Genomic DNA, 115,343 nt, shown 5'->3' on the forward strand with positions numbered 1-115,343 from the left:
CGATGGATGCCACTGCGCTGCGCGACCTGTTGCAACGCACCAGCAAGGTCTCCGACGGCCAGCTGCAGGTCAATGCAGGCGCCGCCGTCGATGCGCTGTCGCCTTCCAAACATTCCAACTGACGACACCGGCATGGCCAAGTGGATTCCCTTGTGGCTGCATAAACTCAGCTCGCCGCCGACGTTCTACCGCTTCGCCGGACGCGTGCGCCCGTGGGCGCTAGGCCTGGCCTTGCTGCTCGGCGCGGTGGCCGCTTACGGCGGGCTGGTGCTGGCGCCGCCGGATTATCAGCAGCACGATGCCTACCGCATCATCTTCATCCACGTGCCCAGTGCCTGGATGAGTCTTTTCATCTACGCAGCGATGGGCGTGTCGGCGTTTATCGCGCTGGTATGGCGGATCAAGCTGGCCGAAGTGATGACCATGGCATCGGCACCGATCGGTGCGGCGTTCACCTTCATCACCTTGTGCACCGGTTCGCTGTGGGGCAAGCCGATGTGGGGCACCTGGTGGACCTGGGACGCGCGACTGACCTCGGAGTTGCTGCTGCTGTTTCTGTATCTGGGCGTGCTGGGCCTGTACCACGCGGTGGAAGACCGCCGTCAGGCAATGCGTGCCGCCGGCTTGCTTGCCCTGGTCGGCCTGGTGAATCTGCCCATCGTGCATTACTCGGTGGTGTGGTGGAACACGCTGCACCAAGGCTCCACCGTGCGTCTGCTCGGCCCCTCAAAGATGGGCGCGGACATGCTGTGGCCGTTGCTGACGATGATGCTGGCCACCAAGTGCTACTACGTCGCCAGCCTGTTCGGGCGCGTGCGCGTGGACCTGCTGGCGCTGGAAAGCGGCAAGGACTGGGCACGCCGCATCGTATTGACGGAGCGCACCGCATGACTACGTTTTTGGCGATGGGCGGCTACGGCCAATACGTGTGGACGTCCTACGCGTTGTTCGTGCTGGTGCTGTTGGCCGACCTGGCCGCGCCGTGGTTGCGACGCCGACGCCTGCCGCGCGAACTGCGTGGCCAGTTGCAGCGGCAAACCCCGCGTCGTGCGCGCGATCAACCGGCGCCAACGCTGGAGCGCGACGCGCCATGAATGCCACGCGCAAACAACGTCTGTGGCTGGTGCTTGGCGTCATCGCCGCCGCCGCGCTCGCGGTGACGCTGATCGTGTTCGCGCTGCAGCGGAACATGAGCTACCTGTTCACGCCCAGCCAGGTGCACGCCGGCGAAGCGGCCAGCTATCAACAGTTCCGTCTCGGCGGCATGGTCAAGGCCGGCTCGATCCAGCGCGCCAGCGACTCGCTGAAAGTCAGCTTCACCGTCATCGATAAACATGCGGCCACCCAGGTCGAATACACCGGCATCCTGCCGGACCTGTTTCGCGACAACCAATCGGTGATCGCCAACGGGCGCATGCAGGGCGAACGCTTTGTCGCCAACGAAGTGCTGGCCAAGCACGACGAAACCTACATGCCGAAAGAACTCAAGGACGCGATGGCCCAAGGCCATGTCGGCAAGCCCATCCCCGCCACCGCCGTGCCGCTGGCCGCGCCGCGTTGAGGCGGCATTGGCTGCGCGCCGCTCACTCGCCAATCTCTTTTTGCCGCAGGCTGCGACCCACTCATGACGCCTGAACTCGGCCAGATCGCACTGATCCTGGCGCTGCTGCTTTCGCTTGCCCAGGGCGTGTTGCCGCTGATCGGTGCCTGGCGCGGCAACACCGCTTTGATGGGCGTCGCGCGACCGGCAGCGGTGGGCCAGGCCGTGTTCGTGTGGATGGCGTTCGGCCTGCTCGCCTGGTCGCTGCTGTCGCTGGATTTTTCGGTCGGCTATGTCGCCGCCAACGCCAACATCGCCCTGCCCTGGTACTACCGCTTCGCCGCGGTGTGGGGCGCGCATGAAGGCTCGTTGCTGCTGTGGATCGCCATCCTTGCCACCTGGACGGTGTTGCTGGCCGCTTTTAGCCGGCATCTGCCGCAGTATTTCGCTGCACGCGTGTTGGCGGTGCTGGGCCTGGTGTCGGTGGGCTTTCTGGCTTTCATCCTGCTGACCTCCAATCCGTTCGGGCGGCTGTCGCCGATTCCGCTGGACGGCAACGAGCTCAATCCGGTGTTGCAGGATCCGGGCATGACCTTCCACCCGCCGGTGCTCTACACCGGCTATGTCGGTTTCTCGGTGGCCTTTGCGTTCGCGGTGGCGGCGCTGCTGGGCGGCGAACTGGAACAGGCCTGGGTGCGCTGGGCGCGGCCATGGACCAATGTGGCCTGGGCCTGCCTCACCGCCGGCATCGTGGCCGGCAGCTGGTGGGCGTATGCAGAACTGGGCTGGGGCGGCTGGTGGTTCTGGGACCCGGTGGAAAACGCCAGTTTCATGCCGTGGTTGGTGGGCACCGCGTTGATCCACACCCAGGCGGTCACCGAAAAACGCGGCAGCCTGCGTGCGTGGACCATCCTGCTATCGATCCTGGCGTTCTCGCTGTCGCTGCTGGGCACGTTCCTGGTGCGCTCGGGCGTGCTGACCTCGGTACATGCGTTCGCCGCCGACCCGCGCCGCGGGCTGTACATCCTGATCTTCCTGGTCGCAGTGGTCGGTGGCTCGTTACTGCTCTACGCCTTGCGCGCACCCAGAATCGCCAGCGGTAAACCGTTTGCCGCCGCCTCGCGCGAAACTGGGATTCTGATCGGCAATCTCTTGCTCACCGTCGCCGCAGCGATGGTGTTGCTGGGCACCTTGTTCCCGCTGATTGCCGATGCCTTCGGCCTGGGCAAGGTGTCGGTGGGGCCGCCGTATTTCGGCCTGCTGTTCCCGTTGCTGATGTTGCCGGTAGTGCTGTTGCTGCCGTTCGGCCCCTACCTGCGTTGGGGACAGGCCGACGCTGCCCCCTTGAAGGCGCTGGGTGCCCGCGCAGGCATCGCTGCAATCGCCTGCGCGCTGGTCGGCAGCCTGTTTGCCGAGGGCCAGGCCAAGGCCATCGCCGGCATTGGCGTGGCAGCCTGGGTGGCCACCGGCACCGCGCTATACGTCTATAAACGGTGGCGCGAGATGCCGCGTGGGCGGCGCTTTCCGGCAGAGATGGCCGGCATGTTGATTGCGCATGCCGGCGTGGCGGTGTTCGTCGCCGGCGTGCTGATCTCCGACAGCCTGTCGGTCGAACGCGATGTACGGCTGTCGCCCGGCCAAAGCGCCGATATTGCCGGTTATGCATTCCGCTTCGACGGCGTGCAGCTGGTCGACGGGCCGAACTGGAAGGCCGAACAAGGCAGCGTGCAGGTCAGCCGCGATGGCAAGGTCATTGCGCAATTGCATCCGCAAAAACGCCTGTACAGCAGCGAACGCATCCAGACCGAATCGGCGATCGATCCCGGCGTCACCCGCGATCTGTATGTCGCGCTCGGCGAGCCGCTGGACGACCAGCACATCGAACACGATTGGACCTTGCGGCTGTACTACAAACCCTTCATCCGCTGGATCTGGGCCGGCGGCCTATTGATGATGCTGGGCGGCTTCGTCAGCGCCTGCGCACGACGCTTCCGCGCGCCGGTCTCCGCAGGCAAGGCGGCTGCATCGCCCGCATACCAGGCGCCCATCATCGCGCAGGAGTCGCACCCGTGAAGCGCATGCTGCCCCTGCTGGGGTTCTTGTTGGTCGCCGCCCTGTTCGGCTTCGGCATCTACTGGACCATGCAGCACAACCCGCGCGATGTGCCCTCCCCATTGATCGGCAAACCGGCACCGGCCTTCTCGCTGCCGCGGCTGGATGCGCCCGACCAGCACGTCACCCGTGCGCAACTGCTGGGCAAGCCGTATGTGCTCAACGTGTTCGGCAGTTGGTGCGCCGAATGCGTGCACGAGCATCCAGTACTGATGGCGCAGGCCAGCCGGCTCGGCGTGCCGTTGATCGGCTACAACTACAAGGACGCGCCGGCCGATGCGACCGCCTGGCTGGCACGCTTGGGCAATCCGTACGCAGTGGTCATCGCCGATGAAGCCGGCCAGACCGCCATCGATTTCGGCGTCTACGGCGCACCGGAAAGCTTCCTGATCGATGCGCAGGGCATGATCCGCTACAAGCACATCGGCGTGCTCACCCCCGATGTCATCAACGATGAGCTGCTGCCCGCCATCGCCGCACTGCCCAAGGGCGCACCGTGATGCTGGGATATGGCGTCTTTCAGGCGCATCGGCGTGACCAGGCGCGCAAGCTGCGCCTGTTGCTGGTGCTGCTGTTGGGAATAGTGCTCGCGCCCTGCGTGCAGGCGCAGGCGGTGGACCCGTTGCCGTTCAAGAACCGCAGCGAAGAAGCGCGGTATCAACAACTGACCGCGCAGCTGCGTTGCCTGGTGTGCCAGAACGAGAACCTGGCCGATTCAAATGCCACCCTGGCGCGCGACCTGCGTCATCAGGTGTTCGCGCAATTGCAGGCCGGCAAGAGCGATGCGCAGATCAAGCAGTACATGGTCGACCGCTATTCGGATTTTGTGTTGTACGACCCGCCGGTCAAGCGCGGCACCTGGCTGTTGTGGTTCGGGCCGTTGCTGATGTTGGGCGCCGGCGCTGCGGTGGTGATTCACACCGTGCGTAAACGCGCACGTGTCGGCACTGCGGTGGCACCGCAGGCAGAGGAAGAATGGTGATGACGGGTTTTTATTTTTTGAGTGCTGCGCTGGTGGTGGTTGCGCTGCTGCTGTTACTGCTGCCGCTGCTGCGCACACCCACGCGCAATGGCAATGCACGTTACACGCTGCCGATTCTGCTGGTACTGGGCCTGCCCGTCGCCACCGCCGGTCTATATCGGCTGGTTGGCGCACCCGATGCCATCGCACATCCGGTCTACGTGACGGCACCCCAGACGGCGCCCATCGCAACGGCTGCTGCAGCCGATGCGGTACCACCACAACCCAGCGCTGCCGAACAGGCGCAACTGGCAGCGCTCACCTCGTGGATGGAACAGGCCAAAGCGCATGAGCAGAACAACCGCTCCGCCGAGGCGCGCGATGCCTACGCGCAGGCACTGAAGATCGCGCCCGACACCAGCGCGGCCATCGTCGGCTGGATCGCCGCCGACATGGCAACACACAGCGATTTCGCCATCGATGCGGCCTCGCGGACGCGGTTGCAGCAGCTGATCGCGCGCGAGCCGGACAATCAGCGTGGGCTGTGGCTGATGGGCATCAGTGATTTCCAGCAGCACGACTACGCCGCAGCCACCACCCATTGGCGTCACCTGCATGGCTTGCTGGAAACCGGCTCGCCGATGCAGAACGCGGTGGCGGACAAAATTGCCGTGGCCGAATCGATGGCGAGCGCGCGGCAATCCGGGCGTGCTGCACGCTGAAAAAAGCAGCACAAAACACGTGCAGGCGTGCCTGAGGCGGCGACGTCAGCCCGCTAGACGCATTGTGGTGCGCAGCGACGGTAGGTAGACGCAGAGACACAGGCTGAAGCGGACCGCGCGAGGTTGCGTGGACAGCCGCACTTGTTCCTGGATGAAGGCAGTCGACGCAGCTGCCAAGAGGCATTAAGCAAGCAATGCGGCAGATCCCACATCTGCCTTGCTCAGGACGACGGCCCCAGCACCTCGTGCAATTTCCCGCTGAACTCGCCCAGCGTAAAGGGCTTGGCGATCATGCTCATGCCCTCGGCAAGAAATTCGCCGCGGTCGCGTGCGGTCTCGGCGTAGCCGGTCATGAAGATCACCGGCAGATCGCGGCGCGACTGTCGCGCAATCTCTGCCAACTGGCGTCCGTTGAGCCCGGGCAACCCGACATCGGTCACCAGCAGATCGATCCGTCGCTGCGAGGCCAGGATCGGCAGCGCGGCGTCGGCATCGGCCACCACCTCGGCCTCGTAACCCAACTCGCCAAGCAGTTCGGTCACCAGCAGACGCACTTGTTCGTCGTCTTCCACCACCAGCACCTGCTGTCCCTGCCCGGCCACCACCGCTCCGCCTTGCGGCCCCATCGCCACGCTCTGCACGGCGACACCGGCGGGCAGATACAGGCTCACCGTGGTACCCACGCCCACTTCCGACTCCACCCAGACCTGCCCGTTGGACTGCTGCATGAAGCCATAGATCATCGACATGCCCAGGCCCGTGCCCTGCCCGATCGGCTTGGTGGTGTAAAACGGCTCGAACACGCGCTCCAGCACATCGGCCGGCATGCCGGTGCCGGTGTCGGCCACCGACACCACGGCGTAGTCGCCCGGCGCCAGGCTGATGCCACGGCCAAGTTCAAGACGGTGTTCATCGACATGCAGATACCGGGTCGAAATGCGCAACTGGCCGCCGTCCGGCATGGCGTCGCGAGCGTTGATGGCCAGGTTGATCAATGCGCTTTCCAGCTGATTTTCGTCGACATACGCATGCGGTAGCGCTTCGCAAAGATCGGCTTCCATGCGTACCGACTCGCCCAGGGTGCGCGCCAGCAATTCCTGCAGCGACACCACCAGATCGTTCAACTGCAGATGCCGCGCCTGCAGCGATTGCCTGCGCGAAAACGCCAGCAGGCGTTGGGTCAATGCGGCCGCGCGCAAGGCCGAGGCCGAGGCCACATCCAGAAACCGTCCCAGTCCCTCGGTCCGCCCCTGATCGATGCGCAGACGCGCCAGATCCAACGCCGACAAGATGCCGGTCAACATATTGTTGAAGTCGTGCGCAATGCCGCCAGTCAACTGGCCCACCGCTTCCATCTTTTGCGCTTGACGCAGCGCGGCCTCACTGGATTCGCGCGCCAGCATCTGTTGCTGCAACTCGGCCGTGCGTTCGGCTACCTTGGCCTCCAGCAGGTTGGCCTGCTCCTGGATCGACTCCAGCGCCAGCGCACGTGCGGTGATGTCGGTCGCAAACACGTGGAAGCCATCCACCTTGCCATCTGCATCGAAGCGCGGCATGTAGCGGATCTCGGCATCGCGGCGGCGCCCATCGGCATGCGGCCAGCTCGCTTCCACCGTCAGCGCCTGACCGGACAGCGCGGCTTCGATCCAGGCGCGCCGCTCGGCCACCACCGCAGGCCCCATCACATCCACCAGCGGACGTCCGATCACCTCTTGCGGCGGGATACCGATCCAGTCTTCGTACGAGCGATTGGCGAAGCGATACACCAGGTGTTTGTCGATGAAGGCGATCAACACCGGCAACGCATCAGTGACGCGGCGCAACTCGGCTTCGCTCAATGCCAGCGCAGCACGCCCTTCGGCCAGTTCGGCCATCTGGTCGCGGATCACGAACTGCTTCTGTCGCGACCGCAACGCGTTGGAAATCGCGCTCAACAGCGACGAGGAGCTCAACGGCCGCTCCAGCTCGATGACGTTGGTCATCTCGGCAGGCAGGCTCACCCGGCGACCATGCTGGCTGCCACGCGGGGCGCGCAGCAGCACGAATGGAATATCCGACCACGCCGCCTGACCCTGCAGGATCTGCTGCAACTGCTGCAGATCGCCGCGCAAGGCTTCTTCGGTGAGCACCACCACGCCGGAACTGTCGAGCAGGTCGCCAGCCAATACTTCCAATGCGCCGTAGACCCGGCGGGTTAACCCACGCCCACCGACGATGGTCGCAATACTCTCCGCATCGCGGCCGAACGGCGCAATGATGTGGACCACCGACCCATCTGCTTCACAGTTGGTCAATTGCACGATCCAGCAATGGCGTGCCGTCTCCAACAAACTGTGGGGTGCCGGTCAGCACACCATGGAACCTTTCCAGCGGTTCGCTCAAATGCAGACCGCCGCTGCTGATGCGCATCTCGCGAATCGAATCTTCATGCGCGCCACTGCGATTCTTGATGACCGACAAGGCCTTGCGGATCCGCCCCTGCGCTTCAAAGAAGCGAAACAAAATGACGGTGTCGGCCATGTAGGAGATATTGAGGTTGCCGGTCGACATCGTCCCCACCAGACCATGTTGCGGATTGATCAGGAACGTGGTCACGCCGCTCTGGTTGAGATAGGACAGCAGCTCGTGCATCTGCAGCATCAGCTGCTTTTCTTGCGGCATCGACGACAGATAGCCGTTGAGGCTATCGATCACCAGGATGCGGCAGTTCCGCGCCTCCACGCTTTCGCGCACCGCCCAGGAGAACTCGCCGGGCGTCAGTTCCGCAGGGTCCATCTGGTGCAGTTCCAACATGCCCGAGGCCAAGTGCTTGCGCAGATCCATGCCCAGGTTTTCGGCACGCGTCAGCAAGGTGCCGGTGCGCTCGTCGAACTGCAGCACGCAGCAATGCTCGCCACGTTCGCAGGCCGCACTGACATATTGCAGGGCGACATTGGTCTTGCCCGAGCCGGCCGGACCGGTCAGCAAGGTACTGGTGCCGCGCAGCGGGCCGCCATGCAACAGTGCATCGATGCGCTCGACTCCGCTGGACACCGCATCGCCGACAAACGGCACGTGATGATCGGAGGCGATAAGACGCGGATAGATCCGCATGCCGCCCGTCACGATGGTGATGTCGTGGTAGCCGGCGGTAAAGTTGACCCCGCGCAATTTCTGCACCTGCATGCGTCGCCGCGCTGCGCCGAAATCCAGCGTCATGCGTTCCAGCGAAATCACGCCATGACACAGGCTGTGCAGATGCGCATCGCGCTGGCCATTCTCGTCGGTGAGGTCATCGACCAGAAACACGGTGATGTTGCGCGGTGCGAAGAACTGCTTCAGCGCCAACACCTGCCGTCGGTAACGCAGCGAGTCCTGCGCCAACAGACGCAGCTCGGACAACGAATCGAAGACCACGCGCGTCGGCTTGACCCTATCGACTTCGGCCTGGATCAGTTTGATCGTGCCATCCAGTTCCATTTCCCAAGGATGCAGAATGGACTGCTGGCGCCCGTCGCCCAGAAACGCTTCGGCCGAGGCCAGCTCGAAGATGTGCAAAGGTTCCAGCGACCATTCATGCGACGCGGCAACTTCGTTGAGCTCGTCGATGGTTTCCGACAACGTGACGTACAGGCAGCTTTCGCCCCTGGCTGCGCCATCGAGCAAGAATTGCAGCGACAACGTGGTCTTGCCGGAACCGGGTTGGCCTTCGAGCAGATAGAGCCGATTGGCCGGCAGTCCTCCGCGGAGGATGGTGTCAAGCCCCGTCGTCCCGGTCGTGATGCGGTTTGCGATCATCGGCTTTACATTTTTCATGCCATTTAAGTTAACACGCGCGCGTGATCGTCCGTTGCCATAGGCTGAATTGATCAGCTTGCCTGGCTTGACGCGCTGTGTGTTCTGCCCATCTTTTGCCGTGACCGTAGTGGCGGATTTTCGCTGCTTTGGGGTGTCGCAGGATTGGCAATCTGCGGCATGCCCCGGGCTTTTGTGATGCGCTGCGTGACAACTCCGACACATTCGTCACGGGCGCGCGCATAGCCTTGGCAGTGAAGCAGGTCGCGTTGTTGCGATCGCTTGAGGATCGCGGTGAACGACGCATCATGTAATGCACGCATTCTGTTGGTGGAAGACGACGACGCCATTCGCGCAATGACCGCGGATATCTTGTGCGAAGAGGGCTATCAGGTCGTCGTGTCTGCCGATGCAGAACAGGCACTGGAGCAGCTCGTCACGGCCTGTCCGTTCGACCTGCTGCTGTCGGATATCTGCCTGCCGGGCATGAACGGACGCGACCTGGCCGACAATGCGCGGCGGTTGTACCCAGCACTCCCGATCATCTTCATGACCGGCTACGCAGGCGCCAGCGCCAAGCGGGCGGACTTTCTGGATACCGGCATGCGCTTGCTCACCAAGCCATTCTCGTTACGCGACTTGCTGGGTATCGTGCAGACAACGCTGTAACCGGGCGCAACCAAGGCACTCACGCCTCGCAGGCCAGGCGTACACAGCGCTTTGCACACGTGACTGCAGCCGCCGTGTTGCGTCATCGAGCACCAGCGTGAACGCGCCCAACGCCGACGACTCGAGCGCGACGATGACTCCGCTACTCGCACAACAGCCAAGGTCATTGCAAACTCCGCTCCAGCAACTGCATCACGCGCAGCTTCAGGTCGGCCGCCAGGAACGGCTTGGTCAACACTTCCATGCCGTCGTCCAGCTGCCCGGCGCCGACGGCCGCGGTTGCCGCATAGCCGGTCACGAACAGCACCGGTAGCGTGGGTCGGTATTGCCGGCCCGCATCGGCCACCTGGCGCCCGTTCAAGCCACCGGTCAGGCCGACATCGGTCACCAACACATCGATTGGCTCTAACGAGCGCAAGCGCTCCACCGCAGCGCTGCCTTCAGCTGCTTCGATAACGCGGTAACCGGCCTCGGTGAGCACTTCCGAGATCAAGATGCGGATTGCGGTTTCATCCTCTACCAGCAAGATGGTGCAGCTCTGCGCTGCAGCGCGCTGTGGCTGTTGCGGTGTGGCGACTGCCTCGTCCTGCGCATCTGTCCCGCTGAAACGCGGCAAATACAGGGCCATGGTGGTGCCCAGGCCCACTTCCGAATCGATGCGCACGTGCCCGCCGGACTGCCGGGTAAACCCGTAGATCATCGATAGGCCCAGACCGGTGCCCTGCCCGATCGGCTTGGTGGTGAAAAACGGCTCGAACACTTTGGACATGACCTCGTCCGTCATGCCGGTACCGGTGTCCTGCACGCTCAGGCACACATAATCGCCAGGCGGCAGATCCAACTGCTGGGCCGCCACCGGATCCAGCGAGCGGTTGTGCAGCCGGATAGTGAGTACACCGCCATCGGGCATGGCATCGCGCGCATTGAGGCACAGATTGAGCAGCGCATTCTCCAACTGCGGCGCGTCTACCAGCACCTTCCACGGCTGCGGCGCCGGCGTCACCTGCAACGTGATCGATGGTCCCAAGGTCCGCGAGATGATTTCGCGCATGCCGTGCACTAGTGCGTCCACTTCCAACGCACTGGGGGCCAGCGTCTGCCGGCGCGAGAATGCCAGCAGGCGTTGCGTCAACGCAGCGGCACGCGCGGCGCTGGTCTGCGCCATTTCCACATAGCGTTCCAACCGGTCGTACTTGCCTTGCTCCACGCGCGCCTGCAGCAGCTCCAGGCCCACCGTGATGGAGGTCAACAGATTGTTGAAGTCGTGCGCCAAGCCGCCGGTGAGCTGCCCGACCGCCTCCATCTTTTGACTCTGGCGCAGTTTTTCTTCGGCCAGCAGTAACGCCGCGCTCCGTTCACGCACGCGCTGTTCCAGGGTTTCGGTCAGCACGCGCAATTGCTCTTCGGCCTCGCGTCTATCGCTGACGTCCGAGGCCGTACCGAACCACTCCTCGATCTCGCCCTCTGCATCGAGCAAGGGCACTGCGCGCAGCAGCGTCCAGCGCACCTGCTGTCTGTCCAGCACGCGAAGCTCAAGCTCCAGCGCAGCCTTATCGTCGATCGCAGCATGGATGGCCGCTAGCAACGGCGCACGATCATCCGGATGAATCCATTCCTGCTGCCAGCGCGCATTGGCCGCACGACCATCGTCCAACAAGCCATCGCCGGCATGCAGGCGCAACGCACTCCAGTTGGCAGTGGCAGAAAAGATCGCTTGCGACGACGCGCGCACCAAGGCGTCCAGCCGGCGCTCGCTTTTGATCAACGCTTGGCCGGCCAAGCGCTCGGCGGTGCGATCGCGCAGCACTTTGACAAAGCCAATCGCTACGCCAGTTTCTTCGCGCAGCACCATCAACGACCCATTGGCCCAGAACCGCTCGCCGGATTTACGCATATGCCAGCGCTCGTCCATGCCGCTACCGCTTTCCAACGCTGCGGCGGCTTCAATGAGAAGCTGTCGATTCGCCACATCTTCCGGAGTAAACATGCGCTCCAGCGATTGCCCGAGCATCTCGGCCTCGCTCCAGCCCAGAATGCGGCGCGCGCCTTCGTTCCATGAAGTCACCTGGCCGCGCATGTCGGTCGCGATGATCGCGTAGTCCATGACGCTATCGAGGATCTGCCGGTTGCGCACTTCTGCCTCGCGCACCGCGCGTTCCAGGCTGATGCGATCGGTGATATCCAACCCTTGCACGAAGATGCCGGAGACCGTGCCGTCGGCACCGGCAATCGGTTGATACACCAGGTCCAGCAGATGTCGCTCGGTGGGCCCGCCCGGCACTGCCTGGACGTCGTACACCAGCGCATTGGCCGTATGGGCGCGCCCGGAGCGATACACCTCATCCAAATGGCGCAGATGCCCTTGCTCAAGTGCGTCCGGCAACGCTTCGGCGAGCGGCCGCCCGATCACGTCGCGGTGGCCGACCAAGCGCGAGTAGCACGGGTTGGCGAACTCGACGCGATGCTGCGGCCCGCTCAAAAACGCCATGAACATCGGCGCCTGCTCGAACAAGCGGATCAAGCGCTCGTGCTCGTCGGCCAACCGCGCCTGCGCCAGCTTGCGCGCGGTCACCTCGTTGGTCACGCAGAACGCACCACCGATGCTGCCATCGTCCAGATAGATCGGCGAAAACGAAAACGTCCACCAGGTCTCTTCCGGCGTGCCGTAGCGGTTCATACCAATCGGCACTTCTTCAAAGCGCGAGGCGCTCCCGGCAAACGCTGCCTCGATCGGCGCACGTACCGCCTCCCATGCATCGGCCCACAGCTCGCGCAGCGGCGCGCCCAGTGCCTGCGGCCGACGCGGCCCCAGAATCGGCGCGTACGCATCGTTATAGAAAAACGTCAGCGCCTCGCCCCACACCACGTACATGCTCTCCGGCGAGGTGAGCATCAAGCTGACCGCATTGCGCAATGGCGACGGCCACTGCGGACTCGGCCCCAACGGCGTAGCAGCCCAGTCGTATACGCGCACCGCCTGCGCCATGGCGCTGTCGCCATGCGGAAATGCAGTGGTCATACCGCGCGTATCCGCACGATCACCCCATGCCGCAGATCGCCTGCACGACACCACCGCATCGCTTCACCGCCTGCGCCCTGATGACTGTTCACCCATCCGTGCATCTGTGCCAAACCATTAGAAGAGAGCCCAAGACCGCGCGACGTATCGCCAACAGGCACGATCAACCGCTCACACCACCGTCATCACCCAACCTGCGGCAGGCGACGTATATCCAGCCGTTGGTGCTGCCGATGCGCCACGGTACTGCGCCGCGTGTGAGGACATGTGCTAACCAACAGGGATTTGGCGCGTCACTGCCGGTTGGGCCGTGCGATGGGCGTGTTCGCGGTGTAGATCGCGTACATGCGCTCTCGCGTTCTCAGTTCATCTTTATCGGCCCATGGCTCGCGACTTTTTTCGGCGTCTTCAAGAACAGAAGCTCACGGTTGCCTTGGACGTGCCCGGCTGCTCTGCATGCGTTAGTGGACAGCCGCTGATCTGCGCGCCGGCTGCATGACCCTTACCCGCCTAACGCCGCGGTGCACGGCGTGAATCCTTCCATGCAGGCTCTAGTTCGGTTGCTTTCGGTGTGCTTGGCTGCTTTGCATTTGCTAGTGGAGAGCCGCTGATCTGCGCCCCGGCTGCATGGTCCTTGCCCGCCTAACGCCGCGGGACACGCCGTGAATCCGTCCATGGAGGCTCTTATGCGGCATCCATGCCGCATAAGGTCCCGCGGCGGCAGGCGGGCAAGGACCAGTCATGATGGTCGGTGGGCGCGGTTTTCAATAAAGCTGCTTACAAACTCTGTAGCGCGACCTCCGCTCACCGCGCGGCATACCGATGTTCCCAGCTCAGCGCGCACAAGGAACATCGCTATCACGCGGTTGGCGCCATCGAACAAGGCAGCCGATCCATGGCGCCAAGATTGGCAGGCAGCGGACGCCACGCATGGCCGCAATGCAGCAGCGTGCGGGCGACGCCGATTGCAAGGCGTTGTCGATGTCAGTTGCGGCCAGCCATCACACCGCCATCGACGTCCCACACGGCACCAGTGACCCAAGCGGCCTTGTCAGACAGCAGGAACGCGATCACCTCGGCCACGTCCTGCGCAGTGCCGACACGGCCGATGGGATGGAATCCATTGAAGCCTTGCAGTGCTGCATGCACGTCCGCTTTCGGAATGAATCCCTCGTAGATCGGCGTGTCCACCACCGCCGGGGAGACCGCATTGACGCGGATGCCCTTCGGCGCCAGTTCCATCGCCAGATGCTGGGTCAACGCATGCAGACCGGCCTTGGCCATCGAGTAGGCCGATGACGGCGTGGCCGCAATCGCCTGCTTGCCCCACATCGAACCGATATTGACGATCGCACCGCTGCGGCCGTGCGCGACCAGATTGGCGGCGACCCTCTGCGTGATGAAGAAAAACGCCTTGTTGAGCGCCATATAGCGGTCGTAGTCGTCCTGTTGGTGCTCCAGAAACGGCTTGGGGAAAAACACGCCCGCTGCATTGACCAGCAGATCGATCTGCTGATGCGAGCGGTCGATCGCCGCCAGCAACTCGGCAATGCCTTGCTGGCTAGTCAGATCGGCATTCAATGCCTCTACCGATCCGAGTGCAGCCAGCGCCTGGCGGGCTGCTTCGGTCTTCTCGGCGCGTTGGCCAACGATCACCGCATGCCCGCCACCAAGCAGGATGTGCCGGGCCACTGCATACCCCATGCCGCTGGTGCCACCGACGACCAATAGCTTCTTACCGTTGAATTGCGTGTCCATGATCAAACCTCGACGTGCCTGCCGTCAGGCAGGTCAGAAAGACAGCCGGCGAACTGGTCGCCGGGATAAGCCAACACCACCCACCTGCATCGCCAACGAAGGCGCGGCGGGCAGGCCGTGGAGTGGCGGACATTGTTCGGCTGGGGCGGCATGACCACAAACCAGTTAATGTGTCCCGACCTGAAAGAAAATCTTTATCGTGAAAAAGTCGCCCGTCCACCTCAATGCACTGCGAGCCTTCGAAGCCAGCGCTCGCCATCAGAGTTTTTCGGCTGCTGCGGCCGAGCTGCATGTCACACCGGCGGCGGTCGGCCAGCTGGTACGAACACTGGAAGACTGGGTAGGCACCCCCTTGTTTCATCGCAGCCAGGCTGGCCGCGCCCGTTTGCTGCCCACGCCCGCCGCCGAGCAGGCGCTGCCCGATGTGCGTGCTGGGCTGGATCGCCTGACCCTTGGGCTGGAACGGCTGAAAGAACAGTCCGGCGGCACCATGCTGACCATGACCGTCAGCCCGGCCTTTGCAGCCAAGTGGCTGCTCCCGCGCATCGATCGCTTCCAGACCGCGCATCCCGATATCGACATCCGGCTTGAGACCAGCCTCAAACCTGTGGATTTCCTCACGCAACGGATCGACATCGGCGTGCGCTATGGCGCTGGCCAGTGGCCGGGCCTGGTGGCCCTCAAGCTGATGGACGAGGAGGTCTATCCGGTCTGCTCACCAGCGTTGATCGGCCGGCTACGCGCACCGGCGCAGCTGACAGGCGAGACGCTGATCCACGACCTCTCGATGGAGACGCATCCCAACTTCCCGTCCTGGACCGCGTGGCTCGATAAGGCAGGCGTCGTCGGCGTGGATGCGATCCGGGGCCTGAAGATCAACAATGCAGCTGCCGTGCTGCAGGCCGCCATCGAGGGACACGGCATCGCGCTGGCGCGCAGCGTGATGGCGCATGACGACATCGCCACAGGCCGGCTGATCCGTTTGTTCCCGGAGCTGCAGTTCCTCTCGCCCCTGGCCTATTACCTCGTCAACCGCCAAGAGAGCTCTCACCTGCCGCGGATTGCCGCTTTCCGGCAGTGGATCTGCGAAGAAGCCAGCGCAAACAGCGCACTCGCGGCTACGCGCTAGACCCGCGACGATCGCACCACCGTATCGGTGCGTGCCGACCGACGCACACAACGTCGCTGCATCGGAAAATCAAAGTACGCATATCAAATATGCGCGCGCCGCACGCAGCAGCTACTCGCGCAAGCACTGCCTGCGTCGCTGACCACACCGCATCGGCACTCTGCAGCAAGCCCATCACCATCTTGCGGCTGCACAGAATCCAACACCGCCGGTTCGATCGTCCGCCATCGCCGATGCAGCGCGATCCAACCGCGCCTGAATATCGAATGCGCGATGCGTACAGTTCCAATAGTTGAGGTCGCTAACGAACGAGGCGAGACACGATCGGGGTAGCAACGCCGCCCTCTCGAGGATCTGCTCCTGCCCCCGCATCCCTGCCCATGCCGGGATTCCCCAGCGCTCCGTTTCTCCGGATCACCGATCTCCCCTATGCACACCCTCTCCGATCTCCGCATTGGTCAACGCCTGTCCCTCGGCTTTCTCGCGATCATCGTCCTGATGGTGATCCTCACCGTGGTGGGCATCCAGCGCGTACGCAGCATCGATCGGCAATTGACTGCGATCAATGAAGTCAACAGCGTCAAGCAACGGTATGCGATCAACTTCCGCGGCAGTGTGCATGACCGCGCAATCGCCTTGCGCGATGTCGTGCTGATGGACGCGCCGGCCGACCGCCACGCGGCGGAGCAATTGATCGACAAACTCACCGCCGACTATGCGCGCTCCGCGCAGCCACTCGACACCATGATCGCCGCCTCGACCGACGCGCGGGAAAAAACGATTCTGCAGCAAATCAAATCCATCGAGCAGCGCACCCTGCCATTGATCGCACAGGTGCGCGCGTTCCGCGACGCATCGGACCGGTCGCATGCCGAGCAACGCCTGCTACAGGAAGCACGCCCGGCCTTCATCGATTGGCTGGCCAGCATCAATGCCTTCATCGATCTGCAAGAGCAGAAGAACCGCCAAGCCGCCAAGCAGGCCGTCGCCACCGCACGTGGCTTTGCCATGCTGATGGTGATCTCCACCGTGATCGCGCTAATGCTGGGGGCAACGATTGCTTTGCTGCTCACTCGCAGCGTGGTGCTGCCCCTGCGTCTGTCGCTGCAACTGGCCGAGCGCATCAGCGCGGGCGACCTCGGGACACCCGATACCGCGGCAAGCAAGGACGAATCCGGCCAGCTCCTGCGAGCCATGCAGCAGATGCAACGCCGCCTGCGCGATGTCATCTCGGCGCAGCGCACCATGGCAGCGCGTCACGACGCCGGCCAGATCAGCTATCGCACCGACGCGCAGCAGTTTCCTGGCGAGTACGCGCACATGGTGCAGGACACCAACGCGCTGGTGCACGCACAGGTACAGACCCAGTTGCGTATGACCGAGGTCATGGGCCGCTATGCAATCGGCGACCTCGCCCCGGAAATCGAGCACTACCCCGGCGAAAAAGCCGCCATCACCACCACCATGCAGCAGGTCAAACAAAACCTGCGCGCCATCAACGCACAGATCCACACACTGACCCAAGCCGCCTGCGCGGGCGACTTCGCGCTGCGCGGCCAACCGGAAAAGTTCGAGCACGACTTCCGCCTGATGGTGGAGAACCTCAACACCATGATGGCCACGGCAGACAGCAACCTGGCCAAGTTCTCGCAGCTGCTACGCGCCATCGCCGACGGCGACCTGACCATGCGCATGTCGGGTAACTTCCACGGCGTATTCGCTGCCATGCGCGACGATGCCAACAGCACCGTGCATCGCCTCACCGACATCGTCAGCCAGATACAAACAACCTCCAACAGTATTGGTTTTGCCGCCGAAGACATCGCCAGCGGCAATCAGGAACTGGCACGCCGCAGCGAACAACAGGCCGCCAATCTCGAAGAAACCGCAGCCTCGATGGAAGAGCTGACCTCCACCGTCAAGCAGAACGCCGAGCACGCCGGCCGCGCCAACCAGCTCGCACGCGGCGCCGCCACTATCGCCTCGGAAGGACGCGATGTGGTCAGCCAGGTGATCGATACCATGTCCGGCATCGAGGCCTCGTCCAGGCGCATCGCCGACATCATCTCGGTCATCGACGGCATCGCCTTCCAGACCAATATTCTTGCGCTCAATGCTGCCGTCGAAGCCGCACGCGCAGGCGAGCAAGGCCGCGGCTTTGCCGTCGTCGCCTCGGAGGTACGCACCCTCTCGCACCGTTCGTCCGATGCCGCCAAGGAAATCAAACGCCTGATCGACGACTCGGTACAGCGCGTGGCCGATGGCTCGGCCTTGGTGCACAAGGCCGGCACCACCATGGGCGAAGTCGTTACCAGCGTGCAGCACGTCACCGACATCATGGGCCACATCTCCGCCGCCTCGCAGGAACAGGCCGGCGGCATCGAACAGGTCAATCACACCATCGCCCAGATGGACGAAACCACCCAGCAAAACGTCCGCCTGGTCGAAGCCGCCAGCACCGCCGCGCGTGCGCTGGAGGACCATTCCGTGCAGCTGATCCGTGCTGTGGAAGTGTTTAAGGTCAAGGCTGCGGTGATCTGAGCCTTTGATGTGCTCTGATGGTCAACTATTTGTTGGCGGCGCTATCGCTCGCAGAAAGACTGCTTGCTGCCCTGACCTGCTCGACAACAAAAACGCCAGCGTTGTTTCGCCAGGTAGATCAGGCCGCGCCCATCGCAGACGCTTACAACGGCGTCTGAGGTAATTTTGCCGATGCACTGCCAAGAATGCGGCAACCGGCGACTGCGAGGCGGTGGCAGACCGCAATGAGCAATGGCTGGCTTCGCGATCTTCTTTGTATGAGGCTGGGTTTGCGGGGCGTAACTTTTCTGCAAGCACGTAACAAACTACCTACTGCACCCTTAGCGAAAAAAGCGTTTTAAACCTTGAACTTCAACCGCCTCCGTCGCCACCGGACGCGTCCGACATCACGTGCTGCTGAGAGCGCGCAGCAAGCGTCATCACTGGGCCCGTTGGGTTCTTGTCGATCTCTTCGCGCTCGCGCTGGAATTGCACCATCTCCTGCGCCCGTTGCTGATCCAACGCCTCCGTCTTCTGCAAGGTCTCATTGATGCCAGGCGATGGTGTGTTGAGTGCGACTTCCGAATGGAACCCCGGCGTTTTGCCAAAGACAAAGGCGACATCACCTTGGATGGTCACTTTCCGCAGTTCATCCGCGCGCTCAATCCCTGACTCTTTGACGGCATGCAGCACTTCGACCGTTTTCTCATCAGACGTGCCCTTCGGGAGCTGTGCCTGGATAGCGGAAAACAACGCGTAATCCCGATGATTAAAAGGAACTGCCTGTTGAGCGACATCTTGCGAGGGCCTCGCTTGCTCGACGCGACCCTCCTCTTGTTCACCTGCGCTTGAACGCGCAGTTGTCCCACCAAAGCTAGGCGATGACGCATAGGAGGACGACGTGCGCTCAGGCAAGACGATCTGTGCCGGCGCTTCGCTCTGCCTTGGGATTGCCGGCGACGAGGTCCGCATGGCCTCTTGCTGATCCGCCTGCAATCGAACAGCCGATGGCGCATCGTTCTGTGACGTGGCTACTCGGGCTTGCTGCTCACCGCCCTGCTCCACCGCCGCATTCACCGATGTTGGCTCTGTGGGCTTCAAAGCTTCTCGGCGCGTGTGTTGTGCCTGGGACAACGCTGCATCCATGTCTTGGCCGGCAATGCCCGTTGCCGGCAAACCTTGGTCTTGCTGGAACTGCCTTACCGCGTGTTCGGTCTCCGGACCGTAGTGCCCGTCTTGCGGCACGGCCTGCCCGTTTGGACCGCGCGCATCAACTTGCTGCAATCGATACTGCAAGAACTCGACCTCTTGCCCCCGATCGCCGAGGCGAAGCCCTTCCACGTCACTTGATGCCGGCTGCGTCGGTGCATTGGCCTGAGTAGACGCTTGAACGGGAGAGGTCGAAGCGAATGATGCTGATCCCACGCTCGGCGCAGACGCGCTCGCCATCGTTGGAACCAATGCCTCCGCCTTAGACTGGACCGGGAATGGCGTAGAGGGTGCAGCAACAACAGGTGTGTGGGTCTCTTGGGGTTCGCGTTGCGGGACAGGTTCGGGCTTCGGCTCAGCAGGCTTGGCGACCGGGCGCAGCTCTTCCTGCGCTTGCGCATTGACGGGGGCAGGCATCACGGCCGCGGCCGGCGTTGCCGTCTCCGCAACAGCAGGCTGCTCAGCAGCGCGTGCAACGTCTCGATCCCGCTGCGCATCAATGGCTGCCTGAGGCGCTTGGGTTTCATCCACACGGGGAGCGGTAACGGTCGTAGCCGCAAAGCTTGCGACCTGTTGCGCTTCTTGCGTGGACACACCTTGCCGATTGGCCTCGCGCAACGCTTGCTCGTAGGCATCGCGTTCTTGGGGCGATTGCGCATCAATGCGCAGCTCTGGTGCACTGGCCGAAGGCGGTTGTTCCTGCCGAAGCGACTGCACCTGGCCAAGCGCCTGATGGATATCGGCGGCGCTGGTGGTTGCTGCAACGCGCACCACACCGTCAGCGCCACGGCTCAGATGCTGGATGGGGCTGTCCACCGAGTATTGCCCGGTCGCATCATGCTCCAATGCCAGAGAACTGGTCGCTGCATCAATCCCGTTTGCCTCGCGCGTCTTCTGCACAGCGAGCTGGATCGCCCCTGCGGTCTGGGCATTGGGCGCAACGCCATAGGCGGCATAGGTCGCTTCGGTATTGGCCTGGTCTTGCTGCTGTGGCGTTGGCGTTTGCCTTGCCGGCATCTGTGCCATTGCCTGCGTGTGCTGCTCCAATGCCGGCTGCAGGCGTTCGCGCGTCGCGTTGAGTTCCAACGAAACATTGCCTTCGGCAGCAATGCCGTCATGCCGCCACTGGCCCTGCGTATCGCGCTGATACTGCTTGCCGTCCGATGCTTGCAGCGAATCCGGATTCAAGGCTGCTTGCACCGCAGCTGGCACGGGACCGAAATCGTCCCAGCCATTGCGCTGATGGGCAACTTGATAGGTTGCCGCAATTGCAGCTGGGCCACGGGCGATGTTGGCGTCTACCACCTGAGCTGCCTGCTGATCCAACGCAGCATTGCGCTCAGGACTTGCTGGATCCACTGTCCAGATGGGCCGATCGTTCCGATCAACTTCGTCGGCGATCATCCGTGACCACTGGCCACTTGACGGATCGTGCCGCCAATCCCGTGCGTAAAGATGCGCAGCATCTGCCTCACTGGATGGCTGCACATAAGGATTACTGGGTTGCACCTTGCCCAGCGCCTGCTCGGTCGCTTCGCCACTAGAGTGATAGTTCAGCTCGCGCGCCTTTTCAGGCAGTGCGAACATGGCCTCCTTCTGCGGCGCATCGACGCCATCGTTGGGCAGATCGGCTTTTTCTTGGCGAAGCCACTGGTTGCCGTTGAACTCCCAGCTCACACCCTCCTTGTCGGTCTGCGTATAGATCTGGCGGTTGTCCCAGAGCGTCACTGCCTTGTCGGCAGCAGCACCCAACAGATAACCATCGGCCACCACCAACGCGACGGGACCCGCACCGGTTGTGCCAACCACTGCAGCGGCAACAGCGCCTCCGGCCCAGCCGCCAGCGCCTCGGGCAGCAAAGTGCAACGCTTCTGAGCGCGCAGCGGTGAGGTTGTCTTGTGCCAACAGCGTACTCACGCGCTCGCCGGTCTGCACCGCATCGAAGGCACCTGCCGCAACTCCCACACCCGCCAGGCCGGCCGTCATGCCGGCACGACGCAGCCCCGGAATCTCAGGCTCCGGCACGGGTGCGCGCGCAGGCGGAGCACCTGGACGCACCAGTTCGTCGATGGTGGCGATGCCTTCCAGACGACTAGCGACTCCATCGCTTACCTTGAGCTCGGCGTGCTCTGCGAGCAATTGCTCCTGAATCGCAGCGTTGGAATTCGGGATTTCTCGCGCATGCTCCGGCAAATCACGGTGCCAATTAGCTTGTTGCTGCCAGCGCTCGCGTAGCTGCTGTGTAAAGGCAGGATCCTTGAACCACGCATTACGTGCCTGCTCCAGGACCTGTCCTGGTGGTCGTGCATCGGTGCGGCTGTCGTAGAGCTCTGCACCCTGGCGGTTAAAGATGCGGATTGGCGCGCTGGTCTGCGCGTGCACGGTGTCCAGACTGACCGGTAGCTTGGTGTAAATGTCCTCACGCGTACCTTCAGGCACATAGCGGCCGTAACCTTCTTGATCCAGTTGCCGAGAAAATCTGGCGTCAACACCATGCTCGCTCTCCAGCTTGTGCGCGGCCATGACGCGCACCTCGACGTCGTAGCCTCTGGACTGCAAATCTTTGATCAGGCTCGCGCTTGAGTCGCCCTTGCTGAGCGTGGTGTCGAAGATCAGGTTCTTCTTGCCTTCGATAGTGGTCTGCAGCAGTTCCTTGGCCCAGCGACTGGCATCGGGGTGGGTATAGTCGGACCAGGTATAAGGGTGGGCGTTGCGAAGGATTTCCACCTGGGGATGTGATTTACGCAATTCATCGGCATCAATCGAAACGGCATCCCTGCCTAGCTCATTATCTGCGATTCTTGCAAGGCCTCCCTTCCCAGAGCCAGGCTGACCCGCGAGGATGATTGCCTTTGGTTTTTCAAAAGATGACTTTGTCTCCAGCGCAGCATCATCGAGAATTTTCTGCTCAAATACTTTGCGATGCTCGGCGTCACTGAGGCGAGATTCCTCTTCATTCATATCAGAGACTCCTTATGGGCTTCCATGTAGTCCCAGATCTCATTTAAGTCTGACATGCCGCGATTTTTTGAACTCGCATGACGCGTAGCGCGCTCTTTTTCTTCCGCGTATCTTATCGCGCCAGGATCACCACTAGCTTGCGCTTTCTCGAGCTCCTCGCGGGCCTCGGATATAAAAGATTCCAACCTACCCTCAAGAGCCCAAATAGCGCCCTCAAACGGCATTAAATTATATGGCTTCTCGACATAAGCATCCAATACTTCCTGAACGCGCTCAATTAGATCCGGATAGTCCTTTAGTATTTCGCGCATCCTCTGCGGCACCGGAGGAGGAAGCAGCGAAATTTTCATGGATGGATTTTTGATTTTTACCATGTCAGCGGTTTCCCTATTAGAAGCGGATTACTGAGACGCAATAGGTACATCAGTATCCAGCATAAGCGCATCCTGCACAGGTTGCGCCCACGGCGTACGCCTGGGCTTATGCTTGACCTGCCGGGAAGCCCATTGCCTGACGGGATTCGGGAGCATCGCTCATCTACGGATCCTCCCACCATCCATGAGAATGATCGTGATTGAATATAGCGACACGCGTTGTTCAATCTTCGCTGCGCCTGGTGAATGATGCCAAGCTTAAGGCAGCAGTTGATGACTCTAACGTCTTCCCCCATCTCAACCATCGCGGCGATGACATCCGTTGACCAGATTCCCTTCGCTGCCGGGCCGCTATAAAGAACAGTCACACGACCTGAAGCATTTGCATCTACCTGTGCTGCGAGTGCGCGCAGATCTTCGCCTGAACGATATGCATCCGGTCGCTCCCTCAGTAAAGCAATGGCTTCTTCCGCACTCAATGCATTTTTCATATCACACAGCCTTCCGATATCTCGATCTTGGCATTGTAATCGGTATAATTTGAGTGAACCCCTCCAAATCCTTTATGTGCCGTCAGCGCCACGCCTAAGTCTTCAATGATTTGTGATGCTTCTGACTTGAGATGAGCCGGGAGGCCTTTCCCGCCATTGATCCAAATTAACATCCAACGAGACCAGCCAGCCCCTTTTCTTTCTCCTCCACTTTCAAGCATATCAAGTCGCAGCGTCAGCAATTCGCCACGCCAATAAAATTTCCAGTGCGCTTGATTACGAATTTCGGGCTCACTCCCCCCGCCATGCGCCACGTTTCGCAGATATATTTCACGCTCACGATCAATGACCCAATCTCTGGAGTTGGCTCCTCCAATCAGAAATTTACGATCAATCGATAAAATGTCGTATCTAGCAACATCATCTGGGGAAATAAACTCGCTTACGAATGCCATGGTGACACCCTACTTTATGACAGAATTAATCTTAGAAAATAAGTTATCATTGACTTCAAGAACGATGTGATAGTCCGTATTTCTGGAACGGACGCCAAAATCCTTGTATGTGAAAAGGCCTCTTTGAGTTCAGCCATGAATTGTTCCTTGTCAGCCTTGAGATGCTCAGGCAGTCCATCCCCACCATTGATCCACATCAGTCTCCAATGAGACCAACCGGGCTGACCTCGCGCACCTCCACCGTCGACCAAATCCAGTCTCAGCGTCAGGAGCTCGCCATGCCAATAAAATGAAAACTTCGTCTGGTTTCTGACTTCAATTTCGGTGCCGCCACCGTTTGCGACATTGCGCAAATACATGTCGCGATCACGATCAATTGTCCAGTCTCTTGCGTTGGTGCCACCGACTACGAAGTCTCTATCGATTGCCTCTAAGTCGTATTTCACAACATCCGGCTCAGGAATAAATTCATTTATAAATGGCATATCGATTTCCCAGCAATATTTCGAAATTTTTTCAGGTGCTAATTTTATGAGCCCGAGACGGCAGCAACTAGCCTCTTCACTTCGGCTTTGGGTAGTAGTCGTTTGGTGAAGTAGGCATCTTCGTAATACTTGATCTTCTCGCAAAGTACCGGGCTTGGGATGCCTTCATAGAGAAAAACCTCCTTGTCAAAGCCCATCGCCTTCAACTCTTGCGGCAGCATCAATGCGCGGCGTTGCTCGGTCTCAGAGTAGGACACACTGCTTTGCTTGCCGCTGGTGTGCGATTTGTTCTTCTTGCGCACCGTGGTGTAGCCGAGCATGTCCGAGTAGTCGTTGGCGTCTTGCTGCTCCCGTGGGGCGTAGACGATTTGCAAGGCATGGTTGGTGATGATGGTGCGCGAGACATCCTTGCCGTAAGTCGCGTCGAGCTGCGCCATGCTCTGGATGATCGGTAGCAGGCGGATGTTGTAGCCGGCCATGTAGCTCACTGCACTTGCAATGATGTCGACCCGGCCGATGGACGTGAACTCGTCCATCAATAGCAAGCACTGGTGTTTGAGCGCCGGGTTGTTCTGCGGCAGCTCTTTCGTGTTGAGGTTGATGAGCTGGCTAAACAGCAGATTGATCAACAGGCGGCTTTCGGCCAGCTTGTTCGGCTGAATTCCGATGTAGATGCTCATCTTCTTCTTGCGCACATCGGTCAGCAAAAAATCGTTGTCGCTGGTTGATGCATCCAGGATCGGGTTGATGAACTGGTTGAGCGGCTCTTTGAACGTGCCCATGATCGAGGCGAAGGTTTCTTCGGCTTGCGAGAGCAAGTTATCGAACGCCGTCTTGGCGTCGCGGCCCAGGAAGTCGCGCTGAGAGAGCTTTTTAAGATAGCCCTTCAAGTCGCTTCCATCGCCAGACGACACGCGATAAAGCATGCCAAGGGTTGGGAACATCCAGGTCTCTTTCGGATGCTTGCGCTTGATCTGATCGTCCAGGCTATCGAACAGATAGAGCGTCAATGCCATGAAGGCGTTGCGCGCTTGGCTCACCCAGAACTTCTGCGCGTCGGAGCCATCCGGGTAGAGCATCGCCGCCACACTCATCAGGTCAGAGACGCGAAACGCGGGATCCGGTGAAATGTAGCTGAGCGGGTTCCAACGGTGGGTCCGCCCGTCCTCGGCAAAGGGATTGAACAAGAAAACCTCTTGGCCCTGACTCTTGCGCCAGCCGGACGTGAGGTCGAAATTCTCCTGCTTGATATCCAGGACCACTACCGAGCCTTGGTAGTCGAGCAAATTGGGAATGACGATGCCCACCCCCTTGCCCGAGCGCGTCGGCGCGGCCAGGATCACAAACTGCTGACCAGGCAGACGCACCAACTTACCACCGTGCTTGCCGACCACAATGCCGGTTGGCGACGGTTTGAGCATGTCCTTCTTGGCCAGATCACTGCCGGAAGCTAAGCGTGCGTCGCCATGCAAGGCAGCGGCTTTCGGTTTGAATAGCGGGATCAGCAGTGCGATCCAGGCCAGGAGCGGCACCCCGAAGCCGAGGAAGCCAGCCAGCTTGATCTTGCTGGCATAGGGCGCGAACTGCGGGAGGTCGAGCGCTTTGAAATATGACCAGTAGGTGCCGACGTTAAGCGGCCCAGCCACCTTCAACAGCATCAAAATCAACTGACCGGAAAGGTAGACCCCTGCGATAAGGGCAAGGAGCAAGAGCGCGATGGCGGCGCTGAGCTTGATCTTGCCGGTCATGACGCGCTGCCTTCCATCTGTGATCCCTGGCTTGTTTGAGACGACCGTCCGCTCGCAAGATTACAGGATCAGGCCACCTGCTCAGATCGGATGGGCATTGGCATCTGCGTAGGAATTGTCTGATCTGCAGGCACGCTAAGAATGAGATCTCCGACGCTCCTTGCCTGTTACTTTATCAGCAACATGGTTCCGCTCGCCAATCAACCGGGATTGCTGACCCACCCCCACAAAGCTTGCGGACTAAACAGCGTTCGGGTGGACGGGACAGAGGTATGTCCGAAGCGATTGCTGGGCTCTGTGACCCGTAATGCTGCGTTTTCGGACAAGTGCTTGCCTAACGCTCGCGTCGCTGCGCGTGGAAAGCACACAGCCATCGGGATGGCTGGGCTGTGACAACACATTGCTCGACTTAGGTCTGGCCTTCGGCTTCTTTCAATCCGTGCCAAGCCAAAATCTCGTCGATGCGCCGTGCAACGAACTCAGCGTCCTTTGATGTGATTGCTCTCGCTTCAATGAGCTGCGCCATACCCGCGAACGCGCGCAAGAAATGGCTTCGATCAGGACTCGAAGCCCGCAGTGCTGGCACTGCATCGTCCAGATGATTGAGGTGGATGCGCAACTCGGCTCTGTCCATTGCATTGAGTATCGACAGCACTGTCGCATCGCATGAGACGTCCCTCACCGGACGGGTGAAGAAGCTCCATGTTGGCGGGCCAATAACACAAGGAGCTAGATGCCTGTCGAGTCGCGGCTGCGGCTGGACTCACCTGCAACATTCGGCACAGCGACCGCCAGCCGTCGAGACGCAGGCACCTGTTGTATCCAAGGTGTGTGCCGGTAAGACGCTGCTCACGCCTCCCGCAGAGTGAGCAACCTTCGGTCTTGCGTCCAGCAGAGTCAGATTAGGCCTCAGCAGACTCAAACGCCGTAAGCATCACGTCTCCCGTGCTGTCAGGAGGTGATGAAACAGCCGTTATCCGAGCCGAGGGAAACTGTCCTGCACCCGTGTTCGACAAGCGCATGGAACCTGATTTCCCTGTGCTGAGCTAGCCCTTCATGAGCGCTTAGGCCTAAGTCGGCGCGACCCATCGTGCAAACAACCGGCCGCAGGCTTAGTGCCACAGTCGGCATGCTCAACGAAGCCCAATGGTGCCACTGATGCGCTGGGTCACGGAATCCCAGTCGGCTTGGTCACGCATTGCCATTCCCGGGCGCACTGAGCAATTGACTCGCCTCAGGGCCAGGCATATGCGTCGACGCTATCGCCTACATCTTCAAAGGGTCTCAGGAAACCAAAAGAGCGCCCTTGATCTCCAGGTGTGCCTAGACGCAAGGACTGCGCGAACGGCTGCGGTTCTCGTCGCCACTGGGACGGATGGATGCGCTTCACACGCATGCAATCTCGCCACCCAGCCGAATGCTAGGAAACCCATGGAGAAGGTTTGTATGAGCGCGACCGAAACGCACGCCGTCTTAGGCAGCATCCCCAGAGCACCACGTCAGATCGTCAATCAGCCGATCGCCAATCTCGCCGCCGATAAGGCCGCGTTGCAGGCGTTAGTCCAAGCGGCCGTCAATGTAGAGCTGTTCACCGTCCCGCTCTATATGTGCACGATGAAGTCGATACAAGGCACGCATGCGATCAATGCCAATGGCATTTCCTACTACAAGGGCCGCCGCTGGCCGGGCATGGCCACCGGGACACTGCCATTGGGCGCTCCACCGGAGAAGACCGCACCGCAGCGCGCCTACAACCTGCTGTTCTCGGTCTTCATCGACGAGATGCTGCATCTTCAAATGGCTGCCAACCTGTGTGGCGCGGTCGGTGTCACCCCGAGCTTCAACAGCCCGCTGCTGCAGGACGCCAACTACAACTGGATCTGCTACGGCCCCACGCAAACCGTCATTCCGCACATCATCGATCTGCAAGACCTGGAAGAAGGCACGGTGGGCAGCGGGCTGACGGTCGACCTTGCAGGACTGACAGACGCGCAAGTGGCGCTGTTCACGGTGATCGAGGAAAACCACGACACCGCACGTGCCAAGATCAAGCCATCGGTGCTGGAAACAGCCTACTTCCCGACCGTGCCGTTCAACGGCTGGACTGCGACAGATACGGAAGTGGATCTGCCGAAATTCGGCACCATTGGCTGGATGTATTTTTGCATCTTCCAATACATCACGCTCAAATACGAAGACAACCAGACCTTGTGGGAAAAGGTGTTTGCCGGCCCAACAGGTCAACGCGATTTGTTCAATGGCGTCACCGACAAGATCCAAAAAGAATACCCGCAGCTCAACACCCAGATCACCGAAACCCATCCCCTGGCTGCGGCAGCGCAGGCCATCTACATGATGTATGCCATCTGCGATCAAGGCGAAGGCGGGATCGACTGGCAGACCACCAGCGCGTTCCTGGGCATGATCCACGAGCGCGCACTGGAAACGGGAGCCACGCTTGTGACCCTCAACAGCGTGATCGTGCAGTTCCAGCCCGACGAGGCGGCGTTGGCCAACAACTATCCGTCCTACACCGACGCGGGCGACCCCGCGCCCTCGGCAGATGCAGCCGCGCGATCGAGCAATGGCGGACAGGATCATTACGAGCGCTTCGAGGAGCTGCTTGGTCTGGTCGATCAGGTGGAGACGTGGAGTGAGTGGCACGCAGTCTCCGGCAACGTCTGGACAGAGGCGTTGCTCACCAGTGCCGATTTCGACCCTGCCACGGCACCGACCAGCATTCCCAAGCCGTCCGAAGTAGCGACTGCGCTCAACAACTTGAAGCTGGTCGATCCGGTCGGATTGGACAACGTCGCACAAGGCTCACTGGCCGGCATCACCACCGTGCTAACCAAATCCTGGGGCGATCTATCCGTGCAGTTCCCGTTCCCCTCCATGGTTGGGTCGGGTGACCGCATGGGGTTGTATTGGGCCGTCTACGGCAGCGCGCCGACCTTGCGGCAAGGAGTTGCGCCAGAACCCACGAGCGCTTTGCAACACGCCTGCCAGGGCCTGGCACTGGATGCATCCGGCGGCAACTGTGCGGCACCCGCCATCTATCACAGCTGCAAAGGCTCCAACACCTGCGCCACCCAAGGAGGCTGCGGCTTTGCTCATGGGGTGAGTGGAGGTGGCAATTGTTCGCAGTCGCTCGGAGGACGCGGCGGGTGTGGCCAATCTGCGCCGCGTGCTTCGGCGGTAGGTGGCACTTGCGGCCTGCCGGACTTCTTCAGCGCGCCCGCAGACAACAAATGCGGAGGATTGGGTGGATGCGCCGTGCCCATCTCCGCCTCGCAGTTGTATCCCACCGCCGGCACGATGGAGCTGTTCGATTTCACCGGTTCGGACAACACGCCCACGCCGATAGCGAAACTGCCCTTCGCTGTAGGCGACTCTGTCTATGACATCGCATGGCAAGCTTTCGAACAAGTGATGGCGAACCGCAAATTGCCGCTTGGCACCAAACCCAATCCAACCGATCTGCGTATCGCCCTGCCTCCGTCCACCTGACGGGCTGCCAAGGTGATGCACTCAGGCCTTACCCAAGTACGATCTCCCCACGACGCAGCGGAAGAAGGTGCTCCGCTGCCACGCCTGGGGCTGCCCAATCTTGGATTCGGTGTCGGGCTCCGTCCGCAGCATCTCCCGGCCATCCTGGCCGGGGGAGCGCGGGTGGATTGGTTCGAAATCATTTCCGAGAACTATCTCGATGACGCCGGCTACCAGCGCGCCATGTTGAGCAAGCTGGTGGCCGAGATCCCCATCGTCATGCATGGCGTCAGCTTGTTGATCGGCTCGGACACACCGCTCGACACCGCTTACCTGCACAAGCTCAAACGGTTGGCGGAAGACATCAATGCCGTCTGGGTGTCCGATCATCTGTGCTGGACCGGACTCGGTTCGCACAACTCGCACGACCTCCTCCCCCTGCCCTTCAATGCAGAGTCGCTCGCTCACGTACGCGATCGCGTCCTGCGTGTGCAGGACGTGCTGGGCAGAGCGCTGATGCTGGAAAATCCGTCGAGCTACCTGCAGTTTCAGACATCGACCATGCCGGAGTGGGAATTCCTGGCGCGCCTGGCCGAAAGCACCGGCTGCGGCATCTTGCTGGACGTCAACAACGTCTATGTGAGTGCTCACAACCACCGTTTCGACCCCGAAGTGTATTTGCGTGCCTTGCCGCACCGGCAAGTGGTGCAGCTCCATCTGGCAGGACCGACCCAATATGGCGACTGTCTGGTCGACACGCATGACCAACCCGTGCCTGGCCGCGTCTGGGAGTTGTATGCACTGGCGCAACAATTGACCGGTGGCGTGTCGACGTTGCTGGAATGGGATGCCAACCTCCCCGATTACGCCGACCTCCTGGACGAATTGAACAAGGCGCGCCAAGTGATGGCGGGCAACATGCCTGCCACGTTGCCTCTCGCCGTGGCCGAGCATGCGCTTTCCGCGCCCCTCCACCATCCGCAGGCGGAACCTCTGGATGTTTAGCTCCTCAACAGGCGCTCCCGTCGAGACACCACTTGGCGACGTGCAGCGCTGGATGCTGACGGCAACCACGCATCCAGCGGGGCTAAGAGAAGGCCTCAGGGCTGCGCATGCCGGTCAGGGCCTGGATATCCACACGCTGGTTGCCTCGCCCGCTGGTGTCGACCCACGCGCGCGCCTGGCGATTTATGCCAACGGGTATTGGCTCAGGCTGATCGAATGCCTGCAGGCCGAGTATCCAGCGCTGTCACGTCTGCTCGGCCCGGACCTCTTTGGATTCTTTGCCCGTGCGTATCTGAGTGAGCATCCGTCAAGGTCACCCACCTTGCATGCGCTGGGCGCACGCTTTCCCCGCTTTCTCCGCATCTCGCAACGGGCTCGCCTTGGACAACACCGCCAGCGCTTCCCTCTCGAGCTGGCGTGGGTCGAGCGCGCACTGTCCGAGGCCAGTCGCGCGCAGGGCCTGGAAGAGGCAGTCATCGATCCACGAATGGATGCAGCGGCACTGGCGCTTGGGTGGCCCTGCGTCGTGCACCTTCCCGCAACCACCAGGTTGTCCATCGTGTCGCACACCTCGGAGAGTTTTCGCGACTGGCTGTCGGGCGCAAGCCCGAGTGAGCCCCCGACTGCTGGCCGGACGTTCCTGGTCGTTCGGCGACACCGCTACCGGGTGGGGATTGAGCCGATGGCCGACTGGCAATTCTTCGCCTTGCGCCACGCCGCGCGTCGACCACGCACGCTTCTCTCATGCGCGCAGGCGGCAGCACGTCGCACCGGAATAGCAGCAGGCGAGCTGCAGGCGCTCCTCGCCTTGTGGCTACCCACCGCCCAGGCATCAAGCATGGCCTTGCTGGCGTCTCCATAGCCACCCGCACCTCCACAGAAACGCACGCACGCCCACCAACCGACCAGGATCACCACCGTGACTGACATCACCACACCAGTGTTGGACGCGCACTACCGACGCAGCTTTGGCGCGATGGCCGGATATCTTCCGCAGGATCGCAGTGGGCTGGCCACATGGCATGCCGCCATTCGGGAGAAGGCCGCAACGTTGAGCAACGCGCGGGGGCCTGCCTACGCCAACCAGGCGGTGCAGGATCTGGCCAACCTGATCGATACCAACGGCATCGTGCGCATGTATGTCACCGAGGCCATCGACCAAACCAGCGCTTTTACAAAAAACATTGCCTCCATCCAGGACATGCTGGCCCAGCTCGATGTCATCTGCACCACGGCGCCCGAATACAACGTCGACAAGAACGCTCGGGTGCTGTTCCCGATGTCCGCGCTGTTTGTCGACATGATGGCAACGCCGGCGGGCAAGGCCCTCTTCCGCCTCGATGCGTTCAATGAGGCGCTTAGGACCATTTTGAAAGCATGGTCCAACTATCTCAACAGCCCGGCCAGCTGCTGGGTGCTGAACCGGGACGCCAACAAAGGCTGGCTAGGCACCGCCGCCATCCACGAATTCAAACTCGCCGACTTTGTCATCAACTGGGACGCCGAACACGGTGGCTTCCAGTCCTACAACGCCTTCTTTCATCGCGAAATTCAGGCCAGCTGTCGCCCACTTGCAGGAGAAGGCGACGCCAACATCATCACTTCACCCAACGATGGCACGGTCTATCGCATCGCCACCAATGTGCAGCAAAGCGCGGTGTTCTGGATCAAGGAGCAGAACTACTCGCTGCAAGACATGCTCGCCAATCCAGGCCAAGACGTATTGCAGCGTTTTGTGGGAGGCACGGTGGTGCAAATCTTCCTGAGCGGCGCGGACTATCACCGCTGGCACGCGCCCGTGGACGGAGTAGTCACCTATGAGGATGTCGACGGACTGCTTTTCAGCGAGAACGAAGACAACAGCTTCGATCCCGATGCAGGTGTGACATCGCAGGTCTATGGAGCGGCGGTCAACAACCGCGGCATCGTCTCCATCGCTGCCGACGATGCGCGCCTTGGCACCGTATTCGTGATACCGATCGGCATCACGGAAATTTCTTCGCTGACACAGACCGCGGCTAATGGCCAGCACGTCAGCAAAGGCGATGAGCTTGGCTATTTCAACTACGGCGGCTCAACGCTGTGCTTAGTGTTCGAGAAAAATGTGCAGCTGGATTTCGGCACCCTGCAAAGTGGTCAAACCATTGAGGTCAACGCGCAGCTTGCAAAATTGAACACGCCTGGCGGACGGTGAGTTTAAGAGCCCAATGCATGCCGACACCCCCTCACGCAACCGTATTCAATTTTCCGTCGCGGTCGTAAAACCGCGCTCGATTAGGCACATTATTCTTATTCAATTGGCCGCACGGGCAACGTCTCACTGCCTCCGACAGTCGCCCGCCACGCCCTCCCCTCGCTTTCACGGACATCATGGGTCTATACCGCCTCAATGCGTCCCAGTTGCGGCTTAATCACGCCCCGCAGACCTTGCGGAAGGTTCCCCTCGCTTGGGTGGCCCATGCTAACGCGCTAGACTTGGACGCTTTCATTCGCAATATGGAGGCCACGAGACGCTATCGTGAAGGTATTCCCCCTGATTCTTTTCTGTGGTGCGGCAACGGCCACAGACACAATCCATGCTCAAGAAGCACCCAACACTCAGGTTGAACCGTTTGTCGATGTGGGTGGCGCCGTCCGGTTCAACTATGGCTGGCTGGACTACGGCCCCACAAGCCGCTTGCAACTTGAACTGCTCCGCGCAGATGTCAAAGCCGGAGCTGGACCCCTGTTCCTCTCGGCCCAGTATCGTTGGTATGACGGTTTCGACGCCGTCCACCATGCCTACGCTGGATGGAATTTCAACGACGCAACGCAGCTTAAAGCAGGCATCCAGCAGGTCCCTTTCGGACTCTTGCCTACCGTCTCTCAGAGCTTTTGGTTTGGCTCAGGCTACTACCTTGGCATTGAAGACGATTACGATCCGGGTGTGACGTTTAGCCATAAAAGTGGCGACCATCACTGGATAGCCGGCTGGTTCTCAGGGGATGAATACGGAAGCGGATCTCGCTACGACCGCTACTCCTTTGATGTGGCACAGACCGCTGATTTGCCCTACAAGGAACGGGAGCGTGTTCATTTCCGATACGAACATACGAGCTTCTTGAATGCCGGTGAGCTGCTGCTCGGGGCCTCTGCATTCAGCGGTCAGGTTCAGAACACCACCACCCGCCGTCACTATGGTCACCAGGGTGCGGCGCTGCATGCCCAGTGGAAACGGGATGGCTGGACGACTCAGCTGCAATGGGCTCGCTACCGTTACAGCGTGCCGGGCGAACGAATTGCGATGTCAGCGTTCCTTGCCCCGTTCGAGATTGCGTCAGAAGCCGATGTGCCCAGTGTCAACCTGGCTTACTCATTCGGCGAAAAGCATTGGCTTGATGACATCACCTGCTACAACAACCTCAGCATGACCCTCCCGGCCGGGCGCAGTCAGGGCGTGAGGGAGTCATGGCAAAACGTCACCGGATGCAGCCTACAAAAGGGGATCATGTTGACCTACGTGGACTGGATTGCCGGCAAGAACATGTGGTTTGCAGGCGGCGACGGCATCGGAATCAACGACGGCGGTCCATCCCACTGGCATAGCCGGCTGAACCTCAACATCGGGTTCTATTTCTAAGCGCAAGCCGCATTTTCGCTTCAACGATCATCAAACGGAGGAACTTATGCAGAGCTCAGCTCCGCCATCCACTCCTGTTCGCCAGCGCATCCTGCCGCAGGTGTTCATTCCTACTGCGGCCATCGTGCTTTTACTGTTGGCGCTATCCATCTTCGTTCCAGAAAAAGCAACGACTTGGTTCACAGCAGCCAAAAACTGGACCGCCAACGACGCAGGCTGGTTCACCATCCTATCGGTCGCAGGCTTCCTGGTCTTTGTGGTGGGTGTCGCGATCAGTGGTTACGGGCGGATCAAGCTCGGCCCAGACCACAGCCGCCCTGATTACAGCTATGCCTCATGGTTTGCCATGCTCTTTGCCGCAGGCATGGGCATCGGCCTGATGTTCTTCGGCGTAGCTGAGCCGATCATGCACTACGCCACTCCGCCGACAGGCACGCCCGAGTCTGCCGAGGCGGCTCGTCAGGCGATGCGTATCACCTTCTTCCATTGGGGCGTGCACGCCTGGGCCATCTACGCGGTTGTTGCGTTGGCGCTGGCCTACTTTGCCTATCGCCACAACCTGCCCCTGCGGGTGCGATCGGCTCTCTACCCGCTCATTGGAGAACGCATCCACGGACCTATCGGCCACGCGGTCGATACGTTTGCTGCCCTTGGCACCATCTTTGGCCTAGCCACCTCGCTTGGCCTCGGGGTCATGCAGATCAACTCCGGACTGAATTACCTGTTCGGCCTGGAAGTAAGCACCCTCGTGCAGGTGTCGTTGATCGGCATCATCATCCTGGTGGCGACAGGGTCTGTGGTCGCGGGGCTCGACAGCGGTGTCCGTCGCCTGTCTGAGATCAACATGATCATGGCCGTCGCACTGCTTGCATTCGTGCTTGTCTGTGGCCCCACCGTCCACTTGATGCAGGCATTTGTACAGAACACCGGCATGTATGCCTCTCAGCTTTTCTCAATGACATTCAACCTGTATGCCTATGAGCCAAGCGGCTGGCTTGGCGGCTGGACCTTGTTCTATTGGGGCTGGTGGATTGCGTGGTCGCCCTTCGTTGGCATGTTCATCGCCCGTATTTCGCGAGGCCGCACGGTGCGTGAATTTGTGGTTGGCGTCTTGCTCGTGCCGATCGGGTTTACGTTTCTTTGGATGACGATCTATGGCAACTCCGCCTTGTTCATGGTGCGCTCCGAAGGTGTTCAAGAGCTCGTGAAGGCGGTTTCGGATGACAGCTCGATGGCGTTGTTTGAGTTCCTGCGCCACCTCCCGCTGACGATGTTCACCTCCTCGCTTGCGGTTGTGCTCGTCGCGCTGTTCTTTGTCACATCCGCTGACTCCGGCGCGTTGGTGATCGACATGCTGACTTCCAAGGGTGAGGAGGAATCGCCGGTCTGGCAACGCATTTTCTGGGCGCTTCTGGTCGGCGGCATTGCCGTTGCCCTGCTAATTGCAGGCGGCCTTGAATCACTCCAAGCTGCGACCATCGCTAGCGCCCTTCCCTTCACTATCGTCATGATCTTGATGTGTTGGGGACTACTAAAAGCCATGCATCTGGACGCAACGAAGCGCTCAATCTCTCGTGATGCACGATTGCTTCCAGGCACCAGCGAGGACTGGCGCGCCAGGCTCAAGCTGCTCGCGCACAACCCCGTCAAGATGGAGGTGGTTGCCTTTATCAAAGATCAGGTGCTGCCCGCACTCCAAGAGGTTGCGGTGGAGCTGCGCAAGCAGGATCTTCCGGTTGAAGTCACCGAAGGAGAAGATGGGCGAGCTTGGCTTCGCGTAGGCCATGGCGAAGAAATGGACTTCTTCTACTCCGTGCGTCCTCAGCCTTACGAACCGCCCACCTTCGCGTTGCAGGATCCACGCCGCCCCGTGAGCGAGGGCACCCGTCACTACCGGGCTGAGGTCTACCTGCGCGAGGGCGGACAGGACTACGACGTCATGGGTTGGCCAAAAGTGCAATTGATCCATGATGTGCTCGACCAATACGAGCGCCACCGCCAGTTCCTGGATCACGTTCGCTGATCAATGTCCCGGCCAACCGTAACCGGTTGGTCGGGACTTCGGCCAAGATGCCTTGCACCCAGTCAAGCAACCTGCTCTAGGTTCTGGGCGCGAACCTCAATACGACCGCTCCCAGCAACGCAGGAAGTAGCGATCCCAGCAAGATGCCGACCTTGGCATTCTCAACGAGCACAGGATCCAAAGGGAACGCGAGCGAGCTGATGAAAAGGCGCATCTTGAAGCCAATGCCGCAGAGCAAACTCACGTCGTAGATTTGCAGCCACGATGCGCCGGACGTCGTCTCCGCGGTCGATCTGTCAGCGCTCCGTGATCGTGCCATCTGCCACCCGCCTCCTGCATCCGAGGAAGACGTGAGATCGCGCCGATCTGCATGCTGCTTAGGCGATCAACGAACGCTTCCAGATCCTTCTTGCTAAACCGACCTACCCATCGATCCCTCAACACGTCATACGCGTGAGCCTAGCCTGATGCCAAGACAACGCTCGCAACCTGGCTGAGGCGACGTTCGCAGTCAGACGTGTTTGTTTGATGATCTTGCAGCCGATGATGACCTGCAAATCGCTGGGCACACACTCGCTCGCAACCTGGCTGAGGCGACGTTCGCAGTCCGACGTGTTTGTTTGATGACCTTGCGGCCGATGATGACCTGCAAATCGCTGGGCACACGCTGATGAAAAGCGTAGTTGCTGGCAGGGGGTGCGAACAAGATGATGGGGATGCGCACTCGAAAGATGTTTCCCGACCTACATTTCGCTGGCAGACTCAGCTATCCACAATAAGTTCAACTAAATAAATGACTTATATGGATATTGGCGGAGAGAGTGGGATTCGAACCCACGGAAGGTTTGACCCTTCGCCGGTTTTCAAGACCGGTGCCTTAAACCGCTCGGCCATCTCTCCGATGCTGCTGCGCGTGATCGCCGAAAGTATCGGTTGTCACGTGGGCGATCCGCATTGCGCGGGTGGCGCCCGACAGGGCCGCACGGTCATCGAGTGCGGTTCTGCCAATCCCGGGATCGCTCCCGGGCGCGCATTCTCGCATGCCCGGGCGTGCTTTGCTAAGCGGCATCGCTAGCCTTACGTGCCCGGCTTGCCGGGCGGCGCGTCAACCAATGAGCTACACCTACGCAGCGAAAGGTACCGACTCGCCAGTGAGGGGCACCGACGCAATCAGCAGTGCGCCGCTCAGCCTGCTTCAGCCACCAAGCGCGGTGCGCTGGCAGTGCCTGCTGCACGCTTGAGCTTTTCGGCCAGTTCGGCGCAATTGCCGCCGCAATCCAGGCGCGAGCGTTCGATTTCCTGCGGCAGGTGTTCGGCCAGGAAGTCGATGAACACCCGCACCGCCGGCAGCAGGCCGCGGCGCGAGGCGAACACGGCATGGCAGATGCCCTGCGGCAGCGACCAGTGCGGCAGCACCACTTCCAGTTCGCCGCTGCGCACCGCTTCGGCGCAGACGGTTTCCGGCAGCATGGTGATGCCGAAGCCGTCGCGCGCCATCGATTGCAGCAGTGGGAAATCGAAACCGGCCAGACGCGGCTGCAGGTCCACGCGGCGCATTTCGCCGTTGGGGCCGTGCAGTTCCCAGCGCTGATGCGCTTCGTCTTCGCTGGTGCTCATGGTGGTGTGGTTGGCCAGCTCGCTCGGGTCTTTCGGGCGGCCGGCGCGGTCCAGATACTTGGGGCTGGCGACCAGCAATTCCTGCACCTGGCCGAAGCTGCGCATCACCAGGCTGCCGTCGTCATCCAGGCGCGAACGCACGCGTAGCGCGATGTCGTAGCCCTCGTTGATGACGTCGACGCGGCGGTTGCTGATGTTGAGCTGCAGCCGCACCTTGGGGTACTTGGCTAGAAATTCGGGTAGCAGCTTGGGCAATTGAATTTGCGCGAGCGAGACAGGAACGCTCACACGTACAAGACCGCGTGGCTCCGCACTGAGACGATCCACCACCTCGCGCGCGGCCTGGGCCTCGGCCAGCATGGTCTGGGCGTGTCGGTGCACGCTGGTACCGACGTCAGTGACGGCGAAGCGCCGCGTAGAGCGTTGCAGCAAGCGCACGCCCAGGTCGGTTTCGAGTTGGCTGATACGGCGGCTCAGGCGCGACTTGGGAATCCCCAGCGCACGCTCGGCAGCAGCGAAGCCGCCGTGGTCCACCACCATCGCAAAGTAGTACAGGTCATTCAGGTCGTGCATGGCGCAGGTATCCATGGATAGAACGATAAGTGATATTTAACCACCTTTATCCCAACAGAGCAACGACCTAATCTGCGCCCCTCCGCGGCATTGCCGCTTGCAATAGGTCTTCGCCATGAAGCTGCTCCATCTCGATTCCAGCGCCCTGGGCGCCAACTCCATCAGCCGCGAACTCAGTGCCGCCGCCGTCGCCCAGCAGCGCCTGCTGCACCCGCAGCTGCAGGTGACCTATCGCGACCTGGACCTGGAGCCGCTTCCGCACCTGACCGCGCAGTCGCTTGCACAGGCCGACCCAGCCGAGGCTGCGGCGGCCGAACTGGCGATGCAGCAGTTTCTGGACGCCGACGTCATCGTGATTGGCGCGCCGATGTACAACTTCGCGATCCCCTCCACGCTCAAGGCGTGGATCGACCGCATTGCGGTTGCCGGGCGCACCTTCCGCTACACCGCAACGGGGCCGGAAGGACTGGCCGGCGGCAAGCGCATCATTATCGCCAGCGCGCGCGGCGGCATCTATGCCGACCCGACCCCGGCGGCAAGCGCATCATTATCGCCAGCGCGCGCGGCGGCATCTATGCCGACCCGACCAACGATTTTCAGGAGCCGTATCTGCGCCAGTTGTTCGGCTTTCTGGGCATCGACGACATCACCTTCGTCCGCGCCGAAGGCGTGGCGTATTCGCCAGAGCATCGCAGTAATGCGCTTGCGCAGGCGCTGGCCGAGTTGCAGCAACCGGCAGAAGCCGTGGCCTGAGCACGCAGGCTTTGTGCGGTTGGGATTGGGGATTGGTAATAGCCGATTCCCGATAAACCATCGGGTCCGTTGTGACACATCTTCCAGCACCGCACGTCACGCTGAGTGTCATCCTGCTATTGCGCAGTGATGGCGTGGGTGTTCGTGCACCACGCTGGCATTGTGCCCTTGCACGCGATGCGCGTTGTGCGCCTTAGCCGGTGTGGGCTACTCGTGAGGATAGTGCCGCCTGCATAAAAAAACGGGCCCATCGCTGGTCCCGTTTTTTTATGCGTTTGTATTGCCTGCGGCGGCGACATGGGGCGCTACTCACGCGGCAAGGTCAAGAAACCAAACTCCGCCTGAGAGCGCAGCGCTGGCGCCCAAAACCATGCGACACATGACGCATGTTCTTCGGCTGACGCCGACCGCTGCAAGCCCAATGCAGGCGTTTCAGCCGATGCGTTCCAGCCCGCCCATGTACGGGCGTAGCACCTGCGGCACGTCGATCGAGCCATCGGCGTTCTGGTAGTTCTCCATCACCGCGATCATCGCGCGGCCCACCGCAGTGCCGGAGCCATTAAGCGTGTGCAGCAGTTCAGGCTTGCCGCTGGTCGGGTTGCGCCAGCGCGCCTGCATGCGACGGGCCTGGAAATCGCCGCAATTGGAGCAGGACGAAATCTCGCGATAGGTATCCTGCGACGGCAGCCAGACTTCCAGATCGTAGGTCTTGATCGCAGAAAAACCCATGTCGCCGGTGCACAACAGCACCTTGCGGTACGGCAGGCCGAGTTGTTCCAGCACCACTTCGGCGCAGCGCGTCATACGTTGATGCTCGGCATCGCTGTCTTCCGGCGCGCAGGCAGTGACCAGTTCCACTTTCTCGAACTGGTGCTGGCGGATCATGCCGCGTGTATCGCGCCCGCCGCTGCCGGCTTCGGCGCGAAAGCACATCGAATGGGCGGTCATGCGCAGCGGCAGGCGCTCGGCATCGACGATGTCGTCGCGCACGATATTGGTCAGCGGCACTTCGGAGGTGGGGATCAGATAGCGGCGCGATTCACCCACTTCGGTCTGGAACAAATCGTCTTCGAACTTCGGCAGCTGGCCGGTGCCGCGCATCGACTCGGCATTGACCAGCAGCGGCACATTGGTTTCTTCGTAGCCGTGCGCGCCAACATGCAGGTCGAGCATGAACTGCGCCAGCGCGCGATGCAGGCGCGCGATCGGCCCGCGTAGCACGGTGAAACGGGCGCCCGACAACTTGGCGGCGGCTTCGCCATCCAGCCAGCCGTGCGGCGCGCCGAGTTCCACATGGTCCTTGACCGCGAAATCGAAACTGCGCGGCGTGCCCCAGCGCGACTGCTCGACGTTTTCGCTCTCGTCCTTGCCCAGCGGCACATCATCGGCCGGCAGATTGGGCAGCCCGAGCGCAATGGTTTCGAGCTTTGCGCGGATCACGTCCAGCGCGTCTTCCGAGGCCTTGAGCTCGTCGCCGAAACCGGCCACTTCAGCCATCAGCACGGCGACATCTTCGCCCTTGGCCTTGGCCTGCCCGATCGCCTTGGACTTGGAATTGCGCATGCTCTGCAATTCCTGCGTGCGCACCTGAATCCGCTTGCGCTCGCTCTCCAGCGACTCCAGTTCCGCAGTGTCCAGGGAGAAACTGCGCGTGCTGCGCAGGCGCTCGGCAAGGTCGGCGGGATGTTGGCGAAGCAGGGCCGGATCTAGCATCGGAAGTCTGTGTGTCGGTAGGAAGCACCAGATTATCGCCTGTTCCGCCATCTGCTGCGATCGATTCACCGGGGCTATGCCAGAATTACCGTGATCCTTCAGGTGAGCCCTATGCCCGCGCCCCGCCCTGCGTCCGATCGCCAGATCGTCCTGCGTCTGCCCCGCCACACCCTGAAAATTGCCGGTATCGCCTTCGGCGCAGGCCTGCTGCTGTTCCTGCTGGTGTGGGCAACTGGCCGCAAGGACGACTTTTACAAAGCCTCCCCGGCACAGCCGACGGCAGGCACGCCGGCCGCAGACGACACCATTCAACCGCTGCCGGCACCGCTGCCCGCCCAGGACGGCGCCAGCGACATGCCGCAAGCCAAGCCGCCGGAAGAAACGCCGACTCTGGTGGAAACGGCACCACCGGCCCCACCCGCCCCGGCTCCGTTGCCGGAAAACGCCGCGCCCGGTGCGCCCGGTACTGCAGCGCCCTCCAACGCGCCTGTGGCAGGCGGCAACCGCCCGGTCCCCATGCAGGGCCAGATGCCGCCGCCGCGCTATCCGTCGGCAGCACTGCGCCGTGGCGATGCCGGCGATGTAGTGGTGCGTGTGGATGTGGACGCGGCCGGCAATCCGGGCGGTGTGACCCTGGTCCAGCGCAGCGGCTCGCGCGATCTGGACCGCGCAGCAATGGAGGCGGTACGCCATTGGCGCTTTCACCCGGCGCAGCAAAACGGCCAGCCGGTGGCCGGCAACCTGGATATCCCCTTCGAGTTCAAGCCGGCGCAGTAAGCTCGGCTAACGCGCTGGATGACGACCCAGGCGCACGCAACCGCAGGCACGTGCAATTGATTGCGATCTAAGGGAATGCATGGCACTGCCCGCCCAAACGGCGGCAGCGCAACAGCGCTGTCGTCGTCGCAAAGCTGAACATTTGCAGCGCGATGAGCGCCTGGCAGACTCCCGCCTTAGCTGCGCCTCAGGCAGCGCCGACCAGACTGATTGCGTCATCCCAAAGATGCGCCAGGAGGCCGGCCATGTCCTTCATCTCCAATCCCTCTTCACACCACACGCCGTCGCTGTCTCGCCGCACCGCTGCAGCGTCCGGCCGCGGGCAGGACGTGGAGCATGACGGCGCGTCTCCCTGGCTATGGGCGACGCTGATTGCCTTGTTGGTGGTCGTCCCTACGTGGTGGTGGGCCCGCCATGCCGACGAATCGTTCGCCACCGACACTCGCCCCGCGCCTGTCACCAGCCGGCAAATTCTGCCCAGCACCGATGGCCCACGCGCGATGACCATGATTCCGCATCAGCCGGTGCGCGCGGCGGTCAGCAGCGTGGATGCGAAGCCGCTGCCGGGCAACGCGATGCCCAGCTACCCGGCAGCGATTGCACGCGCCGGCATTCAGGGCACTCGCACCGCCCGCCTGCAGCTCGACATGCAGGGTGAGGTGCGCCAGGTAACCATCGTCGACCGCAGTGGCAGCAACGACCCGCGTCTGGACGCAGCGGTGACCGACAGCCTGAGCCAGTGGCGCTTCGAACCGGCCACGCGCGACGGCCACGCGGTGGTCAGCAGCGTGCAGGTGCCGGTCGAGTTCAGCCCAGAGCGCTAAGAGCAGCGAACAAAACGACGGTGCTCACCGCCAGACGGGCGCGGCCGGTGATCGGTTAGGCATGCGCCGTTCGTCCACCGCGGTTCCTCCGCGCCGTCCACACCCACCTGACAACTGCTCGCTACGTTTTATTAGCCGCGCTAAGCCCAAAACCGGCGCCCTGCGCCAGGGTGTCGAAATCCGGGAACGAGGTGGCGACGTTGGCGATGTCGTTCACCTGTACGGTGCCGGTCGAACGCTGGCCGGCAATGGCGAACGCCATCGCAATGCGGTGATCCCCATGGCTTTCGATCACGCCACTGCCAATCGCGCCGCCATGAATCGTGGCGCCATCCGGGGTTTCATCGACTTGCACGCCGAGCGTGCGCAGGCCGGTGGCCATGGCGGCCAGGCGATCCGATTCCTTGACCCGCAGTTCGGCCGCGCCGGTAACGACGGTCTTGCCGTTTGCAGCCGCGGCGGCGACGAACAAGGCCGGGAACTCGTCGATCATGTCCGGCACCAGCGCTTCGGGGATCTGCGCACCGTGTAATGGCGCGTAGCGCACGCGCAGATCGGCCACTGGTTCACCACCGTGTTCGGCATGGTTTTCCTCGGTGATGTCCGCGCCCATCAAGCGCAGCGCGGCCAGCAGCCCGGTACGACGCGGATTCAAGCCCACTGCGCGCAGCACGACTTCCGAATCGGGAATGATGCTGGCAGCCACGATGAAAAACGCTGCCGACGAAAAATCCGCAGGCACTGCGATGTCGGTCGCACGCAAGCGCTGGCCGCCGCGCAGGCGCGCCTTACCCGGTGAGAACGCGATCTCCACGCCAAACGCAGACAACATGCGCTCGGTGTAGTCGCGCGTGGGGTGCGGCTCGGTCACCGAGGTCTCGCCTTGCGCATACAGGCCTGCCAGCAGCACCGCCGACTTGACCTGCGCACTGGCGACTGGCGACACAAAGTCGATGCCGTGCAACGGCTGACCGCCGTGCACGTGCAAGGGCGGCGTGCCATCGTCCTGCGTCTCGATCTTCGCGCCCATCTGCGCCAACGGGCCGGTCACGCGCCGCATCGGCCGCTTGGACAAGGACGCATCGCCGACCAGCACACTGTCGAAACGCTGCGCGGCCAGCAGGCCAGCGAGCAAGCGCATACCGGTGCCGGCGTTGCCGCAATCCAGTGCCTCGGTGGGCGGCTGCAAGCCGTCCACGCCGACGCCATGCACGATGCGCTGCGATGCCGACGGCGTTTCGATCCGCACGCCCAGCGTGGCGAAAATGGCTGCGGTGGAGCGCGTGTCTTCGCCCTCGAGAAACCCGTCGATCTGCGAGATGCCATCGGCAAGTGCGGCAAACATCACCGCACGATGCGACACCGACTTGTCGCCGGGAATGGCCAACGTACCGCGCAATGCGCTGCCCTGCTGCGCGATCCAGTATTGCGTGCTGCTGCTCATGCGAATGATCCGATTGCTGCGCCGCCGCCATGCAGGCGATGCGCTTGGTATAGAGATGGCAGCGCCGTCATCGCCAGAGCGACGGCGTGCCAGTTGGGCGGGTGATCGAGCGCTTAGGGAATCGCGACCGGATACGAGCCCAGCACCTTGATCTGCGCCGAATGCGCTTCCAGCTCGGCCAGTGCCTGCTTCATCGCCTCGTCTTCCACATGGCCGACCAGATCGATGAAGAACCCGTATTCCCACTTGGCCTGGTGCGAGGGCCGCGACTCGATGCGATTCATGCTGATGCCGTGCCGCGCGAACGGGCTGAGCACATCGAACAGCGCGCCCGGCTTGTCGTGGATGAACACCAGCACCGACGTGCGATCGTGCCCGGACGACGGGAAGATCTGCCGGCCAATCACCAAAAAGCGCGTGGTGTTGTCGTCGTCGTCTTCGATCGACTTCATGATGACTTTCTTCAAGCCATACACATGCGCCGCACTCTCGCCACCGATCGCTGCAGCATCTTCGGCATTGCGTGCGCGCCGCGCGCCTTCGGCATTGCTGGACACCGCAAGCTTCTCGACCTTGGGCAGGTGCGAGCGCAGCCAACCGGCGGTCTGCGCGAAGGATTGCGAATGCGCGTAGATGCGCTCGATGTCTTCCAGCCGGCCGTTGCGCGAGAGCAGGTACTGATGCACGCGCAGTTCGACTTCGCCGCAGATTTTCAGGTTGGAAGTCAGAAACATATCCAGCGTGACCTGGATGGTGCCCTGCCCCGAATTCTCTACCGGCACCACGCCGAAATCGGCGTTGCCTGCTTCCACTTCCTGGAACACTTCTTCGATGGTCGCCATCGGCAAGCCTACCGCCGAGCGACCGAAATGCTTGAGCACGGCTTGCTGGCTGAAGGTCCCTTCCGGGCCGAGGTAACCGATCTTCAACGGCTCCTGCTGGGCCAGACACGCGGACATGATTTCGCGATACACGTGCACAAGCACTTCATCGCTGAGCGGGCCTTCGTTGCGGTCTACCACCATGCGCAGCACCTGCGCTTCGCGCTCGGGGCGGTAGTAATCCACCGCTGCGGCGAGCTTGCCCTTGGCCTTGCCGACCTGATGGGCAAAGTTGGCGCGCTCGGCGATCAATTCCTGGATGTTGCGGTCGATCGCGTCGATCTTGGCGCGCACATCGGCCAGCACCGGTGCGGCGGCGGCCGGCTTGCCGATGGCTTTGTCCGGTTTGGTCGCGGGCTTGGCCACCTGTTTGGTCGCCGATGTGTCCGCAGACGTGCGCGCTGCTTTGGTCTTGCTGCCCTTGGCAGCAGTGGGTTTATTGGACTTGGGAGCCATCGCTGGGCATTCCTTGAGAAACGGCGCAAGCGCCTGCGCGGCCTGCGCCGCGGTCGAAGTTGGAACTCAGCCGTGACGCTGCTGAAAATCGTGCATGAAAGCCGCCAGCGCTTGCGCGCCAGCCACCGGCATGGCGTTGTAAAGCGAGGCGCGGATGCCGCCGACGGCTTTGTGGCCCTTCAGTGCCAACAGACCGGCGGCCTTGGATTCGCTGACGAACAACGCATCCAGCTGCTCATTCGGCAGAAAGAACGGGATGTTCATGCGCGAGCGCACCGCCGGCTTGATCAGGTTGCGATAGAAGCCGCCCGAACCATCGATGACGCCGTACACCAACGCGGCTTTCTCGGCATTGCGACGCGCGAACTCTTCCACCCCGCCCTGCTCCAGCATCCACTTCACGGTGAGCCCAAGCAGGTACCAGTTCCAGGTCGGCGGGGTGTTGAGCATCGAATCGCGCGCGGCATGCGAGCCGTAGTTGAAGATGTCCGCACGCGATTGGCCGGCGCGCTCCAGCAGATCGCGGCGCACGATCAGCACCGAAATGCCGACCGGGCCCAGATTCTTTTGCGCACCGGCGTAGATCAGCCCGTAACGCGAAATGTCCAGCGGCTCGGACGCAATCGACGAGCTGAAATCGGCGAACAGCGGCAAAGTGCCGACATCCGGCGTGTCGCGAAACTCCACGCCATGGATGGTCTCGTTGGCGGTGATGTGCACGTAGGCCGAGTGCGGCGACAAGGTCCAGCTGGCCACCGGCGGGATGTCGACAAACCCATCTGCCTGCGCGTCTGCAGCAATGCGCGCATCCACGTACGGCGCCGCCTGTTTGATCGCGGTCTTGCCCCAGTGCCCGGTGATCACATAATCGGCGGCCTGCCCGGGCGCGGCGAAATTCAGCGGCAACAGTGCCTGGATGGTGGTGGCGCCACCGGCGGTAAACAGCACCGCGTAGTCGTCGGGAATCGACAACAAACTGCGCAGATCCGCTTCGGCCGCGGCCGCTACCGCCATGAAATCGGCGCTGCGGTGGCTGATTTCCACGATCGAGGCGCCAACGCCGTTCCACTCGACCATCTCCGCCTGCGCCTGCCGCAGGACCGATTCCGGCAATGTCGCAGGGCCGGCACTGAAATTGAACGCGCGTGTCATGGCACACCTTGTCGAGCTAGCCTTCTAGTATGCCGCAGCGCATCGGGCTTGGCAGCGGGCAAAGAAGTTGCAGCTGCATCCTTTTGGCTGAGCATCACGTAACGTGGTAACTGCCACGGGACGAACTTCCGCCCCGGTGGGCTACTCTCACGCTGCAGCCACTGCCGGAGCCTGCCATGTCGTTTCGCGATGCTTTCAAACTGCCGTCCAGCGAGATCACCGATGAGTCCGTCTACCGCGACCGGCGCCGGCTGCTGCAGCTGTTTGCGCTGACCCCGGCACTGGGCATTGCCGGGTGCGCAGAGGCCGACCCGCCGCCACCGCCCAAGACGGTGGTGACGCCGGCGCAGGCGCGTAGCGGCTTCCGCACCACCGAAGAATTGACCAAGCTGGAAGACGTCACCAGCTACAACAATTTCTATGAGTTCGGCACCGACAAGACCGATCCATCGAAGGCTGCCAAGACGCTCAAGCTGTCGCCGTGGTCGGTGAAGGTGAGCGGCGAATGCGAAAAACCCGGCAGCCTGTCGCTGGACGAAGTGCTCAAGGGCATCACGCCGGAAGAGCGCATCTACCGGCTGCGCTGCGTGGAAGGCTGGTCGATGGTGATCCCGTGGACTGGCGTACCGCTGGGCGAGGTGCTCAAGCGTTTTGCGCCGACCTCCAAAGCCAAGTACGTGTCCTTCACAACCCTGGCCGACCCGCAGCAGATGCCAGGCGTGCGCTATCGCTCGATCGACTGGCCTTATCGCGAAGGCTTGCGCATCGATGAAGCGATGCATCCGCTGACCTTGCTGGCCACCGGTCTGTACGGCAAACCGTTGCCACAGCAGAACGGCGCGCCGTTGCGCCTGGTGGTGCCGTGGAAGTACGGCTTCAAGAGCATCAAGTCGATTGTGGAAATTCGCTTCGTCGAAAAGATGCCCGAGACCGCCTGGCACGATCTGCAGCCGTCGGAATACGGCTTCTTTTCCAACGTCAACCCGGCGGTGGACCACCCGCGCTGGAGCCAGAAGACCGAGCGCCGCATCGCCGGTACCGCCAGCAAGCTGTTTGCCGAACGTATCGCGACCAAGCCGTTCAACGGCTATGCCGATCAGGTGGCATCACTGTATGCGGGCATGGACCTGAAGAAGTGGTTCTAAGGTAGCGATGTCCCCCGCGTAGGAGCGCACCCGGGCGCGACGGGCATGACCAGCAAAGCCCATCGCGCCCGGGTGCGCTCCTACGATGCACGTTAATGCCCGCGCGGCATCGCTTCCCTCTTCGAGATCGCATGGCCAAGACCTCTGCTTCCCTGATTGCCGCCAAGGTGGCGGTGCATGCCGCCGCACTGACGCCGATCGCCTTGCTGGCCTGGCAGTTCTGGCAGGTGTGGCAGACCGGCAGCGATGCGCTGGGCGCCGACCCGGTGGCCGAGATCGAGCACCGCACCGGGTTGTGGGCGCTGCGCTTTCTGTTGATTACGCTGGCGATCACGCCGCTACGCCAGCTCACCGGCCAGGCCGTGCTGATCCGCTTCCGGCGCATGCTGGGGCTGTACGCCTTTTTCTACGCCAGCGTGCACCTGACGGTGTACCTGAGCCTGGACCTGCGCGGCTTCTGGACGCAGATCTTCGAAGAGATTCTCAAGCGCCCCTACATCACCGTGGGCTTTGCGGCGTGGCTGCTGTTGCTGCCGCTAGCGATCACCTCGACCCAGGGCTGGATGCGTCGACTCAAGCGCAACTGGGGCCGCCTGCATCAGCTGATCTATCCGATCGGCGTGCTGGCCGTGCTGCACTTCTGGTGGCTGGTGAAGTCCGATATCCGCGAGCCGGCGCTGTATGCCGGCATCCTCGCAGTCCTGCTGGGCTGGCGGATCTGGAAGAAACTCAGCGCGCGCCGAACCACAGCAAGGCGCTCAGCGCCGCCGCCAGCAACACCGCGCTGAGCAGCAACCACGGCCAACGCGCCACCTTCATTGGCGCGCGTGCCGGCTCGCTGATGGCACGCTGCGGCGGCGGCGGTTCGGAATCGGGAATGTCCCAGGTAGTGCCATGATGGATGCGCGGCACTTCCACCACGAAGCGGTGGCGGGCATCGAACACGACCTGGTCGCCGGCCTGCAGCCAGCCATCGCGCACCTGCACGCCGTTGATCCAGCTGCCCTCTTCCGAACCCAGATCGCGGATGAGCACACGGTCACCGTGACGCTCCAGGCGCGCGTGCTGCGCGGCAAAGGCAGGGTCGTCGATGACGATGTCCGACGCCGGATCGCTGCCGACCAGGCGCGAGCGGTCCAGGGTGAAGCTGCGCCCGTGGTGACGGCCGCCCAGCCCACGTAACAGCAAGCAGACTTCGCTCAGGCCGGCATCGTCTTCCGGCACATCGTTGGCCGGTGCGCTGGAGGGCGCACTGCGCAACAGCATCTCTACGCCGTCGGCATAGATCGCATCGCCGGGGCGCAGCAACGCCATGCGCCGCACCGGGCGCCCGTTGACGTGGATGCCGCGGATCCCGTTGGCCACCTGCAACCACAGCCCGCGCTGGTCCAGGCAGAACTGCGCCAACAGCAGCGCCCCCTGGGCGTCAGCCACCACCCGCACGCTGCCGGAGGCATGACGGACGATCCGGTGGACGCCGGGCTTGAGGGAATGATCCGGCTGCTGCCGGTGAGTGAAATGAACTTGCAGGTCGCGCACCCGCCGCAGCCTAGCAGGTTTGCTCGCGCCAGCGACCAACAACCGCGGCCTCATGCGTTGGATGCCAGCACGCTGCGCAGTCGATGCCGTGGTTATAGAGCGCCCATGCCCAAGCGTTCGAGGTGCAGGCATCGCCGCTCACCGCACGTCGCCGTGCAGTCGCTCTGGTCGCCAGTGCGGCTTCGTTGCGCACCGCCGCACTTGGAGCCAGGCGCGCGCATGCGCACAATGCGCGACTCCTTATCGTCTTACCCAGGCAGCTCATGTCCAGCATCGATATCCGCCACGACCATTCCCTGCCGCCGGCACAGGCCCGCGCGGCGATCGACGAGGCGGCACGCAAGCTGACCGATCGCTACGGAGTTGCCTCGCATTGGGAAGGCGACACCTTGCGCATCTCCCGCGCCGGCGTGGATGGCGCAATCGCGCTGCTGCCGCAGCAGGTGCATGTGACGGCCGAGCTTGGCTTCCTGCTGTCGGCCGTGCAGCCGATGGTGGAATCGGAAATTCGTCGCCTGCTCTCCGAAAAGCTCGCCTGAGCGAGCGCGGTTGCGGTTGCTGCTTCAGCGCCAAGTCACCCGCCCCGCACGCGATGGGCGGATGCTTGGGCCAGGCCGGTCGGGCAACGCTTCACCTGCCCGATGCAGGGCCGGCACTAGGGTGAACGCAACGTCACTTTGGCAATCGACAGGAGCATCGCATGACGACCGGATACGATCAGAACGGTAACCGCGACACCACCGCGTCGGGCTTCCAGGCCCAGGCAGAGCAGATTTCGCGGCGGCTTGGCGAGTCGGCACAAACCGTGTGGCTGGCCGGACTCGGCGCACTGGGCCGCGTGCAGAGCGAAGGCGGCAAGTTATTCGACTCGCTGGTGCGCGAAGGCGCCGCCTATGAGCGCACCGGGCAGCGCAAGGCCGCCGACAGCGTGGACGAGCTGCGCGAGGAAGTGGAAACCCAGTTCGAGCAGGCCCGCGATACCGCCGTACGCGGCTGGGACAAGCTGGGCAAGGCGTTCGACGACCGCGTCAAAGGCGTGCTGCGCACCCTCAACATTCCCGAGCAGGACGAACTGGAAAACCTGCGTCGCGAAGTCGAATCGTTGAAGGCGCAGGTACGGGCCAACACTGCCGCCACCAAGCGGGCCAACCGCACCGCCAACCAGGCAGCGCAAGCCGCCAGCAGCGACGCGAGCGGTCCAGGCGCATCGACAGGTCACACGTCAGCGACCGGCAATCCCGCTGCGTTCGACGGGGAATAAGCTCCACCGCCGCAGGTGGTAGCGAAATCTGACGCGTTCCAGCGGCGGATGTATCCCGGTCGCAATCGGGTCTGCACGTGGGTTGCCCGTGCAGACCTTCAGATGTGGACCGTCTGTGGGCCGTTAGCACCACTGAGACCCCTTCACGCATTCTTGGGGCGACGTTGACGGGCTCCAAAGCGGGCTGCCCCATTGCACACGATGTTGTGCGAGCAGCGTCAGTTCGACGACGTTAGACACGCTTGCACGCGATTGGTTGGTCAATCGCCACATCCCGGCCCGATGTTGCAAAGCAACATTATTTTTCAGACAATCGGGATGGACCCGCCAGTCCTGTACCACGAAGTCCGTTTGCTCCCCTCCCCTCACGGCTTCGGACTGGCGGGTCTTTCGTTGTCTGGGTCACGCCTCGCGACATCCCCGCCTGCGATCCATTGACGAAACCTGCGCGAAGGATTCTTCTAGGCGTACCGATTCGTTATACGCGCCATACCTTCGCTTGATGCTTATGCCTTCCTGGATCTTGGCGCTCCTGGCTGCACTGCTGCTCTGGCTTGCGGTGTCCGCTTACTTCTGGCTGGTGCGACGCCGCGCCAACGAAACCGACGCTGGCATACGCGCCCTCGCGGCCATGCATTGGCGTGACTTTTCTGCCGTGGTGCTGCGGGTTCTGCAGGACCAGCGCGGCTGGCAACCGACCCAGCTGCCGCAGGACGGCCTGCCCACCGCCGACTTCATGATGCAGACCGATCAAGGCACCCGCCTGGTGGCCTGCAAGCATGGCCGCGGCTATCGTATCGGCGTGGCGGCGGTCAACGAATTGGGGGCGATGGCGCGGCTGGCCGGTGCGGGCGGCGGCATGATGGTGACCGAGGGCCGCATGGAGCGCGAAGGCTTGGCGGCCGCAGAAAAACAGTCCATCGAAGTCCTGGATGGCACGCGGCTATGGCCCTTGCTCAAGCCGTATCTGCCCGGCGATGTGGAAACCGGCGTGGTGAACACGGCACGGCGACGGGCGATACGCCACAGCATCATTGCCGGAGCGGCACTGGCCACACTGGCGCTGGTCGCGGTGCTCGCGTTGCGCCCGCCCGAGCCTGCACCCGTACCGGAGCGGACCGTTGCTGCTCCGCGTGCACGTGCTGCTGCGGAACCGAGCACGCCATCGGCGGCCACCTCGCCAGGGAGCGCGTCTCAGCAGGCGCCAGCTGCAGCGCCGACTGCAGCCACAACACCGTCTTCAAATACGGCAGAGCCGGACGACGCAACGCTGCAAGGCTATCGACGCGAGGTGTCCAAAACCTTGGCGCAAACACCGGGCTTGGTGCGTGGCATCTGGATCACCCAGGCAACGCTGGCGGTGGATCGCACTGTGGAAGACAGCGCGGCGTGGCCATTGATCTGCAAAGAGCTTGAGCGCTACCCCTACCTGCGCACGGTCCGCGTGCAGCTCAATCCCCGCCCGGGGGTGGACGAGCCGGTGCGCTGGCGGCAATGCACCACGATCTGATGCGTTGCGCCTGATGGTGGGTGACGACGAGCGAACTGCGTCGCGCGATTGAACACGGCGGTTTGCTGCCGGCTCGACTGGGTCAAGACGACAATCGTGTTCACGATCAACTGCAAGCTCGCGCAGTCATAAGCACGATCAGCTGCAAGCTCGCGATGGCGTGCCGCAGATGCGTCGGCTGACTACCTGCAGCCATTGAGGTCACGATCCGCTACAAGCCCATCAAGCCAAAACAGCAGTCGTACGCACGATGAGCCGCAAGTCTGCGGTGTCCTGAAGCAGATGTACCGGCCGACTGTGTACAGCCATCGCAGTCACGATCTTGCAGAAGCCCGATGGTGCGATACACGGATTCCCCGGCCGACGACGCGCAGTATTTCGCGTCCGATTTGCCGGCGTGATGGCAGCCGCTTAACAGCGCTGGTAACCATGCCTGCTATACGTCGCTATCGATCTCGCCACCATCAGCAACAGCACCGTTACCGACGTCCAACTCAAGCGTTCCAGCGCCAGCGCTCAGCGCATTCCGGGCGCGAACCGCGCCACCAGATCGTACGAGCCACCCAGAAACAACTGGCGAACGTAGGTCACCGGTTGATCTCCACGCCAGGTGTGGCGGTCGATCACCAGGCACGCTGCACCTTCGTTGACCTGCAGGCACTTGGCTTGCGCTGCGTCGACGCTGACCGCGCTGATGCGGTGCTCGGCGCGCGTCCACGGCACGTTGCGCAATAGCCAGCTCCCGGGCGCCACATCGGTGAACGTCTGCGCCAACGCATCGGGCACGGTGGTCACATCGATCACGCGCTGCTCCAACGCGAACGGGCTGCCGTCGGCCAGATGCACGCTATCGAGCGCCAGCAGCTTGCCGGTGCTGCCCAACGCGCGCTCCTGCGGCACGCGCTGGCGCACGTTGCGCAGCCGGCGCGATAGCAGCGAAAACGTGTAGAGATGACCGCGCGTGGTCATTTCCACTTCGATATCCGGGATCGAGAGCGCCACCTGCTCCAGATGCGGATGCGGCCGGGCGACGAACGAGCCGGTGCGGCGGCGGCGCTCGATCATGCCGGCATCGGCGAGCAGGCCGAGCACTTTGTTGACGGTCATGCGCGAGCAGCCGTACTGCGTCATCAACTCGTGTTCGGGCGGGATGCGATGGCCGGGCGGCCAGTCGCCGCTATGAATCCGTTGCTCGATATCCTGCCGGATGCGGTGATGCAAGGTACCGGGCGCGGCGATGGGGGTAGCGGTCAAAGCTGCGGTCTCCGGTCAGACCTGCATTGTGCGCGCATCGACTCAATTGCCGAGCACTGTTCGCAAGACTCCGGCAAAACGCGAGGCAATGCGCGCGCGACCGACATGCTGCCCATCGCGCACCACATGGCGCCCGCCACGCCAGACGTGCCGCACGGCAGTGGCGCGTGCGGCAAACAGCCAGCTGTCCAGCACTGCGTTGTCGCTGCGTGCGAGCAAGGCTGGATGGCTGGTGTCCAGTTCCACCAGATCGGCTGCGGCGCCAACCCGGATCCCGTGCTGCGCGACACCCAGCGCCTGCGCCGCACCGTCGCCCGCCCTTTCGTACAACCAGCGCCCGCTCGAAACGTCGGCAGGCGCCAGCACATTGCGCGCCTGCAGGCGCAGCCGCTGGCCGTATTCGAGCAGGCGCAGTTCTTCGGCCGCATCGATCAGCACGTTCGAATCCGAGCCCACGCCAAAGCGCCCGCCAGCCGCAGCGAATGCCTGCATCGGGAACAGCCCGTCGCCCAGATTGGCCTCGGTGATCGGGCACAACCCGACCACCGCGCCACTGTCGGCGATCGCCCGCAGCTCGCTGGCATCCACATGCGTGGCGTGCACCAGACACCAGCGCGCCGCCACCGGCGCGTTTGCCAGCAGCCATTGCACCGGACGCTGGCCCGACCAGGCCAGGCAGGCGTCGACTTCGCGCTGCTGCTCGGCGATATGGATGTGGATCGGGCCATCGGTGAGTGGCACCAGTGCCGCCAGTTGCTGCGGCGTGACCGCGCGCAAACTGTGCGGTGCCAGCCCAAGCACGGCATCCGGCAACGTCTTGAGACTGTGCCTGCAGTCCTCGAGCAGGCGCGCAAACGCATCGATGTCGTGGATCAGGCGCTTTTGCGCGGGGCTCGGTGCAGCCCCGCCGAAATCCGAGTGCGCGTAGAACACCGGCAACAAGGTCAACCCGATGCCGGTAGTGGCGGCCGCAGCGGCGATGCGCTCGGACATCTCACCGGCATGCGCGTAAGGCGCACCGCTGACGGTGTGGTGCAGATAATGGAATTCGCCGACGCGGGTGAAGCCGCTCTCCAGCATTTCCACATACGCCTGCTCGGCGATTGCCTGCAGGCTGTCCGGGTCCAGCCGGTCGACAAAGCGGTACATCAGCTCGCGCCAGCTCCAGAAACTGTCGCCGCTGCGTCCGCCCACTTCGGTCAGGCCGGCCATACCGCGCTGAAACGCATGGCTGTGCAGGTTGCCCAGTCCAGGCACCAGCACCTCGGCACGCGTATCGGTGGCGGCCGCGGCCGCATCGGTCTGCACCGTGGCGATACGCCCCTGCTCCAGCGTGATCCGCACACCGCCCGCCCAGCCACTCGGCAACAGGGCCCGCGCTGCCCACAACGCTTGTACCGGTTGATCTGCCACTGGACACCCTCGATTGACGAATCTATTGTATATACATATCAGACACCATGAGCCTGCGCCATGCATTGCGACGTTCTCTGGCACAACGCGCAGCTGATGACCCTGGACGCCGCCGACGGCGGGCTGGGCATCGTGACCGATGGCATGATCGCCTGTCGGGACGGCCGTATCGTGTATGCCGGCCCGGCAGCGCAGGCACCGACGTTCGAAGCCGACAGTACTTACGATTGCCAGCGGCGCTGGATCAGCCCGGGCCTGATCGATTGCCACACCCATCTGGTGTATGCCGGCAATCGCGCCAACGAATTCGAACAACGCCTGCGCGGCGCCAGCTATGCGCAGATCGCCGCGGCCGGTGGCGGCATCGTGGCGACCGTGCGCGCCACCCGCGCCGCAGACGATGCCGCGTTGCTCGCCGCCAGCCTGCCGCGCCTGGATGCCATGCTCGCCGAGGGCGTGACCACGCTGGAAATCAAATCCGGCTACGGGCTCACGCTGGAGGACGAAACCAAGCAACTGCGCGTGGCGCGCCAGCTCGCAACCCTGCGTCAGGTGGAAGTGGTGCCGACATTTCTAGGCGCGCATGCGGTTCCGCCGGGGAGCGATGCGCAGCAGTACATCGACGCCGTCTGCACGCAAATGATTCCGGCGATTGCCGCGCAAGGGCTTGCCGAAGCGGTCGACGTCTTCTGCGAACACCTGGCGTTTTCGCCGGCGCAGGCCGAACAGGTGTTCGTCGCCGCGCAGGCACAGGGCTTGCGCGTCAAGATCCATGCAGAGCAATTGAGCAACCAGCACGGCGCGGCACTGGCGGCGCGCCATGGTGCGTTGTCGGCCGACCATATCGAGTACCTGGACCAGGCCGGCGTCGATGCGATGGCCAGCGCCGGCACCGTGGCGGTCTTGCTGCCCGGCGCGTTCTATTTCACCCGCGATACCCAACTGCCGCCAATCGATGCGCTGCGCGCGGCCGGTGTGCCGCTGGCGTTGGCCACCGATTGCAATCCGGGCACTTCGCCGCTGACCAGCCCGTTGCTGGCGATGAACATGGCAGCCACGTTGTTCCGCATGACCGTGGACGAATGCATCGCCGGGTTCACCCGCGAAGCGGCGCGTGCGCTGGGCCGCAGTGCGCGACTTGGCCGGCTGCGCACCGGCATGGACTGCGACCTGGCGATCTGGGACATCGACGCGCCGGCCGACCTGGTCTATCGCATGGGCTTCAACCCTCTTCATGCCCGCATCTGGCGCGGGCATTCGACCTGATCGACTCTGGAGTTGTCATGAGTGCTTCTGTTGTCTTGCAACCCGGCCAGGTAACGCTGGCGCAATGGCGTGCGCTGTATCGCGGCGCCGATGTGGCGCTGGACGCCGCCTGTGCGGCCGCAGTGCTGCGCAGCGCGCAGACGGTGGAGGCGATCGTCGCGCGCGGCGAGCCGGTCTATGGGGTCAACACCGGCTTCGGCAAGCTGGCCAGCGTGCGCATCGAGCGCGAAGACCTGCAGACCCTGCAGCGCAATATCGTGTTGTCGCATGCGGCCGGCGTCGGCGAGCCCACGCCGGTGCCGGTGGTGCGGCTGATGATGGCGCTCAAGCTCACCAGCCTTGCCCAGGGCGCTTCCGGCGTGCAACCGGGCACGCTGGCGTTGCTGGAAGCGATGCTGCGTGCGGGCATCACGCCGGTGGTGCCGTGCCAGGGATCGGTTGGCGCTTCCGGCGATCTGGCACCGCTGTCGCATCTGGCGGCGGTGATGATCGGCGTTGGCGAAGCCTTCGTCGGCGACAAGCGCCTGCCAGCCACGGACGCGCTCGCGCAGGCGCAGTTGCAGCCGCGTGTGCTCGGCGCAAAAGAAGGGTTGGCGCTGCTCAATGGCACGCAATTTTCCACTGCCTGCGCGCTGGCCGGCTTGTTCGAGATCGAAACCGTATTGCAGGCCGCCCTGGTGACCGGCGCGCTGTCGGTGGAAGCGGCAAAAGGCTCGGATACGCCGTTCGATGCCCGCATCCATGCCTTACGCGGGCAACCGGGGCAGATCGCCACTGCAACTGCCTTACGCGCCTTGATGGCCAACTCGGCGATTCGCGAATCGCATCGCCTCGGCGATGTGCGCATACAGGATCCGTATTGCCTGCGTTGCCAACCGCAGGTGATGGGCGCGGCGCTGGACATCATGCGGCAGGCCGCGCGCACGCTGGACATCGAAGCCAATGGCGTCACCGATAATCCGTTGGTCTTCAGCGATACCGGCGAGGCCTTGTCTGGCGGCAATTTCCACGCCGAGCCGGTGGCATTTGCTGCCGACATGCTGGCGATGGCGGTATGCGAAATCGGCTCAATCAGCGAACGCCGCACCGCGATGCTGGTCGACCCGGCACTGTCTGGTCTGCCAGCGTTTCTCACCCCTCGCCCGGGCCTCAATTCCGGCTTCATGATTCCGCAGGTCACTGCGGCGGCGTTGGTATCGGAAAACAAGCAGCGCGCGTATCCGGCCAGCGTCGATTCGATTCCGACCTCGGCCAATCAGGAAGATCATGTGTCGATGGCGGCGCATGGTGCGCGACGTCTGCTGGCCATGGCAGAAAATGCCGCGCACGTGATCGGCATCGAGTTGTTGGCAGCGGTACAAGGCTGCGATTTCCATGCACCGCTACGCTCCAGCACTGCGCTGGAAGCGGCACGCGCCCTGTTGCGTGCGCAGGTCGCAACGCTACAGGACGACCGCTACTTCCATCCCGACATGCTGGCTGCGAGCGCGCTGGTACGGTCAGGCGCCTTGGCCAACGCAGTGGCGATCGCACTGCCGGGTGTGGAGCAGGACGCATGAAGCGGCGGGTTGCACATGACTTGCGCAGCGCCATGGCGCCGCGCGGTGCATGGGCTGGTAGCGCGGCATATGCACGCGAGACGGCTGCGTCGTGCACTCAGCACCATGACGATCTTTATGCGTATCGCTGGCATAGCTTGCTCGCTGCTACGCGCGCGAAAGGAGCGCAGCGATGAACACCCTGCCCGATTGGTTGGAAGTGCATCGCGGCGACGCGCCGTTGCTTGTCAGCTTCCCGCACACTGGCACCGAGCTGCCCGACACGGTGGCCGACCAGTTCGTGTCGCCGTGGCTGGCGCGCCGCGACGCCGACTGGTGGGTGCACCAGGTCTACGATTTCGCACAGTCGCTGGGTGCCACCACGGTGCGCACCGCCATCTCGCGCTCGGTCATTGACGTCAACCGCGACCCGAGCGGCGTTTCGCTGTATCCGGGCCAGAACACCACCGGCCTGTGTCCGTTGACCACCTTCGACAATCAGCCGCTGTATGCCGATGGGCAGGCGCCGGATCAGGCACAGATCGATCTGCGTCGTACGCACTGGTTCGACCCGTATCACGCCGCACTCGCCGACGAGATTGCGCGCCTGCGTCAGCAACACGCAAACATCGTGGTGTACGACGCGCATTCGATCCGCTCTTTCATCCCGCACCTGTTCGACGGTGAGTTGCCGCAATTCAACATCGGCAGCAACGACGATCGCAGCTGCGATCCGGCCCTGGCCGACGCCGTCGAACAACTGTGCCGTAGCAGTGGCTCCAGCACCGTGCGCAACGGGCGCTTCAAGGGCGGCTGGATCACCCGCCACTACGCGCAACCCGACCAGGGCGTGCACACCCTGCAGATGGAACTGGCCTGCCGCGGCTACATGCGCGAGCCGGACATCATCACCCCCGACAACTGGCCTACGCCATGGCAACCGGTGCACGCCGCCGCGTTACGCGCAGTGCTGCGGCATGTGCTGCTGGCCTGCCTGCAGTTCGCCACTGCGCCCTTATCCGACACCGCGCCGCACGCGGCCAACCGTTGATTGCAAGGAACCCGGCATGACCCGTCACGATGCAACCCGCGTCATCCGCGCCGCCACCGGCACCACGCTCACCGCCAAGAGCTGGCTCACCGAAGCGCCGCTGCGCATGTTGATGAACAACCTGGACCCGGATGTAGCCGAGCGCCCGCAGGAACTGGTGGTGTACGGCGGCATCGGCCGTGCCGCGCGCGACTGGGAATCCTTCGATGCGATCGTCGCTGCACTCACTCGGCTGGACGATGACCAAACCTTGCTGGTGCAATCGGGCAAGCCGGTCGGCGTGTTCCGCACCCATGTCGACGCACCGCGCGTACTGATCGCCAATTCCAATCTGGTGCCGCGCTGGGCCACCTGGGACCACTTCAACGAACTCGATAAAAAGGGTCTGGCGATGTATGGCCAGATGACCGCCGGCAGCTGGATCTACATCGGCGCGCAAGGCATCGTGCAAGGCACCTACGAAACCTTCGTGGAGATGGGCCGCCAGCACTATGGCGGCAGCCTGGCCGGCAAGTGGCTGTTCACCGGCGGCCTTGGCGGCATGGGTGGCGCGCAGCCGCTGGCCGCGGTGATGGCCGGCGCCTCCTGCCTGGCGGTGGAGTGCCGCCGTTCCAGCATCGACATGCGCCTGCGCACCGGCTATCTGGACACCTGGACCGACTCGCTGGACGAAGCGCTGCGCCTGATCGAGGAATCCTGCACGGCGAAGAAGCCGTTGTCGGTCGGCCTGCTCGGCAATGTCGCCGACGTGCTGGACGAACTGCTGCTACGCGGGATCAAGCCGGACCTGCTGACCGATCAAACCTCCGCGCACGACCCGGTCAACGGCTATTTGCCGCAAGGCTGGAGCGTGGAAGAGTGGGACGCAAAGCGCGTGAGCGCGCCCAAGGAAGTAGAAGCCGCCGCGCGCGAAGCAATGGCCAACCACATCCGCGCCATGCTCACCTTCCACGCGCTCGGCGTGCCCACCGTGGACTACGGCAATAATCTGCGCCAGATGGCGCTGGAACAAGGCGTGGCCGACGCGTTCGACTTCCCCGGCTTCGTACCCGCCTACATCCGCCCGCTATTCTGTCGCGGCATCGGCCCGTTCCGCTGGGTCGCGCTCAGCGGCGACCCGGAAGACATCGCCAAGACCGATGCCAAGGTCAAGGAATTGATTCCCGACGATGCGCATCTGCATCGCTGGCTGGACATGGCCGCCGAAAAAATCGCCTTCCAGGGCCTTCCCGCGCGCATCTGCTGGGTCGGTCTGGGCGACCGGCACCGGCTCGGCCTGGCCTTCAACGCGATGGTGCGCAGCGGTGAATTGAAAGCCCCGGTGGTGATCGGCCGCGACCATCTGGATTCGGGCAGCGTCGCCTCGCCGAACCGCGAAACCGAAGCCATGGCCGACGGCTCCGATGCGGTGTCCGACTGGCCACTGCTCAATGCCCTGCTCAATACCGCCAGCGGCGCAACCTGGGTCTCGCTGCACCACGGCGGCGGCGTCGGCATGGGCTTCTCGCAACACGCCGGCATGGTCATCGTCTGCGACGGCAGCGACGCAGCCGACAAGCGCATCGAACGCGTGCTCTGGAACGACCCCGCCACCGGCGTGATGCGCCACGCCGATGCCGGGTATGCGATCGCAACCGAGTGCGCGAAGGAAAAAGGGCTGGATTTACCGGGGATTCTTGGCTGAGTTCGCTAGCCGACAGCGCGCGGTAGACCACGGGACTTTATGCGGCATGGATGCCGCAGAAGAGGCTACAGAGACGTACTTGCGGCGTGTCCTGCGATGGTGGGCAGGCAAGGACACCACAGCCAAGCCACAGATTAATCGCTCTACCCTAGCTTTATTAGCCGCTCTAGGTGGACTCGACGTCCACAAACCACTCTCCAGATGAGCGAGCCAGATACTCTGCGGGAGATGCATCGCCTCAGTCGGCTTTGGTTTCCATCTCTGTCTGCTTGCAGACCGATGCAGCAGCAGCCAGCAATGCGCTGTCATCGAGCAGCGGCGCGGCCTCACTTGCGGGATATGCGGCTGCGATCGCCTTTGCCGCGCGATCTGCATCCGCCTGGATATACCACTGCAATGAGCGCGGCAACGCACGTCCACGCACCGCGTGTTCGAATCGATACTGTCCCCAGTAAATCGCCAATGGCTCTTCCAGCGCGTTGAGCGGGTTGCGCAAATTGGCTGCACTTGGGCACAGCCGCAAGAAGTTGGCAGCAAGCATGCGTTTACGCGCGGCTGGCTGCCCCGCAGACAAATAGTGATTCAACTCGTGCAACAGGATTGGCGTCCAGTCCATCGATGCCGTGCCGGTGGGCGCATCGTGTTGGGAATAGAGCAGCATGGTGCGCCCACGCACTTTGGCTTGAGTGGTATCCATCTCTGGCCACCACACGAATCGCGCCTCGAATACCGGAGGGTCCGGCACCGCAAAGAAATCACGCATCTGCGATGCCAAGCGGGAAACGGCAGGGTTGGATAGCTCCTCTCTCAGCACGCGCATCTGGTGCTCGAAACGTGGTGCAACTGCGATCAAACGGCTGGCACGCGGAACGAACCGCGTAAAATACGCGCGCAACAGTTTCTGGTCATCTGCCGACTGCTCTGCAATTGCTGCATTCGCCGATGCCTCAAAGCCTGCATCCCCCAGGAAATGCCAGGAGAACGGATCCGCCTCACGGGTGGCGTCTGGCGCGAAAACAAGGTCGACCACCTCCAGGGCGTCGTCTTTTGCCAGCCCCGAGGTGCGGCGGCGGAATTCCGCATAGGCGGCCAGCGCGGCAAGATCCGCCTGATCCAGCCCTCCATGGGCTTCCATGTAGCTACGGTAGACAGGCACCGTAAAACCCGGCAACCAGTCCGACAGGTTATCCAGCAGGTTGAAAAGATCCGTCGCTTCGCTATAGCCCACCTGGACTTGCGTCGATGGCGGTGTGGGTGGTGCGGCATGCGCAGTGGCGCACAGCAGCATCCAGATCAGTGCGACTGCGCGGATGTTGCGCAGCCTGGTCATCCAGCAATCACTCCATCTGCGCATGCGGGACTCCGGGTTAGCGAGTGAGTTGATTCGAGCATGCAGGGATGCAGCTCGCAACGTGTCTTTCGTCAGGGTCCGCAAGATCTGCCGGCTGCAGCCTGCTTGGACGGCAAAAAATCATCTTGGCCCGTCACATTCTCGAGGATTGCCCTAAAGACTGCGGGCAGCAGGCCGACAAGGTATGCATCGTTCCGAGGAGCCTCCATGGGCATCCTGATCTACCTGGTGCCTGCCTTCGCACTCTGGGCGCTCATCGCCACGGGTCTGGCGTTCGTGCGTGGGCGCCAGCTCAATGCCGAGTACGGGCAGCACGCCAGTACCCAGGACAGTCTTGCGCGCTATCAGGCGGCGCTGTCGCAGCTCAAGGCGCGCGCCGCAGCTACTACGCTGGAGCTGGAATCGCTGCAGCGCAGCTACACCGTGCTCAAGCAGTCGCTGGAGCAGCATGAACAAAACGCCGTAGAACAGCAGCGCCCAGAGGTCCCCGAGCAAGTGATTCCGATGGTCATGGTGCAGCGCCTGGATATCGCCAACGAGATCGGCACGCTGTTTGCCCATGTCGCCCGTGTGGCACGCAGCCTGCGTCGCTACAGCGCCTATAGCCGCGGGCACAATGCGCCCGAGCCCAGCACGGCACGCTACGACCTGCATTGGCTGGCCGACTGCCTGCACAGCTTCGACCAGGTGGGTCACGCGTTGGTGCGCGGCAATATCGCGGCATTGATCACGGCCTGCCAGGATCTGCTGTCGATGTACGAGCACTATCTGAAGGACGGCTCCGGCTACAACAGCCGCGACACCTTTCAGCGCCTGAGCAGCGATGTGCCACTGTCGGAGGCCACCGACGCCATCCGCTCGATCATCGTCAAGGCGACGCTGGCGCAGGATGTGCAGGACGCGGTGCAGGACGATGCGGTGGCGGTGGCGGTGGCAGCGGAGCAGTGATTCGGGAATCGGGAATCGGGAATCGGGAATCGCAAAAGCGTGTGATCGGGGAACTGTTGGGTCAACGCGTCTGCATGGATTAATGGCCTTGATGCTGCGCTTGGCTAGCACATAAAAAACGCGCCGTTATCGGCGCGTTTTTGTTTCCACTTCCAGCACTAATGCTGCGGTAATGCGTAGGCGATCAACGCATCGCCGGCCGGGGTTTCCATGAAGTGGTGGCCGCCAGCCATGATCACCAGATACTCGCGGCCGCCGTAGGAATACACCATGGGGTTGGCCTGCCCGCCGGCTGGCAACTTGGCGTGCCAGAGCTCCTTGCCGGTGGCCAGGTCGATGGCGCGGATCAGGTCGTCGGTGGCTGCCGCGATGAAGATCAAACCACCGGCTGTCACCACCGAACCACCGTTGTTCGGTGTGCCGATCTCGATCGGCAGGCCGGAGCGGATGCCGAACGGGCCATTGCCGCGCGCACTGCCGAACGGCCGGTCCCACAGCGTCTTGCCGCTGGCCAGATCGATGGCGCGGATGCCGCCATACGGCGGTTCCTTGCACAACAGCTTGGTAAACGGCAGCCGCCAGCCGGCATTGACGTTGATCGCATACGGCGTGCCGGCCTGCGGGTCGCCCGCGCCTTCTGCGCCGCCTGCATCGCCGCGCACCTGGTCGCGCGGCGCCCATCCCAGCTTGTCGGCCTTGGCACGCGGTACCAGCAGGTTGTAGTTCGGCATGTCGTTGTAATTGGCCACGATCACGCCGTGCTGCGGATCCACCGCCACGCTGCCCCAATCCGAGCCGCCGTTGTAACCGGGATACTCGATCGAATGCCGATCCGCTTCCGGTGGCGTGTAGATGCCCTTGTAGCTGGCCTTGCGGAACTGGAGACGACACACCAATTGGTCGATCGGGGTCATGCCCCACATATCGCGCTCGGTCAGATCCGGCTTGCGCAGGGTGTGATACAGCGAAAACGGCTGGGTCTTGGCGCGCATCTGCGGCTCCACGCCACCGCCGGGCACCGCACGCTCTTCTACGCCGACCAACGGCTTGCCGGTGCGCCGATCCAGCACATACAACTCGCCCTGCTTGCTCGGCAGCAACACCGCCGGCACGTTGACGCCATCCTTGGGGAAGTCGATCAGGCTCGGCTGCGAACCCAGGTCGTAATCCCACGCGTCGATATGCGTGGTCTGGAAATTCCACACCGGCTTGCCGCTGCTGACGTCCAGCGCCACCAGCGAGGTGGCGTAGCGATTCTCCGGAGGCGTGCGCGAGCTGCTCCAGTAATCGGCAGTGGAATTACCCATCGGCAGGTACACATACCCTAACTGCTCGTCCGCAGCCGCGGTGGTCCACATATTGGGCGTGCCAGGCGTCCAGTTTTGGCCCGGCGGCGGTGCGCCATCCCAGTCCGGATGCGTCATGTCCCAGGCCCAGCGCAATTTACCGGTCACCGCATCGAAACCTTCGATCACACCGGACGGCTCGTACCGCTTCTGACCATCGAGCACCTGATGCCCAGTGACGACCACCCCACGCACGATCGCCGGCGGTGAATTGATCGACACATAGCCGGGCGGCGTCTCGCCCATGCCGGCCGTGATATCGACCTGCCCATTGCTGCCGAAGTCCGGGCACAGCTGACCGCTGCGTGCGTCCAGCGCAATCAGGCGCCCATCCAGCGTGCCCTCGATCACCCGCGTGCGGCACAGCGCCGAGCCATTGGATGCCACTTCGGCAGCGCCGGCGTTGGCTGCCGCTGGCACCTCGTAATACGACACGCCACGGCACGCGGCGGTATACGGAATCGCCTCGTCCTTGACCTTGGGGTCGTAGCGCCAACGCTGCTTGCCGCTGGACGCATCCAGCGCAATCACCTGGTTGCGCGCAGTGCACAGGTACAGGCTGTCGCCCACCTTCAACGGTGTGGTTTCCGCGCCCCAGCGCTTGCTCGGCAGATCGCCGGTATGAAAAACCCAGGCCTGCTGCAGCTGTGCGACGTTGTCGCGGTTGATCTGTTGCAGCGGCGAATAGCGCTGACCCGCCTGGCTACGCCCGTACGCCGCCCAATCGCCATCTGCCGGCGCGTTGGCCGGTTGCACATCGGTCGTTGCAGATGCTGCCGGTGCACTGCGATTGACCAGACCACCGGCCATCCCGGCGGCATGCGCCAGCGCGCCATCGGCCTCGGTGACGCCGTGCGGAATGAACGCCAGCACGAACGCGACCACAAAGACTGCCGCCAATACACCCGCCACGCTGCGCGACAGCGCGCGCGATACCGGGCGTTGCAGTGTTGGCAACAGCAACGCAAGCACGAACGCCAGGCCCACGATCAGGCCCAGGCGCGGCACCCAACGCCAGTAATCGCTACCCGACTCCCACCACGTCCACAGCACCGAGCCGGCCACCACGGCTGCAAACCACCACGCACCCGCGTTGCGGCCACGGAACAGCAACACGCCGGCAATCAGCATCGCCGCACCGGCTGGTGCGTAATACCAGGAGCCATCCAGCGCGGCCAACCACACGCCACCGGCCAGCAACACCGCACCCAGCACGGCAATCACGCCTCCCAAGATCGCAAGCGCCCAATGGCCGCGACCGGAAGGACGATCCACATTCGTCATCAGTTGTTCCTCTTCGACACAGCGGCGACGCAACGCCGCCGCACCGCCAATCACCTTCGACCTGCGCCGGTGAAAGCACCGCGTTTTTCGCAGTGGAGGCACTTAAACACTGCGTTGCACATGTCATCGCCTGCAATAAACCAAGTGCGTAACAAAACACATGCAATAAAAAACGCCGGCATTGCCGGCGTTTTCGTTCAACTGCAGCGATGACGTTAGCCGATCATTCTTCGGTTGCCGGCGGCAGCGCGACGGACTCGGCGGTTGCGCTCGCTTCTTCCACCACGTCGTCCACTTCATCCAGCGATGCGTCCAGGCGTTCGACCGCCTGCAACTTCTCGCCCTTGGACAGACGGATCAACGTCACACCCTGCGTGTTGCGGCCCACGCGCGAAATTTCCGAACCGCGTGTGCGCACCAGGGTGCCGCCATCGGAGATCAGCAGCACTTCGTCGGTGGCACCCAACAGCACCGCACGCACCAGCTTGCCGTTGCGCTCGCTGGTCTGGATACCGATCACGCCCTGCGTGCCGCGTCCCTTGCGTGGGTATTCGGACAGCGGAGTGCGCTTGCCGTAGCCCTTCTCGGTGGCGGTGAGGATGTAGGCCATATCGTCGCTCTCGGCGACGTCGATCACCGCCGCCTCGGCGCCGTCTGCCGTATCGACGACGTCGTCCGCAGTGTCTTCATCGGACTCGATCTCGATCCCACCCGCCGGGTCGGACACGATCAGGCTGACCACTTCCTCGCCCTTGGGCATGCGGATACCACGCACGCCGGTGGCGGTACGGCCCATCGAACGCACGGTGGACTCGCCAAAGCGCACGGTCTTGCCGTTGGAGGCGAACAACAGTACGTCGCGATCGCCATCGGTCAGCGCAACGCCGACCAGCGCGTCGCCATCGTCCAGATTGATCGCTATCTTGCCGCGCGCCAGACGGAAGGCGAATTCGCTGAGCGGGGTCTTCTTGACGGTACCGTTGCGGGTGGCGAAGAACACATAGCGGTTGTCGGCGTATTCGCGCACCGGCAACACCGCTTGCACCCGCTCGCCGGATTCCAGCGGAATCCAGTTGATGATCGGGCGGCCACGCGCATTGGAGCCGGCTTCCGGCAACTGATGTACCGGCAGCCAGAACACCTTGCCGCTGCTGGTGAAGGTCAGCAACGTGTCGTGCGTGTTGACCAGCCACAGCTGATCGATGAAATCTTCTTCCTTGGTCGCTGCGGCAGAACGGCCACGCCCACCACGCCGCTGCGCGCGATACGCGCTCACTGGCTGACGCTTGGCATAACCGGCGTGCGACAAGGTCACCACCACGTCCTCCGGCGCGATCAGATCGAGAATATCCAGATCTTCTTCGCTGTGACGGATCTCGGTGCGGCGCTCGTCGCCGTACTCTTCGCGGATGTTGATCAGCTCATCGCGGATCACCTGCAGCAATACGTCGGGGTTTTCCAGGATGCGGATCAGGCCCTGGATGACCTCGAGCAACTGCTTGTACTCGTCGGTCAGCTTTTCCTGCTCCAACCCGGTCAGGCGATGCAGACGCATTTCCAGGATCTGCGAGGCCTGCACTTCGCTGAGCTGATAGAAGCCATTGGCCAGGCCAACGCCCGGCGCCAGGTCTTCCGGCTTGGACGCTTCGGCACCGGCGGCACCCAGCAGCGCACCGACCAGACCAGGCTCCCAGGTCTTGGCCAGCATGCGCTCGCGCGCTTCCTGCGGGTTGGCCGAGGTCTTGATCAACTCGATCATTTCATCGATGTTGGCCAACGCAACAGTGAGGCCTTCCAACACGTGCGCACGCGCACGCGCCTTGCGCAGTTCGTAGATGGTGCGGCGGGTGACCACTTCGCGGCGGTGGCGGATGAACGCCTGCAGCATCTGCTTGAGATTCATCAACTGCGGGCGGCCGTCGATCAGGGCCACCATGTTGATGCCGAACACCGACTCCATCTGGGTCTGCTGGTACAGGTTGTTGAGCACAACCTCAGCCGACTCGCCGCGCTTGATTTCGATGTAGATGCGCATGCCGTCCTTGTCGGACTCATCGCGCAGCTCGCTGATGCCTTCGAGCTTCTTTTCCTTGACCAGCTCGGCGATCTTTTCGATCAACCGCGCCTTGTTGACCTGGTACGGGATCTCGGTGACGACAATCGCCTCGCGGCCGTTGTCGGCCACTTCCACATCGGCCTTGGCGCGGATACGCACGCGGCCACGGCCGGTGCGGTAGCCCGCGGCAATGCCGGCGGTGCCGTTGATGATGCCGGCAGTGGGGAAATCCGGGCCCGGGATGTACTCCATCAAGCCTTCGACATCCAGCTCGGGCGTATCGATCAGCGCGATGCAGGCGTTGATCGCCTCGGTCAGATTGTGCGGCGGGATGTTGGTGGCCATGCCCACCGCGATACCGGCAGAACCGTTGACCAACAGGCTCGGGAACCGGGTCGGCATGACCGTCGGTTCCAGTTCCTTTTCATCGTAATTGGGCTGGAAATCGACGGTTTCCTTGTCGATATCGGCCATCAGCTCATGCGCCAGCCGCGACATGCGCGACTCGGTGTAACGCATCGCCGCGGCGGAGTCGCCGTCGACCGAACCGAAGTTACCCTGGCCGTCCACCATCATGTAGCGCAGCGAGAACGGCTGCGCCATGCGCACCAGCGTGTCGTACACCGACTGGTCGCCATGCGGATGGTATTTACCGATGACGTCGCCGACGATACGTGCCGACTTGAAATAGGCCTTGTTGCTGTGGGCGCCCAGCTCGTGCATCGCGAACAACACGCGGCGGTGCACAGGCTTGAGGCCGTCACGGGCATCGGGGAGTGCGCGGCCAACGATCACGCTCATGGCGTAATCGAGATAGCTCTTGCGCATCTCGTCTTCCAGGTTGACCTGGATGATTTCCTTGGCGGTTTCTGCCATTCGGGTTCCGTAAGTGAGGTGGCGGGCGAGCCGGAAAGCCGCGTCGGGGGCGCCTCAGTCACAGGCTGCCGACCCCACGCTCCCGCCGATCGATTCAAGCCCCAGATTGTACCACGAAGGGGCTTCCCGATACCGTCGCTTTACGGCCAGAAACAAGCACTTGCAGGGATTTTGGCGGGACGTTGGCGGCAATCTTGCCGCCGGTCCGGCTCAGGCGCCGAAGGCGGCCTGCATTCGCGCTCGATCGGGCTGCTCGATCACCCCACGTTCGGTGACGATGGCATCGATCAGCGCACCGGGGGTGACGTCGAACACCGGGTTCCACGCATGGATACCCTCGGCCACCGTCCGCACCCCGCCCACGCCGAACAACTCGCCTGGATCGCGCTGCTCGATCTCGATCTGATCGCCATCGCTGGTGGCCATGTCCACCGTCGACGACGGCGCCACCACCATGAACTTGACCCCGTGGTGGCGTGCGGCAATGGCCAGCTGGTAGGTGCCGATCTTGTTGGCGGTGTCGCCGTTGGCGCAGATGCGGTCCGCACCGACGATCACCCACTGCACCAGGCCGGATTTCATCAGATGCGCCGCAGCCGAGTCGGCGATCAGGGTGGCATCGATGCCGTCCTGCTGCAGCTCCCACACGGTCAGGCGCGCGCCCTGCAGCCACGGCCGGGTTTCGCCGGCGAACACCTTGGCGATGCGTTGCTGCGCCATGCCGGCACGGATCACGCCCAGCGCGGTGCCGAAGCCGGCGGTGGCCAGCGAGCCGGTATTGCAGTGGGTGAGCACGCCGCTGCCCGGGGCGATCAGCCCGGCACCCAGCGCGCCCATGTGACGATTGGCAGCCAGATCCTCATCGGCGATGGCCTGCGCCTCGCGCGCAATCACCTCGCGCCAGTCTGCACCGGCCGCGCCCAGCACCCGGCGCATGCGCATCAACGCCCAGGCCAGGTTGACCGCGGTCGGGCGCGCGGCATTGAGCCGCAACAGCGCCGGTTCGAGTTTCTGCAAGGCCGCACTGCCATCGTCGGCAGCGATATCGTGCGCAGCCAGCACCACGCCCCAGCCGGCCGCGATACCAATCGCCGGCGCACCACGCACGGCCAGCGAATGGATGGCCTCGGCCACCGCATCGCTGCTCTCGCAGCGCACATGCTCCACCACGAAAGGCAGCTTGCGTTGGTCGAGCAATTCCAGGGCATCGCCGGTCCACAGCAGTGGGCGGATGTGGTCGTAGCGGGCGTAATCGATATGGGCGCTGTCGTTCATCGCCCTATTGTAAGGCGCGCGCGTAGCCCAGTCAGTGAGCGGCGATGCTCAGCCTGCAGGGTGCGAGCAGCAGTGCATCAAGCGCAAAAGCCTGGCTGGTCGAGGGCGCGGTGCCCTCGCCGCTCGCGGGACACGCCGCAAGTACGTCCCTGTAGGCTCGGTAGCGGCATCCATGCCGCCACACGGTCCCATAATCGGCGAGGACACCGCACCAGACGGTTTGCTGATTGCTTTGGAAGGAAGTTTGCCGATTGCTTTGTTGAAGCCTGCCAGTCGATCGCGCTGCGCTGCGAAGCTGACCCGACCCGGCGTTATCCAGACAACACACCAAGCCTTGCTTGCAAGCGTGCACACCGACCATCGCGACTGGTCCTTGCCCGCTCACCCTCGCGGGACCTTACGCGGCATGGATGCCGCGTAAGAGCTTACAAGGACGTACTTGCAGCGTGTCCCGCGAGGGTGGGCGGGCAAGGGCCCTGCAGCCAAACCGCAGATCAGCCACCCTGTGCAGCGAAAGCACGTGCGCGGCAGCTGGCGATGTACGTGGCCAAGATTCTTCGCCCAGCAATAGACCACGCAAGCAGGTTCGTCAGCCGCTCAGTCGACGATGAATTCCGCGCGGCAACCATCGTTGACCCACACCCCGTCGCGACTCCAGCCCCAGGTCTGGCCTTCCACGCACGCCGTCCTGGACAGTTGCCGGCCCAGGCGCACCTTGCGCTCCACCGACACCCCACACGTGCGACGCGCGCTCTTTTTCGATTCGCACGTGACCATGCGCGGCACCGCCACGAAACCGGACCCATCTTCGGCGCCGACTTCGAACTCGCCATCGCAACCACGCGACACCCAGATTTCGTTACGCCGCGTTCCCCAGGTACGGTTTTCCTTGCACGGCCACATCGAGCGTTGCCGCAACAGGCGTACCGGCGCGCCGCGCAAGACCACCGGGCACACCACCTTTCCGCCGTTGGAATCGCAACGCACCACACGCCGCATCAGCGGTGTGGCCGGCACGGTGGTGGCGAATTCGGCACGACAGCCCTGCTCGACCCAGACACCGTCGCGGTCGACATCCCATTCGCTACCGCGGATACAGCTGGTTTCGGAGAGCTGGCGTACCAGTTGCACGCCGCTGGCGACATCCATCGCGCAATGCACGCGCGCCATGTCCTTGGATTCGCAACGCACCACGCCGGAGCCGCGCTCAGCGGCGCGCGCGTCGGCGAGCATCAGCAGCGGCAGGCACCACAAACCGCATAAGCTGATCAGCCACTTCATGCCAGCAATCCTCACCCCGAAACGATAAACGTCGCGCCCCCGTGGACGGGAAGATGAGAGCATCATCGATGTGAAGATAGCAATACGGCGGCGATGACAACGGCATGGCCGCGCAACCCACGCTTGCTTGCCGCACGACCAAATGCGTGCGACATCGCCTACAGGCATTGGGCTGCGCGGGTCCGGATCTGCGCTGTGATCCACTTGAGATCTCCACGGCCAATCGCGATGCGCGAACCGCATTCCCTGCATCGCGGCGAGCGCAGCTGAGAAAACCAAGCGCGCAGTCGTCATGTGAGTGCGGACGGCGCACTGAGAACCGACGTGCACACGTAGTCCATGGCGCACCGCGCACCAGCGACGCAGGACCGGCGATGAGCGCAGCAGGGTTGTTGGCCGCTGCCAGTGCCTGGCGCATCGCCCGATCCCGCTGGTCGCAACTCAGGCGCGGGCGAAGTCGAACGCCAGCACGTCGGCAATCTGCGCGGTGCCGCGCAAGGCCATCAATAACCGATCCACACCCACCGCCACGCCTGCGCAATCGGGCAGCTGCGACAGCACCGCCAGCAGGTGCTCATCCAGCGGCAGCTGCGGCAATCCGCGCGCCGCACGCACGGCGTTGTCGCGGGTGAAGCGTGCCCGTTGCTCCTGCGCATCGTTCAATTCGTGGTAGCCGTTGGCCACTTCATAGCCGCCCAGATACAGCTCGAAGCGCTCGGCGACCGGCGGGCTGTCGTGACGGATACGCGCCAGCGCGCATTGGCTGGCTGGCCAGTCGTGCACCACGGTCAGCGTCTCGCTGGCAAAGCCGGGCTGGATGCGATGGGTCATCAGCAGGTCCAGCCAATCGTCGCGTGTCAGTCCCTGCGGATCGATGGCAACGTCATGCAGTGCTGCACGCAGCGTGTCGACCGGGTCCAGCAACGGGTCGATGCCCAGGCGTTGCACGAACAGCTCGCGATACGTGAGCACCTGCACGCTCGCCTCGCGCTGCACCAGTGCAAGCGCGCGCTGCACCAGTGCGACAGTTTCCTGCGCCAACTTACGGTCGTCCCAACCCACCCGATACCACTCGAGCATGCTGAATTCCGGATTGTGCCGGCCGCCGGCTTCGCCGTTGCGGAACACGCGCCCCAGTTCGTAGCAATCGCCCAGGCCGGCGGCGAGCAGGCGTTTGAGCGGATATTCCGGCGAGGTGCGCAGCCAGCGCAGCGGCGCACCAGCATCCACATGTCCGCTGAAGCGGGTGCTGAAACTTTCGATATTCGGCTCGGTGTTGCCGGCCTGCGACAGCACCGGCGTTTCCACTTCCAGCACGCTGCGCTCGGCAAAAAAAGCGCGAATCGCGGCATTGAGCTGAGCGCGCAACCGCAGCCCGGCCAGATCGAGTTGCGCTGCGGTCATGGCTGTTGGCCGTGCTCGCCCAGAAAGGCCAGCAGCCGCGCTTCGTCCCAGATGTCCACACCCAGCGATTGAGCCTTGTCGAGCTTGGAGCCGGCCTCCTCGCCGGCCACCAGGAACGCGGTTTTCTTGGAGACACTGCCGGCCACCTTGGCGCCTAATGCTTCGAGCCGCTGTTTGGCAGCATCGCGCGTCAAAGCGGCCAAGGTGCCGGTGATCACGACCGTCTGGCCTTCCAAGGGGCCGGCCTGCACGGCCTCGGCGTCCGGCAGGCGCGCCAGCACCGTTTCCATCGCCTGTTGTGCTGCCGTGGCAAGTGCGGCATTTTCCGGGCGATCCAGCCATTGCAACAGCGCGGCGACCACCGGTGCGGGCACACCGGCCTGCAATAACGCGTCGCTGCCGGCAGTGCGCAGCGCATCGAACGACGGCACCGCCGCCGCCAGTTGCTGCGCGCGCACCGGCGTCACCTTGGGAATGTCCATGTCTTCCAGCACGCTGGCAAAACTCAAGGCATCGCGCAGCTTGGGCGATGGCGGGTGTGCATCGCCGATGCGCACGCCACGTTGCAGCAAATCGTCGATGGCCTGCTGGTTGCCCGGCTGATCGAGGAAATGCCCGAGCGAACGCGCCACTTCGCCACCGATATCGGGCACACGCTTGAACAGCGGCCACGGCAGATGGCGGATCAGCTCCAGATCGCCGAACCACGCCGCCAAGGCCTTGGCCGTACTCTCGCCCACATGCTCGATGCCAAGCGCGAACAGAAAGCGCTCCAGCGTGGTATCGCGCGATGTTTCGATCGCCTCGATCAGGTTCTCGGCCCATTTGGTGGCGATCTTGCGGCGGTTCCAATCGAAGCTCGGCAGCCCTGCACGCAGCAGATCAGCCTGCCAGGTCTGCGGCGCCTCATGTTCGCCGGCCAGATCCACGCCGATGCTCGCCACGGTGGTTTCGAGCTGCGCATACGCACCGGTTGCCAAATGCTCGCGCGCCTCGCGCAAGAACGCATGCGGGCTGTCGGCGGTGCTGATCAGGCGCAGTTGCAGCAGTTGATCGACGGTGAGCAGATAGAGATCGGCCACACCTTGCACCAGTCCGCTATCGACCAGCACTTCGATGAATTTCTCGCCCAAACCGTCGACATCCATCGCACGCCGCGACACGAAATGCCGAAACGCCTCCTTGCGCTGCGCCGGGCAGGTCAACTCGCCCGAGCACCGCCACACCGCCTGGCCTTCTTCGCGCACGATCTCCGACCCGCACACCGGGCACTGGGTAGGCATGCGCCATTCCTGCGTGTCCGGCGGGCGCTGGTCGGCGACCACGCCGGCCACTTCCGGAATCACATCGCCGGCACGGCGCACGATCACCGTATCGCCCACGCGCACATCCAGCCGCGCGATCTGGTCGGCGTTATGCAGCGTGGCATTGGTGACGATCACACCAGCCACATGTACCGGCTTCAGTCGCGCCACTGGCGTCGCCGCACCGGTACGGCCAATCTGGATCTCGATCGCCTCCACCGTGGTGGATTGCTCCTGCGCCGGGAATTTGTGCGCAATCGCCCAGCGCGGCGCGCGTGAAACAAACCCCATCTCCCGCTGGCCGGCCAGATCGTCGAGCTTGTACACCACGCCATCGATATCGAAGGCCAGCCCGTCGCGCGCCGCGCCAATGCGTTGGTAGTACGCCAGCAGGCCCTCGCTGCCCTGCACCACTTCGACCAGCTGGCTAACCGGAAATCCCCAGTCGCGCAATTGCGCCAGGATGGCCGAATGCGTCTGCGGCAAGGCGCCGTCGCGCACCTCGCCTACACCGTACGCAAAAAAACTGAGTGGGCGCTGCGCGGTGATGCGCGCGTCCAGCTGCCGCAACGAGCCGGCCGCACCATTGCGCGGATTGGCCAGCACCTTGCCACCCTGCGCACGCATCTGCGCGTTGTACGCCTCGAACGCGGCGCGCGGCATGTAGACCTCGCCGCGCACTTCCAGCACCTTCGGCCAACCCTGCCCACGCAAACGCAGCGGAATCGCCTTGACCGTGCGCAGATTGGCGCTGACATCCTCTCCCGCGGCGCCGTCGCCACGGGTCGCACCTTGCACGAATTCGCCATCTTCGTAGCGCAGGCTGATCGCCAGTCCATCGAGTTTGGGTTCGGCCGAAAACACCGGTTGTTTGAGCTCCAGCCGCTCGCTGATGCGGCGGACGAACTCGCTCACTTCCTCATCGCTGAAGGCGTTACCCAGCGACAACATCGGCAGCGCATGCCGCACTTCGGCAAAGCGCGACGCGGCCAGATACCCCACCCGTTGCGTCGGCGAATCGGCAGTGGCCAGTGCCGGGTGCTCGGCTTCCAGCGCCTCCAGCTCGCGCATCAGGCGGTCGTAATCGACGTCGGCCATCTGCGGCTCGTCGAGCACGTGATAGCGGTAGTTCGCGTCTTCGATTCGGCGACGCAGGGCATCGATGCGCTGAGCGGGATCCGGGCTGACAGTCATACGATCGCTGGGCTGGCACTGGGCCGCCCATTCTAACGGGCCATGCCGATGCGCAAGCGATGACCCGCCCTGACGTCGATCCCTAATCGGATGTCGCTGACCGCATCGACAGCGGCAGGCAGGCGCGCAAGACCAAACGTAATGATGCCGGCAGCGCCTCGCTCGCACCCCGGCAGCAAGCCCGGCAGGATTCGCCGTCACGCGGACAGGCGCGACTGGCTTCCTGGACCACTGGATCTGCCCGCTGACGGCCGACAGCGTGCCGCCCGGGGATTTCCCGATAGGCAGACCGGCACAAACCCGCTAGCGTGGCGACCTCTTTGTCCTGCTCGTCTGGAGCTCACCCGTGTCGTTGCCCGTCTCGCGCCGTTCGTTTCTCAGCCTCGCCACCACTGGCGTGGCGGTTTCCGCATTGGGGCTGGCACCCGCGGCTGAGGCGGCCCGCAAGCGCGCAGCCGCGGCCGCAGCGCCTGGCGTCGCACCGGCAGCAGGCACGGTGCTGCTCAACCTCAACGAACATCCGCTTGGCCCCGCTCCGGCAGCGCTGGATGCCGCAACGCGGTCGCTGGCGCGTTCGGGCCGCTACCTGCAGGAGATGGAGCAGGACCTGCGCAATCTGATGACCGGCGAGTTGCAGCTGCCCAATGACCATCTGGCGTTGTTTCCCGGGTCCAGGGACGCACTGAATCGCGCCAGCAACCTGTTCACCTCGGCGCGCGCAGGCCTGGTGGTGGCAGACCCGAGCTTCGACCCGGTCATCGACAGCGCCACTGCCCGCGGCGTGCAGGTGCGCAAGGTGCCGCTGCGTGCCGATGGCGCGCACGACGTCAAGGCGATGGCCAAGGCCGACCCGACCGCCGGCCTGATCTATCTGTGCAATCCCGGCAATGCCACCGGCAGCATCACCCCGCGCAGCGACATCGAATGGCTGCTGGCCAACAAGCCGGCCAGCGCGGTGCTGGTGGTCGACGAGGCGTACATCCACTACAGCAACGAGCCGTCGATGGTCGACCTGGTGCGTCAGCGCCAGGACCTGATCGTGCTGCGCAGCTTCTCCAAACTCTATGGCATGGCCGGCCTGCGCCTGGGCGCAGCGCTTGCCCCGCCGGGCCTGCAGACCAAGCTCGCCAGCTTCGGCAGCAACCCGTTGCCGGTCCCGGCCATGGCGGCCGGTATCGCCAGCCTGCGCGACCCGCAACTGGTGCAGACCCGGCGCGCGGACAACGCACGCGTGCGCGATGAGACCGTCGCCTGGCTCAAAAGCAAGGGCTACACCTGCCTGCCCACGCAAGCGAACTGCTTCATGCTGGACGTCAAGCGCGAGGCCGGCGTGTTTGCCGATTCGATGCAGAAGCAGGGCGTGATCGTCGGCCGCAGCTGGCCGATCTGGCCCAAGCGCGTGCGCGTGACTGTTGGCACCGAGGCAGAGATGATGCGGTTCCGCGAGGCGTTTACCAAAGCCAAGCGCTAACCCGTCTCCCCTCGGGACATTGTCCCCCTTTATGGGGGAGAAGATGCGCTGCGGAGGCGGATGAGGGGCGTCGCGGAGATCAGCCACCACCTGCCATGACAAACGCGTCGCCGCGCGCCGTCAGGCCTGCAGCACCGACTGCTCTGCTGCCTCGCCTTCCGCACCCAACCCAGGCCCGCGCTTGCGCCGCGGGCGCTCAAAGGTACGCGCGCCGATGGCGCGCACGCAGCGTCTTATCGCCCGGTGGGGAGAGTGGCTACCGATCCAATCCGTCGCGCTGCGGTGCGCGCAGCGTGCGCTGTATCCACAGATAGCTGATGACGAAGGTCAGCACCATCGAGCCTGCATTCCACAGCAGCAGCTCACGCAACATCGGCGGGCCTTGCAGGATGTGCGCGTAGTAACGGCGATCGAACAACGCGATCGCATGCGGCAGGAACACGCTGATGAAGGGCGTCGGCACCGGCGCCACCAGCAGGGTGATGGCAGCGGCGAAACTGCCCACCACCCACGGCGAGTTGCGCGGGCGTTTGCGCAGTCGCGCGGTGATCAACGAAAAGATCCACAACAGCGGCATTGCCAGAATCGCCCACAGCACCAGCAGCAAGGCCACTGCCAACACGCCCTGCAGACTCAACATCGCTCAACTCACCAGCGCGGGGACTTGGTCAGCGGCGGTGCCTGGTGCTGACGATCGTAGGCACGTAGTTCGTCGCGGATATGCGCCACACGCTGGCGACCCAGCGCATTGCGGCTGTCGTCCAGCACCACGCCATCCAGCAACTCGGCCATGCGCTGCACGGTCGGCAGCATTTTTTCCCAGGCATCCAGCGCGGTCATCGGCGCCGGCAAGGTCAGGAAGAACGCAATCGCCGGGGTCTGCATCTCGCGGATGTTGGCCATGTCGAAACTACCCGGCTTGAGAATGCTGGCCATGCTGAAGATCGGCCCGCGCTCCGGATGCCCTTCCACCAGGCGGTGGAACACATTCATATGGCCGAACACCAGGCCGGTCTTTTCTGCGGCAACCACCACATCTTCGCCACGCAGGATCTGGCCGGCCTTGGCCGCCACGAACAACGACACGATCTTGTCGAAATCCTGGTTGGGGCGCTTGCCGACGTCGTTACCGCCGGCCCCCTCCTGGTCGTCCAGGTTGAGTTCGCTCTGTTCGGCACTGCCTTCGCTGCGCTCGAACGTTTCGCCATCGACACCCGCATCGCCGGAAATCACCGGCTCGCGGCGTTCGCGCGGTTGACCGTCGTCCTTGTCGACGCGACGCCCCTGCGGCGATTTCTTCGGGCGGCCGAACAGAAAAATTGCAGCGACCAGCAGCAATCCCGCGATCAGGATCCCGATCCGGATCATGGCCATGTCGGACATTCAGCGTGCCTCCGCATAAGAGTGACAGGTGTCATCATTCCAGCAAGCATGGCACGTCATGCCGCACCCGCCAAACGTGCCGCCTCTTCCAGGTCCACGCTGACCAGACGGCTGACGCCCGGCTCGCGCATGGTCACACCGGACAACTGGCGCGCCGCTTCCATGGTCGCCTTGTTATGGCTGACGAACAGGAACTGCACCTTCTCGCTCATCTCGCGCACCATGTTGGCCAGGCGGCCGACATTGGCTTCGTCCAGCGGCGCGTCCACCTCGTCCAGCAGGCAGAACGGCGCAGGATTGAGCTGGAAGATCGCAAACACCAGCGCCACGGCGGTCATCGCCTTTTCGCCACCGGACAGCAGCGAAATGCTGGACACACGCTTGCCCGGCGGGCGCGCCATGATGGTCACGCCGGTGTCGAGCAGGTCTTCGCCGGTGAGTTCCAGATACGCGTGCCCACCGCCGAAAAGACGCGGATATAGCGCCTGCACGCCGGAGTTGACGCGATCGAAGGTGTCCTTGAAACGGCCGCGGGTTTCGCGGTCGATCTTGCGGATAGCTTCTTCCAGCGTTTCCAGTGCGGTATTGAGGTCCAGGTTCTGCGCTTCCAGATATTCCGAGCGCTGCGCAGCCTCGCCGTATTCCTGGATCGCAGCCAGATTTACCGGCTCCAGGCGCCGCATGCGCCCGTCGATCTGGCTCACCGCCGCTTCCCACTCGGGCGCGTTGGCAGACTCGGACAGGCCGTTGACCACGTCTTCGAGCACGAAGCCGGCTTTGACCACCGCGGCAGACAACTGCTCGGCGTTGAGCACCAGCGCCTGTTGATCGAGCTTGCGCTGGCTGATGCGCTCGCGCTGCGCCAGCGCCTGTTCGTCGCGCTGCTGACGGGTCTGCTCGAAGCTGCGCAGCTCACCGTCGATGCTGTCGAGCAACGTCCGCGTTTCGCTGAGCACGCGCTCGGTGCGGACGCGCTCGCTCAATGCGGCCTGATGTTCGTGCTCCAGCGTTTCCACCGGCGAATCGCCGTCGCTGAGCTGGGAGACCAGATCTTCCAGGCGCGTATCGAGCTGGCCGCGCTGGCTGTCCATGCGCTCCAGGGTCTGGCTGAGCGAGGTGATCTGAGTGCGCTGCGATTCCAGCGTCAGCGCCAAGGCATGCATCGCATCGCGCACGCCACGCGCGGCATCGCGCGCCTGATCGCGCGCATCGGTGAGCTGGCGGCGTTCGTTTTCCAGCGCCTGCCGCGTACCTTGCAGATCGCCCATCAGGGTGACCGCGTCTTCGAGTTTCGCGCGGGCCTCGCGGGCTTGTTCGCGGCTGGTATCCAGCGTTTCCAGCAACTGCGACAACTCGTTTTCGATGCGCTCGATGCGCGTACGCGCTGCATCGACCTTGCCCTGCTGGCTCTGCAACTGGCCAGCCAGTTCGGACACGCTGCGGTGCGCCATGTATAGCTGACGCTGCGCATCTTCGCGCTGCTGTTCGGCGGCCAGCGATTGCTCGCGGAAGCTGGTGAGCCGCTGTTCGAGCTCGGCTTCGCGCTCCTGCAGAGTGTCGATCTGCGTGCGCAGTTCCTGGATGTCGCGCTCGCGCAGCAAGGCGCCCTGCTTGGCCGCGCCAGAGCGCGATACGCGCACCCAACCCTCGCCCAAGCGCTCGCCATTGCGGGTGATGACCGAGTCGCCTTCCGGCAACGCGGCTTGCAACGCGCGTGCGGCCTGCAGATCGTCGGCCGCATGCAGCCGCGCCAGCAACCGACGAATCGCGATCGGCCCCTGCACTTTGGCTGCCAATGAGGTCGGTGCAAAAGTGGCGGCATCGGTGGCGTTGGACACCAGCGCAATGCGGCCTTCGCCCAACTCGCCCAACGCGTCGACCAGCTGTTCGGGCGCCTCCACCAGCACGCCTTCGATCAACTGCCCCAGCGCGCTTTCGACGGTATTTTCCCAGCCGCTTTCCACTGTGATGCGCTCGCCAACACGCGCCGCCGAATCCAGCCCACGCGACTTCAGCCACGCCACCGCCGCGCCCTGCTCCTGACCGAGGGCGGCCTGCTGCAGGGTTTCCAACGACGACAGCCGACCGCGCGCGGCCTGCGCCTGCTTGCGCACCTCAGCCAGCTCGCCCTGGCTTGCCCGCTGTTGTTCCTGCAGACCGCCCAAGGCGTGCTTGCGCGCTTCGACTTGCTCGGTCAGCCCGTCCAGCGACGCCTTTTGGGTTTCATGGCGCAGCTCGACCTGCTCGAACGCCTCGGCCAGCGCATCCAGATCCAGCCCAGCCCGTTCGTTGACCAGCGCTTCGCGGCGGCGGTCGGCCTCCAGCGATTGGCGGTCCAGATAATCGACACGCGTGCGCTCCACTTCGCCGGCGCGCGAGGCTTCGCCGGTGTCGCGGTTATGGGTTTCCCAGCGCTGCTGCCAGTCGGCCAGCCGCGCCTCGGCTTCGCGCAGCGATTCCTGGCGAAACTCATGGTCCTCGCGCAGCTGTTCCAGCTGCGGTTCGGCCGCATCCACCGCTTCGCGCAGCACGGCCAGTTTTGAGGAGTCGCCACTGATGTGCTGGGTCAATTCCTGCAGCTGGCTCTGCGCCTCATCGCGCGCCTTGTGCAAGCGATGCGAGAGTTCGCGCTGGTGCTGGATCTGCTGTTCGATGCGCGCCAGCGCGCTGCCCACCTGGTAGACGTCGGCCTGCGCCTTGGCCACCGCTTCGGCCGCCTCTTCGCGGCGCACGCGCCCGGTTTCGATCCGCGCTTCGGCATCGCGCTGGTCGGCGATCAGCTGCTGCAGGCGGGTTTCTTCCTGATTCAACTTTTCGCGCAGGCCCTGCAATTGCCCATCCAGGCCGCGGTACTCCAGCGCCTTCCACTCCGCATCCTTGATCCGGCGCTCTTCCTGCAAGGCCTGGTATTGCTCGGCCTGCCGCGCCTGGCGCTGCAGATGCGCCAGCTGCTTGGTGATCTCTTCGCGCAGGTCGCCCAGGCGGTCGAGGTTTTCGCGGGTATGGCGGATGCGGGTTTCGGTTTCCTTGCGGCGTTCCTTGTACTTGGAGATGCCGGCGGCCTCTTCCAGATACACGCGCAGATCTTCCGGGCGCGCCTCGATGATCTGGCTGATCATGCCCTGCTCGATGATCGAGTAGCTGCGCGGCCCCAGGCCGGTGCCCAGGAACAAATCGGTAATGTCGCGACGCCGGCACTTGGTGCCGTTGAGGTAATAGGCGCTGTTGCCGTCGCGGCTGACCAGGCGCTTGACCGAGATCTCGTTGAACGAGGCGAACTCACCGGTGATGGTGTGATCGGAGTTGTCGAAGATCAGTTCCACCGTCGCCTGCGACACCGGCTTGCGCGCCGAGGAGCCGGAAAAGATCACGTCGGTCAGCGAGTCGCCGCGCAGCCGGCTGGCCGAGCTTTCGCCCATCACCCAGCGCACCGCATCGATGATGTTGGACTTGCCGCAACCATTGGGGCCGACGATGCCGGTCATGTTGGTGGGCAGGTGCAACGTGGTCGGGTCGACGAACGACTTGAAACCGGACAGCTTGATCGTGGACAGGCGCATGGGACGGACGGGTTCCGGGCACCGCGCGGACACAGCCGGCAGGCGCTTTTCCTGTGGAGCCGGCACCTAAGCCCTTGATCGGCAAGATCTGCAGGCCGTGGAACCGACAATGGGGCATGAGTATAACGGTGCCGTCGCTACGCTGCGGCTGGCCGTAAAAGACGAAGGGCGCCTAACAAGGCGCCCTTCGGTTCACACATGCAGCAAGGATCAGGCGTCGGATTCGACGATGACCTTGACCGAGGTTTCCACATCGGCGTGCAGGTGCAGCACAACGTCGTACTCGCCGACATTGCGGAATGCGCCTTCGCCCAGGATCACTTCGCTCTTTTCCAGCGGCAGGCCGGCAGCGGTGAACGCCTCGGCGATGTCGCGCGGGCCAACCGAGCCGTACAGCTTGCCTTCGGTGGACGCGTGCGCGCCGATGGTGACGCTGGCGCCTTCGAACTTGGTGGCACGGGTCTGCGCATCGGCCAGGATGGTGTTGGCCTTGGCTTCGTAATCGGCGCGCTTGGTTTCGAACGCTTCGACGTTGGCAGCGGTGGCCGGAACGGCCTTACCCTGCGGCACGAGGAAGTTACGGCCGTAGCCCGGCTTGACGCTGACCTTGTCGCCCAGATTGCCCAGGTTGGTCACTTTCTGCAGAAGAATCAGATCCATGGTGGTGCTCCGTTATTCGTTAGCGCTGGCACTTTGGCCGACGCAACGGGTGCTGTCCGAAAAGACGGGATTCGGGAATCGGGATTTGGGAATCGCAAGAGCACGATCAACACCGCATCTCGAATGACCGGTCTCTATCAATTTGATAACCCGCACAGGGATGTGCGGGCTACTGTGAGAACTCGCATGCAGCCGCATGGGCTCTTGCGAGGACTCACTTCATTCGTGCGGGCCGCTTTGAGCGCCCCGCAACGAACGACCGATCAAACGTCGTGGTTGTCCGTGTACGGGATCAGCGCCAGGAAACGCGAGCGCTTGACGGCCGTCGCCAGCTGACGCTGGTACTTGGACTTGGTACCGGTCACGCGGCTCGGCACGATCTTGCCATTCTCGGTGAGGTACTGACGCAGGGTGTTGAGATCCTTGTAATCGATCTCTTTGACGCCCTCGGCGGTGAACTTGCAGAACTTGCGACGACGGAAGAACTTGGACATGACAGCGCTCCTTAAGCGGCTTCGGCGTTGTCGCCGTCGGTATCGGTGGCGGCAGGTGCAGCGTCGCCTTCCTCGTCGTCACGACGACGACGCTCGCTACGCTCGGGCTTGTCGCCCTTCTCGTCCTTGCTCTTCATGATCAGCGACTGCTCGGTGTCCGGGCCATCGCGCTTGACGACCAGGTGACGCAGCACCGCATCGTTGAAGCGGAAGCTTTCCACCAGCTCGCTCAGCACGGCCTGGTCGACTTCGATGTTGAGCAGCACGTAATGCGCCTTCACCAGGTTCTGGATCGGGTAGGCCAGCTGACGACGGCCCCAGTCTTCCAGACGGTGGATGGTGCCGTTACCGCCCTCGATCAGCGACTTGTAGCGCTCGATCATGGCCGGGACCTGCTCGCTCTGGTCCGGATGGACCAGGAACACGACTTCGTAATGACGACTCATGTTGTTTTACCTTTCGGATGTGGCCACGTGGGCCGGACAGCTCCCCGGTGGTCCGCGCGAAGCGGCCGGTGGAGCAAGGGTTCCCGCCCGGAACCGGGCAGGAAGCAGGAAAGTATGGCAGTTCAAGCGCTTAGCCGCAACCGGCTAGCCTGGAAGCGGAACTCTAAAGCCCCTCTCCCGCCGGGAGAGGGGTTGGGGTGAGGGTACGGAGGCGATGCCCTAGCGACTTTCGACCGCGCTTGGCTTCGCCCCGTACCCTCATCCGCCCCTTCGGGGCACCTTCTCCCGAGGGGAGAAGGAAGCAAGCGCATGGCGCAATGCTAAGCCCCTTCTCCCGCCGGAGAGGGGCTGGGGTGAGGGTATGGAGGCGACGCCCTCAATACATTCACCAACCCGAGACTTATCAACAACGCAAGGCGTCGCCCGTGCCCTCATCCGCCCTGCGGAGACTTTCCTCTCGGAGGGAGAAGGCCGCAGATCAGCGGTGCTCGGCTTCGGTGGTGAAGCTTTCACCGCAACCGCACTCGGCGGTGGCGTTGGGGTTGCTGAAGGTAAACGTCTCGCTCAGCCCGTGCTTGCCGAAGTCGATGCAGGTGCCGTCCACCAGCGGCAGGCTGGTCGGGTCGACAAAGATGCACACCCCGCCCTGCTCGAACACCGCGTCGTCGTCGCGCTTCTCACGTGCCAGGTCGGTGATGTGGCCCCAGCCGGAGCAACCGGTCTTGGTCACGCCAAAGCGCAGGCCCAATGCACCCGGGGTCTGCTGCACGAAACGCTGCACGCGCTCCAGCGCGGCGGGGGTGAGGCTGATGGTCATGCGGGCACTCCAACACAATGGCGTCAAGTATAGGGGCCGACCAGTGGATCGGCATGCAGTCCAGATGGGGCCGGCCACGCGGGCACGCAAGCCGCTGCGCCACCACGCCTGTTCAGGTGCTCGCGCCAGCGCGGTCGCAGCCAGTAAACTCGCAGACCATTCAAGGTCGCTACGGCGAGGAACAGTCATGACGGTGGTCAGCGTTGAACATGCGCTTGCGGGCAAGCTCCCCGACGGCGGCGAAGTCACGGTACGGGGGTGGGTGCGCACGCTGCGCGGATCTGCCGGACTGGCCTTCATCAACGTGACCGATGGCTCGTGCTTCGCTCCGATCCAGGTGGTGGCCAACGACACGCTGCCCAATTTCGACGAGATCAAGCGCCTGACCAGCGGCTGCTCGCTGATCGCCAAGGGTGTGCTGGTGAAGTCGCAGGGCAAGGGCCAGTCGTTCGAGATCCAGGCCAGCGCTGTCGAAATCGTGGGTTGGGTCGAAGGCCCGCTCACCTACCCGATCCAGCCCAAGCCGATGACGCCGGAATTCCTGCGCGAAGTGGCGCATCTGCGCCCGCGCACCAATCTGTTCGGCGCGGTGACACGCATCCGCAACTGCCTAGCGCAGGCGGTGCACCGTTTCTTCCACCAGAACGGCTTCAACTGGATCAGCACGCCGATCATCACCACCTCCGATGCCGAGGGCGCCGGGCAGATGTTCCGCGTTTCCACGCTGGACATGGTCAACCTGCCGCGCGATGCCAAGGGCAACGTGGATTTCAGCCGCGACTTCTTCGGCAAGGAAACCTTCCTCACCGTGTCCGGCCAGCTCAACGTGGAGGCGTATTGCCTGGCGCTAAGCAAGGTCTACACCTTCGGGCCGACGTTCCGCGCAGAAAACAGCCACACCACGCGCCACCTGGCCGAGTTCTGGATGATCGAGCCGGAAATCGCCTTCGCCGACCTGGCCGAAGATGCGCGGCTGGCCGAGCAGTTCCTGAAATACCTGTTCCGCGCGGTGCTGGACGAGCGTGGCGACGATCTGGCTTTCCTGGCCGAGCGCGTGGACAAGAACGCGATCAGCAAGCTGGAAGCCTTCATCAATGCGCCGTTCGAGCAGATCGATTACACCGAGGCGGTGAAGCTGTTGCAGAACTCCGGCAAGAAGTTCGACTTCCCGGTCGAATGGGGCCTGGACCTGCAGACCGAGCACGAACGCTGGCTGACCGAAGAGCATATCGGCCGCCCGGTGGTGGTGACCAATTATCCCGAGCACATCAAGGCGTTCTACATGCGCCTGAACGACGACGGCAAGACCGTGGCGGCAATGGATGTGCTGGCGCCGGGCATCGGCGAAATCATTGGCGGCAGCCAGCGCGAAGAACGCCTGGATGTGCTGGATGCGCGCATGGCGCAGTTCGGTCTGGATAAGGAGCACTACAGCTGGTACCGCGATTTCCGTCGCTATGGTTCGGTGCCGCATGCCGGTTTCGGCCTGGGGTTCGAGCGCCTGGTGGTGTACGTGTGCGGGCTGAGCAACATCCGCGACGCCATCCCCTACCCGCGCGCGCCGGGCAGCGCGGAGTTCTGAGTGAGCACGGAGGCGGCCACCGTCACGATGTATCGCCCGTTGGGGCCGGAGGAATACGCCCTGGTGCGTGACTCCGGCTTCCGCCGCTGGCCACCGCGATTGCCGGAGCAGCCGATCTTCTATCCGGTCACCAATCAGCGCTATGCCGAAGAAATCGCATCACGCTGGAACGTCAAGGACAGCGGCGTGGGCTATGTGGCGCAGTTCGATGTGCTCGCCGCGGTCGTCAACCAGTACGCCATTCAAAAAGTCGGCGGCGCCCATCACACCGAGTGGTGGATTCCGGCCGAAGACCTGGACACATTCAACGAGGCGATCGTCGGCCTCATCACGATCATTGCCCGCTTCGATGCTCCGCCTGCCGAGTCCCGCACATGACCCTGTTCTTCGCGCTGTGTTTTGTCGGTGTCGCCGTTGCCGGGCTGACCGCGTTGCTGATCTTCTGGCCGCTGACCCTGGTGCACCTGCGCGACCGGCACTCTGATGTGTTGGCCAGCTTCGGCGACCCGGCCTTCATCAGCCCGACCGCGTGGCGCTGGTTGTTGGCGCGCCGCTACCGCAGCTACCGCGACAATGCGCTGTCCGGTCTGGCCACACCCGCCTGGCTGTCGCTGCTGACCATTTTTTTCGGCCTGGGCATGGCGGCCCTGCTCGGGCTGCTTTCCAAGGTACTTGCATGAACATCATCGACATCGACGCAGCACACAGCTCCGACGGCCGCGATCAGTGGTGGCTGGCCACCATCGGCCGTACGCTGATCTGGGCGCGCCTGCGCATCAAGGAAGCCGGCACTGCCGAAGTGCTGGACAGCGATGGCAAGACGTTGGCCTACGACAGCGAAGACACCGCACGTGCGGCCTTGTTCGATGCAGAATTTGTGGCATTGGACGGGCTGGACGAAGAAGATGCGCTGATCCGCGGGTTTTCGCTGCATGAGGTGTCGCCACCGCGCGGCGATAACGATGCCGACCTGCGCGAGCGCATGGTGGTGACCATGGGCGGCCGCGCCTGAGATGTACGCACCGCGCGCGTTCGCACAGACCGATCTGGCGCTGCTGGACTGGCTGCTGGCGCGTGACCCGTTCGTCACCCTGATCAGTCAGAGCGACGACGGACAACCAGCCATCTCGCACCTACCGGTGCTGTATCGGCGCGACGATCAGCAGGTGCTCATCGAGGGCCACTGGGCACGCCCCAATCCGCAAGCGCGCCATGTGGGCGATGCAGTGATTGTCGTGCAGGGGCCGCATGCCTATGTATCGCCCGGTTGGTATCTGGACAAGGAAGCGGCCGCGCGCGTGCCGACCTGGAATTACGCCATCGCGCATCTGCATGGGCAATGCACCGAGCTTGCCGATGAAGACGCGGTGGGCGAGTTGATCGGCCGGATGAGCACCCACTTCGAGCAACGCATCGGCAGCGACTGGCAGTTCGAGATGGAGCGCGACAGCCATAGTCGGCAATTGCGTGGGCTGATCGGCTTCCGCTTCGTGCCAAGCCGCATCGAACTCACCTTCAAGCTCAGCCAGAACCACCCGGCCGGCAATGTTGCAGCGGTAGCCGATGCGCTGGAGCAGCAACGTTCAAGCGATGCGCAGGACGTGGCCGCACTGATGCGCAATGCGTTGCGTGCGCGCCAGAGCTGATCGCCTTGTCATTGCGTTCGCGTTGCTGCACCACCGCTTTATGACCCGCCTCTGGCTTGCTTCCTCCCCGTCGTCATCTGGAATACTGCGCGCATGAACGAGCTCAACCATTTACTTGAAAACAACCGTGCCTGGTCCGAGCGTATCCGTCGCGAAGACCCGGAATTTTTCTCCAAACTGTCGACGCAGCAGACCCCGGAATATCTGTGGATCGGCTGCTCCGACTCGCGTGTGCCGGCCAATCAGATCATCGACATGGCACCGGGCGAAGTGTTCGTGCACCGCAATATCGCCAATGTGGTGGTGCATAGCGATTTGAACTGCCTGTCGGTGATCCAGTTCGCCGTCGACGTGCTCAAGGTCAAGCACATTCTGGTGGTGGGCCATTACGGGTGCGGCGGTGTGTTCGCCAGCCTGACCCAGAAGCGCATGGGCCTGGTCGACAACTGGATCCGCCACGTCACCGATGTGGCCGACAAGCACGAAGCCTGCCTGCACGATGCCGGCGATCTGCCGGTGCAGCATGCGCGGCTGTGCGAGCTCAACGTGCTGGAACAGGTGGTCAACGTCTGCCGCACCACCATCGTGCGCGATGCGTGGGAGCGTGGGCAGGAGTTGTGCGTGCATGGCTGGGTCTACAGCCTGCGCGACGGCCATGCGCACGATCTGGGCATGTCCATCGACCGCGCCGATCTGCTGCAGGAGCGTTACGACGCGGCACTGACGAAAATTCAGGCCGATCACGCCGAACGCTGAGTCGGCGCTGCATGTTTGACCGACCGCGGCGCCCATCGGCGTCGCGGTTGGCTATGCTGGAGGCCTTCTTCGCCGAGGAATGTCGATGCTGGTCCCGCCGATCAACCTGCATGCCTGGATCGAGCAATACCGCCACCTGCTCAAACCGCCGGTCGGCAACAAGTGCATCCAGCAGGATGGCTTCATCATCATGATTGTCGGCGGGCCCAACGCGCGCACCGACTATCACTACGACGAAGGCCCGGAGTGGTTTTTCCAGCTCGAAGGCGAGATGGTGCTGAAGGTGCAGGATGCGGGCGTGCAACGCGACATCCCGATCCGCGCCGGCGAGATCTTTCTGCTGCCGCCGAAGGTGCCGCATTCGCCGCAGCGCGCCGCCGGTTCGATCGGCCTGGTCATCGAGCGCGAACGTCTGCCGCACGAACAGGACGGGCTGCAGTGGTACTGCCCGCAGTGCAATCACAAGCTGTATGAGGCGATGTTTCCGCTAGGCAATATCGAAACCGACTTCCCGCCGGTGTTCGATCACTTCTATCGCTCGCTGGCACTGCGGACCTGCACGCAGTGCGGGCATTTGCATCCTGCGCCGGAGCGCTATGTTGCAGTCGATGCCTGAGTTGCGCTGGCGCCAGCGCATGCAATGCACACGCCGGCCGCACCCACACAAGCACGCAGCATGCTGCGCGCACTGATCGACCTCAAGCCGCGCGATGTGCCGCTGCGCGTGGCCTTGCGCAACACCGCAGCGGTCGTACTGCCGCTGGCGATCGGCGTGGCCACCGGGCATGTCGCCGCAGGCTTGGCGGTCTGCAGCGGCGCGCTCAACACCATGTTTTCCGATCAACCCGGGCCCTACCGCGCGCGCTTGCAACGCATGTTGATGGCGGCCCTGGCAGCTGGCCTGGCGGCCTTGTTGGGCGTGTGGGTCGGTCACAACACGCCTGCCCTGGTGATCGCCGGGCTACTGCTCGGCCTGGGTGGTGGCCTGCTGGTGGCGCTGGGCCCGGTTGCGGCGCGGGTTGGCCTGACCAGCATGATCCTGCTGGTGGTGAGTGCAGACATGCGGCTGCCGGTGGAACAGGCGCCCGGCGTGGCTGCGCTGATTTTTGCCGGTGGCCTGCTGCAGGTGTTGCTGGCCCTGGCGGCCTGGCCCTTGCAACGGTATCGCCCGGAACGCTTTGCGCTCGCCGACCTGATGCGCCAGTTGGCAGCAATCGCACGGCAACGCCCGGAAGCCAGCGCGGCACCGCCGGCAACCCAGGAAGTGCTGGATGCCATGGTGATGCTGCACGGCGAACACCGCTCACGCGCGATCGCGGTGCAGAGCTTTCGCATCATTGCCGAGCTCTGCGACCGCGTGCGGCTGGAGCTGCTGTCGTTGGCCGATGCGGACACCCGCCTGACCGACTCGCAGGCGCGCCCGGCGATCGAGCGCGTGCTCGAACGCAGCGCCATCGTGCTGGAGCAGCTGGCCCACACCATGACAGTAGGCGAGGATCCGGTGGCGGCCAACGCGTCGATGACCGGCTTCGACGATCTGGTCGGCGCGCTGGCACAGTTTCAGCACGACAACGCCGATACCCGCGAGCGCCGGCTGGTGCGTGTGGCGGTGGCCCGCGCGCAGGGATTGGGCGGGCAGTTGCGCGCGTTGATCCGCAACGCGCACTGGGCCAGCAGCCGCGGCGAAATCCAAGCGCAATTAGCCGAAGCGCGGCTACCGGCAGCGCTGCGCCCGGCCGCGACCTGGGCGACATTGCGGGCAAACCTGGATCTGTCGTCGGTGGCGTTCCGGCATGCGCTGCGCTGCGGCGTGTGTCTGGCACTGGCCATCGCCTTCCAACGCTGGCAACAGATTCCGCACGGTTTCTGGATTCCGATGACCACCGCCATCGTGCTCAAACCGGATTTCGGCGGCACGTTCAGCTTTGGCGCCTTGCGCGTGGCCGGCACCTTCATCGGTTTGTTGGTGGCCACACTGCTGGCCCATTTTGCGATGGATGGCGCCGGTATCCGCATGGCCTTGCTGGCGCTGTTCTGCCTGGGTTTTCGCTTATTGACTCAAGTGAACTACGGCATCGGCGTGGCGTTTCTCACCGGCATGCTGGTGCTGCTGCTGTCCTTCGAAGGCATGACGCCCGGTGAGGCGGTCGGTGCGCGGCTGCAGGCCACCGTGGCCGGTAGCGCACTGGCGCTGATCGCCTACGCGCTATGGCCGACGCGCGAGCGCCGGCATATCCGCGCCTCGCTGGCGCAGTTGCTCACGGCCTATCGCGAGCATCTGCACAACCTGTTGCTGGGCCAGATGGATCGGCTGAGCGACAGCCGCGCCGCCGCACGCGTGGCGCGCACCAATGCGCAGGCATCGATCGAACGCCTGCGCGGCGAGCCACGCAGCCGCCGCAATCTGCACGAGCTCAAGCTGGCCGAATCGCTGCTGGCCAATGGCAACCGGCTGATCCGCGCCACGCTGCTGTTGGAGGCGGTGCTGCGCGATGGTCACCCGTTGCCGTCGCTGGACGCACTGCCCGCCTTCGCCGATGACGCCGACCGGGCGTTGGCCGAGCTGATCACGTGCCTGAGCAACGGCGGCACGCCGGCTGCAGCCACGCTACGCAGCGCCGAGCGCAAACTCTCCGACGCGTTGGCCGCGCTGCCGGATGGTTCGCCAACCGCCGCCGCGCTTGCCGACACCATCGACCGCGTCACCGACAGCATCGGTACGCTCACTCATCTGCTGCGCCCTGCCCGACCGGCCTCGACCGAGACGCCTGCGGTGCATGACGGCGCGCAAGGTGCCGGAAGGTAAACTGCGGCATCGATCCAAAGCACGCGAGCCCGATGACCACCGACCCGCTGTCCCGTTCCCACGCCGTGGCGCTGGATGCCGCCGACCCGCTGCGCAGCCTGCGCGACGCCTTTGTGTTCCCGCAGCACGATGGCCGGGATCAGACCTATTTCGTCGGCAATTCGCTGGGCCTGCAACCGCGTCGGGCACGCGCGATGGTGAGCGAAGTGCTCGATCACTGGGGCGCGCTTGCGGTGGAAGGCCACTTCACCGGCCCCACCCAATGGCTGACCTATCACCAACTGGTGCGCGACGCTCTGGCGCGCGTGGTCGGCGCGCAACCGGGCGAAGTGGTGGCGATGAACACCCTCAGCGTCAATCTGCATCTGATGATGGCGAGCTTTTATCGCCCCACGCCCGAGCGCGGCGCGATCCTGATCGAAGCCGGCGCATTTCCGTCCGACCGCCATGCGGTGGAATCGCAGTTGCGCCTGCACGGGCTGGATCCGGCCACGCAGTTGATCGAAGTGGACGCCGATGAGCCCAACGGCACGTTGTCGATGGCCACCATTGCCAATGCCATCGCCACGCACGGTTCGCGTCTGGCATTGGTGCTATGGCCCGGCATCCAGTACCGCACCGGCCAGGCCTTCGATCTAGGCGAAATTGCGCGACTGGCACGCGCGCAAGGCGCAGCGGTGGGCTTCGATCTGGCACATGCGGTCGGCAACATACCGCTGACCCTGCACGACGATGGCGTCGATTTTGCAGTGTGGTGCCATTACAAATATCTCAATGCCGGACCCGGCGCGGTGGGTGGCTGTTTTGTGCACGCGCGCCATGCCAATAGCGATCTGCCGCGCATGGCCGGCTGGTGGGGACACGAGCAGCAGACCCGCTTCCGCATGGATCCGCAGTTCGTGCCCTCGCCGGGCGCCGAAGGCTGGCAGCTGAGCAACCCACCGGTACTGGCGCTGGCACCGCTGCGTGCATCGCTGGAGCTGTTCGACCAGGCCGGCATGGCTGCGCTGCGCGCCAAGTCCGAGCAGCTCACCGGACATCTGGAACAGCTGATTCACGCACGCGTGCCACAGGTGTTGCAGATCGTCACCCCGGCGCAACCCGAGCAGCGCGGCTGCCAGCTGTCGTTGCGGGTGGCCGGCGGACGCGTGCAAGGGCGCGCGTTGTTCGAGCATCTGCATGCGGCCGGCGTGCTTGGCGACTGGCGCGAACCGGACGTGATCCGCATCGCGCCGGTGCCGCTGTACAACCGTTTCAGCGATCTGCACACCTTTGTGGAGCAGGTGGAAGCCTGGGCCGCCGGTTGAGCGCCGCACGCTGACTGCATCGCTACCGGTCACGTGGCAGGCACACGCGAAACCCGCAGACGCCCACGTACACTCCGAGCGCGCCTTCGGCAACGCAGGCGCGCTATAGCCAACTGCTTCTTTCCTCACTTTTGCCGGCTCCCGCATCCGGCCGCTGCCGGACATTGCATTGAGCCCCGTCTCCCCTCGCTCCCTGACCCTGATCGGCGCCGGCCTGGCCGGTTGCCTGCTTGCCATCCTGCTGTCGCGTCGCGGCTGGCAGGTCACCGTGTACGAACGGCGCGGCGACCCGCGCATCAAGGGCTATGAATCCGGCCGCTCGATCAACCTGGCGCTGGCCGAACGCGGACGCCACGCATTGCGTCAGGCCGGTGCCGAAGAGGCGGTGATGGCCAAGGCGGTAATGATGCGCGGCCGCATGGTGCACCCGATCGAGGGCGAACCGCAGCTGCAGCGCTACGGCCGCGACGACAGCGAAGTGATCTGGTCGATCCACCGTGCCGCGTTGAATATCGCCTTGCTGGATCTGGCCGAACAGGCCGGCGCATCGGTGCATTTCTATCGCCGGCTGCACACGGTCGATTTCGACGCCGGCTACGCGCGGTTTATCGATGACCGCGACGATCAGCCGCACGAGATCCACTTCCAGAGCCTGATCGGCAGCGACGGTGCCGGCTCGGCGCTGCGCGCGGCCATGCAGCGCAAATCGCCGTTGGGCGAGCGCACCGAATTCCTGGATCACTCTTACAAGGAACTGGAAATCCCGCCATTGCCCGGCGGCGGCTTCCGCATCGAGCGCAATGCGCTGCACATCTGGCCGCGTGGGCGCTACATGTGCATCGCGCTGCCCAACGATGGCGGCACCTTCACCGTCACCCTGTTCCTGCCCAACGCAGGCAACCCGAGCTTTGCCACCACCCGTACCGGCGAAGAAGCGCATGCGCTGTTCGCACGCGATTTTCCGGATGCGCTGCCGCTGATTCCGCAACTCGAAGAACACTGGGAAGAACATCCGCCCGGCCTGCTCGGCACCCTCACCCTGGAGCGCTGGCATCTGGACAACCGCGCCTTGCTGATCGGCGATGCCGCACACGCGATGGTGCCGTTCCACGGTCAGGGCATGAATTGCGCCTTCGAAGATTGCGTGGCGTTGGCCGAGCAGATGGACGCGCACGATGACATCGGCAGCGCGTTCGCCGCGTTCGAAGCCGCACGCCGCGACGATGCTGCCGCGATCCAGCAGATGGCGCTGGAAAACTATCTGGAAATGCGCGACCGCGTCGGCGATGCCGACTTCCTGCTGCAGCGCGAACTCGAGCAGCAATTGCAGGCGCGCTGGCCTACCCGTTTCGTGCCGCACTACACGATGGTGACCTTCCTGCGCACGCGCTATTCGATTGCGTTGGCACGCAGCGACATCCAGCGCGAGATTCTGGTCGAGGCCACGCGCGGGCACAGCGATCTGTCGCGTATCGATTGGGCAGCGCTGGAAGCGGTGGTGCACGCACGTCTGGAGCCGCTGGAAGGCGCGCACTGAGAGCGGCCAAGACAACGACTGCGCTCACCACCAGGCGGGCGCGGCCAGTGCTCGGTGCGTTATGGACCATTCGCACCCGCTGGTGCTGAGCGCGCCGTCCACATCCACCTGACGACTGCTCGCCCCGTGGCGTTGGCCGCGCCAAGATCATGCTCAGGTTTGCGCCCTGTGCGCAGGCGCTCACGCCGCGCTCGCAACACACGCCCAACGCGGACCCGCACAGCAGGCGCCTGTCCCAGCGCACAGCTGCGCCTCAGCGCGCCGGCGCTGCGATGAGAGATACTAACGGCCACTGGCGGCGCATACGCCGTGCGCCGCGGATCTGGATCTCGCACCCGCATGCCTGACAGCTTTCTCTTCTACGACCTGGAAACCTTCGGCCAGGACCCGCGCCGCACCCGCATCGCGCAGTTCGCCGCCGTGCGCACCGACGCGCAACTGCGCGTGATCGACGAGCCGATCAGTTTCTTCGTGCAACCGGCCGACGACCTGCTGCCCTCGCCGTACGCCACCATGGTCACCGGCATCACCCCGCAGCACGCGCTGCGCGAAGGCGTGACCGAAGCCGAAGCATTTGCGCGCATCGCCGAGCAGATGAGTCGCCCGCAGACCTGCACGCTGGGCTACAACTCGATCCGCTTCGACGACGAATTCGTGCGCTGCGGGCTGTTCCGCAATTTCTACGACCCCTACGAGCGCGAGTGGCGCGGCGGCAATTCGCGCTGGGATCTGCTCGATGTGCTGCGGCTGGTACACGCATTGCGCCCGGACGGCATCACCTGGCCGCAGCGCGAGGACGGCGCCACCTCGTTCAAGCTCGAACATCTGGCCGATGCCAACGCAGTGCGCGAAGGCGATGCGCACGAAGCCTTGTCCGACGTGTACGCCACCATCGGCATGGCGCGCAAATTTCAAAAGCATCAACCCAAGCTGTGGGAGTACGCGTTGCGCCTGCGCGACAAACGCTTTGCCGCCACCTTGCTCGATGTGATTGCGATGGAACCGGTGCTGCACATTTCGCAGCGCTACCCTGCCTCGCGCATGTGCGCCGCGGCCGTGCTGCCGCTGACGCGACATCCGCGCATCGACAGCCGCGTGATCGTGTTCGATCTGGACGGCGACCCGGAGGTGCTGTTGCGGCTGAGCCCGGACGAGATCGCCGACCGGCTGTATATCCGCGCCGCCGATCTACCCGAAGGTGAGCAGCGCATCCCGCTCAAGGAAGTACATCTGAACAAGTCGCCGGCGCTGGTGGCCTGGCAGCATCTGCGCGCGCCGGATTTCCAGCGCCTGGGCGTGGACCCCGATGCGGTGCTGGCCAAGGCCGCACGGCTGCGCGAACTGGGCCCGCAGCTGGCGGAGAAGGTGCGCCAGGTCTACGGCAACGAACGTGCCGCAGCCGCTGCGGTCAATGATGCCGATGCTTCGCTCTACGACGGTTTTCTGGCCGAAGGCGACAAGCGACTGCTTGCACAGGTGCGCGCCAGCGCGCCGGACGAATTGGGCGCGCTGGAAACGCGGTTTCGCGACCCACGCCTGATCGAGCTGCTGTTTCGCTATCGCGCACGTAACTGGCCGCAGACGCTGTCGTTCGACGAGCAGGAACGCTGGAACCAGTACCGCCGCAAGCGCCTGCTCGAAGACCATGGGTTGGGCGAAGTCACCCTGGATCAGTACAACGCGCAGATTGCGGATTTACGGCTCGCTCACCCCGACGATGCTACCAAGCAAGACCTGCTCGACCAGCTCGCCGCCTGGGGTTCGGATCTCCAACGCACGCTATGACCACCTATTTTTCAGACGCCAGCTTCAAGTTCCTGCGCGCCCTGGCCCGCCACAACGACAAGACCTGGTTCGCCGATCATCGCCACCAGTACGAGGCGCATGTGCGTCAGCCGTTTCTGCAGCTGATCACCGATCTGCAGCCGGCGCTTGCCGAGGTCAGCGAACACTATCGTGCCGACCCCAAGACCCAGGGCGGCTCGCTGTTTCGCATCTATCGCGATGCGCGCTTTTCCAACGACAAATCGCCCTACAAGAACTGGCAGGGCGCGCGCCTGTTCCATGAGCGCCGCCGACAGATGCCGGCACCGTCGTTCTACATTCATCTGCAACCGGGTGAGAGCTTTGTCGGTGCAGGTCTGTGGCACCCGGAGCCGGACACGCAACGCAAGCTGCGGCAGTTCATCTTCGAAAACCCGGGCAGCTGGAAGACGGCCGCATACGATCCCAAATTGCGGCGCAAGTTCGCCCTGGACGACAGCGAAAAACTGGTGCGCGCACCGCGCGGGTTTCCCAACGATTTCGAGTTCATCGACGATCTCAAGCACCGCAACTGGGCGTACCTGCGTCATCTGGACGACGCCATCATGACCGGGCCGCGCCTGCGCCAGACCATCGAGGCAGACCTGGTGACGCTGGCGCCGTTTGTGGATTATCTGTGTGCTGCCCTGGACCTGGAATTTTGAGGCGAGCTTCGGCGCAGGCATATCGCGCCACGGCGTTGCCGCGCCATCGGCGGCCTGGTGCTACCGTCTGGATGCAGTCGAACACCCTCCCCTCACCGCGCATGGCAACGGAGTGCGAACGATGAAAAAGCGCTGGTGGATCGTGCCGCTGCTGGCCGTGGTACTGCTGGCGAGTTATGTGGTGGCGGGGCCGTATCTGGCCATCCGCGGCATCAGTCAGGCCGTTGCCGATCGCGATGCCGCGCAGCTGGAAAGCTACGTGGATTTCCCCAGCCTGCGCGTCAACCTCAAGGCGCAACTGGACGATTATCTGATCCGTCAGGCCGGCAGCAGCATGCAATCGAGCCTGCTCGGCGGCTTTGCCTTGCAACTGGCCAGCGGCATCAGCGGCGCCGGCGTGGATACCTTGGTCACCCCGCTGGGCATCGGCGCCCTGCTGCAAGGCCACAGCGTATGGAACCGCGTCATCGGCGACACCGTCAGCGCCGACACCTATGCGGCACCGGCACCGGCGCGCCCGCTGCAAGGCGCAACGCAGCGCTTCGAATCCACCCGCCGCTTCACCGCCACCACGCAGACCGCCAACGGTACACCGGTGACCTTCGTGCTGACCCGCCAGGGCCTGCGCTGGCGATTGACCGATATCCAGCTGCCGTTGCCGACCGCACCGAGCGAGCAAACGCCGTAATCGCGTAGCGTGAAAGTCCGATGCGTCGATGCCAATGTGCGCATCCCTGATGCGGTCAATCAAACGCCTGCGTCGCCGCAGGCGGACGCGGCCGATGCGCGACATCGGCATGTCCCCTTGGTGCTGCACTCCGGTGTCCCATTGGTGCTGAACTCCGGTTCTGAGCGCGCCGTCCACACCCAGCTGACGGCTGCTCGCGACGTTGCGTTAGCCGCTGTTGGCCGGACCTGCAGGACGCAATGCCTCAGGAAAACCGCCAGGCCCGTTCCTGCCACGCCGCCTGCAAGCGCAGCATCGACGGCCGCAATTGACGGCGTGCCGACCATGCCAACCCGGCCAGCGCGGCGTCCGGCGTCCCCGGTGTGCGTCGGTTGTTCCAGGCGAACACCACCTGGTTGCGCAGATCCGGTTCGGGCAGCAGTAGCACCAACCCATCGAACAGCTCTCGCAGCTGCGCCAGATGCTCGGCCATCGGCACCTGAAACAGATTCAGCGCCAACACCCCGCCCTCGCGCAAGGCCGCGCGACAATCGGCGTAGAACTGAGGCGTGCACAAAGCCGGCGGAATGCCATGGGCGTCGTAGGCATCCAGCAATAACAGGTCGTAGCGTCCGGCGCGGTTGCCGATCCAGTCGGCGCCATCCCCCAGCGTGATCTCCAGCCGCGCGTCGTCGCGCGGAATGGCGAATGCATCGCGCAACGCCAGCACCTGCGGGTCGGCTTCCACCGCTTCCAGACGCGTGCTGCGCAGGTAGCGATGGCAGAACTTCACCTGCGCACCGCCCCCCACGCCGATCAGCCCAATGCACTCCGGGCGCGGTTGCAGCCACAGCGCAGCCAGCATGCTGCGCGTATACGGCAGCATCAGCCGATGCGGCGCCCAGCGCGACATGCGGGTCTGCACCGTGTCGTCGGTGAAGGTCAGTTCCAGCGTGCGCCAGGTCCGCAGTAGCCCAGCACGCGCTGGCGACTGCGGCGACTCGCTCATCGGCTCGGCGGATCGTTGGCCACGCCGTGCGGCACGTGGCCGGCCGCCACATGCTGATGCTGGCGTGCGCTGTCGATGTTGTGCTGCGAGTCGTCGAAGAAGATATCTGCGCCAAACGCTTCCAGAAATGGCCCCTTGTGCCGGCCGCCGAGAAACAGCGCTTCGTCCAGGCGCACGCCCCACTCGCGCAAGGTTCGGATCACCCGCTCATGCGCAGGCGCCGAACGCGCGGTGACCAGCGCCGTGCGGATCGGCGACGCTTCGCCGGGAGGAAACGCCGCCTGCAGCGCATGCAACGCCGACAGGAAATTGCGGAACGGCCCAACCGACAGCGGTTCGCGTGCGCGCTCGCGCTCGTGACGCCCGAACGCTTCCACACCTTGCTCGCGCGAGATGCGTTCGCTCTCGTCGCCGAAGATCACCGCGTCCCCGTCGAAGGCGATGCGCAGCTGCGTGGGCAGGCGGCTCTCATCGTTGTCCACGATCGCTGCAGCCGCTTCGGCACGCTCGCCCGCCGCGCGCGGCATGATGGTGGCCGCGGCAATGCCGTGAGTGAGCGCACGCCGTACCGACTCCGGATTGGCCGACAGGAACAGATCGGTACCAAACGGTTTCACGTACGGCCAGGTGGGCTGACCAGACGTGAAAGTCGCGCGCACGATGCCCAGGTTGTAGTGCTGGATCGAGTTGAAGATGCGCAACCCGGTATCGGCAGAATTGCGCGACAGCAGAATCACCTCCACGCGCGGGGTTTCTTCGGGCACATCGTGGTTGAGCGCCAACAGCTTGCGCACCACCGGAAACGCGACGCCCGGCTGCAGGATGTCGTCTTCGTGCTCGCGCTGGAACGCCGAATACGCCTCCACCCCGTTCGCCTCGAACAGCGCATGGCCTTCTTCAAGATCGAACAGCGCGCGCGAGGTCACCGCGATGGTCAATAACCTGGGGGAGTTGTCAGCCATTTGGGTGCCGGGAATGGGGAGAGGGGAATCGGGAATCGGTAGAAGCAGGAACAGGAGAGCGGAATTGCATCGGGCATCCGTGCAGCATCGTAGCGTGTGCGGACACGTTTAAAGCGCTCTTGCGGCGCCCTTGCCGTTGCCAATCCCGAATGCCCCTCACACCGCAAACTGTTCGCTGAAGATGCGTTCTTCCAGATTGTGTTCCGGATCGAACAGCAACGTGACGCGGCGCTCGGTGGATTCGCGGATGGTGACTTCCACCACGTCGCGGATTTCGTGCGAGTCAGCGGTGACGCTGACCGGACGCTTGTACGGGTCGAGCACGCGAAAGCGCACTTCGGTATCGGCCTTGAGGATGGCGCCACGCCAACGGCGCGGGCGATACGGCGCAATCGGCGTCAGTGCCAGCGTATGCGAGCCCAGCGGCAGAATCGGCCCGTGCGCCGAATAGTTGTAAGCGGTACTGCCGGCCGGCGTTGCGACCATGACGCCGTCGCCGATCAGTTCGGCGATGCGGGTCTGGCCATTGAGATCCACGCTCAGATGCGCGGCCTGGCGGGTCTGCCGCAACAGCGAGACTTCGTTGTATGCCAACGATCCGGCACTGGTGCCGGATTCGGTCTGCACCAGCATTTCCAGCGGCCGCAGATGCGCAGGTTCGGCACGTTGCAGGCGCACCAGCAGGTCGTCTTCGTCGTCGCGGTACTGGTTCATCAAAAACCCGACCGAGCCCAGCTTCATGCCGAACACCGGCTTGTCGGCGGCACCGTGGCGATGCAGGGTCTGCAGCATGAAGCCGTCCCCACCCAGGGCGCAGACGATCTCGGCGGTCTCCAGCGGATGATCGCCGTAGCGCTGCACCAGACGCGCCCGCGCGTTCACGGCGGGCTCGGTGTGACTGGCCACAAAGGCAATGCGGGGTGATGCGGTCATCGTTGACTCCAAAGCATGCGAATCAGCATACCGCAGCGCTGTGGTGGGCTTGTTGGCGGCGCGCCCTGCCCTCGCACGCGCGGCCGCCGCTGCGCCACTGGCGACCGCGACGCACGCAGCGGGCGCCACGCGGCACACCGCCACATCGGCCGGCCTCGGCTCAGGCCGTCAACCGCCAGGCGCGATGGATGCGTGCATGGCGTTCGAAATCCGGGTCGATGGTGCGCGGGCTGATTTCCTCGCATTGCGCGAACTCGGCCACCGCTTCTTCATCCAGCTTGAAACGGCGGAAGTTGTTGGAGAAATACAGCACGCCGCCCGGCGCCAGGCGCGCCACCGCCGCGCGCAGCAAGCGCACATGCTCGCGCTGGATATCGAAATCCTCGGCGCGCGCGGAGTTGGAGAAGGTCGGCGGGTCGCAGAAGATCACGTCGAAGTGCGCGCGCTCGGCTTCCAGCCAGGCCAGCGCATCGGCCTGCACCAGCTTGTGCTTGCTGCCGGCCTGGCCGTTCAAGGCCAGGTTGTCGGCGCACCACTGCAGATAGGTGCCGGACAGATCCACGCTGGTCGTGGCGCTGGCGCCGGCCACCGCCGCCTGCACGCTGGCCACGCCGGTGTAGCAGAACAGGTTGAGGAAGCGCCGCCCCTTGGACTGCTGCGCCATGGTGCCGCGCAACGGGCGATGATCCAGGAACAGGCCGGTGTCCAGATAATCGAACAGGTTCACCCGCAACAGCGCGCCGTGCTCGCGCACGTTGACGATTTCGTTGCGCTGCTCGAAGCGGCCGTACTTGCTGCCGCCCTTGCCACGCTCGCGCGACTTCAGTGCAACGCGCTCGGCAGGCACCTCGAACACCTCGCGCGCAGCGGCCAACAGCTCGCCCAGACGCCGGCGCACATCCGCCTCGGGAATGGTCGCCGGCGCGGCGTATTCCTGCACATGCAGGAAGCTGCGCCGGTCGCCATCGGCTTGCTGATACACGTCGATGGCAGCGGAATACTCCGGCAGGTCGGCATCGTAGACGCGGAAGCACTCGATGCCTTCGCGGGCGCGCCACTTCTTGAATTTCTGCAGGTTCTTGCGCAGGCGGTTGGCCACCATCTGCGCTCCTTCGCTGAGCGCGGTGGGCGCTGCCAACGGGGTACGGCGCGGCACTGCAATCGGGTCGCAGACGATCAACGCGCACTCGATCGCGCCATTGAACAACTGGTATTTCTTGCCCGCGCGCAGGCCAGTGGCGTAGGCCAGTTCGGCATTGCCGCACAGCAGGCTCGCGCGCCACTGCGGCACCACGCGCTGCAAGGTATCGCCAAGCTTGCGATACAAGGCCGCATCGGCGGCCAGACGTTCGTCGTACGGCGGATTGCAGACCACCACACCGGTGGCCTGCGGCGGGGTCTGCAGGTCGCCGACCTCGCGCACGCCGAACCAGATCGCCTCGGCCACACCGGCCACCTGTGCGTTCTCCTTGGCGGCGCGGATCGCATGCGGGTCCATGTCGCTGCCATGGATCACCTGCTTCAGCGCGGCACGGCCTGCGCTGTCGCGTTCGCGTGCTTCGTCGACCAGCTGCTGCCAGACCGCACGGTCGAACCCGCGCCAACGGCTGGGTACATCGCTGCCGTAGCGCTGCAGGCCGGGCGCGACGTCGGCGGCCATCAAGGCGCCTTCGATCAACAGCGTGCCGCTGCCGCACATCGGGTCCAGCAAGCCGCCGCCATCGGCATATGCGCGCGGCCAGCCGGCGCGCAGCAGGACGGCAGCAGCCAGGTTTTCCTTCAGCGGCGCTTCGTTCTGCGCCATGCGCCAACCGCGCCGGTGCAACGGGCCGCCGCCCAGGTCGATCGAGATGGTGGCGCGGCCCTTGCGCAGCGACAGGTTCAACCGCAGGTCGGGGCTTTCCACATCCACCGACGGGCGTTCCAGCCCCTGCCGGCGCATGGTGTCGACCACCGCATCCTTGATGCGCTGTGCGGCATAGCGCGCGTGCGTGATCGCGGTGCCGGAGACGTGCGCATCCACCGACAAGGTGTGGCCCACCGACAGGTGCTCGTCCCACGGCAACTCGGACACACCGGCATACAGCGCGTCCTCGTCCGGGCAGTCGAACTCGGTGAGCGGCCACAGCACCCGGCTGGCCAGGCGCGACCACATGACGGCGCGCAGCGCGTCGCGCGGTTCACCCTCGACATTGACGCCGGAGATGGTGGCGGTGGCCTTGCTGGCACCGAGCGCAAGCAGCTCGTCGGCAAGCAGGTATTCCAGGCCTTTGGCACAGGATGCGAAGAATTTCACGTAGGCAGGTATCGATAAGACGCTGGCGCGGCGGCGAGCGTGGGAGCAGGACAGCGGGCCGGCGCCCGGGTGGGCAGTGCCGTGGACGCCGTGGATGGGCCGCAAATGGTCGGCCATCGCGGCCGGCATTACCACCCCCGCCGGCTGCAGGGCCCGCCGCACGGTTCACCAGGGCCCCAGCCGCCACTGCGCCTGCCCGGTGTCCAGCCGCTGCTGCAGGCCCAAGCGGTCCAGGAAGGCGGCATCGTGCGAGGCCACCAACAGCGCGCCGGTGTAGCTGCGCAGCAGCGTCTCGACCGCCTCGACGGAGGCCAGATCCAGATGATTGGTGGGTTCGTCCAGCAACAGCAGCTGCGCCGGCCGGGCCCGATACAGCGCGCAGGCCAGCGCTGCCTTGAGCCGCTGGCCGCCGCTGAGCTGGCCGGTGGGCAGGTCGGCACGCTGGCGGTCCAGCCCCAGCAACGCCAGGCGCAGCCGCTGGGCGTGCTCGGCGGCTGCGGGGTCGGCATCGCACAGCTGCGCAGCGGCCGAGCGTGCCGGGTCGAGCATGCCCAGATCCTGATCCAGATAGGCCACCGGCACATGCACCTCGCACTTGCCCGCCTGTGCCGCCAGGCGCCCGCCCAACAGCTGCAGCAGCGAGGATTTACCGCTGCCGTTCGGGCCGACCAGCCCGATGCGGGGCTGGCCGTGCAGCAGCAGATCTACGCGTCGCCCACCCAGCCGCCCATCCGCCAGCTCCACCTGCTGCAGGGTCGCCAGGCGTTGCGACGCGCCTGTTGCCGTCGCTGGTGCCAGCAACGTAATGCCCGGTGGGGCCTCCACCTGGGCTGCGGCCTGCGTCACCGCTTCCGACAAGCGCGTTTGTTCGGCATGACGGTGCTGCTGCAGCCGGCCAGCGCTGACCTCGCTGCGCTGCCGCTGGCCCCCGAGCAGGATCGGCGCCTGATTGGCCTGCGCCGCCGCACGCGCGCCACGCGCCTGGCGTTGCTGCTGGCGCATGTACTGCTCGCGCAGTGCCTGTTCGCCGTGCGCACGCGCCTGTTTGCGCTGCGCAAGCAGCTCGCCGGCCGCCTGCTGCTCGCGTGCGTGCTGCTGCGCGTAGTGGGTGTAGTTGCCGCCATAACTGCGCACCCCGTGCGCGGATAACGCCAGGATGCGCTGCATGCCATCCAGCAGCAGCCGTTCATGACTGATGATCAGCAACCCACCCTTCCAAGCCTGCAACTGCGCCAGCAGCCGCTGTCGCTGCGGGCCGTCCAGATGGTTGCTGGGTTCATCCAGGATCAGCAGGTCCGGTTGCGTCAGCCAGGCGCCGGCGAGCGCCACCCGCATGGCTTCGCCGCCACTCAGATGCGCGGCAGGGCCATGCGGATCGCGGCCCCCCAGCCCTTGCTGCTCGAGCTCTGCGGCGAACTCGGCGTGGGCATTCCAGCGCTCGCCCACCCGCTCGAAATCGGCAGGCGCCACGCTCCCGGCGGCGATCCGGTCCAGCGCGTCCAGCAACGGCGCGACCCCGGCCAGATCGGCGATACGCTGCCCCGGCATCGCGCTCACGCGCTGCGGCAGGTAATGCACGCTGCCATGGCGTACGCAGCGGCCGCTGCTGGGGGCCAGCTGGCCGGCCAGCAGACGGCCGAGCACACTCTTGCCCACGCCATTACGACCGACCAGGCCGGTGCGGCGCTGATCGATGTGCAGGGTGAGATCGGAAAACAGCGTGCTGCCATCGGGCAGCACGAACGCGACGCTTTCCAGCGTCAACGACGGACAGGTCATCAGTACCTCCATTGCATGCCAGGACACGTCGCGTTCCAGACGGAACGGCAACGGGTATGGCCTTCATCACGACGGCGGCATCAATGGCGCATTGGACCAATCCTCGAACAGTGGGTGCAGCACAAGTGTAGGCCGGTGTGCGGCTGCACCGAAACCCCTGAACATCACTGCGCCGAACAATCCGCTCAACGACAACGAGATATCCGCAGGAAAACGCACGCCTGCACGCTTGTAGTGCGCCCTGCCCCTTGGAGCGGCTAACAAGACATAGCGTGCAGTCGTCAGGTGGGTGCAGACGGCGCGCTCAGAACCGCAGTGCACGCGTGGCACATGCCGCACCGAGCACCGGCCGTGTCCGCCTGGCGGTGAGTGCAGTCGTTTTGTTAGCTGCTCTTCGCCGACGCGCGCGCCTGGCGTTATCGGTATCCGCAATCGCGCGCCAACGCAGCGGACACTCGCCGGCAACGCACCAACACTCCATGCCGCGAGAGAGTCGCTGCGTCGTCGTTACCCTCAGGCATGCATCGGCTTTTGCGCGATCACAGTGGGAAAAATGCTGGCGCGACCGTCGATGAAACGCACGCTTGCAAAGCCGGCACTCTCCAGCTGTGCGCGCGTTTGCGCATGGGTGCGGAACGATGCCCAGCGCGCCTGGACGATATCGATGAAGACCTGGCTCTGCAGCACCAGCGATGCCTGGTCGATCAACGCCAGCTTCCACGTGGATTCCGCGCACAGGCTGGGCGGAGGCGTCAGGAAACTCGCCACCAGCGTGCCGCCCGGCCGCAGCCTGTGGAAGAACGCGCGATAGAGCGCGACCACCCGCGCATCGTCCGGCTCATAGAGATTGAGGCCATTGCTGGTCACCACGTCCGCACTGTCTGCATCGCCCTGCGCCCAGGCGTCTTCCAGCCGCAGCGACAGCTGCTGCTCCAGCCCGTAGCGACGTGCCAGCTGCAGCGCACCGTCCAGCGCTTGCGGGTCCAGATCGATCCCGATCAAGCGCACATCCGGGCACTGCCGGTAATCCAGGCTCAACACATCGCCCATCCATCCGCACGGCACCGACGCGATCGTCATGCCGGGCCGCAACAAGGACTGCAATTGCGCACGGAAGATGCCGAACCGCTCGCGGGTTGCGAGCACGGCCGGCGTCTTCTCGAAAATTTCGTACTCCAGTGCCGGCGTGGTGTCCTGAGGCAGGGTTCCCGCCTCATAGGTGACCAACCGATGCGTCCACTCCGCATTGAGCCCACGATTGCGCAGCAGGAACCGCCCCAGCTCCATCGCCCACAGCGCATCGACCAGTTGCAGCAAACGCTCCACTTCGGCAGCAGAACGGCTGGCGTCCTGCCGCAGTCGCGACCGGATCGATGCCAGCAAGGTCGCATCATCCTGCAAGGTATCGCCCGCATGCGAAATCAGGCCGGCACGCGGTTCACTGGGCGGCATCGGTCGCACGTCACATTGCATCTTTTTTCACCTTGGCAAGCGTCAATCGCTGTTGCCGACCATGGTGACGAACGCGGCAATGCGCTGCGGCCGAAAGCGCGATGCAGGGTGCCGGTGAGCGAACGGGCGCCACCTGTGCGCAGGATCACGACTGCATCCGTTCACGCATGTGCAGCGCTGCGCGCGACTCAGCCCAGACCGAATGCCGGGTGATAGGCCACATCGGCCAGTGGCAACAGCCGGTCGCCGAACGCCAACGCCTGCAATTCCGATACCGGTGCATCGGGCACGCTCAGCCCCGGCTCGACGGCGAACCCAAACCGCCGGAAAAAACCGGGTTCGCCAAAGGCAACGCATCCCGCCGCGCCGCGCTCGCGCAAGGTCGCCAGGGCTGCGTGCACCAGACGGCTACCCAGGCCCTGGCGTTGGTGGCCCGGGCCCACCGCCAACGGCCCCAGCGCAAACCAGCCGGACGACCCGTCGGACAAGCTCACCGGCGACACTGCCAGATGGCCGACCACGTAACCATCGTGGTCGGCGACCAATGACAATGCCAGCGCATCGTCATGACGCAGCGCGGCGATCACATGCTGTTCGTCATGACGGCTGTGCTCGGCGCGCATGAACGCCACCATGGTCAATATCTCGATGGCGGCGGTGTCGCCGTCGCTGGCCTCGCGAATCAGCACCGCCGTCGCCGGCTCGGCCGGTGTGGGCGGCATGTCGTCAGCCTCGTGCATCACAGGCGCTGCAACAGTTCGGCGAACGCGTTCGCTGCCGTGTCCACATGCGCGGCGAGATCGTGCTCATCGTCGACCAGCAACAGCCGCGCCTGACGCGCCTGCGCCCAGGCGATCACGTCTGCGGCGGGAATCAGCGCATCGCGCCAGGCATGCACCACCGAGATCGGCACCGGCGCAGCATCCAGCGCCGGCAGCGGGCCCATCGTGGTTGGCGGCACCATCAAAAACAGCCCACGCGTAGGCACCTGCAGCGACACCTGCGCAGCGATATAGGCGCCCAGACTGGAACCCACCAGCACCAACGGCCCCTTGCCTGCGGCGTCGCGTGCGATCTGCAGCAATCGCTGCAGGCGTCCGCGCACGTCACCGAGCGGGCTGACATCGCGCTGCGCATCAAGATCGGTGAAATCCGGGCGTTCATGGGTCCACCCCAGGCGGTCGGCAACCTCGGCCAATGCGCTGACCTTGCGCGCCGCAGGGCCGCTTTCGAACCCATGCGCCAGAATGCAATGGCCGCGGCTCATAGCGCCTGCACCGTATCGCCAATACGCAGCACGCCGCCGCGCAGGACACGCGCGCACAGCCCACCGTGTCCACGCATCGCGTTGTAGCCGCCCGCGCCCAGCGCGTCTTCCATGCGCGAGCATGGGTCGCACGGGTCGGTGCCTTCCAGCTCGACATCGCCAATGCGGAAGCGCCGCCCTTTCAATGCGATCAGCGGAATGCCGGCGATCACCAGATTGCGGCGCAGCGTGGCCGGCGCGATCGTCGCATGCCCCGCCAGCGCCGCGATCACCGGCAGATGCTCGGCCTGGATCAAGGTGATCCCACGCTTGCCGCTGCCGCCCTTGTAGCGATCGCCGACCAGCCCGATGCCGGTGGTGGCCTGCGCGGCGTCCACCTCCAACATCTCCACATCACGCGCCGGACGCACGCCGATCCAGGTCACCTGACCGGTCTGCGGCAGCGTCGCCATCAATTTGCCCAAAGGGCTGTCGGGATTCAAAGCCATCGGCGAATGCTAGCATTCGCTTCATGTCCGATGCCGTCCTGCCGTCGCCACCGATCACCTACGCGCCGTTGTCTTACGAATCGCGACTGGCACGCCGCCGGCTCGAGCACATCGACATGGTGGTCATCCACTGCACCGAATTGCCCGACATGGCCATGGCGCGCGACTACGGCGAGCGCGTGCTCTACGACAGCGGCACCGGCAACAGCGGGCATTACTACATCGATCGCAACGGCAGCATCCAGCAGTACGTGGCGCTGGACCGCGTCGCGCATCACGTGCGCGGCCACAATCCGCATACCTTGGGCATCGAGCTGGTCAACAGCGGCCGCTATCCGCACTGGCTCGACTCGCGCCATCAAGCGATGCGCGAAGCGTATCCGGACGTGCAGATCGCCACGCTAATCACCTTGCTGCAATGGCTGCAGCAGCAGCTGCCATCGGTGCGCCGCATCGCCGGTCATCAGGAACTGGACACCACCCAGGAAGCGGCCAGCGACGATTCGGCACGCAAGATCCAGCGCAAGCTCGACCCCGGCCCGTTGTTTCCATGGCCCCGTATCGAAGCGGCGGTCGGCTGGGCCCACGCATTGCGTTGAGCGCACGGGACACGCGTCGTCAGCGACCGCAGAGCCCGTGCGATCAGGGGTCCACGGGGCGATAGGTTTTTTCGCCCGCATTCACCGCCACCGTCAGCCGATTTTCCGGCGGCGCGATCGGGCAGACCACATGCGGGGTGAACGCGCAGGGCGGATTTTCGGCGAGATTGAAATCGAGCAGCACACGGCCATCGCGCGGCATCGCGGTGAACAGATAGCGCGCGCCGCCATAACTTTCCTTGCCACTGGTGCGATCGGTGAACAGAAAAAACAGACCGCTGCCATCGTCCTGCGCGAGCGGCTGCAGATGGTATTCCCGACCATCGCGGGTAAACACCGCCTCGCCCGGAACCTCCGCCGTCAATGGCGTGCCGATCGAGGTCAGCAAAGTCACCCTCCGCGGTACGGCATACGGCTGCCAGCGTGCATCGACCCGCCATTGCGGGTCGATCGGGAAATACTCGAAGCCCTGAAATGCGGTCAACGCCGGCGCTGCCGGGTCGCGAAAACGCCAGCCAAACAATGTGCCGGTCTGCACCAGATAGAACTGCCGGTTGTCCACATCGAGCCGGTCGCCACGCCGCTCAGCCCGCTCCGGCTCCAGGCTGACGTCATCGACAGCCTGTCCGTTCAAGCTCACCGCCGCACCGGCAGCCGCCTTGAAGCGCACGTGGCCCTCGGCATCCAGGCTGAGCTGGCCCAGCTGTGCAGGGCCGGCAGGCAACACGACATCGCTGTGCGGATCGCTGCCGACCTGATACCGACCTGCACGCACGCGACCGGAGGCGGTATAGCTCAGCCAGCCATCGGGCGCACGCACGTGTGCCAGCCGTTGCGCGCGAACACGTTCCAGCGCGACCTGATACACCTGCTGCTTATCGGCATTCGAACGATTGGCCGCGCGCACAGCGCCGGCACCGCCAGACTCAGCCGAACACGCAACCATCGCCATCACCGCGACGCACAAGGCGCCCACCTGCAACTGCAACCGCATGCATCCACCCACCACTGCAAGAAACTGCGCTCCGCGCAGTGAGCCTGCGTCCCCACAGACCACCCTTCCTGCGGCTATTGTGCATGCATCAGGCAGCAGTCGCGACCGGACGCGACGGATCCTGCAACCAGCCGCTCCAGGAACCGGCATAGACGCGCGCGCCGGACAGGCCGGCCACTTCCAACGCCAACAGCAGATGGCAGGCGGTCACGCCCGATCCGCACATCACCACGGCCTGCTCGGGCCGGTACGTGCCCAGCAATGCAGATAGCTCGGCACGCAATTCATCGGCCGGTTTAAAGCGGCCATCGCGGAGGCTCAGACCCAGCGGACGACTCACCGCACCCGGCACATGCCCGGCGATCGGATCGATCGGCTCCACCTCACCGCGAAACCGCTCGCCTGCGCGCGCATCCAGCAGCCAACCCGGGGCCTGCTCCAGCCGCGCCAGGATCTGTTCGGCGTCCACTACGGCATTGGCGTCGAAACTGCCGGGATACGCGGCGCCATCGTGCGCTGCTGGCAGCTCGGTGGTCTCGGCCAAGCCGGCGGCGCGCCACGCAGCCAGCCCGCCATCCAGCACCGCCACGCGGCGATGCCCCATCAGCCGCAGCATCCACCACGCGCGTGCGGCGGCCATGCTGCCATCGCCCGCGTCGTAGACCACCACCTGGCTGTGCGGATCGATGCCCCACGCGCCCAGGCGCCTGGCAAAGTCGGCGCTGTGCGGCAACGGATGCCGCCCTTGATCGGCACGCGACAGGTCAGCCAGGTCATGATCGAGATCGACGTAATGCGCGCCGGGCAGATGTCCCTGCGCATACGCCTTGCGTGCCGCCTGCGGATCAGGCGCGGTTGGCGGCGCGGCGCGCGCATCCAATAGCCGCAGCTGCGGGTGCGGCAATGCCGCCGCCAGGGTGGCGCTATCGACCAGCGTGGTCCAGTTCGGATCGGCACTCATGCAACCTGCTCCAGGCGACGACGAAGATTGAGGAGAATGGCCGCAGTGGCGCCCCAGATGCGCTGCCCTGGCCAATCGTATTCGAGCACGCGCCGCTGGCGGCCGCGAAATTCCAGCTCCACGCTGCGCAGATTGTCCGGGTCCATCAGATAGGCCAGCGGCACTTCGAAGACCTCGGCCACCTCTTCCGGCTGCGGCACCGCCACGAACGCGGGGTCGATCACCGCCACCACCGGCGTGACCCGAAACCCGCTCACGGTCAAAAACGGATCCAGATATCCCAGCGCGTGCACCTGCTGCGCACCCAGCGCGATCTCCTCGCAGCTCTCGCGCAAGGCCGCCGCTGCCGCATCGGCATCGGCAGGCTCCATCCGCCCGCCCGGGAAGCTGACCTGCCCGGCATGGTGGCGCAGGCTGTCGGTGCGCCGGGTCAGCAGCACCATCGTGCCCTGCTCGCGCGGCACCAGGCCGCATAGCACCGCCGCTTCGGCGGACGCACCGCCCTCGCTAAGATCGATCAGTTCGGCATGGTTCCAGCCCGGCCCGTCGGGTGCGGTGTCCAGCGAATACAGCGCCCGGCGCAACTGCGCGTACTCGGGCAGCGCGGCCATGAGCCCACGTGCGGGCAACACGGTGTGCAACAACTCCTGGCGTTCGGCGTCACTCATGCTCATCCACCGTGCAATTTCATCCAGGCTGCGCAGGCAGCCGACACAGTGCGACTGCGCGTCCAACGAACATACACCGATACATGGGCTGGGCAGATCCCCGCGATTGGAATCGGTGTCGCTCATCGCGCGTTTCCGCAGCCGCGGCGTGGGTGTTTCATCGCTCTCTTCAGCAAGGTTGGGACGCCAAAACGACAACGCCGGCCTGGCGGCCGGCGTTGTCAGTGCAACAGCACAAGCAATTACTTGACGCTGACCAGCTTGATCTCGAACTGCACCGCCACGTTCGGCGGGAACGGCGTACGCGGGTCGGCGCCATAGGCCTGATCCGACGGCAACGTCACTTCCCACTTGGAGCCGGCCGGCATCTGCAGCAGGGTCTCGCGCATGGCCTTCATTTCGACTTCGCTGACCTTGATGGCCGGGATCTGCTGCGCCGGACGCGCCTTCTCACGGTCGCCGAAGGGGAACGGACCGGCCACTTCCAGCTGCACGGTGCTGGCCTGGGTCGGCTTGGCGCCCTTGCCCGCTTCGATCACGCGGTACTGCACGCCGCTCGGCAGCGTCTGCACGCCAGCGGTGCCCTTGTTCTTGGCCAGGAACTGCTCGCTCTTGGTCTTGTTGGCAGCAGCGGCCTTGTCGTACTCGGCCTTGGCCTGCTGGGCACGGCCCTGCTCACGCTTCTGGAACGCTTCGACCGCCGGCTTCAGCTGGTCGGCAGTGATCGCCGGCTGCTTCTTGGCATAGGCGTCCTGCAGACCCTTTACCACCGCGTTGATGTCGAGCTGCTCGCCGCGACCGGTGAGTTCGGCAAGGTTATTGCCGTAGTCGTAACCGAAGTAATAGCTCAACTTGCCCTTTTCGGACGTCGTGTCCTGGGCCAGTGCATTGCCCGTCAGGGCCAGGGCCGCCACAGCGACCGCGATAGAACGCAACTTCATCAAACAATTCTCCAGGGTGGTGGCACAGGACGGGTCTGCCGCCTGAGATGACGCGCTAGGATAGCGGCCGCGATACCGAACCGCTACTTATCACGAAAGCTATGACCAGCAAGGCTTTCGGAAGTTCCGTATTTACTATTTTTTTACGTTCGCAAGGGTTTGCCATGTCCAATGACGTCATTCTGATCGCCGATCACGCCAGTGTCCGGACCATTACGGTCAATCGGCCGGACAAACTGAACGCATTGAACCGCGACACCATGCTGGCGCTGGACCAGGCGTTCGTGGACGCGGCAAGCGCCGACGACGTGCGCGTGGTGGTCCTCACTGGCGCCGGGCCCAAATCCTTCGTGGCCGGCGCGGACATCGCCGAAATGAGCGCGTTGTCGGCGATGGACGGCCGGGAATTTTCGCTGGTCGGGCAGCGCTTGATGCGCCGGATCGAACGCATGCCCAAACCGGTGATCGGCATGATCAACGGATTTGCGCTCGGCGGCGGGCTGGAGCTGGCAATGGCCTGCCATCTGCGCATCGCCGCATCCACCGCACGGCTGGGGCAGCCAGAAATCAATCTCGGCCTGATTCCCGGCTTCGGTGGCACCCAGCGCCTGTTGCGCCTGACCGGCCGTGCCGCAGCACTGGAACTGTGCCTACTCGGCATGCCGATCGATGCAGCGCGCGCACTGCAACTGGGCCTGGTCAATCGCGTGGTCGAGCCCGACGCCTTGCAGGAAGAAACCCAGACCCTGGCCCAACGCCTGGCGAGCGCCGCGCCGCTGGCATTGCGCGGCATTCTGGATGCGGTCGTGTTCGGCGGCGAATGCGGCATCGAAGAAGGCCTGCAGCTGGAAACCGCACAATTTGCGCTGCTGTTCGCCAGCGAGGACATGCGCGAAGGCACCCGCGCGTTCCTCGACAAGCGCCCCGCACAGTTCCACAACCGCTGAGCACCGTGATGCCGCACGCCACCCTACCGGCACCGCGCGCACTGGCCATGCGCTTGTTCGACTGCGTGCAAGCGGACGATCTCGATCGTGCGCTGCAACTGGGCCTGATGGACTACCAGCCCGACCCGCACCTCGATGCAGCGGATGCACCGGTCGTGGCGGCCCTGCTCGCCGCACAACAGCGCCTGCGCGCTGCGTGGGCCGCACGCGAACGCTATCGCGCACGTGCCGCTCGGCTGCAACGCCGCGCCGCCGAACGTGACGCGCGGCGTACGCCCGCACCGGCACCCAGCCAGCCGGCAGCGGCCGCGTTGCCGCCGTTGGCCGCGGCGATCCTTGCGCGTGCCAAAGCCAAGGCAGCGGGAGGAACGCCGTCTTGAACGCTGCACGCCCTGCACCGCCAGCGCGCCGCAGCAGCGGCATGCGCAAGCCTGAAATACAGGAAATGTTCGAGCGTCTGCGCGAACTCAATCCACACCCGACCACCGAGCTGGAATACACCACGCCATTCGAGCTGTTGATCGCAGTGTTGCTCTCCGCGCAGGCCACCGATGTCGGCGTCAACAAGGCCACCCGCAAGTTGTATCCGGTCGCCAATACCCCACGCGACATTCTCGATCTTGGCGAAGAAGGACTGAAGCGCTACATCGCCACCATCGGCCTGTTCAACGCCAAGGCCAAGAACGTCATCGCCACCTGCCGCATTCTGCTTGAGCAATACGGCGGCGAGGTGCCGCACGATCGTGCAGCGCTGGAAGCTCTACCCGGCGTCGGCCGCAAGACCGCCAATGTGGTGCTCAACACCGCATTCGGCGAACCGACGATGGCCGTGGACACGCATATCTTTCGCGTCTCCAACCGCACTGGCCTTGCGCCGGGCAAGGACGTGCGCGCGGTCGAAGACAAACTGGTCAAGGTCATCCCTGCAGAATTCCTGCACGACGCACACCACTGGCTGATCCTGCACGGACGCTACGTGTGCAAGGCCCGCAAACCCGATTGCCCGGGCTGCGTGATTCATGACCTGTGCCGCTACCGCGACAAGACCGCGGCGCCAGCCGAACGGCCCCCAGCTTCGACGCGCTGACCCGGTCCAAGCGCAGCTGAAGAACGACTGCGCTCACCACCAGCGGGCGCTGCCAGCGCTCGGTGCGGCTGCGGCTGTACGACTCATACATTCCGGTCCTGAGCGCGCCACCCACATCCCCCGAGACTCTCGCCACGTCTGGTGAGCCGCTTCAAGACAACATGGCTGACATGCTTTAGCTCAGCCATCACATCCAAAACAGGGACACGCAGATCCGCGTTCGCTCTCTGGTGCCGTCAGCACGCAAGCCGTTGCGCTTGCCATTTCCAATTGCCAATTGCCAATTGCCAATTGCGAATTGCCGATTGCCGATTCCCGATTGCCGATTCACCGTCAAAAAAAATCGCGACCGGATGATGCGTCTTTCGGCGCCATGCATCATCCGGTCACGACAGATGTCACCCGGCGCGAACGCCGGGCGTTTGTCACTGACTTATGCCGCTTTGCGCGGTTCGCCCACCAACGTTCTTTCAACGGTCGGCTGACCTTCGACGCGGCGGTCCAGCTCCTTCCAATCCACTACCAGCTCGCATCCGCGCGAAGCCGCATTCCGGCTCCAATCACGCAGCAACTCGATGCAGGCATGGTCGACGTGATGCAGCTTGGCCACGTCCAGATGCAGCGCGGTGTTCGGCGGCACGCTTTCCAGCGTCCGCGCCATTGCCGGCACTTTCAGGAACGTTGCCGACCCCTGCAGGGTCAGATGCATTTCGTCCTTCTTGTCGGCGTGCTCGCGCACCTCGACCTTCAGACGCGACGAATGCAGGGCCAGACGGAACAGCGACAGGCCGAAGCCGATCAACACGCCGGTCAGCAGGTCGGTCGCCACGATCGCGAAGGTGGTCGCCAGGTAGATGGCCGCAGTTCCACGACCGTAGGTCGCCAACTCCTTGACCTGCCCGATCTTGATCATCTTCACGCCCGTATAGACCAGGATGCCGGCCAGACATGCCACCGGCGTCATCCGCAGCAACCACGGCAACAGCATTGCGAAGACCAGCAACCAACCGCCATGCAGGATGGTCGAGGTCCGCGTGGCCGCACCGGCCTGGACATTGGCCGCACTACGCACGATCACGCCAGTCATCGGCAATGCGCCCAGGAAGCCGCACAGCATATTGCCAACGCCCTGCGCCGCCAGCTCACGGTCGTACTGCGTCCGTGCGCCTTGGTGCATGCGATCTACCGCCGCCGCCGACAGCAACGTTTCGGCGCTGGCGATAAAGGCAAAGGTCACCGCCGATACCAGCAAGGTGTGGTTGAACACGCCAAAGATGTCGGAGAAGCTGGGGATGGTGATCGCCGAGAACAGGTTGGTCGGAACGTCGACACGATTGACGTCCAGCCCCTGCAACTGCGCCGTCGCAGTCACTGCCACCACCGCGATCAACGCACCCGGCAGGAAGCGCAGACGCGTCGGACGCAGCTTGTCCCAGGCCAGGATGATGCCGATCGTCGCCAGACCCACGAACAATGCGGTGCGGCCGGTGCCTGCACTGATCGCCTGCCACAACACGGCAGGCAATGCAGCGAAGTTTTCCAGACCACGCGCCTTGGGCGCGGCATCCATCAACACATGCGCCTGCGATGCCACGATCAAGATGCCGATGCCCGACAACATGCCGGCCACCACGGCCGGCGATGTCATGCGGAACCACACACCCGCGCGGCACAGACCGGCAACCAGCTGAATCGCACCGGCCACCAGGATCACCGGCCCAAGCGCGGCAACGCCGTGCTCACGCACCAGTTCGAACACCAACACAGCCAGGCCGGCGGCCGGACCGCTCACCTGCAAAGGAGAGCCTGCCAGAAAGCCAACGACCAGCCCGCCGATGATGCCGGTGATCAGACCTGTGGCCGGAGGCATGCCGGACGCGATCGCAATACCCATGCACAACGGCAGCGCAACAAGAAAGACCACGACAGACGACAACAAATCACGCCCGAACAGTCCCTGACGGAAATATCCGCCGATACCTGATGTGTTCATGATCGACTCCGTCAGACGAGTTCAGCGCGGACGACTTGCTGCAGTCGCGGACGCGGAGTGGCTTCTGGAGTGCTTTCGGCCAGCAACGGGCGGAAGCCGCCCTTCTCGGCATCGAAGGCGCGGATCTCCCCGTGGGCGATATCGTAGATCCAGCCATGGATCCGCAAGGTGCCAGCCGCCAGACGGGCTGCAACCACCGGCTGCGTGCGCAGGTGATCGAGCTGCGAGACCACGTTCTCTTCGGTCATGCAGGTCAACGCGTCCTGGCTATGCGGATCGTGGCCGTGATGCGCGGTGACGTGACGTGCCGCATCGGTGTGCTTGAGCCACGCCGCCACGGACGGAACATCTTCCAGCGATTCCGGCTTGAGCACTGCCTTCATCGCGCCGCAGTCGGTATGACCGCAGATCACGATGTGACGCACGCCTAAAACGGCGATGGCGTACTCGATCGCCGCAACCACGCCGCTGACGTGCTGGGAGTAAGGCGGCACCACGTTGCCGATGTTGCGATAGACGAACAATTCACCGGGCTGCGCGGAGAAGATCAGCTCCGGCATAACGCGCGAGTCGGCACAAGTGATGAACAACGTATGCGGGCTTTGGCCGCCGGCCAGTTCCTGAAAGCGCGCACTCTGGCGCGGATACACTTCTTTACGGAAATGACGAAAACCTTCTAGCAAACTTTCCATGGGAGATTCCTCTAGGCAACGAATAGCCGTCCGCGGCGCAAACCGCGAATTGCAAAGACAAACAAATCAATAAGAAATCCGGCGCGCAGTGCACCGGGTACAGCGACAGCGGGGATCAGCCAAGCAGCGCGTTTGGAGGACGCAGTTGCGGGATCAGGTCGCGTTTTTGATTTGCCGGCGCATGATGCGCGTGCCAAGAAGGGGAATACCGCGCCAGCATCGGCCAAGCTTGGGAGAGCAAGGGGATATCGTCTGCAGGCTGTGTGTCGACTTGGCTTTGTGTATCGCCATCGTCCTGCGGATCTTCTGCTGCATCGCGTTCTTCGCCAGCTTCCACCATCACCGCAACGCCGTCGCCCACCAACGCATCGTAGATGCGCGTGTGTGCATTGGCTGCCGACCACGCGGTGAGCGCGAGCAGGCAGACCAACAGCAGTTGGAG

Annotated in this window: 96 protein-coding genes, 1 tRNA gene, 5 other RNA genes and 3 pseudogenes (1 of these 105 cut by a window edge); 52 read left to right on the forward strand and 53 right to left on the reverse strand. The window is 63.8% G+C overall.

What is annotated here, in order from left to right:
• The 8 genes from ABQZ00_RS11480 to ABQZ00_RS11515 all read left to right on the forward strand — a co-directional run.
• Positions 1–122, forward strand: the 3' end of a protein-coding gene (locus ABQZ00_RS11480; RefSeq protein WP_323538282.1) for a S8 family peptidase. Its footprint begins 1,198 nt before the window's first position; 122 of the gene's 1,320 nt are visible here — the last part of the coding sequence; its start codon lies off the left edge, out of view; its stop codon occupies positions 120–122.
• Between the two features lie 10 nt (positions 123–132).
• Positions 133–891, forward strand: coding sequence for a heme ABC transporter permease CcmC (gene ccmC, locus ABQZ00_RS11485; RefSeq protein ID WP_323538281.1), 759 nt, complete (start codon positions 133–135; stop codon positions 889–891).
• Positions 888–1,094 carry a heme exporter protein CcmD gene (gene ccmD, locus ABQZ00_RS11490; protein WP_055844432.1) on the forward strand — a complete coding sequence of 69 codons (207 nt, stop codon included), beginning with the start codon at positions 888–890 and terminating at the stop codon, positions 1,092–1,094. Before ccmC ends, ccmD begins: the two co-directional genes overlap by 4 nt.
• Positions 1,091–1,561, forward strand: a complete 471-nt coding sequence (ccmE, locus tag ABQZ00_RS11495; protein ID WP_323538280.1) for a cytochrome c maturation protein CcmE — start codon at positions 1,091–1,093, stop codon at positions 1,559–1,561. Before ccmD ends, ccmE begins: the two co-directional genes overlap by 4 nt.
• A gap of 63 nt (positions 1,562–1,624) precedes the next feature.
• Entirely contained in the window at positions 1,625–3,613 is a 1,989-nt protein-coding gene (locus ABQZ00_RS11500; RefSeq protein ID WP_323538279.1) for a heme lyase CcmF/NrfE family subunit, read from the forward strand.
• Positions 3,610–4,152 (forward strand): DsbE family thiol:disulfide interchange protein, encoded by a 543-nt coding sequence (locus ABQZ00_RS11505; protein WP_323517029.1) that lies wholly within the window; start codon positions 3,610–3,612, stop codon positions 4,150–4,152. Before ABQZ00_RS11500 ends, ABQZ00_RS11505 begins: the two co-directional genes overlap by 4 nt.
• Positions 4,152–4,634, forward strand: a complete 483-nt coding sequence (locus ABQZ00_RS11510; protein ID WP_115527569.1) for a cytochrome c-type biogenesis protein — start codon at positions 4,152–4,154, stop codon at positions 4,632–4,634. Before ABQZ00_RS11505 ends, ABQZ00_RS11510 begins: the two co-directional genes overlap by 1 nt.
• Positions 4,628–5,335: a tetratricopeptide repeat protein gene (locus tag ABQZ00_RS11515; protein ID WP_323538278.1), complete on the forward strand. Its 708-nt coding sequence runs from the start codon at positions 4,628–4,630 to the stop codon at positions 5,333–5,335. The genes ABQZ00_RS11510 and ABQZ00_RS11515 overlap by 7 nt, the downstream gene beginning before the upstream one ends.
• 221 nt (positions 5,336–5,556) lie before the next feature.
• Here the strand turns inward: ABQZ00_RS11515 and ABQZ00_RS11520 are convergent, their stop codons facing one another.
• Positions 5,557–7,629, reverse strand: a complete 2,073-nt coding sequence (locus ABQZ00_RS11520) for a PAS domain-containing protein (protein ID WP_323538277.1) — start codon at positions 7,627–7,629, stop codon at positions 5,557–5,559.
• Positions 7,616–9,130 (reverse strand): ATPase domain-containing protein, encoded by a 1,515-nt coding sequence (locus tag ABQZ00_RS11525; RefSeq protein ID WP_055844452.1) that lies wholly within the window; start codon positions 9,128–9,130, stop codon positions 7,616–7,618. Before ABQZ00_RS11525 ends, ABQZ00_RS11520 begins: the two co-directional genes overlap by 14 nt.
• Before the next feature lie 303 nt (positions 9,131–9,433).
• Between ABQZ00_RS11525 and ABQZ00_RS11530 the strand changes: the two genes are divergently transcribed.
• Positions 9,434–9,778: a response regulator gene (locus ABQZ00_RS11530; RefSeq protein ID WP_323538364.1), complete on the forward strand. Its 345-nt coding sequence runs from the start codon at positions 9,434–9,436 to the stop codon at positions 9,776–9,778.
• A 163-nt stretch (positions 9,779–9,941) separates the two neighbouring features.
• Here ABQZ00_RS11530 and ABQZ00_RS11535 read toward each other — a convergent pair whose 3' ends face one another.
• A complete protein-coding gene (locus ABQZ00_RS11535) occupies positions 9,942–12,797 on the reverse strand; it encodes a hybrid sensor histidine kinase/response regulator (protein ID WP_323538276.1) in 2,856 nt (951 codons plus the stop codon).
• A gap of 984 nt (positions 12,798–13,781) precedes the next feature.
• Entirely contained in the window at positions 13,782–14,555 is a 774-nt protein-coding gene (locus ABQZ00_RS11540) for an SDR family NAD(P)-dependent oxidoreductase (RefSeq protein WP_323538275.1), read from the reverse strand.
• A gap of 199 nt (positions 14,556–14,754) precedes the next feature.
• On the opposite strand from ABQZ00_RS11540, the gene gcvA reads away from it, so the two are divergent.
• From gcvA to ABQZ00_RS11555, 3 genes are all read left to right on the forward strand, one after another.
• Complete coding sequence (gcvA, locus tag ABQZ00_RS11545) at positions 14,755–15,684, forward strand: transcriptional regulator GcvA (protein WP_115527564.1); 930 nt, start codon at positions 14,755–14,757, stop codon at positions 15,682–15,684.
• Between the two features lie 429 nt (positions 15,685–16,113).
• Complete coding sequence (locus tag ABQZ00_RS11550; RefSeq protein ID WP_323538274.1) at positions 16,114–18,225, forward strand: methyl-accepting chemotaxis protein; 2,112 nt, start codon at positions 16,114–16,116, stop codon at positions 18,223–18,225.
• A gap of 17 nt (positions 18,226–18,242) precedes the next feature.
• Positions 18,243–18,383 carry a hypothetical protein gene (locus ABQZ00_RS11555; protein ID WP_323538273.1) on the forward strand — a complete coding sequence of 47 codons (141 nt, stop codon included), beginning with the start codon at positions 18,243–18,245 and terminating at the stop codon, positions 18,381–18,383.
• A 193-nt stretch (positions 18,384–18,576) separates the two neighbouring features.
• On the opposite strand, the gene ABQZ00_RS11560 is transcribed toward ABQZ00_RS11555, so the two are convergent.
• From ABQZ00_RS11560 to ABQZ00_RS11585, 6 genes are all read right to left on the reverse strand, one after another.
• Positions 18,577–22,374, reverse strand: coding sequence for a zeta toxin family protein (locus ABQZ00_RS11560; protein ID WP_323538272.1), 3,798 nt, complete (start codon positions 22,372–22,374; stop codon positions 18,577–18,579).
• Positions 22,371–22,748: a hypothetical protein gene (locus ABQZ00_RS11565; RefSeq protein ID WP_323538271.1), complete on the reverse strand. Its 378-nt coding sequence runs from the start codon at positions 22,746–22,748 to the stop codon at positions 22,371–22,373. The genes ABQZ00_RS11560 and ABQZ00_RS11565 overlap by 4 nt, the downstream gene beginning before the upstream one ends.
• 487 nt (positions 22,749–23,235) lie before the next feature.
• Entirely contained in the window at positions 23,236–23,694 is a 459-nt protein-coding gene (locus tag ABQZ00_RS11570; RefSeq protein WP_323538270.1) for a hypothetical protein, read from the reverse strand.
• 14 nt (positions 23,695–23,708) lie between these two features.
• Positions 23,709–24,179 carry a hypothetical protein gene (locus tag ABQZ00_RS11575; RefSeq protein WP_323538269.1) on the reverse strand — a complete coding sequence of 157 codons (471 nt, stop codon included), beginning with the start codon at positions 24,177–24,179 and terminating at the stop codon, positions 23,709–23,711.
• Between the two features lie 44 nt (positions 24,180–24,223).
• Complete coding sequence (locus ABQZ00_RS11580; protein WP_323538268.1) at positions 24,224–25,927, reverse strand: type IV secretory system conjugative DNA transfer family protein; 1,704 nt, start codon at positions 25,925–25,927, stop codon at positions 24,224–24,226.
• 409 nt (positions 25,928–26,336) lie between these two features.
• Entirely contained in the window at positions 26,337–26,561 is a 225-nt protein-coding gene (locus tag ABQZ00_RS11585; protein ID WP_115512005.1) for a hypothetical protein, read from the reverse strand.
• 512 nt (positions 26,562–27,073) lie between these two features.
• On the opposite strand from ABQZ00_RS11585, the gene ABQZ00_RS11590 reads away from it, so the two are divergent.
• From ABQZ00_RS11590 to ABQZ00_RS11615, 6 genes are all read left to right on the forward strand, one after another.
• Positions 27,074–29,437, forward strand: a complete 2,364-nt coding sequence (locus ABQZ00_RS11590) for a ferritin-like domain-containing protein (RefSeq protein WP_323538267.1) — start codon at positions 27,074–27,076, stop codon at positions 29,435–29,437.
• Positions 29,438–29,452: 15 nt separating this feature from the next.
• Positions 29,453–30,421: an MNIO family bufferin maturase gene (gene bufB / locus ABQZ00_RS11595; RefSeq protein ID WP_323538266.1), complete on the forward strand. Its 969-nt coding sequence runs from the start codon at positions 29,453–29,455 to the stop codon at positions 30,419–30,421.
• Positions 30,414–31,283 (forward strand): HvfC/BufC family peptide modification chaperone, encoded by an 870-nt coding sequence (locus ABQZ00_RS11600; RefSeq protein ID WP_323538265.1) that lies wholly within the window; start codon positions 30,414–30,416, stop codon positions 31,281–31,283. The genes bufB and ABQZ00_RS11600 overlap by 8 nt, the downstream gene beginning before the upstream one ends.
• Before the next feature lie 57 nt (positions 31,284–31,340).
• Positions 31,341–32,615 (forward strand): phophatidylserine decarboxylase associated domain-containing protein, encoded by a 1,275-nt coding sequence (locus tag ABQZ00_RS11605; protein ID WP_323538264.1) that lies wholly within the window; start codon positions 31,341–31,343, stop codon positions 32,613–32,615.
• A 324-nt stretch (positions 32,616–32,939) separates the two neighbouring features.
• Positions 32,940–34,040, forward strand: a complete 1,101-nt coding sequence (locus ABQZ00_RS11610; protein ID WP_323538263.1) for a hypothetical protein — start codon at positions 32,940–32,942, stop codon at positions 34,038–34,040.
• A gap of 46 nt (positions 34,041–34,086) precedes the next feature.
• A complete protein-coding gene (locus tag ABQZ00_RS11615; RefSeq protein WP_323522124.1) occupies positions 34,087–36,063 on the forward strand; it encodes a BCCT family transporter in 1,977 nt (658 codons plus the stop codon).
• Between the two features lie 76 nt (positions 36,064–36,139).
• Here the strand turns inward: ABQZ00_RS11615 and ABQZ00_RS23840 are convergent, their stop codons facing one another.
• From ABQZ00_RS23840 to ABQZ00_RS11630, 4 genes are all read right to left on the reverse strand, one after another.
• On the reverse strand, positions 36,140–36,382 hold the full coding sequence (locus ABQZ00_RS23840; RefSeq protein WP_323538262.1) for a Na+/H+ antiporter NhaA: 243 nt from the start codon (positions 36,380–36,382) through the stop codon (positions 36,140–36,142).
• Positions 36,383–36,574: 192 nt separating this feature from the next.
• On the reverse strand, positions 36,575–36,787 hold the full coding sequence (locus tag ABQZ00_RS11620) for a DUF6538 domain-containing protein (RefSeq protein WP_349777720.1): 213 nt from the start codon (positions 36,785–36,787) through the stop codon (positions 36,575–36,577).
• 86 nt (positions 36,788–36,873) lie between these two features.
• Positions 36,874–36,963, reverse strand: a tRNA-Ser gene (locus ABQZ00_RS11625).
• 285 nt (positions 36,964–37,248) lie between these two features.
• Positions 37,249–38,268 (reverse strand): LysR family transcriptional regulator, encoded by a 1,020-nt coding sequence (locus ABQZ00_RS11630; protein WP_115512009.1) that lies wholly within the window; start codon positions 38,266–38,268, stop codon positions 37,249–37,251.
• 100 nt (positions 38,269–38,368) lie between these two features.
• On the opposite strand from ABQZ00_RS11630, the pseudogene ABQZ00_RS11635 reads away from it, so the two are divergent.
• Positions 38,369–39,006, forward strand: a pseudogene (locus ABQZ00_RS11635) (FMN-dependent NADH-azoreductase).
• Between the two features lie 432 nt (positions 39,007–39,438).
• Here ABQZ00_RS11635 and serS read toward each other — a convergent pair.
• Complete coding sequence (gene serS / locus ABQZ00_RS11640) at positions 39,439–40,719, reverse strand: serine--tRNA ligase (RefSeq protein WP_323538261.1); 1,281 nt, start codon at positions 40,717–40,719, stop codon at positions 39,439–39,441.
• A gap of 111 nt (positions 40,720–40,830) precedes the next feature.
• Here serS and ABQZ00_RS11645 point away from each other — a divergent pair, with 111 nt between their 5' ends.
• The 3 genes from ABQZ00_RS11645 to ABQZ00_RS11655 all read left to right on the forward strand — a co-directional run bounded on the left by ABQZ00_RS11645 (position 40,831) and on the right by ABQZ00_RS11655 (position 42,457).
• Entirely contained in the window at positions 40,831–41,496 is a 666-nt protein-coding gene (locus ABQZ00_RS11645; protein WP_055844576.1) for an energy transducer TonB, read from the forward strand.
• 245 nt (positions 41,497–41,741) lie between these two features.
• On the forward strand, positions 41,742–42,320 hold the full coding sequence (locus ABQZ00_RS11650) for an energy transducer TonB (RefSeq protein WP_323538260.1): 579 nt from the start codon (positions 41,742–41,744) through the stop codon (positions 42,318–42,320).
• Between the two features lie 61 nt (positions 42,321–42,381).
• A non-coding RNA gene (locus ABQZ00_RS11655) (sX9 sRNA) lies at positions 42,382–42,457 on the forward strand.
• Here ABQZ00_RS11655 and aroA read toward each other — a convergent pair.
• The 3 genes and pseudogenes from aroA to serC form a co-directional block, all read right to left on the reverse strand.
• Positions 42,454–43,764 (reverse strand): annotated as a pseudogene (gene aroA, locus ABQZ00_RS11660) (3-phosphoshikimate 1-carboxyvinyltransferase); the annotation flags it as partial. The gene ABQZ00_RS11655 and the pseudogene aroA sit on opposite strands and share 4 nt — an antisense overlap.
• Positions 43,765–43,877: 113 nt before the next feature.
• Entirely contained in the window at positions 43,878–45,101 is a 1,224-nt protein-coding gene (gene pheA, locus ABQZ00_RS11665) for a prephenate dehydratase (RefSeq protein WP_055844582.1), read from the reverse strand.
• A 66-nt stretch (positions 45,102–45,167) separates the two neighbouring features.
• The gene (gene serC, locus ABQZ00_RS11670) at positions 45,168–46,253 is read right to left on the reverse strand and encodes a 3-phosphoserine/phosphohydroxythreonine transaminase (protein WP_055844585.1); all 1,086 of its coding nucleotides are present in this window, start codon (positions 46,251–46,253) and stop codon (positions 45,168–45,170) included.
• A gap of 176 nt (positions 46,254–46,429) precedes the next feature.
• Here serC and msrP point away from each other — a divergent pair, with 176 nt between their 5' ends.
• Positions 46,430–47,398, forward strand: a complete 969-nt coding sequence (msrP, locus tag ABQZ00_RS11675; RefSeq protein ID WP_055844587.1) for a protein-methionine-sulfoxide reductase catalytic subunit MsrP — start codon at positions 46,430–46,432, stop codon at positions 47,396–47,398.
• A gap of 131 nt (positions 47,399–47,529) precedes the next feature.
• Positions 47,530–48,186 (forward strand): protein-methionine-sulfoxide reductase heme-binding subunit MsrQ, encoded by a 657-nt coding sequence (gene msrQ / locus ABQZ00_RS11680; RefSeq protein WP_055844589.1) that lies wholly within the window; start codon positions 47,530–47,532, stop codon positions 48,184–48,186.
• Here msrQ and ABQZ00_RS11685 read toward each other — a convergent pair.
• A complete protein-coding gene (locus ABQZ00_RS11685; protein WP_323538259.1) occupies positions 48,128–48,937 on the reverse strand; it encodes an FHA domain-containing protein in 810 nt (269 codons plus the stop codon). The two genes, msrQ and ABQZ00_RS11685, sit on opposite strands and share 59 nt — an antisense overlap.
• Before the next feature lie 263 nt (positions 48,938–49,200).
• Here ABQZ00_RS11685 and ABQZ00_RS11690 point away from each other — a divergent pair, with 263 nt between their 5' ends.
• The 3 genes from ABQZ00_RS11690 (at position 49,201) to ABQZ00_RS11700 (ending at position 51,708) form a co-directional block, all read left to right on the forward strand.
• Positions 49,201–49,476, forward strand: a complete 276-nt coding sequence (locus tag ABQZ00_RS11690; RefSeq protein ID WP_055844595.1) for a polyhydroxyalkanoic acid system family protein — start codon at positions 49,201–49,203, stop codon at positions 49,474–49,476.
• Between the two features lie 161 nt (positions 49,477–49,637).
• Positions 49,638–50,198: a phasin family protein gene (locus ABQZ00_RS11695; protein ID WP_115512017.1), complete on the forward strand. Its 561-nt coding sequence runs from the start codon at positions 49,638–49,640 to the stop codon at positions 50,196–50,198.
• 502 nt (positions 50,199–50,700) lie between these two features.
• Positions 50,701–51,708, forward strand: coding sequence for a restriction endonuclease (locus ABQZ00_RS11700; RefSeq protein WP_323538258.1), 1,008 nt, complete (start codon positions 50,701–50,703; stop codon positions 51,706–51,708).
• Between the two features lie 516 nt (positions 51,709–52,224).
• Here the strand turns inward: ABQZ00_RS11700 and hutC are convergent.
• Together hutC and ABQZ00_RS11710 are read right to left on the reverse strand one after the other, a co-directional pair.
• Entirely contained in the window at positions 52,225–52,962 is a 738-nt protein-coding gene (gene hutC / locus ABQZ00_RS11705; RefSeq protein WP_055844604.1) for a histidine utilization transcriptional repressor HutC, read from the reverse strand.
• A gap of 42 nt (positions 52,963–53,004) precedes the next feature.
• A complete protein-coding gene (locus ABQZ00_RS11710; RefSeq protein WP_323538257.1) occupies positions 53,005–54,375 on the reverse strand; it encodes a formimidoylglutamate deiminase in 1,371 nt (456 codons plus the stop codon).
• 60 nt (positions 54,376–54,435) lie between these two features.
• On the opposite strand from ABQZ00_RS11710, the gene hutI reads away from it, so the two are divergent.
• From hutI to hutU, 4 genes are all read left to right on the forward strand, one after another.
• Positions 54,436–55,641 (forward strand): imidazolonepropionase, encoded by a 1,206-nt coding sequence (hutI, locus tag ABQZ00_RS11715; RefSeq protein WP_323538256.1) that lies wholly within the window; start codon positions 54,436–54,438, stop codon positions 55,639–55,641.
• Between the two features lie 17 nt (positions 55,642–55,658).
• Entirely contained in the window at positions 55,659–57,200 is a 1,542-nt protein-coding gene (gene hutH, locus ABQZ00_RS11720; protein ID WP_115553492.1) for a histidine ammonia-lyase, read from the forward strand.
• 172 nt (positions 57,201–57,372) lie between these two features.
• Positions 57,373–58,230 (forward strand): N-formylglutamate deformylase, encoded by an 858-nt coding sequence (gene hutG / locus ABQZ00_RS11725; protein WP_323538255.1) that lies wholly within the window; start codon positions 57,373–57,375, stop codon positions 58,228–58,230.
• A gap of 16 nt (positions 58,231–58,246) precedes the next feature.
• Positions 58,247–59,914 (forward strand): urocanate hydratase, encoded by a 1,668-nt coding sequence (hutU, locus tag ABQZ00_RS11730; RefSeq protein WP_323538254.1) that lies wholly within the window; start codon positions 58,247–58,249, stop codon positions 59,912–59,914.
• Between the two features lie 238 nt (positions 59,915–60,152).
• On the opposite strand, the gene ABQZ00_RS11735 is transcribed toward hutU, so the two are convergent.
• Entirely contained in the window at positions 60,153–61,244 is a 1,092-nt protein-coding gene (locus ABQZ00_RS11735; RefSeq protein ID WP_323538253.1) for a hypothetical protein, read from the reverse strand.
• 228 nt (positions 61,245–61,472) lie between these two features.
• Between ABQZ00_RS11735 and ABQZ00_RS11740 the strand changes: the two genes are divergently transcribed.
• Complete coding sequence (locus tag ABQZ00_RS11740; RefSeq protein WP_055844626.1) at positions 61,473–62,213, forward strand: hypothetical protein; 741 nt, start codon at positions 61,473–61,475, stop codon at positions 62,211–62,213.
• A gap of 158 nt (positions 62,214–62,371) precedes the next feature.
• On the opposite strand, the gene ABQZ00_RS11745 is transcribed toward ABQZ00_RS11740, so the two are convergent.
• The 7 genes from ABQZ00_RS11745 to ligA all read right to left on the reverse strand — a co-directional run bounded on the left by ABQZ00_RS11745 (position 62,372) and on the right by ligA (position 74,233).
• A complete protein-coding gene (locus ABQZ00_RS11745) occupies positions 62,372–64,843 on the reverse strand; it encodes a membrane-bound PQQ-dependent dehydrogenase, glucose/quinate/shikimate family (protein WP_323538252.1) in 2,472 nt (823 codons plus the stop codon).
• A 223-nt stretch (positions 64,844–65,066) separates the two neighbouring features.
• Positions 65,067–67,775 (reverse strand): DNA gyrase subunit A, encoded by a 2,709-nt coding sequence (gene gyrA, locus ABQZ00_RS11750; protein WP_323538251.1) that lies wholly within the window; start codon positions 67,773–67,775, stop codon positions 65,067–65,069.
• A 210-nt stretch (positions 67,776–67,985) separates the two neighbouring features.
• The gene (gene mtnA / locus ABQZ00_RS11755; protein ID WP_323538250.1) at positions 67,986–69,050 is read right to left on the reverse strand and encodes an S-methyl-5-thioribose-1-phosphate isomerase; all 1,065 of its coding nucleotides are present in this window, start codon (positions 69,048–69,050) and stop codon (positions 67,986–67,988) included.
• 597 nt (positions 69,051–69,647) lie between these two features.
• Complete coding sequence (locus ABQZ00_RS11760; RefSeq protein WP_161961785.1) at positions 69,648–70,331, reverse strand: DUF3011 domain-containing protein; 684 nt, start codon at positions 70,329–70,331, stop codon at positions 69,648–69,650.
• A gap of 264 nt (positions 70,332–70,595) precedes the next feature.
• A non-coding RNA gene (locus ABQZ00_RS11765) (sX9 sRNA) lies at positions 70,596–70,672 on the reverse strand.
• Positions 70,673–70,772: 100 nt separating this feature from the next.
• Positions 70,773–71,735: an EF-P lysine aminoacylase EpmA gene (gene epmA / locus ABQZ00_RS11770; RefSeq protein ID WP_323517106.1), complete on the reverse strand. Its 963-nt coding sequence runs from the start codon at positions 71,733–71,735 to the stop codon at positions 70,773–70,775.
• Positions 71,732–74,233, reverse strand: a complete 2,502-nt coding sequence (ligA, locus tag ABQZ00_RS11775; protein ID WP_323538249.1) for an NAD-dependent DNA ligase LigA — start codon at positions 74,231–74,233, stop codon at positions 71,732–71,734. The genes epmA and ligA overlap by 4 nt, the downstream gene beginning before the upstream one ends.
• 346 nt (positions 74,234–74,579) lie before the next feature.
• Here ligA and ABQZ00_RS11780 point away from each other — a divergent pair, with 346 nt between their 5' ends.
• Positions 74,580–75,704 (forward strand): pyridoxal phosphate-dependent aminotransferase, encoded by a 1,125-nt coding sequence (locus tag ABQZ00_RS11780; RefSeq protein WP_055844647.1) that lies wholly within the window; start codon positions 74,580–74,582, stop codon positions 75,702–75,704.
• Between the two features lie 256 nt (positions 75,705–75,960).
• Here ABQZ00_RS11780 and ABQZ00_RS11785 read toward each other — a convergent pair whose 3' ends face one another.
• The 7 genes from ABQZ00_RS11785 to ABQZ00_RS11815 form a co-directional block, all read right to left on the reverse strand.
• Positions 75,961–76,344 (reverse strand): hypothetical protein, encoded by a 384-nt coding sequence (locus ABQZ00_RS11785; protein WP_323538248.1) that lies wholly within the window; start codon positions 76,342–76,344, stop codon positions 75,961–75,963.
• 8 nt (positions 76,345–76,352) lie between these two features.
• Entirely contained in the window at positions 76,353–77,087 is a 735-nt protein-coding gene (zipA, locus tag ABQZ00_RS11790; RefSeq protein WP_323538247.1) for a cell division protein ZipA, read from the reverse strand.
• 56 nt (positions 77,088–77,143) lie between these two features.
• Positions 77,144–80,647: a chromosome segregation protein SMC gene (smc, locus tag ABQZ00_RS11795; RefSeq protein ID WP_323538246.1), complete on the reverse strand. Its 3,504-nt coding sequence runs from the start codon at positions 80,645–80,647 to the stop codon at positions 77,144–77,146.
• Between the two features lie 210 nt (positions 80,648–80,857).
• Positions 80,858–81,307, reverse strand: coding sequence for a 50S ribosomal protein L9 (rplI, locus tag ABQZ00_RS11800; protein WP_055844660.1), 450 nt, complete (start codon positions 81,305–81,307; stop codon positions 80,858–80,860).
• A gap of 263 nt (positions 81,308–81,570) precedes the next feature.
• Complete coding sequence (gene rpsR, locus ABQZ00_RS11805) at positions 81,571–81,801, reverse strand: 30S ribosomal protein S18 (protein ID WP_005991243.1); 231 nt, start codon at positions 81,799–81,801, stop codon at positions 81,571–81,573.
• Positions 81,802–81,812: 11 nt separating this feature from the next.
• On the reverse strand, positions 81,813–82,247 hold the full coding sequence (gene rpsF, locus ABQZ00_RS11810) for a 30S ribosomal protein S6 (protein ID WP_055844662.1): 435 nt from the start codon (positions 82,245–82,247) through the stop codon (positions 81,813–81,815).
• Between the two features lie 478 nt (positions 82,248–82,725).
• Positions 82,726–83,064: a HesB/IscA family protein gene (locus ABQZ00_RS11815; RefSeq protein ID WP_055844665.1), complete on the reverse strand. Its 339-nt coding sequence runs from the start codon at positions 83,062–83,064 to the stop codon at positions 82,726–82,728.
• A 187-nt stretch (positions 83,065–83,251) separates the two neighbouring features.
• Here ABQZ00_RS11815 and asnS point away from each other — a divergent pair, with 187 nt between their 5' ends.
• From asnS to ABQZ00_RS11890, 15 genes and pseudogenes are all read left to right on the forward strand, one after another.
• Positions 83,252–84,646, forward strand: a complete 1,395-nt coding sequence (gene asnS, locus ABQZ00_RS11820) for an asparagine--tRNA ligase (protein WP_323538245.1) — start codon at positions 83,252–83,254, stop codon at positions 84,644–84,646.
• Positions 84,624–85,024 (forward strand): annotated as a pseudogene (locus ABQZ00_RS11825) (ADP-ribosylation/crystallin J1); the annotation flags it as partial. The gene asnS and the pseudogene ABQZ00_RS11825, both read left to right, overlap by 23 nt.
• Positions 85,021–85,326, forward strand: coding sequence for a hypothetical protein (locus ABQZ00_RS11830; RefSeq protein ID WP_323538244.1), 306 nt, complete (start codon positions 85,021–85,023; stop codon positions 85,324–85,326). The pseudogene ABQZ00_RS11825 and the gene ABQZ00_RS11830, both read left to right, overlap by 4 nt.
• Positions 85,323–85,658, forward strand: a complete 336-nt coding sequence (locus ABQZ00_RS11835) for a hypothetical protein (RefSeq protein ID WP_115512033.1) — start codon at positions 85,323–85,325, stop codon at positions 85,656–85,658. The genes ABQZ00_RS11830 and ABQZ00_RS11835 overlap by 4 nt, the downstream gene beginning before the upstream one ends.
• Position 85,659: 1 nt before the next feature.
• Complete coding sequence (locus tag ABQZ00_RS11840; RefSeq protein WP_323538243.1) at positions 85,660–86,292, forward strand: FMN-binding negative transcriptional regulator; 633 nt, start codon at positions 85,660–85,662, stop codon at positions 86,290–86,292.
• Between the two features lie 93 nt (positions 86,293–86,385).
• Positions 86,386–87,048, forward strand: coding sequence for a carbonate dehydratase (gene can, locus ABQZ00_RS11845; RefSeq protein WP_055844683.1), 663 nt, complete (start codon positions 86,386–86,388; stop codon positions 87,046–87,048).
• Positions 87,049–87,133: 85 nt separating this feature from the next.
• Entirely contained in the window at positions 87,134–87,664 is a 531-nt protein-coding gene (locus ABQZ00_RS11850) for a 3-hydroxyanthranilate 3,4-dioxygenase (RefSeq protein ID WP_115528254.1), read from the forward strand.
• A 60-nt stretch (positions 87,665–87,724) separates the two neighbouring features.
• Complete coding sequence (locus ABQZ00_RS11855) at positions 87,725–89,854, forward strand: FUSC family protein (protein ID WP_323538242.1); 2,130 nt, start codon at positions 87,725–87,727, stop codon at positions 89,852–89,854.
• 32 nt (positions 89,855–89,886) lie between these two features.
• Positions 89,887–91,161, forward strand: coding sequence for a kynureninase (gene kynU, locus ABQZ00_RS11860; protein ID WP_323538241.1), 1,275 nt, complete (start codon positions 89,887–89,889; stop codon positions 91,159–91,161).
• A gap of 169 nt (positions 91,162–91,330) precedes the next feature.
• Positions 91,331–92,698, forward strand: a complete 1,368-nt coding sequence (locus ABQZ00_RS11865; protein ID WP_115559788.1) for an FAD-dependent oxidoreductase — start codon at positions 91,331–91,333, stop codon at positions 92,696–92,698.
• A 61-nt stretch (positions 92,699–92,759) separates the two neighbouring features.
• Positions 92,760–92,836, forward strand: a non-coding RNA gene (locus ABQZ00_RS11870) — sX9 sRNA.
• Between the two features lie 201 nt (positions 92,837–93,037).
• Complete coding sequence (gene sbcB / locus ABQZ00_RS11875) at positions 93,038–94,483, forward strand: exodeoxyribonuclease I (protein ID WP_323538240.1); 1,446 nt, start codon at positions 93,038–93,040, stop codon at positions 94,481–94,483.
• Positions 94,480–95,166 (forward strand): DUF2461 domain-containing protein, encoded by a 687-nt coding sequence (locus tag ABQZ00_RS11880; RefSeq protein WP_055844695.1) that lies wholly within the window; start codon positions 94,480–94,482, stop codon positions 95,164–95,166. The genes sbcB and ABQZ00_RS11880 overlap by 4 nt, the downstream gene beginning before the upstream one ends.
• A 121-nt stretch (positions 95,167–95,287) precedes the next feature.
• On the forward strand, positions 95,288–95,854 hold the full coding sequence (locus ABQZ00_RS11885) for a DUF2939 domain-containing protein (RefSeq protein ID WP_323538239.1): 567 nt from the start codon (positions 95,288–95,290) through the stop codon (positions 95,852–95,854).
• Between the two features lie 140 nt (positions 95,855–95,994).
• Positions 95,995–96,067: non-coding RNA, sX9 sRNA (locus ABQZ00_RS11890), on the forward strand.
• Between the two features lie 31 nt (positions 96,068–96,098).
• On the opposite strand, the gene ABQZ00_RS11895 is transcribed toward ABQZ00_RS11890, so the two are convergent.
• The 10 genes from ABQZ00_RS11895 to ABQZ00_RS11940 all read right to left on the reverse strand — a co-directional run bounded on the left by ABQZ00_RS11895 (position 96,099) and on the right by ABQZ00_RS11940 (position 106,019).
• Positions 96,099–96,842 carry a spermine/spermidine synthase domain-containing protein gene (locus tag ABQZ00_RS11895; RefSeq protein ID WP_323538238.1) on the reverse strand — a complete coding sequence of 248 codons (744 nt, stop codon included), beginning with the start codon at positions 96,840–96,842 and terminating at the stop codon, positions 96,099–96,101.
• Complete coding sequence (locus ABQZ00_RS11900) at positions 96,839–97,804, reverse strand: 5'-nucleotidase (RefSeq protein WP_323538237.1); 966 nt, start codon at positions 97,802–97,804, stop codon at positions 96,839–96,841. The genes ABQZ00_RS11895 and ABQZ00_RS11900 overlap by 4 nt, the downstream gene beginning before the upstream one ends.
• A 156-nt stretch (positions 97,805–97,960) precedes the next feature.
• Positions 97,961–98,737, reverse strand: coding sequence for an NAD kinase (locus ABQZ00_RS11905; RefSeq protein ID WP_115527524.1), 777 nt, complete (start codon positions 98,735–98,737; stop codon positions 97,961–97,963).
• Between the two features lie 160 nt (positions 98,738–98,897).
• Positions 98,898–101,033 (reverse strand): bifunctional 23S rRNA (guanine(2069)-N(7))-methyltransferase RlmK/23S rRNA (guanine(2445)-N(2))-methyltransferase RlmL, encoded by a 2,136-nt coding sequence (gene rlmKL / locus ABQZ00_RS11910; RefSeq protein WP_055844711.1) that lies wholly within the window; start codon positions 101,031–101,033, stop codon positions 98,898–98,900.
• A gap of 165 nt (positions 101,034–101,198) precedes the next feature.
• Positions 101,199–102,812, reverse strand: a complete 1,614-nt coding sequence (locus ABQZ00_RS11915; protein ID WP_323538361.1) for an ABC-F family ATP-binding cassette domain-containing protein — start codon at positions 102,810–102,812, stop codon at positions 101,199–101,201.
• Between the two features lie 255 nt (positions 102,813–103,067).
• Positions 103,068–103,144: non-coding RNA, sX9 sRNA (locus tag ABQZ00_RS11920), on the reverse strand.
• Positions 103,145–103,325: 181 nt separating this feature from the next.
• Complete coding sequence (locus ABQZ00_RS11925; protein ID WP_323538236.1) at positions 103,326–104,285, reverse strand: SAM-dependent methyltransferase; 960 nt, start codon at positions 104,283–104,285, stop codon at positions 103,326–103,328.
• 167 nt (positions 104,286–104,452) lie between these two features.
• A complete protein-coding gene (locus ABQZ00_RS11930) occupies positions 104,453–105,004 on the reverse strand; it encodes a GNAT family N-acetyltransferase (RefSeq protein ID WP_503064275.1) in 552 nt (183 codons plus the stop codon).
• Entirely contained in the window at positions 105,004–105,531 is a 528-nt protein-coding gene (locus ABQZ00_RS11935; RefSeq protein ID WP_323538235.1) for an alpha/beta fold hydrolase, read from the reverse strand. Before ABQZ00_RS11935 ends, ABQZ00_RS11930 begins: the two co-directional genes overlap by 1 nt.
• Positions 105,528–106,019 carry an MOSC domain-containing protein gene (locus tag ABQZ00_RS11940; protein WP_055844720.1) on the reverse strand — a complete coding sequence of 164 codons (492 nt, stop codon included), beginning with the start codon at positions 106,017–106,019 and terminating at the stop codon, positions 105,528–105,530. Before ABQZ00_RS11940 ends, ABQZ00_RS11935 begins: the two co-directional genes overlap by 4 nt.
• A 23-nt stretch (positions 106,020–106,042) precedes the next feature.
• Here ABQZ00_RS11940 and ABQZ00_RS11945 point away from each other — a divergent pair, with 23 nt between their 5' ends.
• The gene (locus ABQZ00_RS11945; protein WP_323538234.1) at positions 106,043–106,618 is read left to right on the forward strand and encodes an N-acetylmuramoyl-L-alanine amidase; all 576 of its coding nucleotides are present in this window, start codon (positions 106,043–106,045) and stop codon (positions 106,616–106,618) included.
• 43 nt (positions 106,619–106,661) lie between these two features.
• Here the strand turns inward: ABQZ00_RS11945 and ABQZ00_RS11950 are convergent, their stop codons facing one another.
• The 4 genes from ABQZ00_RS11950 to ABQZ00_RS11965 form a co-directional block, all read right to left on the reverse strand.
• Complete coding sequence (locus ABQZ00_RS11950) at positions 106,662–107,612, reverse strand: DUF1684 domain-containing protein (RefSeq protein ID WP_323538233.1); 951 nt, start codon at positions 107,610–107,612, stop codon at positions 106,662–106,664.
• A gap of 88 nt (positions 107,613–107,700) precedes the next feature.
• On the reverse strand, positions 107,701–108,573 hold the full coding sequence (locus ABQZ00_RS11955) for a sulfurtransferase (protein WP_055844729.1): 873 nt from the start codon (positions 108,571–108,573) through the stop codon (positions 107,701–107,703).
• Positions 108,570–109,367, reverse strand: coding sequence for a CoA pyrophosphatase (locus ABQZ00_RS11960; protein WP_055844732.1), 798 nt, complete (start codon positions 109,365–109,367; stop codon positions 108,570–108,572). The genes ABQZ00_RS11955 and ABQZ00_RS11960 overlap by 4 nt, the downstream gene beginning before the upstream one ends.
• Before the next feature lie 116 nt (positions 109,368–109,483).
• Positions 109,484–110,182: an FKBP-type peptidyl-prolyl cis-trans isomerase gene (locus ABQZ00_RS11965; protein WP_046964641.1), complete on the reverse strand. Its 699-nt coding sequence runs from the start codon at positions 110,180–110,182 to the stop codon at positions 109,484–109,486.
• A gap of 164 nt (positions 110,183–110,346) precedes the next feature.
• Here ABQZ00_RS11965 and ABQZ00_RS11970 point away from each other — a divergent pair, with 164 nt between their 5' ends.
• From ABQZ00_RS11970 to nth, 3 genes are read left to right on the forward strand one after another with little or no spacing between them, the layout of a single operon-like run.
• Positions 110,347–111,129 carry an enoyl-CoA hydratase/isomerase family protein gene (locus tag ABQZ00_RS11970; protein ID WP_115561772.1) on the forward strand — a complete coding sequence of 261 codons (783 nt, stop codon included), beginning with the start codon at positions 110,347–110,349 and terminating at the stop codon, positions 111,127–111,129.
• A gap of 8 nt (positions 111,130–111,137) precedes the next feature.
• Positions 111,138–111,509, forward strand: coding sequence for a hypothetical protein (locus ABQZ00_RS11975; protein ID WP_115527519.1), 372 nt, complete (start codon positions 111,138–111,140; stop codon positions 111,507–111,509).
• Positions 111,510–111,550: 41 nt separating this feature from the next.
• Positions 111,551–112,216, forward strand: a complete 666-nt coding sequence (nth, locus tag ABQZ00_RS11980; RefSeq protein WP_115528249.1) for an endonuclease III — start codon at positions 111,551–111,553, stop codon at positions 112,214–112,216.
• A gap of 433 nt (positions 112,217–112,649) precedes the next feature.
• Here the strand turns inward: nth and ABQZ00_RS11985 are convergent, their stop codons facing one another.
• From ABQZ00_RS11985 to ABQZ00_RS11995, 3 genes are all read right to left on the reverse strand, one after another.
• Positions 112,650–114,209: a SulP family inorganic anion transporter gene (locus tag ABQZ00_RS11985; protein WP_055844740.1), complete on the reverse strand. Its 1,560-nt coding sequence runs from the start codon at positions 114,207–114,209 to the stop codon at positions 112,650–112,652.
• 11 nt (positions 114,210–114,220) lie between these two features.
• Positions 114,221–114,901 carry a carbonic anhydrase gene (locus tag ABQZ00_RS11990; RefSeq protein ID WP_055844743.1) on the reverse strand — a complete coding sequence of 227 codons (681 nt, stop codon included), beginning with the start codon at positions 114,899–114,901 and terminating at the stop codon, positions 114,221–114,223.
• 115 nt (positions 114,902–115,016) lie between these two features.
• Positions 115,017–115,337 carry a hypothetical protein gene (locus ABQZ00_RS11995; protein WP_193552544.1) on the reverse strand — a complete coding sequence of 107 codons (321 nt, stop codon included), beginning with the start codon at positions 115,335–115,337 and terminating at the stop codon, positions 115,017–115,019.
• Positions 115,338–115,343: the final 6 nt, after the last annotated feature.

The organism is Xanthomonas sp. WHRI 10204, assembly GCF_040202875.1.
Classification (GTDB): Bacteria; Pseudomonadota; Gammaproteobacteria; order Xanthomonadales; family Xanthomonadaceae; genus Xanthomonas.

Bases quoted from the DNA above. Each gene is read 5' to 3' on its own strand.
- ABQZ00_RS11830 (WP_323538244.1), top strand. From the start codon at position 85,021: ATGACCCTGTTCTTCGCGCTGTGTTTTGTCGGTGTCGCCGTTGCCGGG.
- ABQZ00_RS11525 (WP_055844452.1), bottom strand. From the start codon at position 9,130: ATGAAAAATGTAAAGCCGATGATCGCAAACCGCATCACGACCGGGACG.
- ABQZ00_RS11955 (WP_055844729.1), bottom strand. From the start codon at position 108,573: ATGAGTGCCGATCCGAACTGGACCACGCTGGTCGATAGCGCCACCCTG.
- ABQZ00_RS11895 (WP_323538238.1), bottom strand. From the start codon at position 96,842: ATGAGCGAGTCGCCGCAGTCGCCAGCGCGTGCTGGGCTACTGCGGACC.
- ABQZ00_RS11555 (WP_323538273.1), top strand. From the start codon at position 18,243: ATGGTCAACTATTTGTTGGCGGCGCTATCGCTCGCAGAAAGACTGCTT.
- smc (WP_323538246.1), bottom strand. From the start codon at position 80,647: ATGCGCCTGTCCACGATCAAGCTGTCCGGTTTCAAGTCGTTCGTCGAC.
- ABQZ00_RS11990 (WP_055844743.1), bottom strand. From the start codon at position 114,901: ATGGAAAGTTTGCTAGAAGGTTTTCGTCATTTCCGTAAAGAAGTGTAT.
- ABQZ00_RS11815 (WP_055844665.1), bottom strand. From the start codon at position 83,064: ATGACCATCAGCCTCACCCCCGCCGCGCTGGAGCGCGTGCAGCGTTTC.
- ABQZ00_RS11905 (WP_115527524.1), bottom strand. From the start codon at position 98,737: ATGACCGCATCACCCCGCATTGCCTTTGTGGCCAGTCACACCGAGCCC.
- ABQZ00_RS11645 (WP_055844576.1), top strand. From the start codon at position 40,831: ATGCCCGCGCCCCGCCCTGCGTCCGATCGCCAGATCGTCCTGCGTCTG.
- ligA (WP_323538249.1), bottom strand. From the start codon at position 74,233: ATGACTGTCAGCCCGGATCCCGCTCAGCGCATCGATGCCCTGCGTCGC.
- ABQZ00_RS11850 (WP_115528254.1), top strand. From the start codon at position 87,134: ATGCTGGTCCCGCCGATCAACCTGCATGCCTGGATCGAGCAATACCGC.
- nth (WP_115528249.1), top strand. From the start codon at position 111,551: ATGCGCAAGCCTGAAATACAGGAAATGTTCGAGCGTCTGCGCGAACTC.
- ABQZ00_RS11915 (WP_323538361.1), bottom strand. From the start codon at position 102,812: ATGACCTGTCCGTCGTTGACGCTGGAAAGCGTCGCGTTCGTGCTGCCC.
- ccmC (WP_323538281.1), top strand. From the start codon at position 133: ATGGCCAAGTGGATTCCCTTGTGGCTGCATAAACTCAGCTCGCCGCCG.
- ABQZ00_RS11740 (WP_055844626.1), top strand. From the start codon at position 61,473: ATGGGCATCCTGATCTACCTGGTGCCTGCCTTCGCACTCTGGGCGCTC.
- bufB (WP_323538266.1), top strand. From the start codon at position 29,453: ATGCACTCAGGCCTTACCCAAGTACGATCTCCCCACGACGCAGCGGAA.
- ABQZ00_RS11885 (WP_323538239.1), top strand. From the start codon at position 95,288: ATGAAAAAGCGCTGGTGGATCGTGCCGCTGCTGGCCGTGGTACTGCTG.
- ABQZ00_RS11745 (WP_323538252.1), bottom strand. From the start codon at position 64,843: ATGACGAATGTGGATCGTCCTTCCGGTCGCGGCCATTGGGCGCTTGCG.
- ABQZ00_RS11935 (WP_323538235.1), bottom strand. From the start codon at position 105,531: ATGAGCCGCGGCCATTGCATTCTGGCGCATGGGTTCGAAAGCGGCCCT.
- ABQZ00_RS11835 (WP_115512033.1), top strand. From the start codon at position 85,323: ATGAACATCATCGACATCGACGCAGCACACAGCTCCGACGGCCGCGAT.
- ABQZ00_RS11535 (WP_323538276.1), bottom strand. From the start codon at position 12,797: ATGACCACTGCATTTCCGCATGGCGACAGCGCCATGGCGCAGGCGGTG.
- ABQZ00_RS11565 (WP_323538271.1), bottom strand. From the start codon at position 22,748: ATGGTAAAAATCAAAAATCCATCCATGAAAATTTCGCTGCTTCCTCCT.
- ccmE (WP_323538280.1), top strand. From the start codon at position 1,091: ATGAATGCCACGCGCAAACAACGTCTGTGGCTGGTGCTTGGCGTCATC.
- ABQZ00_RS11785 (WP_323538248.1), bottom strand. From the start codon at position 76,344: ATGTTGAGTCTGCAGGGCGTGTTGGCAGTGGCCTTGCTGCTGGTGCTG.
- sbcB (WP_323538240.1), top strand. From the start codon at position 93,038: ATGCCTGACAGCTTTCTCTTCTACGACCTGGAAACCTTCGGCCAGGAC.
- ABQZ00_RS11760 (WP_161961785.1), bottom strand. From the start codon at position 70,331: ATGAAGTGGCTGATCAGCTTATGCGGTTTGTGGTGCCTGCCGCTGCTG.
- ABQZ00_RS11550 (WP_323538274.1), top strand. From the start codon at position 16,114: ATGCACACCCTCTCCGATCTCCGCATTGGTCAACGCCTGTCCCTCGGC.
- ABQZ00_RS11970 (WP_115561772.1), top strand. From the start codon at position 110,347: ATGTCCAATGACGTCATTCTGATCGCCGATCACGCCAGTGTCCGGACC.
- ABQZ00_RS11690 (WP_055844595.1), top strand. From the start codon at position 49,201: ATGTCCAGCATCGATATCCGCCACGACCATTCCCTGCCGCCGGCACAG.
- ABQZ00_RS11960 (WP_055844732.1), bottom strand. From the start codon at position 109,367: ATGAGCGACACCGATTCCAATCGCGGGGATCTGCCCAGCCCATGTATC.
- asnS (WP_323538245.1), top strand. From the start codon at position 83,252: ATGACGGTGGTCAGCGTTGAACATGCGCTTGCGGGCAAGCTCCCCGAC.
- hutI (WP_323538256.1), top strand. From the start codon at position 54,436: ATGCATTGCGACGTTCTCTGGCACAACGCGCAGCTGATGACCCTGGAC.
- ABQZ00_RS11650 (WP_323538260.1), top strand. From the start codon at position 41,742: ATGTCCTTCATCTCCAATCCCTCTTCACACCACACGCCGTCGCTGTCT.
- ABQZ00_RS11575 (WP_323538269.1), bottom strand. From the start codon at position 24,179: ATGCCATTTATAAATGAATTTATTCCTGAGCCGGATGTTGTGAAATAC.
- ABQZ00_RS11965 (WP_046964641.1), bottom strand. From the start codon at position 110,182: ATGAAGTTGCGTTCTATCGCGGTCGCTGTGGCGGCCCTGGCCCTGACG.
- ABQZ00_RS11560 (WP_323538272.1), bottom strand. From the start codon at position 22,374: ATGAATGAAGAGGAATCTCGCCTCAGTGACGCCGAGCATCGCAAAGTA.
- ABQZ00_RS11840 (WP_323538243.1), top strand. From the start codon at position 85,660: ATGTACGCACCGCGCGCGTTCGCACAGACCGATCTGGCGCTGCTGGAC.
- ABQZ00_RS11630 (WP_115512009.1), bottom strand. From the start codon at position 38,268: ATGGATACCTGCGCCATGCACGACCTGAATGACCTGTACTACTTTGCG.
- hutH (WP_115553492.1), top strand. From the start codon at position 55,659: ATGAGTGCTTCTGTTGTCTTGCAACCCGGCCAGGTAACGCTGGCGCAA.
- kynU (WP_323538241.1), top strand. From the start codon at position 89,887: ATGACCACCGACCCGCTGTCCCGTTCCCACGCCGTGGCGCTGGATGCC.
- gyrA (WP_323538251.1), bottom strand. From the start codon at position 67,775: ATGGCAGAAACCGCCAAGGAAATCATCCAGGTCAACCTGGAAGACGAG.
- ABQZ00_RS11975 (WP_115527519.1), top strand. From the start codon at position 111,138: ATGCCGCACGCCACCCTACCGGCACCGCGCGCACTGGCCATGCGCTTG.
- ABQZ00_RS11615 (WP_323522124.1), top strand. From the start codon at position 34,087: ATGCAGAGCTCAGCTCCGCCATCCACTCCTGTTCGCCAGCGCATCCTG.
- ABQZ00_RS11510 (WP_115527569.1), top strand. From the start codon at position 4,152: ATGCTGGGATATGGCGTCTTTCAGGCGCATCGGCGTGACCAGGCGCGC.
- hutG (WP_323538255.1), top strand. From the start codon at position 57,373: ATGAACACCCTGCCCGATTGGTTGGAAGTGCATCGCGGCGACGCGCCG.
- ABQZ00_RS23840 (WP_323538262.1), bottom strand. From the start codon at position 36,382: ATGGCACGATCACGGAGCGCTGACAGATCGACCGCGGAGACGACGTCC.
- ABQZ00_RS11930 (WP_503064275.1), bottom strand. From the start codon at position 105,004: ATGCACGAGGCTGACGACATGCCGCCCACACCGGCCGAGCCGGCGACG.
- msrQ (WP_055844589.1), top strand. From the start codon at position 47,530: ATGGCCAAGACCTCTGCTTCCCTGATTGCCGCCAAGGTGGCGGTGCAT.
- ABQZ00_RS11500 (WP_323538279.1), top strand. From the start codon at position 1,625: ATGACGCCTGAACTCGGCCAGATCGCACTGATCCTGGCGCTGCTGCTT.
- serC (WP_055844585.1), bottom strand. From the start codon at position 46,253: ATGACACGCGCGTTCAATTTCAGTGCCGGCCCTGCGACATTGCCGGAA.
- rpsF (WP_055844662.1), bottom strand. From the start codon at position 82,247: ATGAGTCGTCATTACGAAGTCGTGTTCCTGGTCCATCCGGACCAGAGC.
- ABQZ00_RS11700 (WP_323538258.1), top strand. From the start codon at position 50,701: ATGCTTATGCCTTCCTGGATCTTGGCGCTCCTGGCTGCACTGCTGCTC.
- ABQZ00_RS11855 (WP_323538242.1), top strand. From the start codon at position 87,725: ATGCTGCGCGCACTGATCGACCTCAAGCCGCGCGATGTGCCGCTGCGC.
- ABQZ00_RS11580 (WP_323538268.1), bottom strand. From the start codon at position 25,927: ATGACCGGCAAGATCAAGCTCAGCGCCGCCATCGCGCTCTTGCTCCTT.
- serS (WP_323538261.1), bottom strand. From the start codon at position 40,719: ATGCTAGATCCGGCCCTGCTTCGCCAACATCCCGCCGACCTTGCCGAG.
- ABQZ00_RS11695 (WP_115512017.1), top strand. From the start codon at position 49,638: ATGACGACCGGATACGATCAGAACGGTAACCGCGACACCACCGCGTCG.
- rplI (WP_055844660.1), bottom strand. From the start codon at position 81,307: ATGGATCTGATTCTTCTGCAGAAAGTGACCAACCTGGGCAATCTGGGC.
- ABQZ00_RS11590 (WP_323538267.1), top strand. From the start codon at position 27,074: ATGGTGCCACTGATGCGCTGGGTCACGGAATCCCAGTCGGCTTGGTCA.
- ABQZ00_RS11950 (WP_323538233.1), bottom strand. From the start codon at position 107,612: ATGCGGTTGCAGTTGCAGGTGGGCGCCTTGTGCGTCGCGGTGATGGCG.
- ABQZ00_RS11985 (WP_055844740.1), bottom strand. From the start codon at position 114,209: ATGAACACATCAGGTATCGGCGGATATTTCCGTCAGGGACTGTTCGGG.
- hutU (WP_323538254.1), top strand. From the start codon at position 58,247: ATGACCCGTCACGATGCAACCCGCGTCATCCGCGCCGCCACCGGCACC.
- ABQZ00_RS11515 (WP_323538278.1), top strand. From the start codon at position 4,628: ATGGTGATGACGGGTTTTTATTTTTTGAGTGCTGCGCTGGTGGTGGTT.
- can (WP_055844683.1), top strand. From the start codon at position 86,386: ATGAACGAGCTCAACCATTTACTTGAAAACAACCGTGCCTGGTCCGAG.
- ccmD (WP_055844432.1), top strand. From the start codon at position 888: ATGACTACGTTTTTGGCGATGGGCGGCTACGGCCAATACGTGTGGACG.
- ABQZ00_RS11585 (WP_115512005.1), bottom strand. From the start codon at position 26,561: ATGGACAGAGCCGAGTTGCGCATCCACCTCAATCATCTGGACGATGCA.
- ABQZ00_RS11945 (WP_323538234.1), top strand. From the start codon at position 106,043: ATGTCCGATGCCGTCCTGCCGTCGCCACCGATCACCTACGCGCCGTTG.
- ABQZ00_RS11570 (WP_323538270.1), bottom strand. From the start codon at position 23,694: ATGGCATTCGTAAGCGAGTTTATTTCCCCAGATGATGTTGCTAGATAC.
- ABQZ00_RS11880 (WP_055844695.1), top strand. From the start codon at position 94,480: ATGACCACCTATTTTTCAGACGCCAGCTTCAAGTTCCTGCGCGCCCTG.
- rpsR (WP_005991243.1), bottom strand. From the start codon at position 81,801: ATGTCCAAGTTCTTCCGTCGTCGCAAGTTCTGCAAGTTCACCGCCGAG.
- pheA (WP_055844582.1), bottom strand. From the start codon at position 45,101: ATGGCTCCCAAGTCCAATAAACCCACTGCTGCCAAGGGCAGCAAGACC.
- msrP (WP_055844587.1), top strand. From the start codon at position 46,430: ATGTCGTTTCGCGATGCTTTCAAACTGCCGTCCAGCGAGATCACCGAT.
- epmA (WP_323517106.1), bottom strand. From the start codon at position 71,735: ATGACCGCAGCGCAACTCGATCTGGCCGGGCTGCGGTTGCGCGCTCAG.
- mtnA (WP_323538250.1), bottom strand. From the start codon at position 69,050: ATGAACGACAGCGCCCATATCGATTACGCCCGCTACGACCACATCCGC.
- ABQZ00_RS11600 (WP_323538265.1), top strand. From the start codon at position 30,414: ATGTTTAGCTCCTCAACAGGCGCTCCCGTCGAGACACCACTTGGCGAC.
- ABQZ00_RS11735 (WP_323538253.1), bottom strand. From the start codon at position 61,244: ATGACCAGGCTGCGCAACATCCGCGCAGTCGCACTGATCTGGATGCTG.
- ABQZ00_RS11540 (WP_323538275.1), bottom strand. From the start codon at position 14,555: ATGGACACGCAATTCAACGGTAAGAAGCTATTGGTCGTCGGTGGCACC.
- ABQZ00_RS11940 (WP_055844720.1), bottom strand. From the start codon at position 106,019: ATGGCTTTGAATCCCGACAGCCCTTTGGGCAAATTGATGGCGACGCTG.
- ABQZ00_RS11900 (WP_323538237.1), bottom strand. From the start codon at position 97,804: ATGGCTGACAACTCCCCCAGGTTATTGACCATCGCGGTGACCTCGCGC.
- ABQZ00_RS11925 (WP_323538236.1), bottom strand. From the start codon at position 104,285: ATGCAATGTGACGTGCGACCGATGCCGCCCAGTGAACCGCGTGCCGGC.
- zipA (WP_323538247.1), bottom strand. From the start codon at position 77,087: ATGTCCGACATGGCCATGATCCGGATCGGGATCCTGATCGCGGGATTG.